The sequence below is a fragment of the Streptomyces sp. NPDC088794 genome (assembly GCF_044750545.1).
Taxonomy (GTDB): Bacteria; Actinomycetota; Actinomycetes; order Streptomycetales; family Streptomycetaceae; genus Streptomyces.
Genome location: NZ_JBIVKB010000015.1, coordinates 228,406 through 340,264, shown reverse-complemented (window position 1 = coordinate 340,264; position 111,859 = coordinate 228,406). Strand labels below are relative to the sequence as shown.

109 protein-coding genes and 1 pseudogene (2 of these 110 running past the window's edge) are annotated in these 111,859 nt (G+C 70.4%); 63 read left to right on the top strand and 47 right to left on the bottom strand.

Annotation, left to right across the window (positions count from 1 at the left end):
- Positions 1 to 260, top strand: partial view of an SCO5918 family protein gene (locus ACIP6U_RS36230; protein ID WP_401726732.1) — the 3' portion only. The gene continues 49 nt to the left of window position 1, outside the view; 260 of the gene's 309 nt are visible here — the last part of the coding sequence; its start codon lies off the left edge, out of view; it ends in the stop codon at positions 258 to 260.
- A gap of 119 nt (positions 261 to 379) precedes the next feature.
- Here ACIP6U_RS36230 and ACIP6U_RS36225 read toward each other — a convergent pair whose 3' ends face one another.
- Entirely contained in the window at positions 380 to 739 is a 360-nt protein-coding gene (locus ACIP6U_RS36225; protein WP_401726730.1) for a hypothetical protein, read from the bottom strand.
- Positions 740 to 834: 95 nt separating this feature from the next.
- Positions 835 to 977 (bottom strand): annotated as a pseudogene (locus tag ACIP6U_RS36220) (ATP-binding protein); the annotation flags it as partial.
- A 489-nt stretch (positions 978 to 1,466) separates the two neighbouring features.
- Between ACIP6U_RS36220 and ACIP6U_RS36215 the strand changes: the two are divergent.
- From ACIP6U_RS36215 to ACIP6U_RS36190, 6 genes are all read left to right on the top strand, one after another.
- Positions 1,467 to 1,805, top strand: coding sequence for a MerR family transcriptional regulator (locus tag ACIP6U_RS36215; protein WP_401726728.1), 339 nt, complete (start codon positions 1,467 to 1,469; stop codon positions 1,803 to 1,805).
- A 680-nt stretch (positions 1,806 to 2,485) separates the two neighbouring features.
- Positions 2,486 to 3,319 carry a PIG-L family deacetylase gene (locus ACIP6U_RS36210; protein ID WP_401726726.1) on the top strand — a complete coding sequence of 278 codons (834 nt, stop codon included), beginning with the start codon at positions 2,486 to 2,488 and terminating at the stop codon, positions 3,317 to 3,319.
- Positions 3,320 to 3,658: 339 nt separating this feature from the next.
- Entirely contained in the window at positions 3,659 to 6,145 is a 2,487-nt protein-coding gene (locus tag ACIP6U_RS36205) for a nitrate- and nitrite sensing domain-containing protein (RefSeq protein WP_401726724.1), read from the top strand.
- A complete protein-coding gene (locus ACIP6U_RS36200) occupies positions 6,142 to 6,573 on the top strand; it encodes a roadblock/LC7 domain-containing protein (protein ID WP_401726722.1) in 432 nt (143 codons plus the stop codon). Before ACIP6U_RS36205 ends, ACIP6U_RS36200 begins: the two co-directional genes overlap by 4 nt.
- On the top strand, positions 6,570 to 6,968 hold the full coding sequence (locus ACIP6U_RS36195; protein WP_401726720.1) for a DUF742 domain-containing protein: 399 nt from the start codon (positions 6,570 to 6,572) through the stop codon (positions 6,966 to 6,968). The genes ACIP6U_RS36200 and ACIP6U_RS36195 overlap by 4 nt, the downstream gene beginning before the upstream one ends.
- Positions 6,969 to 6,996: 28 nt before the next feature.
- Positions 6,997 to 7,572, top strand: coding sequence for a GTP-binding protein (locus ACIP6U_RS36190; protein WP_401726718.1), 576 nt, complete (start codon positions 6,997 to 6,999; stop codon positions 7,570 to 7,572).
- Positions 7,573 to 7,632: 60 nt separating this feature from the next.
- On the opposite strand, the gene ACIP6U_RS36185 is transcribed toward ACIP6U_RS36190, so the two are convergent.
- Positions 7,633 to 8,175 (bottom strand): EF-hand domain-containing protein, encoded by a 543-nt coding sequence (locus ACIP6U_RS36185; RefSeq protein WP_401726716.1) that lies wholly within the window; start codon positions 8,173 to 8,175, stop codon positions 7,633 to 7,635.
- Positions 8,176 to 8,402: 227 nt separating this feature from the next.
- Here ACIP6U_RS36185 and ACIP6U_RS36180 point away from each other — a divergent pair, with 227 nt between their 5' ends.
- Positions 8,403 to 9,302 carry an NAD-dependent protein deacetylase gene (locus ACIP6U_RS36180; protein WP_401726714.1) on the top strand — a complete coding sequence of 300 codons (900 nt, stop codon included), beginning with the start codon at positions 8,403 to 8,405 and terminating at the stop codon, positions 9,300 to 9,302.
- A 36-nt stretch (positions 9,303 to 9,338) separates the two neighbouring features.
- Here the strand turns inward: ACIP6U_RS36180 and ACIP6U_RS36175 are convergent, their stop codons facing one another.
- Positions 9,339 to 10,292 (bottom strand): Ppx/GppA phosphatase family protein, encoded by a 954-nt coding sequence (locus ACIP6U_RS36175; protein WP_401726712.1) that lies wholly within the window; start codon positions 10,290 to 10,292, stop codon positions 9,339 to 9,341.
- 440 nt (positions 10,293 to 10,732) lie between these two features.
- Here ACIP6U_RS36175 and ACIP6U_RS36170 point away from each other — a divergent pair, with 440 nt between their 5' ends.
- Together ACIP6U_RS36170 and ACIP6U_RS36165 are read left to right on the top strand one after the other, a co-directional pair.
- Complete coding sequence (locus ACIP6U_RS36170) at positions 10,733 to 10,936, top strand: cold-shock protein (RefSeq protein ID WP_124004789.1); 204 nt, start codon at positions 10,733 to 10,735, stop codon at positions 10,934 to 10,936.
- 256 nt (positions 10,937 to 11,192) lie between these two features.
- Positions 11,193 to 12,191 (top strand): RNA polymerase subunit sigma-70, encoded by a 999-nt coding sequence (locus ACIP6U_RS36165; protein ID WP_401726709.1) that lies wholly within the window; start codon positions 11,193 to 11,195, stop codon positions 12,189 to 12,191.
- A 93-nt stretch (positions 12,192 to 12,284) separates the two neighbouring features.
- Here ACIP6U_RS36165 and ACIP6U_RS36160 read toward each other — a convergent pair whose 3' ends face one another.
- Entirely contained in the window at positions 12,285 to 15,527 is a 3,243-nt protein-coding gene (locus tag ACIP6U_RS36160) for a S8 family peptidase (RefSeq protein ID WP_401726707.1), read from the bottom strand.
- Between the two features lie 261 nt (positions 15,528 to 15,788).
- Here ACIP6U_RS36160 and ACIP6U_RS36155 point away from each other — a divergent pair, with 261 nt between their 5' ends.
- Entirely contained in the window at positions 15,789 to 16,691 is a 903-nt protein-coding gene (locus tag ACIP6U_RS36155; protein ID WP_401726706.1) for a TolB family protein, read from the top strand.
- A gap of 58 nt (positions 16,692 to 16,749) precedes the next feature.
- Here ACIP6U_RS36155 and ACIP6U_RS36150 read toward each other — a convergent pair whose 3' ends face one another.
- Positions 16,750 to 18,036 (bottom strand): MFS transporter, encoded by a 1,287-nt coding sequence (locus ACIP6U_RS36150; protein ID WP_401726704.1) that lies wholly within the window; start codon positions 18,034 to 18,036, stop codon positions 16,750 to 16,752.
- The gene (locus ACIP6U_RS36145; RefSeq protein WP_401726702.1) at positions 18,033 to 18,572 is read right to left on the bottom strand and encodes an ArsR/SmtB family transcription factor; all 540 of its coding nucleotides are present in this window, start codon (positions 18,570 to 18,572) and stop codon (positions 18,033 to 18,035) included. Before ACIP6U_RS36145 ends, ACIP6U_RS36150 begins: the two co-directional genes overlap by 4 nt.
- A 152-nt stretch (positions 18,573 to 18,724) precedes the next feature.
- On the opposite strand from ACIP6U_RS36145, the gene ACIP6U_RS36140 reads away from it, so the two are divergent.
- On the top strand, positions 18,725 to 19,309 hold the full coding sequence (locus ACIP6U_RS36140) for a DinB family protein (RefSeq protein ID WP_401726700.1): 585 nt from the start codon (positions 18,725 to 18,727) through the stop codon (positions 19,307 to 19,309).
- Here the strand turns inward: ACIP6U_RS36140 and ACIP6U_RS36135 are convergent.
- Both ACIP6U_RS36135 and ACIP6U_RS36130 read right to left on the bottom strand, forming a co-directional pair.
- On the bottom strand, positions 19,299 to 20,540 hold the full coding sequence (locus ACIP6U_RS36135; RefSeq protein ID WP_401726698.1) for an MFS transporter: 1,242 nt from the start codon (positions 20,538 to 20,540) through the stop codon (positions 19,299 to 19,301). The two genes, ACIP6U_RS36140 and ACIP6U_RS36135, sit on opposite strands and share 11 nt — an antisense overlap.
- Positions 20,541 to 20,595: 55 nt before the next feature.
- On the bottom strand, positions 20,596 to 21,963 hold the full coding sequence (locus ACIP6U_RS36130; RefSeq protein WP_401726696.1) for an NAD(P)-binding domain-containing protein: 1,368 nt from the start codon (positions 21,961 to 21,963) through the stop codon (positions 20,596 to 20,598).
- 146 nt (positions 21,964 to 22,109) lie between these two features.
- Here ACIP6U_RS36130 and ACIP6U_RS36125 point away from each other — a divergent pair, with 146 nt between their 5' ends.
- On the top strand, positions 22,110 to 22,487 hold the full coding sequence (locus tag ACIP6U_RS36125) for an ArsR/SmtB family transcription factor (protein WP_401726694.1): 378 nt from the start codon (positions 22,110 to 22,112) through the stop codon (positions 22,485 to 22,487).
- A gap of 51 nt (positions 22,488 to 22,538) precedes the next feature.
- Here ACIP6U_RS36125 and ACIP6U_RS36120 read toward each other — a convergent pair whose 3' ends face one another.
- Genes ACIP6U_RS36120 through ACIP6U_RS36110 form a run of 3 tightly spaced genes read right to left on the bottom strand, consistent with a single transcriptional unit; the run spans position 22,539 to position 24,225 of the window.
- Positions 22,539 to 23,123 carry a cadmium resistance transporter gene (locus ACIP6U_RS36120; protein WP_401726764.1) on the bottom strand — a complete coding sequence of 195 codons (585 nt, stop codon included), beginning with the start codon at positions 23,121 to 23,123 and terminating at the stop codon, positions 22,539 to 22,541.
- Positions 23,124 to 23,131: 8 nt separating this feature from the next.
- On the bottom strand, positions 23,132 to 23,920 hold the full coding sequence (locus ACIP6U_RS36115) for an aquaporin (RefSeq protein WP_401726692.1): 789 nt from the start codon (positions 23,918 to 23,920) through the stop codon (positions 23,132 to 23,134).
- Positions 23,917 to 24,225 carry an ArsR/SmtB family transcription factor gene (locus ACIP6U_RS36110; RefSeq protein ID WP_401726691.1) on the bottom strand — a complete coding sequence of 103 codons (309 nt, stop codon included), beginning with the start codon at positions 24,223 to 24,225 and terminating at the stop codon, positions 23,917 to 23,919. The genes ACIP6U_RS36115 and ACIP6U_RS36110 overlap by 4 nt, the downstream gene beginning before the upstream one ends.
- A 91-nt stretch (positions 24,226 to 24,316) precedes the next feature.
- On the opposite strand from ACIP6U_RS36110, the gene ACIP6U_RS36105 reads away from it, so the two are divergent.
- A complete protein-coding gene (locus tag ACIP6U_RS36105) occupies positions 24,317 to 24,730 on the top strand; it encodes an arsenate reductase ArsC (RefSeq protein ID WP_401726689.1) in 414 nt (137 codons plus the stop codon).
- Positions 24,731 to 25,018: 288 nt separating this feature from the next.
- On the opposite strand, the gene ACIP6U_RS36100 is transcribed toward ACIP6U_RS36105, so the two are convergent.
- The 7 genes from ACIP6U_RS36100 to ACIP6U_RS36070 all read right to left on the bottom strand — a co-directional run bounded on the left by ACIP6U_RS36100 (position 25,019) and on the right by ACIP6U_RS36070 (position 31,966).
- Positions 25,019 to 26,047: a LacI family DNA-binding transcriptional regulator gene (locus ACIP6U_RS36100; protein WP_401726687.1), complete on the bottom strand. Its 1,029-nt coding sequence runs from the start codon at positions 26,045 to 26,047 to the stop codon at positions 25,019 to 25,021.
- Positions 26,048 to 26,123: 76 nt separating this feature from the next.
- The gene (locus tag ACIP6U_RS36095) at positions 26,124 to 27,026 is read right to left on the bottom strand and encodes an ROK family protein (protein WP_401726762.1); all 903 of its coding nucleotides are present in this window, start codon (positions 27,024 to 27,026) and stop codon (positions 26,124 to 26,126) included.
- Between the two features lie 65 nt (positions 27,027 to 27,091).
- A complete protein-coding gene (locus tag ACIP6U_RS36090; RefSeq protein ID WP_401726685.1) occupies positions 27,092 to 28,813 on the bottom strand; it encodes a class I mannose-6-phosphate isomerase in 1,722 nt (573 codons plus the stop codon).
- A gap of 104 nt (positions 28,814 to 28,917) precedes the next feature.
- A complete protein-coding gene (locus ACIP6U_RS36085) occupies positions 28,918 to 29,892 on the bottom strand; it encodes an aldo/keto reductase (protein WP_401726683.1) in 975 nt (324 codons plus the stop codon).
- Positions 29,889 to 30,728 (bottom strand): amidohydrolase family protein, encoded by an 840-nt coding sequence (locus ACIP6U_RS36080; protein WP_401726681.1) that lies wholly within the window; start codon positions 30,726 to 30,728, stop codon positions 29,889 to 29,891. Before ACIP6U_RS36080 ends, ACIP6U_RS36085 begins: the two co-directional genes overlap by 4 nt.
- Before the next feature lie 158 nt (positions 30,729 to 30,886).
- Complete coding sequence (locus tag ACIP6U_RS36075; RefSeq protein WP_401726679.1) at positions 30,887 to 31,210, bottom strand: L-rhamnose mutarotase; 324 nt, start codon at positions 31,208 to 31,210, stop codon at positions 30,887 to 30,889.
- 3 nt (positions 31,211 to 31,213) lie between these two features.
- Entirely contained in the window at positions 31,214 to 31,966 is a 753-nt protein-coding gene (locus tag ACIP6U_RS36070) for an SDR family NAD(P)-dependent oxidoreductase (protein ID WP_401726678.1), read from the bottom strand.
- A gap of 327 nt (positions 31,967 to 32,293) precedes the next feature.
- On the opposite strand from ACIP6U_RS36070, the gene ACIP6U_RS36065 reads away from it, so the two are divergent.
- The 9 genes from ACIP6U_RS36065 (at position 32,294) to ACIP6U_RS36025 (ending at position 44,039) form a co-directional block, all read left to right on the top strand.
- Positions 32,294 to 33,127 carry a FadR/GntR family transcriptional regulator gene (locus ACIP6U_RS36065; RefSeq protein WP_401726676.1) on the top strand — a complete coding sequence of 278 codons (834 nt, stop codon included), beginning with the start codon at positions 32,294 to 32,296 and terminating at the stop codon, positions 33,125 to 33,127.
- Between the two features lie 190 nt (positions 33,128 to 33,317).
- Entirely contained in the window at positions 33,318 to 36,608 is a 3,291-nt protein-coding gene (locus ACIP6U_RS36060; protein ID WP_401726674.1) for a discoidin domain-containing protein, read from the top strand.
- 82 nt (positions 36,609 to 36,690) lie between these two features.
- Positions 36,691 to 37,785: an enolase C-terminal domain-like protein gene (locus ACIP6U_RS36055; RefSeq protein ID WP_401726672.1), complete on the top strand. Its 1,095-nt coding sequence runs from the start codon at positions 36,691 to 36,693 to the stop codon at positions 37,783 to 37,785.
- A gap of 26 nt (positions 37,786 to 37,811) precedes the next feature.
- Positions 37,812 to 39,197: an ABC transporter substrate-binding protein gene (locus tag ACIP6U_RS36050; RefSeq protein WP_401726670.1), complete on the top strand. Its 1,386-nt coding sequence runs from the start codon at positions 37,812 to 37,814 to the stop codon at positions 39,195 to 39,197.
- Positions 39,194 to 40,126, top strand: a complete 933-nt coding sequence (locus ACIP6U_RS36045; protein ID WP_401726668.1) for a carbohydrate ABC transporter permease — start codon at positions 39,194 to 39,196, stop codon at positions 40,124 to 40,126. Before ACIP6U_RS36050 ends, ACIP6U_RS36045 begins: the two co-directional genes overlap by 4 nt.
- Positions 40,123 to 41,037, top strand: coding sequence for a carbohydrate ABC transporter permease (locus ACIP6U_RS36040; protein WP_401726666.1), 915 nt, complete (start codon positions 40,123 to 40,125; stop codon positions 41,035 to 41,037). Before ACIP6U_RS36045 ends, ACIP6U_RS36040 begins: the two co-directional genes overlap by 4 nt.
- Positions 41,038 to 41,068: 31 nt before the next feature.
- The gene (locus ACIP6U_RS36035; protein WP_401726664.1) at positions 41,069 to 41,824 is read left to right on the top strand and encodes a (Fe-S)-binding protein; all 756 of its coding nucleotides are present in this window, start codon (positions 41,069 to 41,071) and stop codon (positions 41,822 to 41,824) included.
- On the top strand, positions 41,821 to 43,299 hold the full coding sequence (locus ACIP6U_RS36030) for a LutB/LldF family L-lactate oxidation iron-sulfur protein (RefSeq protein ID WP_401726662.1): 1,479 nt from the start codon (positions 41,821 to 41,823) through the stop codon (positions 43,297 to 43,299). The genes ACIP6U_RS36035 and ACIP6U_RS36030 overlap by 4 nt, the downstream gene beginning before the upstream one ends.
- The gene (locus tag ACIP6U_RS36025) at positions 43,296 to 44,039 is read left to right on the top strand and encodes a lactate utilization protein C (RefSeq protein ID WP_401726660.1); all 744 of its coding nucleotides are present in this window, start codon (positions 43,296 to 43,298) and stop codon (positions 44,037 to 44,039) included. Before ACIP6U_RS36030 ends, ACIP6U_RS36025 begins: the two co-directional genes overlap by 4 nt.
- On the opposite strand, the gene ACIP6U_RS36020 is transcribed toward ACIP6U_RS36025, so the two are convergent.
- On the bottom strand, positions 43,941 to 44,687 hold the full coding sequence (locus ACIP6U_RS36020) for a phosphotransferase family protein (protein WP_401726658.1): 747 nt from the start codon (positions 44,685 to 44,687) through the stop codon (positions 43,941 to 43,943). The genes ACIP6U_RS36025 and ACIP6U_RS36020 overlap by 99 nt on opposite strands.
- Before the next feature lie 77 nt (positions 44,688 to 44,764).
- On the bottom strand, positions 44,765 to 46,318 hold the full coding sequence (locus ACIP6U_RS36015) for a glucosidase (protein ID WP_401726656.1): 1,554 nt from the start codon (positions 46,316 to 46,318) through the stop codon (positions 44,765 to 44,767).
- Between the two features lie 398 nt (positions 46,319 to 46,716).
- Between ACIP6U_RS36015 and ACIP6U_RS36010 the strand changes: the two genes are divergently transcribed.
- Positions 46,717 to 47,859 carry a ricin-type beta-trefoil lectin domain protein gene (locus tag ACIP6U_RS36010; RefSeq protein ID WP_401726654.1) on the top strand — a complete coding sequence of 381 codons (1,143 nt, stop codon included), beginning with the start codon at positions 46,717 to 46,719 and terminating at the stop codon, positions 47,857 to 47,859.
- A 45-nt stretch (positions 47,860 to 47,904) separates the two neighbouring features.
- Here the strand turns inward: ACIP6U_RS36010 and ACIP6U_RS36005 are convergent, their stop codons facing one another.
- Positions 47,905 to 48,486, bottom strand: a complete 582-nt coding sequence (locus tag ACIP6U_RS36005; protein WP_401726652.1) for a hypothetical protein — start codon at positions 48,484 to 48,486, stop codon at positions 47,905 to 47,907.
- 244 nt (positions 48,487 to 48,730) lie between these two features.
- Here ACIP6U_RS36005 and ACIP6U_RS36000 point away from each other — a divergent pair, with 244 nt between their 5' ends.
- Together ACIP6U_RS36000 and ACIP6U_RS35995 are read left to right on the top strand one after the other, a co-directional pair.
- Positions 48,731 to 50,389, top strand: a complete 1,659-nt coding sequence (locus tag ACIP6U_RS36000) for an amidohydrolase (RefSeq protein ID WP_401726651.1) — start codon at positions 48,731 to 48,733, stop codon at positions 50,387 to 50,389.
- Between the two features lie 64 nt (positions 50,390 to 50,453).
- Positions 50,454 to 51,044, top strand: coding sequence for a TetR/AcrR family transcriptional regulator (locus tag ACIP6U_RS35995; RefSeq protein WP_401726649.1), 591 nt, complete (start codon positions 50,454 to 50,456; stop codon positions 51,042 to 51,044).
- A 31-nt stretch (positions 51,045 to 51,075) separates the two neighbouring features.
- Here the strand turns inward: ACIP6U_RS35995 and ACIP6U_RS35990 are convergent, their stop codons facing one another.
- Both ACIP6U_RS35990 and ACIP6U_RS35985 read right to left on the bottom strand, forming a co-directional pair.
- Positions 51,076 to 51,885, bottom strand: coding sequence for a class II aldolase/adducin family protein (locus tag ACIP6U_RS35990; RefSeq protein ID WP_401726647.1), 810 nt, complete (start codon positions 51,883 to 51,885; stop codon positions 51,076 to 51,078).
- Positions 51,886 to 51,935: 50 nt separating this feature from the next.
- Positions 51,936 to 53,477 carry an aldehyde dehydrogenase family protein gene (locus tag ACIP6U_RS35985; RefSeq protein WP_401726646.1) on the bottom strand — a complete coding sequence of 514 codons (1,542 nt, stop codon included), beginning with the start codon at positions 53,475 to 53,477 and terminating at the stop codon, positions 51,936 to 51,938.
- A 133-nt stretch (positions 53,478 to 53,610) separates the two neighbouring features.
- On the opposite strand from ACIP6U_RS35985, the gene ACIP6U_RS35980 reads away from it, so the two are divergent.
- From ACIP6U_RS35980 to ACIP6U_RS35895, 18 genes are all read left to right on the top strand, one after another.
- Positions 53,611 to 54,582 (top strand): SMP-30/gluconolactonase/LRE family protein, encoded by a 972-nt coding sequence (locus ACIP6U_RS35980; RefSeq protein WP_401726644.1) that lies wholly within the window; start codon positions 53,611 to 53,613, stop codon positions 54,580 to 54,582.
- Between the two features lie 99 nt (positions 54,583 to 54,681).
- Complete coding sequence (locus ACIP6U_RS35975; protein ID WP_401726643.1) at positions 54,682 to 55,521, top strand: SDR family NAD(P)-dependent oxidoreductase; 840 nt, start codon at positions 54,682 to 54,684, stop codon at positions 55,519 to 55,521.
- 175 nt (positions 55,522 to 55,696) lie between these two features.
- Positions 55,697 to 56,875 carry an amino acid deaminase/aldolase gene (locus tag ACIP6U_RS35970; RefSeq protein ID WP_401726760.1) on the top strand — a complete coding sequence of 393 codons (1,179 nt, stop codon included), beginning with the start codon at positions 55,697 to 55,699 and terminating at the stop codon, positions 56,873 to 56,875.
- Positions 56,876 to 56,922: 47 nt separating this feature from the next.
- Positions 56,923 to 58,194 carry an MFS transporter gene (locus ACIP6U_RS35965; RefSeq protein ID WP_401726641.1) on the top strand — a complete coding sequence of 424 codons (1,272 nt, stop codon included), beginning with the start codon at positions 56,923 to 56,925 and terminating at the stop codon, positions 58,192 to 58,194.
- 53 nt (positions 58,195 to 58,247) lie between these two features.
- Positions 58,248 to 59,603 carry a D-arabinono-1,4-lactone oxidase gene (locus ACIP6U_RS35960; protein WP_401726639.1) on the top strand — a complete coding sequence of 452 codons (1,356 nt, stop codon included), beginning with the start codon at positions 58,248 to 58,250 and terminating at the stop codon, positions 59,601 to 59,603.
- Between the two features lie 155 nt (positions 59,604 to 59,758).
- Entirely contained in the window at positions 59,759 to 60,700 is a 942-nt protein-coding gene (locus tag ACIP6U_RS35955) for a serine protein kinase RIO (protein ID WP_401726638.1), read from the top strand.
- Positions 60,701 to 60,826: 126 nt separating this feature from the next.
- On the top strand, positions 60,827 to 61,099 hold the full coding sequence (locus tag ACIP6U_RS35950; RefSeq protein WP_401726636.1) for a hypothetical protein: 273 nt from the start codon (positions 60,827 to 60,829) through the stop codon (positions 61,097 to 61,099).
- Positions 61,099 to 63,372 carry a heavy metal translocating P-type ATPase gene (locus tag ACIP6U_RS35945; RefSeq protein WP_401726634.1) on the top strand — a complete coding sequence of 758 codons (2,274 nt, stop codon included), beginning with the start codon at positions 61,099 to 61,101 and terminating at the stop codon, positions 63,370 to 63,372. Before ACIP6U_RS35950 ends, ACIP6U_RS35945 begins: the two co-directional genes overlap by 1 nt.
- Positions 63,369 to 63,884 carry a copper chaperone PCu(A)C gene (locus ACIP6U_RS35940; protein ID WP_401726632.1) on the top strand — a complete coding sequence of 172 codons (516 nt, stop codon included), beginning with the start codon at positions 63,369 to 63,371 and terminating at the stop codon, positions 63,882 to 63,884. The genes ACIP6U_RS35945 and ACIP6U_RS35940 overlap by 4 nt, the downstream gene beginning before the upstream one ends.
- 236 nt (positions 63,885 to 64,120) lie before the next feature.
- Positions 64,121 to 64,780: a hypothetical protein gene (locus ACIP6U_RS35935; RefSeq protein ID WP_401726631.1), complete on the top strand. Its 660-nt coding sequence runs from the start codon at positions 64,121 to 64,123 to the stop codon at positions 64,778 to 64,780.
- Between the two features lie 155 nt (positions 64,781 to 64,935).
- Positions 64,936 to 65,553, top strand: a complete 618-nt coding sequence (locus ACIP6U_RS35930) for a sigma-70 family RNA polymerase sigma factor (protein ID WP_401726629.1) — start codon at positions 64,936 to 64,938, stop codon at positions 65,551 to 65,553.
- A 148-nt stretch (positions 65,554 to 65,701) separates the two neighbouring features.
- Positions 65,702 to 66,769 carry an ABC transporter substrate-binding protein gene (locus tag ACIP6U_RS35925; RefSeq protein WP_401726627.1) on the top strand — a complete coding sequence of 356 codons (1,068 nt, stop codon included), beginning with the start codon at positions 65,702 to 65,704 and terminating at the stop codon, positions 66,767 to 66,769.
- 11 nt (positions 66,770 to 66,780) lie between these two features.
- Positions 66,781 to 67,854 carry a FecCD family ABC transporter permease gene (locus ACIP6U_RS35920; RefSeq protein WP_401726758.1) on the top strand — a complete coding sequence of 358 codons (1,074 nt, stop codon included), beginning with the start codon at positions 66,781 to 66,783 and terminating at the stop codon, positions 67,852 to 67,854.
- On the top strand, positions 67,851 to 68,660 hold the full coding sequence (locus tag ACIP6U_RS35915; protein ID WP_401726625.1) for an ABC transporter ATP-binding protein: 810 nt from the start codon (positions 67,851 to 67,853) through the stop codon (positions 68,658 to 68,660). The genes ACIP6U_RS35920 and ACIP6U_RS35915 overlap by 4 nt, the downstream gene beginning before the upstream one ends.
- 144 nt (positions 68,661 to 68,804) lie before the next feature.
- Complete coding sequence (locus ACIP6U_RS35910; protein ID WP_401726623.1) at positions 68,805 to 70,235, top strand: MFS transporter; 1,431 nt, start codon at positions 68,805 to 68,807, stop codon at positions 70,233 to 70,235.
- A gap of 16 nt (positions 70,236 to 70,251) precedes the next feature.
- Positions 70,252 to 72,072: an asparagine synthase (glutamine-hydrolyzing) gene (gene asnB / locus ACIP6U_RS35905; RefSeq protein ID WP_401726621.1), complete on the top strand. Its 1,821-nt coding sequence runs from the start codon at positions 70,252 to 70,254 to the stop codon at positions 72,070 to 72,072.
- Positions 72,073 to 72,084: 12 nt separating this feature from the next.
- Entirely contained in the window at positions 72,085 to 73,326 is a 1,242-nt protein-coding gene (locus tag ACIP6U_RS35900) for a cytochrome P450 (protein WP_401726619.1), read from the top strand.
- A 158-nt stretch (positions 73,327 to 73,484) separates the two neighbouring features.
- On the top strand, positions 73,485 to 74,420 hold the full coding sequence (locus ACIP6U_RS35895; protein WP_401726617.1) for an L-tyrosine/L-tryptophan isonitrile synthase family protein: 936 nt from the start codon (positions 73,485 to 73,487) through the stop codon (positions 74,418 to 74,420).
- A gap of 56 nt (positions 74,421 to 74,476) precedes the next feature.
- Here ACIP6U_RS35895 and ACIP6U_RS35890 read toward each other — a convergent pair whose 3' ends face one another.
- Positions 74,477 to 75,430 (bottom strand): Ppx/GppA phosphatase family protein, encoded by a 954-nt coding sequence (locus tag ACIP6U_RS35890; protein ID WP_401726615.1) that lies wholly within the window; start codon positions 75,428 to 75,430, stop codon positions 74,477 to 74,479.
- Between the two features lie 311 nt (positions 75,431 to 75,741).
- On the opposite strand from ACIP6U_RS35890, the gene ACIP6U_RS35885 reads away from it, so the two are divergent.
- Positions 75,742 to 78,720 carry an aminotransferase gene (locus ACIP6U_RS35885; RefSeq protein ID WP_401726613.1) on the top strand — a complete coding sequence of 993 codons (2,979 nt, stop codon included), beginning with the start codon at positions 75,742 to 75,744 and terminating at the stop codon, positions 78,718 to 78,720.
- 6 nt (positions 78,721 to 78,726) lie between these two features.
- Positions 78,727 to 79,749, top strand: a complete 1,023-nt coding sequence (locus tag ACIP6U_RS35880; RefSeq protein WP_401726612.1) for a LacI family DNA-binding transcriptional regulator — start codon at positions 78,727 to 78,729, stop codon at positions 79,747 to 79,749.
- 259 nt (positions 79,750 to 80,008) lie between these two features.
- Here the strand turns inward: ACIP6U_RS35880 and ACIP6U_RS35875 are convergent, their stop codons facing one another.
- From ACIP6U_RS35875 to ACIP6U_RS35845, 7 genes are all read right to left on the bottom strand, one after another.
- Positions 80,009 to 80,272 carry a DUF5133 domain-containing protein gene (locus ACIP6U_RS35875; RefSeq protein WP_401726610.1) on the bottom strand — a complete coding sequence of 88 codons (264 nt, stop codon included), beginning with the start codon at positions 80,270 to 80,272 and terminating at the stop codon, positions 80,009 to 80,011.
- 128 nt (positions 80,273 to 80,400) lie between these two features.
- Positions 80,401 to 82,086 carry a transaldolase gene (gene tal / locus ACIP6U_RS35870; protein WP_401726608.1) on the bottom strand — a complete coding sequence of 562 codons (1,686 nt, stop codon included), beginning with the start codon at positions 82,084 to 82,086 and terminating at the stop codon, positions 80,401 to 80,403.
- 69 nt (positions 82,087 to 82,155) lie between these two features.
- Complete coding sequence (locus tag ACIP6U_RS35865) at positions 82,156 to 82,629, bottom strand: hemerythrin domain-containing protein (protein ID WP_401726606.1); 474 nt, start codon at positions 82,627 to 82,629, stop codon at positions 82,156 to 82,158.
- A gap of 198 nt (positions 82,630 to 82,827) precedes the next feature.
- Entirely contained in the window at positions 82,828 to 84,132 is a 1,305-nt protein-coding gene (locus tag ACIP6U_RS35860; protein ID WP_401726605.1) for a cytochrome P450, read from the bottom strand.
- 457 nt (positions 84,133 to 84,589) lie between these two features.
- Positions 84,590 to 85,069 (bottom strand): SRPBCC domain-containing protein, encoded by a 480-nt coding sequence (locus tag ACIP6U_RS35855; RefSeq protein ID WP_401726603.1) that lies wholly within the window; start codon positions 85,067 to 85,069, stop codon positions 84,590 to 84,592.
- Positions 85,070 to 85,327: 258 nt separating this feature from the next.
- On the bottom strand, positions 85,328 to 85,498 hold the full coding sequence (locus tag ACIP6U_RS35850) for a hydrophobic protein (RefSeq protein WP_401726601.1): 171 nt from the start codon (positions 85,496 to 85,498) through the stop codon (positions 85,328 to 85,330).
- 97 nt (positions 85,499 to 85,595) lie between these two features.
- A complete protein-coding gene (locus tag ACIP6U_RS35845; protein ID WP_401726599.1) occupies positions 85,596 to 86,819 on the bottom strand; it encodes a phosphatidylserine/phosphatidylglycerophosphate/cardiolipin synthase family protein in 1,224 nt (407 codons plus the stop codon).
- 534 nt (positions 86,820 to 87,353) lie between these two features.
- Here ACIP6U_RS35845 and ACIP6U_RS35840 point away from each other — a divergent pair.
- From ACIP6U_RS35840 to ACIP6U_RS35820, 5 genes are all read left to right on the top strand, one after another.
- Positions 87,354 to 87,683, top strand: a complete 330-nt coding sequence (locus ACIP6U_RS35840) for an ArsR/SmtB family transcription factor (protein WP_401726597.1) — start codon at positions 87,354 to 87,356, stop codon at positions 87,681 to 87,683.
- Between the two features lie 113 nt (positions 87,684 to 87,796).
- Complete coding sequence (locus ACIP6U_RS35835) at positions 87,797 to 88,804, top strand: zinc-dependent alcohol dehydrogenase family protein (protein ID WP_401726596.1); 1,008 nt, start codon at positions 87,797 to 87,799, stop codon at positions 88,802 to 88,804.
- A 101-nt stretch (positions 88,805 to 88,905) separates the two neighbouring features.
- Positions 88,906 to 89,088, top strand: a complete 183-nt coding sequence (locus ACIP6U_RS35830) for a hypothetical protein (RefSeq protein ID WP_401726595.1) — start codon at positions 88,906 to 88,908, stop codon at positions 89,086 to 89,088.
- A 123-nt stretch (positions 89,089 to 89,211) separates the two neighbouring features.
- Complete coding sequence (locus tag ACIP6U_RS35825; RefSeq protein WP_401726593.1) at positions 89,212 to 89,358, top strand: hypothetical protein; 147 nt, start codon at positions 89,212 to 89,214, stop codon at positions 89,356 to 89,358.
- 30 nt (positions 89,359 to 89,388) lie between these two features.
- The gene (locus ACIP6U_RS35820) at positions 89,389 to 89,835 is read left to right on the top strand and encodes an ATP-binding protein (RefSeq protein WP_401726592.1); all 447 of its coding nucleotides are present in this window, start codon (positions 89,389 to 89,391) and stop codon (positions 89,833 to 89,835) included.
- A gap of 380 nt (positions 89,836 to 90,215) precedes the next feature.
- On the opposite strand, the gene ACIP6U_RS35815 is transcribed toward ACIP6U_RS35820, so the two are convergent.
- The 8 genes from ACIP6U_RS35815 to ACIP6U_RS35780 all read right to left on the bottom strand — a co-directional run bounded on the left by ACIP6U_RS35815 (position 90,216) and on the right by ACIP6U_RS35780 (position 97,281).
- Complete coding sequence (locus ACIP6U_RS35815; protein WP_401726590.1) at positions 90,216 to 91,232, bottom strand: DNA-directed RNA polymerase subunit alpha; 1,017 nt, start codon at positions 91,230 to 91,232, stop codon at positions 90,216 to 90,218.
- Between the two features lie 148 nt (positions 91,233 to 91,380).
- Positions 91,381 to 92,277 (bottom strand): S1 family peptidase, encoded by an 897-nt coding sequence (locus tag ACIP6U_RS35810; protein ID WP_401726588.1) that lies wholly within the window; start codon positions 92,275 to 92,277, stop codon positions 91,381 to 91,383.
- Between the two features lie 189 nt (positions 92,278 to 92,466).
- Positions 92,467 to 93,048, bottom strand: coding sequence for a hypothetical protein (locus ACIP6U_RS35805; RefSeq protein WP_401726586.1), 582 nt, complete (start codon positions 93,046 to 93,048; stop codon positions 92,467 to 92,469).
- Positions 93,048 to 94,046, bottom strand: a complete 999-nt coding sequence (locus tag ACIP6U_RS35800; RefSeq protein ID WP_401726584.1) for a DUF6286 domain-containing Asp23/Gls24 family envelope stress response protein — start codon at positions 94,044 to 94,046, stop codon at positions 93,048 to 93,050. The genes ACIP6U_RS35805 and ACIP6U_RS35800 overlap by 1 nt, the downstream gene beginning before the upstream one ends.
- On the bottom strand, positions 94,043 to 94,228 hold the full coding sequence (locus ACIP6U_RS35795) for a hypothetical protein (RefSeq protein WP_401726766.1): 186 nt from the start codon (positions 94,226 to 94,228) through the stop codon (positions 94,043 to 94,045). Before ACIP6U_RS35795 ends, ACIP6U_RS35800 begins: the two co-directional genes overlap by 4 nt.
- A 50-nt stretch (positions 94,229 to 94,278) precedes the next feature.
- Entirely contained in the window at positions 94,279 to 94,779 is a 501-nt protein-coding gene (locus ACIP6U_RS35790) for an Asp23/Gls24 family envelope stress response protein (protein ID WP_401726582.1), read from the bottom strand.
- A gap of 105 nt (positions 94,780 to 94,884) precedes the next feature.
- A complete protein-coding gene (locus ACIP6U_RS35785; RefSeq protein WP_401726580.1) occupies positions 94,885 to 95,547 on the bottom strand; it encodes a fasciclin domain-containing protein in 663 nt (220 codons plus the stop codon).
- A gap of 102 nt (positions 95,548 to 95,649) precedes the next feature.
- Positions 95,650 to 97,281, bottom strand: coding sequence for a sulfite oxidase (locus tag ACIP6U_RS35780; protein ID WP_401726579.1), 1,632 nt, complete (start codon positions 97,279 to 97,281; stop codon positions 95,650 to 95,652).
- A 318-nt stretch (positions 97,282 to 97,599) separates the two neighbouring features.
- Here ACIP6U_RS35780 and ACIP6U_RS35775 point away from each other — a divergent pair, with 318 nt between their 5' ends.
- The 8 genes from ACIP6U_RS35775 to ACIP6U_RS35740 all read left to right on the top strand — a co-directional run bounded on the left by ACIP6U_RS35775 (position 97,600) and on the right by ACIP6U_RS35740 (position 104,919).
- On the top strand, positions 97,600 to 98,184 hold the full coding sequence (locus tag ACIP6U_RS35775) for an RNA polymerase sigma factor (protein ID WP_401726577.1): 585 nt from the start codon (positions 97,600 to 97,602) through the stop codon (positions 98,182 to 98,184).
- Positions 98,181 to 98,867 (top strand): Asp23/Gls24 family envelope stress response protein, encoded by a 687-nt coding sequence (locus ACIP6U_RS35770; protein WP_401726575.1) that lies wholly within the window; start codon positions 98,181 to 98,183, stop codon positions 98,865 to 98,867. Before ACIP6U_RS35775 ends, ACIP6U_RS35770 begins: the two co-directional genes overlap by 4 nt.
- The gene (locus ACIP6U_RS35765) at positions 98,864 to 99,211 is read left to right on the top strand and encodes a hypothetical protein (protein WP_401726573.1); all 348 of its coding nucleotides are present in this window, start codon (positions 98,864 to 98,866) and stop codon (positions 99,209 to 99,211) included. The genes ACIP6U_RS35770 and ACIP6U_RS35765 overlap by 4 nt, the downstream gene beginning before the upstream one ends.
- 204 nt (positions 99,212 to 99,415) lie before the next feature.
- Positions 99,416 to 100,777 (top strand): NAD(P)/FAD-dependent oxidoreductase, encoded by a 1,362-nt coding sequence (locus ACIP6U_RS35760; protein ID WP_401726571.1) that lies wholly within the window; start codon positions 99,416 to 99,418, stop codon positions 100,775 to 100,777.
- Complete coding sequence (locus ACIP6U_RS35755) at positions 100,774 to 101,505, top strand: DUF1365 domain-containing protein (RefSeq protein WP_401726569.1); 732 nt, start codon at positions 100,774 to 100,776, stop codon at positions 101,503 to 101,505. Before ACIP6U_RS35760 ends, ACIP6U_RS35755 begins: the two co-directional genes overlap by 4 nt.
- Complete coding sequence (locus ACIP6U_RS35750) at positions 101,502 to 102,788, top strand: class I SAM-dependent methyltransferase (RefSeq protein WP_401726567.1); 1,287 nt, start codon at positions 101,502 to 101,504, stop codon at positions 102,786 to 102,788. The genes ACIP6U_RS35755 and ACIP6U_RS35750 overlap by 4 nt, the downstream gene beginning before the upstream one ends.
- Positions 102,785 to 104,125 (top strand): class I SAM-dependent methyltransferase, encoded by a 1,341-nt coding sequence (locus ACIP6U_RS35745; RefSeq protein ID WP_401726565.1) that lies wholly within the window; start codon positions 102,785 to 102,787, stop codon positions 104,123 to 104,125. The genes ACIP6U_RS35750 and ACIP6U_RS35745 overlap by 4 nt, the downstream gene beginning before the upstream one ends.
- On the top strand, positions 104,122 to 104,919 hold the full coding sequence (locus tag ACIP6U_RS35740; protein ID WP_401726563.1) for a DUF1295 domain-containing protein: 798 nt from the start codon (positions 104,122 to 104,124) through the stop codon (positions 104,917 to 104,919). Before ACIP6U_RS35745 ends, ACIP6U_RS35740 begins: the two co-directional genes overlap by 4 nt.
- 60 nt (positions 104,920 to 104,979) lie before the next feature.
- Here ACIP6U_RS35740 and ACIP6U_RS35735 read toward each other — a convergent pair whose 3' ends face one another.
- Together ACIP6U_RS35735 and ACIP6U_RS35730 are read right to left on the bottom strand one after the other, a co-directional pair.
- The gene (locus ACIP6U_RS35735) at positions 104,980 to 105,732 is read right to left on the bottom strand and encodes an anti-sigma factor domain-containing protein (RefSeq protein WP_401726561.1); all 753 of its coding nucleotides are present in this window, start codon (positions 105,730 to 105,732) and stop codon (positions 104,980 to 104,982) included.
- Positions 105,729 to 106,313: a sigma-70 family RNA polymerase sigma factor gene (locus ACIP6U_RS35730; RefSeq protein ID WP_401726559.1), complete on the bottom strand. Its 585-nt coding sequence runs from the start codon at positions 106,311 to 106,313 to the stop codon at positions 105,729 to 105,731. The genes ACIP6U_RS35735 and ACIP6U_RS35730 overlap by 4 nt, the downstream gene beginning before the upstream one ends.
- Before the next feature lie 251 nt (positions 106,314 to 106,564).
- Here ACIP6U_RS35730 and ACIP6U_RS35725 point away from each other — a divergent pair, with 251 nt between their 5' ends.
- Positions 106,565 to 107,236, top strand: coding sequence for an alpha/beta hydrolase (locus ACIP6U_RS35725; RefSeq protein WP_401726557.1), 672 nt, complete (start codon positions 106,565 to 106,567; stop codon positions 107,234 to 107,236).
- A 40-nt stretch (positions 107,237 to 107,276) separates the two neighbouring features.
- Here ACIP6U_RS35725 and ACIP6U_RS35720 read toward each other — a convergent pair whose 3' ends face one another.
- The 3 genes from ACIP6U_RS35720 to ACIP6U_RS35710 all read right to left on the bottom strand — a co-directional run bounded on the left by ACIP6U_RS35720 (position 107,277) and on the right by ACIP6U_RS35710 (position 108,586).
- The gene (locus ACIP6U_RS35720; protein WP_401726555.1) at positions 107,277 to 107,405 is read right to left on the bottom strand and encodes an LPFR motif small protein; all 129 of its coding nucleotides are present in this window, start codon (positions 107,403 to 107,405) and stop codon (positions 107,277 to 107,279) included.
- 43 nt (positions 107,406 to 107,448) lie between these two features.
- Complete coding sequence (locus tag ACIP6U_RS35715) at positions 107,449 to 108,015, bottom strand: type 1 glutamine amidotransferase domain-containing protein (protein WP_401726553.1); 567 nt, start codon at positions 108,013 to 108,015, stop codon at positions 107,449 to 107,451.
- Between the two features lie 82 nt (positions 108,016 to 108,097).
- On the bottom strand, positions 108,098 to 108,586 hold the full coding sequence (locus ACIP6U_RS35710) for a flavin reductase family protein (RefSeq protein ID WP_401726551.1): 489 nt from the start codon (positions 108,584 to 108,586) through the stop codon (positions 108,098 to 108,100).
- A 293-nt stretch (positions 108,587 to 108,879) separates the two neighbouring features.
- Here ACIP6U_RS35710 and ACIP6U_RS35705 point away from each other — a divergent pair, with 293 nt between their 5' ends.
- From ACIP6U_RS35705 to ACIP6U_RS35695, 3 genes are read left to right on the top strand one after another with little or no spacing between them, the layout of a single operon-like run.
- Complete coding sequence (locus tag ACIP6U_RS35705; RefSeq protein WP_401726756.1) at positions 108,880 to 109,560, top strand: HemK2/MTQ2 family protein methyltransferase; 681 nt, start codon at positions 108,880 to 108,882, stop codon at positions 109,558 to 109,560.
- Positions 109,541 to 109,753: a CDGSH iron-sulfur domain-containing protein gene (locus ACIP6U_RS35700; RefSeq protein ID WP_401726549.1), complete on the top strand. Its 213-nt coding sequence runs from the start codon at positions 109,541 to 109,543 to the stop codon at positions 109,751 to 109,753. Before ACIP6U_RS35705 ends, ACIP6U_RS35700 begins: the two co-directional genes overlap by 20 nt.
- Entirely contained in the window at positions 109,750 to 110,766 is a 1,017-nt protein-coding gene (locus ACIP6U_RS35695) for an iron-containing redox enzyme family protein (RefSeq protein ID WP_401726547.1), read from the top strand. Before ACIP6U_RS35700 ends, ACIP6U_RS35695 begins: the two co-directional genes overlap by 4 nt.
- A 69-nt stretch (positions 110,767 to 110,835) precedes the next feature.
- Here ACIP6U_RS35695 and ACIP6U_RS35690 read toward each other — a convergent pair whose 3' ends face one another.
- Together ACIP6U_RS35690 and ACIP6U_RS35685 are read right to left on the bottom strand one after the other, a co-directional pair.
- A complete protein-coding gene (locus ACIP6U_RS35690; RefSeq protein ID WP_401726545.1) occupies positions 110,836 to 111,195 on the bottom strand; it encodes an STAS domain-containing protein in 360 nt (119 codons plus the stop codon).
- Positions 111,192 to 111,859, bottom strand: the 3' portion of a protein-coding gene (locus tag ACIP6U_RS35685; protein ID WP_401726754.1) for a PP2C family protein-serine/threonine phosphatase. Its footprint extends 598 nt past the window's final position; the window shows 668 of its 1,266 coding nt (coding positions 599-1,266); its start codon lies beyond the right edge, outside the window; its stop codon occupies positions 111,192 to 111,194. The genes ACIP6U_RS35690 and ACIP6U_RS35685 overlap by 4 nt, the downstream gene beginning before the upstream one ends.

The following is a 111,859-nucleotide window of genomic DNA, read 5'->3' as shown; positions in this document are numbered from 1 at the left end:
TGCTCGAATCGATGAAGGGCATCAAGCCCGAGCAGGTCATGGGTGAGTCCGTGATCATCGGCCGTCGTCACTACCCGGTCAAGCAGGTCGGCCAGGTCATCACCCGGCAGGACCGCCGCGACTTCAGCGCCGACGAAGTCGTCCGGGCGATGGCCAAGCTCGGTTTCACCTGCCGCGCTCTTCCCGAGGCCGTACCCGTGGGCATCCTCGGCCCGCTCCGGCAGGCTTCCGCGATGCTCGGCACTCCGACGCCTGTCTGACCGCCGCGACAGGTACGCGCCGACACCTGATCAGCAGTGGGCCCGGCCGACGCACGTCGGTCGGGCCCACACTGCGTGCGACGGGGTCCCGTCGCCGTGGTTGCTCAGTGGCCGGAATATCAGTGGTCGGAATAGCTGAAGTCGCCTACGGTCCAGGCGCTGACGTCGTCGATCGCGACCCGGTACATCCCGCCCGTCTCCGGGATCCCCACCGTGCCCTGAAGAATTCGGGCGACGTGGAAGTGCAGATGAGTGGGCGGCCCATCCCCCTTCGCGGGGGTGTCGAACACGGCGGAGAACTCTCCCAGGCGGGCGGAATCTGTCAGCACCTCCGACACCCTCCGCCTCCACACGGCTTCGGGAGCCAGCCGGCCGGTGATGACGGCGCCGCCGGTGACCACGGTCAGGGACATCTGGTTGCTCTGCCCGGACTCCACCAGGGTGGCGACGTCAACGAGCAACTTGTCAGGCTTCGACATGGGGCAGATTGTATTTGCCGGCCATCCGGCTGCTTCAACGGTGGCGTTACCGGGTGAGGAAGGCGCTCACGGTCCTGCCACCGGCCGCCCGCCAGGCTGTGGTTGTGAACGGTCACCTCGATGCTGTCGGGTATGCCGTCAGGTCCAGAGTGCAGGCGCCGCCGCCGTGACGCGGGGCGTTGGTGACGAGCTCCGAGACGACCAGGACCACGGTGTCGGCATCCTCGGCAGGTGTTGACAGCCCTTCCTCCCGCGTCTGCCCCTGTTCGAGGTCGACTACCTCACTGTCGAACGCGCGGAAATCTGTCTTTGTCAGAGTAGACATCATCACGGGGCTGTGGTTATGGTTCTCTCGTAGCCCAGAGAGACAGCAGGGCCCGGCAGACACGAACTGCCGGGCGCAGTACATGCAAGTGCAGTATCCGAAAGTGCAGTACGCAGTACCCCGCTTGTAGGCAGTTGATCCCAGAGGGAAGAACGGAGGAGCCGAGCGCCATCAGGATCGCCCGGGCCGACATCTTGAACCCGGGTACCGCAGGACATCGATAGTGAGGTGGTCTCCGGTCAAGCAACAGCGATCCCAGCACTCCCGGCAGTATCAAGGTCGGGGCTGCAGAAACAGAAGGTCGGCGCAGTATCCGGGCCGGCAGATGGTGTAGCAGTTCCTTCGGGGCCTTGGTGCCGTACGGCACCAAGGCCCCTCGACGCGTTCCACAGAGAGGTGCAGATGACAGCAGACGACTCGTTCGGCCGTATCGACGACGAGGACTACCCCGCCTACACGATGGGCCGGGCCGCCGAACTCCTCGGCACCACCCAGGGCTTCCTCCGCGCCATCGGCGAAGCCCGCCTCATCACCCCGCTCCGCTCCGAAGGCGGCCATCGCCGCTACTCCCGCTACCAGTTGCGCATCGCCGCCCGCGCGCGGGAACTCGTCGACCGCGGGACCCCCATCGAGGCCGCCTGCCGCATCATCGTCCTCGAAGACCAGCTCGAAGAAGCCCAGCGCATCAACGCCGAATACCGCCGCGCCGGAGAATCCACGAACCCGACGACCACGGCCTGAGACAGGGGCCCGCCGGTATCGGCGGGCACCCCCTACCCCCCGGCCCGGGTGGGCATACGCCTGGCCGGCCCACCACGGAATCGGCACCACACCCCGCCGCGGGGCCTGACCTTCCGCCTGTGCGAACCTCCAGGAAGCCCACGAGGTTGGATAGCTCCATGGTGCGACGAGAGCACGTGACGAGAATTCGGCCTCCCTTCGGCGTACCGAGAAGCATCGTCCTGCTGGCGACTCCGGAAGGCTGGCGCCACAGTGTTCTCACCGAGGAAGGCGGGATGCTCTGCGGACGCCTTGCCGACGTGGCTGCCAACACCGACCCGGCCGAGGCACAGGCCGCCGTGGCTGCCATCGTGGTGGGACTCGCACACGACTTCCACGAAGCTGACGTCGATGTGTCCTGGGATCCGCCCCGGAAACCGAGGTCCTGGACAGCTCAGGTCGCCGTTGCCACGACCCCACCGAGCGCCTGAAGTCCGGGTCGTCGAGGCGGGAGTGGGTGACACGGTCGCGTCGGGAACAGATGGTCCTGCCGGGACGGTTGCGTCTACCGGGAGATCGGCACCGCACGGGTGGGGCACGGGGACCACAAGGTCGGCCGCCCCGCCAGCCCGGTGGCCCCGGGTCGCGGTACGCCCGCCGCTCTCTCGAACCTCGACGTACATCTGCAGAAGGACTGTTTCATGGCTGACCGGCCCTTGACGCTCATGGCGGTACACGCACACCCCGACGACGAGGCCACCGGAACCGGAGGGGTTCTCGCGCGGTACGCCGCGGAAGGCATCCGCACGGTTCTCGTGACCTGTACCGACGGCGGCTGTGGCGACGGGCCAGGGGGTGTCAAGCCGGGCGAGCCCGGCCACGATCCGGCGGCCGTCGCCCTGATGCGCCGTCAGGAACTCGAAGCGAGCTGTGGTGTCCTGAAGATCAGCGATCTGGAAATGCTGGACTACGCCGACTCCGGGATGATGGGCTGGCCCAGCAACGACGCCCCCGGAGCCTTCTGGCGGACCCCCGTGCAGGAAAGCGCGGCACGCCTTGCGGACCTGATGCGGCACTACCGACCCGATGTGGTCGTCACGTACGACGAGAACGGCTTCTACGGCCACCCCGACCACATCCAGGCCCACCGCATCACGATGGCGGCGCTGGAGATGACCGAGCTGACGCCGAAGGTGTACTGGACCACCATGCCCCGCTCGATGATGCGGCGGTTCGGCGAGATCATGCGCGAGTTCCAGGAGGACATGCCGGCGCCGGATCCCGCGGAGGCCGCCGAGATGGCCAAGATCGGTCTCCCCGACGACGAGATCACCACCTGGGTGGACGCCACCGCGTACAGCGACCAGAAGTTCGACGCGCTGGCCGCGCACGCCAGTCAGGGCGACAACATCTTCTTCCTCAAGCTGGGCAAGGAGCGGTTCGGTGAACTGATGGGCACGGAGACCTTCGTACGCGTCCAGGACGCCACCGGCACGGCCCTACCGGAGAACGACCTCTTCGCCGGACTGCGCTGATCCGAACGGACCAGATCCTGAGGGAAGTGAACCCCGGGAGGCCAGTTCCGCAGAGTGCGACGAAAGGCCTACGGGCTGCGATGGATTGTGGCTACTATCGGCCAACCAGTCGCCGGGATTTGGCGATTTTTCCTCATGGATGCGCAGAACGGTGGGGGGAGTGTCGCCAAAGTGACCGGATTGGGAAGGTTCGGGGGTAGACGAACCAGAATCATGGCCGTCGACGACCAGCCCTCGGCTGCTGCTTCGACGTCAACCGACCTTCCCCCAGCGGCAGTCGGGTCAGGTTCCAGTCCACGTCGACTGCCTCTACGTACTGTTCTGATCATTCTTGTGGTCGTGCCGAGCTTCGCACTCGCACCCCTGTGGGGTCTGAGCACGTATCAACTGGCCACCCGCTGGCAGGCGGAGAGAACGCAGGGGGACCTGACCACCTCGTTGAGTCCCCCTTCGTTCGCTCTCTTCCAGGCCCTCCAGAAGGAGCGACGGCTCACCGCGGAGGCACAGGCCGACCCCGGCGGCACCACCCGGGGTCGGCTGGTCGCCGCGCGCAGAGTGACGGACAAGGCGGTGGCGGACTTCCGTCCTGTGGCCGCCGAGAGCACCTCGCACGGGCAGGAGGGGCTGAGTGGGGCCCTCGCCGGTACCACGGACGACCTCGACCAGATCTCTCTGCAGCGCAAGGCAGTTGACACCGGGTCGGTCGACGCGAAGGCGGCATTCGACTACTACAACGGGACCGTCGACTCCCTGATCACCGTCTTCACCGCGCTGGGCCGCACCAGCAACGCCGACGTGACTCTCCTGGCGCACACGAGTGTCGATCTCTACGGCGCCATCGACATGATCGGGCGCGAGGACGCCCTGCTCGGCCGCGACTGGGACACCACGGGGCATCTGTCGGTCACCGAGTACGACGTGTTCGTCGATGCCGTCGGCGCTCAGAACTACCTGCTCCAACGGGTCGCCCTCAGCCTCACCGGCGATGAACGCGACACGTACAAGAAGCTGACGAGCGCCAAGTCCTGGGCGGTTCAGCAGGATCTGGAGAAGCAGATCATCGTCGCCGGCCCCCACCACTCGCAGGGCGAGTTGGTGCTCGGCCAGATCCACGCTCAATGGCGCAGTTCGGTGGACGCCAACTACCCGCTGCTGCGGAGCCTGGTCGACGTGCGGGCCGCCAACGTCGACAAGGCCTCCGCCGACAGTGTCGGCGGACTCCTGCAAACTCTCATCATCGTCAGCGCCTTCAACCTGCTCGCCGTGATCCTGGTCATCGTCACCAGCTGGCGCCTGACCGTCATGCTGCGCCGACGTATCTATGGCCTGCGCGAGGAAGCCGTGGAACTCCAGCAGCGACTGCCCGACGTGGTGGCCCGGTTGGAGCGCGGCGAGAACGTCGACGTGGACCGTGAGGTCCGGCTGGTCGAGTCCACCCCCGATGAACTCGGCGAACTCGGGCAGGCTTTGAACGCCGCCAGCCGCAGCGCGGTGTCCACGGCAGTGCGCCAGGCCGAACAGCACCGTGGCTTCGAGCGCCTGCTCCAGCGGATCGCCCGCCGCACCCAACTCCTCATCGGCCTCCAGCTGCGCAAGCTGGACGAGCTGGAACGCACCCACGAGGACCCGGAGTTGTTGACCGGTCTGTTCGCTCTGGACCACCTCACCGCCCGGCTCCGCCGCTACGAGGAGAACCTGGTCATCCTCGGCGGTGGCCAGCCGCAGCGCCGCTGGCGCAAGCCGGTCCGGCTGATCGACGTGCTGCGCGCCGCGCAGAGCGAGGTCAGCGACTACGACCGGATCTCGATCGACGTCGAGGGCGAGCCCTGGGTGTCCGAGCGGGCGGTGGGCCCGCTCGCGCACATATTGGCGGAGCTGATGGAGAACGCCGCCGTCTTCTCGAAGCCGCCAACTCCGGTCGAGGTAAGGGCCGTTCTGGTCAGCAGGGGCATCGCGGTCGAGATCGAGGACCGCGGCCTGGGCATGGAACCCGAGGAGTACGCCGCCGCCAATGCCTTGATGGAAGCGCCGCCGCAGCTCGATGTGATGACCCAGGCCGATGACGTACGGCTCGGTCTGTACGTGGTCGCCCGGCTGTCGGCGAGCCTGGGACTGCGGGTGGAACTGCGGCCGTCCGCATTCGGCGGCACCCGGGTGATCGTACTGCTGCCCGAACAAGTGGTGGTGGAACAGCCCGGCACGGAGCCGGAGCCGGTACCGCTTCCCGCCGATGCCCCGCCGCTCCCGACGGGTCCGAAGCCGCACCTGCACGACGCCGGCATCGGTCGGCAGGTGCCGTACCGGGAAGGGCAGTTGCCCTTCCGTGCCAGGGGACACGCGATGGCGAACGTCACCGCCTCCGGTCTCCGTACTCCGGTCGACAGCGAGCCATCCCCGTCCACGCCCGCCGGCGCGGACCCGCTGCCCCAGCGGGTCCGACAGGCCAGTCTGGCGCCCGAACTCCAGATCCCGGCGGAGCCGGAGAGCCCGGACGAGCAGACTCCCTGGGCGATCCCCGACCGGCCGAGCCGGTCCGGGGCCACGATCGGCGCGTTCCAGCGGCAGTCCCGGCTGGCCCGGGGCGGGAACAGCTCGGACGGCGGCGCCACAGGCGGCTTCGGCAACGGCTTCGGCAGCGGTGGGGTCCACCGGGGCTTCGGCGACGGCGCTGGTGACAGCGGCAGTTACGCCACGGGCTACGACACCGGCCACGGCTACGGCAGTGGCTATGGCAACAGCAATGGTGATGGCTACGGCGACGGCAGCGGTGAAGGGCCCACCTCGCCCGACCGGCCCGGCTCTTCTAGGACGGATGATCGAGAATGACGCAGCGAACGACGGCCACCAACGTGGACCTGGACTGGCTTCTGGACGGTCTGGTCGACCAGGTGACGGGTACCCGGCACGCCATCTTGCTCTCGGACGACGGCCTGGTGATGAGTCGTTCGCAGACCGTCGAACGCTCGGACGCGGAGCGGCTCGCCGCGATCGCCACCGGCCAGCAGAGCCTCGCCCGCGGCGCCGGTCAGCTCTTCGGCGGCGGCCCGGTGCACCAGGTCATCGTCGAGATGGCCGGCCTGTGGCTGTTCGTCATCGCCGCGGGCCGCGGCACCCACCTGGCGGTGGTCGCCTCCCAGGAGGTCGACGCCGAGCTGATGAGCGTCGCGATGCACACCCTGGTCCAGCAGGTCGGTCGGCGGCTGGGCGCCGACGCGCGTACTCCGCCGGCCGATGACGCCGGGAGAGCCGGATGAGGCACTGGACCGAGGTGTTCGACGACGGCGACGCCGACGAACAACTGGTCCGTCCCTACACCATCACCAGCGGGCGCACGAGCCCCGAACGGGCGGATCTGACACTGATCACCCTGGTGACCACGGTGCCCGAGGGCACCACGCGGGCAACGCTCGCGGTACGCAGGATGCAACCGGAGCACCGGACGATCCTCGCGCTGTGCCGGGACTCCAAAGCGGTCGTGGAAGTCTCCGCCGAACTGGGCCTCCCCGTGGTGCTGACCAAGATCCTCATCGGCGATCTGGTCGACTCGGGGCAGGTGTGGGCCCGCTCGCCACGGCCGTTCACACAGCGGGGCGAACTTTCTGACATGGCTGTTCTCGAGGCGGTGAGGGATGGACTACGCAAGCTCTGAGCACACGGCCGGCCGTGCTTCGGACCGGATGGCCGACCATAAGGACACTGCCCCGCTGGCGGTGAAGATTCTGGTCGCCGGCGGGTTCGGCGTCGGGAAGACGACTCTGGTCGGTTCGGTAAGCGAGGTCGCGCCGCTGCACACCGAGGAGTACCTGACCCGGGCCAGCGTCGGTGTCGACGACCTGGACGGTCTGAACAGCAAGTTCACGACCACCGTCGCCCTCGACTTCGGGCGGATCACCATCAGTGGCGACCTCGTGGTCTACCTCTTCGGCACCCCCGGACAGGAACGCTTCTGGTTCATGTGGAACGACCTGGTCAACGGGGCGATGGGCGCGGTGGTCCTGGTCGACACCCGGCGGCTGGACGCGAGCTTCGCCTCGATCGACTTCTTCGAGAGCCGCGGCATCCCCTTCATCGTCGGCGTCAACTGCTTCCACGGTGTCCGGGACAGGACCACGGAGGAGATCCGCAGGGCACTCGCTCTCGACTCCCAGGTACCGCTGGTGCTCTGCGATGCCCGGGACCGGACGGACAGCCGGGATGTGCTGTTGGCGCTCGTCGAACACCTGATGGCCCGTCAGTCCGCAACGTCCCTCTGACGGCCCACCACTTGGGAGGCGGCCCGGCGCGATCGGCTCCGAACGGCCGCCGCCGGTGACTCACCCGGCGCCGATCGGGCCGCACATCAGGTTGCCGGGTTCGGCAGGGTCGTCGCTGGTCCAGAACTGGGTCCACAGCGCGGCGAACTCGGGGCGGCTGAGGTAACCGTCGGCGTCCTGGTCGAGCCGGTCGAAGGCGCCGCCGGTCTCCACGGGCCGCCCGTGCCAGGTGTCGACGAGACGCTGGTGCTCGCCGCGCGAGATGCGTCCGTCGGCGTTCTCGTCGACCGCGTCGAAGATGGTGTCGGCGGTGGCCGTGACCGCCTCGGGGATGGTCGGCAGCAGGTCCACCATGGCGAGGAGGTCGTCCATGTCGATCCGGCCGTCCCGGTCCGTGTCCACGGTCTCCGACAGCTGCTGCCACCAGCCCTTCAGTACGCCGTCCACGCGCGCGGCCAGGTCCGATCCCTCTCTCACGCGCGGCAGCCGGCCCCAGCGGTCCGCCAGGGCCACGAAGTCCGCCTCCTCCAGATAGCCGTTGCCGTCCGCGTCGAACGCCTCGAACATGGCCTGGAGCTTGGTCCGCTGGAACTCGCTGGACATCACACGCCTCCTCACTCGCAGCACTGAGGTCACTCGCAGTACTGAGGACATGCTGTCCGTGGCCGGCCGCCCTGCAACGGCGCTCGCGCTCACCGCGCCGGGTGTCCGCGCGCCCACGAGCCCGCCCGGTGCGCCGGGCGCCGGTTTACCCGCGGGGGATGGCGGACCGGGCCCCGGCAACCGTCCGTGCCCGCCGAGGGCCGCCGCCGATTCCGTACCCTTGCGGCATGCGCATGCGCCCCACCCTGAGCTGGACCCCCGCGGCGGGGGATCCGCTGCCGGGCACCACCGACCTGGAGCCGGTCGTCGACGTGCTGAGCACCGGCGGTGTGCTGGTGCTCAGCGGGGCGGGCATCTCGACGGAGTCGGGCATCCCCGATTACCGGGGCGAGGGCGGGAGCCTGAGCCGGCACACTCCGATGACCTACCAGGACTTCACCGGGAGTGCGCAGGCGCGGCGCCGGTACTGGGCGCGCAGCCACCTCGGCTGGCGCACCTTCGGGCGGGCCCGCCCCAACGCGGGACATCTGGCGGTGGCCGCCTTCGCCCGGGACGCCCGCGTCTCGGGCGTGATCACCCAGAACGTCGACGGTCTGCATCAGGCCGCGGGCAGCGAGGGCGTCGTGGAACTCCACGGCAGCCTGGACCGGGTCGTCTGCCTCTCCTGCCGCGAGATCAGCCCGCGCCGCGAACTCGCCCGGCGCCTGGAGGCCGAGAACCCGGGCTTCGACCCGGTCGCCGCCGGTATCAACCCGGACGGTGACGCGGACCTCACCAATGCGCAGGTCGGGGACTTCCGCGTGGTGCCGTGCGCCGACTGCGGGGGAGTCCTCAAGCCGGACGTGGTGTTCTTCGGCGAGACGGTTCCGCCGCAGCGCGTCGAGCAGTGCCGGCGGCTGGTCCGCGAGTCGACCGCGCTGCTGGTCCTCGGCTCGTCGCTGACGGTGATGTCGGGGCTGCGGTTCGTCCGTCAGGCGGCGCAGGAAAACAAGCCGGTGCTGGTCGTCAACCGGGACCCCACCCGGGGCGACCCGCACGCCCGCACCCGGATCGCGCTCCCGCTGGGAACGGCCCTGACGACCGTCGCCGACCGACTCGGCATCCCGGTCGGCGGGCCGACGGGCTGACGAAGAGGTCTCTCGTGTGACCGTGGTATCGGCGGGTCAGCCGGCGAGGCGGGAGCGGTCCGCCGTGGTGTGGGGCACGCGGAGGTGTTCCAGCAGGAGTCCTTCGCGGGTGGACCAGGGGCAGATCTCGACGCTCTTGGCGTCGCAGGTCTCCATGAGGGCCTGTGCGATCAGGGCTCCGGCCAGGGATTGTTCGGCTCGGTGTCGGGAGATGCCGGGCAGTTTGCCGCGGCGGGAGGGCTTCGCGTCGGCCAACAGGGCGGTCGCGGAACGGAGTTGGGGCAGGGTCAGCTGTCGTCCGGCTCGTGGTGCCTTGCCCCGGGCTGCGGCGAGCCGGGCGAGTTGTTCGAAGGTTTTGGAGCAGGCCAACACGCGCACACCGGGTTGGGCGAGGGGCAGGTCGGGGACGGCTTGCAGGGTCTGGCGCAGGTGCTGGCGGATCTCGGCCAGGCGGTGTGGGGAGGGTGTGGTGTTGCCGGGCAGCCAGTCGCGGGTGATCCTGCGTGCGCCCAGTGGCAGTGAGTGGACGGAGCGGGGCTGGTCCTTGGTGCCGGAGGCGATCTCGACGGTTCCGCCGCCGATGTCCAGGACGAGCAGGCGTCCGGCGGTCGGGCCGGCCCACTGGCGGGCGGCCACGTAGGCCAGTCGTGCTTCCTCTTCGCCGGTCAGTACGCGCAGGTGGGTGCCTGTGGTGCGGGCCACGTGCGCGATGATCGCGTCCCGGTTGGGTGCGTCCCGGATGACGGAGGTGGCGAATGCGAAGACTTCCGGTCCGCGCGGGCGCGGGTTGGCGGCGACGGCCTGGGCTACTGCCCGCTCGACGCTTTTCACGCCGGCTCTCTCCAGTCGTCCCTTGTGGTCGAGGGTCTGGTGCAGTCGCAGCCGTACCTTGCGGGAGAAGACCGGCTCCAGCACTGCTCCCGGGCGCCGGCGTACGACGGTCAGCAGAGCACTGTGGCACCCGACATCGAGCACGCCTGCCTGCCGCACTTCATCGCCTCCTCAAGGCTCGCGCTCGACCCGACCGGCTTCTTCTTCGGTCCTCCGACAGCCGAGACGACGGCGTGTCGGGTTTCCGGCCCAGCGTGTGAGCATATCGTCACCGCCCGCGCAGCCTCCGACCTGTCCCTGAAGCAGCCGTCCTGGCTGTTGCTGGGACTGAGGGTGCTGCGCACGACACCGATCAAGTCGCCCGGGTCGGGCGGTGACTTCCCGGAGTGCCTTCCGTCTTGCGATGGACGCGGTGCTGGAAGTGGCTGTCGATCTCTGGTGGCAACGCGGTTCGCCGTGTAGCGTCGCTCTCAGATGTCGTGGTTCGCAGTACCTGCCCGCGCTGTTGCGCGGGCATTTTGCTGTGCGGTAGCTGGACCAGGGCGATCACCTCCGGGGCCGCGCGGTGCGGTCCCAGACAGCGAATGAGAGGGACCGGCATGGCCAGCGGAACCGTCAAGTGGTTCAACGCCGAAAAGGGCTTCGGCTTCATCGAGCAGGACGGTGGCGGGGCGGACGTCTTCGCGCACTACTCCAACATCAACGCCTCCGGCTTCCGTGAACTGCAGGAAGGCCAGAAGGTGACCTTCGACATCACCCAGGGGCAGAAGGGCCCGCAGGCGGAGAACATCACTCCTGCCTGACCCCTCGCCAGCAGGGCCCGGAAGCAGCCGCTTCCGGGCCCTGTTCTGGTCCATGAGCTCGATGTCGTGGGTTTCGCCGGCGGAGGCAGGAAGCGCCCACTTCTTCCCCGGCCGCGCCTCCGACCTCGGCTGATTCCGCAGCGCCGGGCTGGTTCGGACGTCGGCCCCAGCCCGTACCTGATCGTCCGGTGATGAGTTTTCGTCTGCGCACCCGTCACACCTACGACGGGACACGGCGAGGCGGAAGGCGGACGTGATGGGTGCGGAGACGGGGCTGGAGGAGCTGGGCGTGAGCCGGCTGGGTGAGGTCGACGAGCCGGGGTTCTCGGGGCTGGCGGAGCGGCACCGGCGGGAGCTGCACGTGCACTGCTACCGGATGCTCGGGTCGTTCGAGGACGCCGAGGACACCGTGCAGGAGACGTTTCTCCGGGCCTGGCGGCGGCGGGAGACCTTCGAGGGGCGGTCCTCGTTCCGGGCCTGGCTGTACGGGATTGCCACCAACGCCTGCCTGGACCTGCTCGCCAAGCGCCGCCCGGAGCCCGCGACCGGCGGGGAGGTGCTGTGGCTGCAGCCCTACCCGGACCTGCTGCTCGACCAGCTGCCCGCAGGCGACGCGGACGAGCCGGAGACCCTCGCCGTCGCGCGGGAGACGATCGAGCTGGCGTACCTGGTCGCCGTCCAGCACCTCGCGCCGCGCCCGCGGGCGGTGCTGATCCTGCGGGACGTGCTCGGCCGGCCGGCGAAGGAGGTCGCCGCGCTCCTCGGGGACTCCGTCAACTCCGTGAACAGCGCGCTGCAACGGGCCCGCGCCGGCATGCGCGAGCATCTGCCCGCCGAGCGGCAGGACTGGACCGGCGGCGAACAGGACGCCGGGACCCGCGAGTTGGTGCGCCGGTACACCGACGCCAGCGTGGCCACGGACGTCGAGAGCCTCGCCGCACTGCTGCGGGACGACGTCCGCTGCTCGATGCCGCCCACGCCGGGCCTGTACGTCGGTCGCGACGCGGTGGTGAAAGACTGGGTCGAAGGCGGCTTCGAGGGCATGAAGGGCCTGCGCGCCGTCCCCACCTCCGTGAACCGGCAGCCCGCCGTCGCCTTCTACCTCTGGAGTCGGCCGGAGGGCGCGTACCTCCCACTGACGATCGATGTCCTGCGCGTCACCGGTGGGGCGATCACCGAGATCATCACGTTCCACGACGACCGGTTCCCGCGGTTGGAGCTGCCGGAACGCCTGCCGGCGGACGGCACGGAGTAGTCCCGCGCCGCGCGCGACGAGGCAGGCGGCTGCCGATCGACCGCTCCGGACGTCCGCCCGCAGCCCACACGGGCCGCGGGCGGACGCGCCGGGTCACTTGGTGCGGTAGGCGTCCACGATCGTCTGGCTGAACGTGTTGCCGTGACGGTCCTTCACCTCGGCGCGCAGCGACACCGTGCCGCCCGCGGGCGGGTTGGTGACGGTGACCGCGTGGTGCCGGACGGTCGCGCGGTGCCAGGTCTTCCCGGCGTCGTACGACACGGACACCTTGAACGAGGCCAGGCCCTTGCCGGCGGCCGAACCCTGCACGGTAACCGGCACCTTCTGCCGTTTGCCCGCCACCGCCGTTGAGTCCAGGGCGAGTTCGGGCGTGTAGCGGACCACGCTCGACGGGACGGCGGTCGCCGACGACGTACGGGACGAGGCGAACTCGGCCTGCCAGGTGACCGCGGAGGTGACCGACGAGACACCGGTCGCCCGGTGGACGGTCGTCACCAGCGTGTAGCGGGCCCTGTCCGGCGGCAGGGTGAAGCTCGTGGCGTCGAGCAGCCCGTCGGCGGTGGCATAGGGCTTGCCGTTGCGGAGGAGCGTGGTGGTCGTCGACGTCGGGTCGTACAGGCTGGCGCCCGTGTGCCCCGCACCGTCGGTGAACGGGGCGATTCTTCCGGTGAGTTGGTCACCGTTTCTGACGAGTCCGCCGCCGGCGGCGAGCGCGGGCCCGAACACGCCCACGCCGACCGTCTCGGTGCGGCTCGTGCCGGCGGGGTAGGCGCGGGCGGGTATCTCGTACCGGGTCTGGACGCTGCCGTTGGTCGGATTGACCTGACTGGAGATCTCCGACCAGGCGTAGCCGCCCTGGACGTACACGGTCCGGGTGCCGGGCAGGTCGCTGTAGTGGCCGATGGCCACGCCGCCGGGACCCGACTGCACCGTGTAGTTCACGCCCAGGGCCCCGGGTACCGAGGCGCCCTGATGGAGTGTCAGTCTGGCCAACTGGCGTGCGGTGACGTGCTGGACGTGGCCGGAGTAGAAGGCATCGCGCAGTGTGTCGGCGATGTGGTACTCGGTCGCGCCGTTGTACCAGTTGGAGCGGAAGTACGAGGTGACCTCGCCCGGTGCCGGTGCGGGGCCGAAGGTGCCGACGCGGGCGCCCTGGAGGCTGGCGGACAGTCCGACGCCGAGGGAGGCCTCGGCCTTGCCCGAGTGGACCACGGCCGTCAGGAGCGTGGAGTAGCCGACGGCCTCCGGGTCCGGCACGGTCACCTCGACGGGCCGGGCGTCGCGCGCGTCGAAGGCGAGGGTCATGTCGTGGTCGACCGTCACCTTGGGGGCGACGAGCGTGTCGATGCCGCCGTTGGCGAAGTTGCGCCCGGCGACGATGTAGTCACCGGCGGGCAGTTCCACCGTGGCGGTGCCGTCCTCGCCCCTGATCACCTCGAAGACATCGTTGCCGATGCCGGTGAACCAGGCGGCCCAGCTGAAGGCGTCGGGCCGCCCGCCGTCGCGGTCGGTCGCCTGGACGGTGACCTCGAAGGTGTTCGCGGACCGCTCCAGACCGCCGGTGCTGCGGACGGTCGTACCGCCGCCGGTGGCCACCAGCGTGATGCTGTACGCGCCCGTCGCGTCGCCGCCGACGCGGGCGTCCGCGGTGACGTCGACGCCCGCGGTGCCGCCCGCGGGGACGCTGATCCTCTGGGCGCCGAGCGTGAACAGCCCCGCGGGGGCGGGGCCGCCGTCCGGGCCGGTGGTGGTGGCGGTCAGGTCCAGGGTGACCGGCTGGTCGCCGAGGTTGCGGTACGAGACCGTGCGGGTCTGCGGCTCGTCGTCGGTGTGCGGCCACTCCGCCTCACCGAAGTTCAGCGAACCGGGCTCGGCCACGACGGTCTGCGCGGACGCCCGGGTCAGGTCGATCCGGCCGGTGCCCTGCTGGTAGGCGGTGTAGTCGCCGGGCTTCGCCGAACCGGTCAGCAGGCTCTTGATCCGGCCGGGGCCCCAGTCCGGGTGCTGCTGCATCAGGAGGGCCGCCGCGCCGGTGACATGCGGGGTGGCCATCGAGGTGCCGTCGAGAGTGACGTAACCGGGCGCGGGGTGCGGGTCGTTCGGCCGGGTGCCAGCCGCGGCGGCCGCGGTGATGGCGACGCCGGGCGCGGTGACGTCGGGCTTGACGCCACCGTCCAGGCGCGGGCCGCGCGAGGAGAAGCCGGCCAGCCCGTCCAGCTTGTCCACGGCGCCCACGGTCAGCGCGGACTCGGCGACACCGGGGGTGCCCACGGTCCCTGAGCCGGAACCGGAGTTGCCCGCCGCGATGACGAACAGCGCCCGGTCGGAGAGCGCGTTCACGGCCTCTTCGAGCGGGTCGGTGCCCGGCTCGTCCGGTGAGCCGAGGGACATGTTGATCACGTCCGCGCCCTGCGCGACCGCCCACTCCATGCCGTCCACGATCCCGGAAGTCAGCCCGGAACCAGCGGTGTTGAGCACCTTGCCGTTGATCAGCTCGGCGCCCGGTGCCACGCCCTTGTATTTGCCGTCCGAGCCCGCCCCTGTGCCGGCGGCGGTCGACGCGACGTGCGTCCCGTGCCCGTTGCCGTCCCGGAGTTCGGTGTCCGTCGAGAAGTTCCGCTCGGCGACGACCCGCCCGGCGAAGTCGGGGTGGGTGGTGTCGATGCCGGTGTCGAGCACGGCGATCTTCACACCCTTGCCGTCGAAGCCGGACCGCCACATGCCCGGGGCGCCGATCTGCGGCACGCTCACGTCCAGGGCGGCCGTCACCACCCGGTCGAGCCGCAACTCGGCCACGCCGGGCGCGAGTTCGCTCGTACCGTCCGCGGTGTCGGTCAGCGCGGACCACGCCGTCGAGGCCTCGTCGGGCGACACGACTACGGCCTCGGCGTCCACGGAGGACAGATCCCGAACGACCGCCTCGGTGTCCGCGTGCAACTGGCCACGAGCGGCCGGGTTCTGCGCCGAATACCGTACGAGCACGGGGGCGCCGCCGTGTGTCAGGTCCCGGTACTCGGGCCGACTCAGCTCGGCCACGTCGAATAACCCCAGGTCCAACTTGCCCTGACCGAGCAGGACTTCGGCGTCGGCGGGGACGACGTAGGTGTGGTCCCCGGTGCGGCTGATCTGGAGCGGGATATCGGAGCGGCCCTTGGCCGGAGTGACCCCGACCGCGTTGCCCTCCTGGTCCAGGAGGACCTGGTCACCGGTGATCAACGTGACCGTTGTGTATGACCTGTTGGCCGCGACGGAGGCGGCCGTGGGGGTGCCGGCCGCCGCGGCCGGGACGGATATCAGCCCCGTCGTGAGGGCCCCCGTCGTGAGCGCCACCGTCATGAGCAGCGCTCCGGACCGGCGGGCGGGGCGGGTGATCCGTCTCTTTTTTCTTGATCCCGACAATGTCGTCCCTGTCTGTGTGGGGAGGTGGGGGTTCACCCCGACTCGCTTCAACTGATGCAGGACCGTGCCGAGAGAGATCCTTCCCACGCCTCACCTCCTCACGACATTGGTTCGTACCTTTAGCGTTCCGGGATGCTGTTCACAGTCGCCTCCGCAAGTCCGTCGGGGGCGACCGGTCCTCCCGGAACGGAGTCCAACGTGCCCTTCTCCCGCACGCTCGCACCAGGCCAGTCCTGCCACGTCATGACCGCCGACATCGACACCGGCGACGTTCGGTTCGTCCACGCGTCGACCGACGTGCTTCTCGAGGCACCGAACTGGGTGGCGGACGACCGCCTGATCCTCAACGGCGAGGGGGTGTTGTGGCAGGTGGACAGCACGGGCCGATCCGGGCCGGCGCGCCTTTCGATCGACGGAGTCCCCGAGCTCAACAACGACCACGTACCGGCGCCCGACGGCACGACCGTCTACCTGTCGGCCGACGACGGACACCTCTACGCGGCTCCCCTGGCCGGTGGCGCCGCGCACCGTGTCACGCCGGACCGTGGCCGACGCCCGCACTACCTGCACGGCGTCAGTCCGGACGGCCGCCGACTCGCGTACATCGGCTGGGATCCCGACGGCGACGACGGACGGGAGATCGCCGGCGTCCACACGATCGCGGTCGACGGTACGGATGACCGGCGCCTCACCGACGACCTCGCCCCGGCGGACGGCTGTGAGTACTCGCCCGACGGGAAGTGGATCTACTTCAACACCGAGCGATTCAGCACGGAACCGGGGCACGCTCAGATCGCCCGCATGCGGGTCGACGGCACCGATGTCGAGCAGCTCACCTTCGACCAGCGCGTCAACTGGTTCCCCCACCTGGCGCCCGACGGCGACGCGGCCGTCTACCTGAGCTACCCGACCGGCACCGTCGGCCATCCGGCCGACCGTGTCGTCGAGATCCGGGTGGTCCGCGACGGGGACTGGACCGCCGCCCGGACCATCCGCGAACTGTCGGGCGGCCAGGGCACCATCAACGTCAACAGCTGGGCTCCCGACGGGCGGAGATTCGCCTTCGTCGAGTATCCGTTCGCCGACGAGACACGGCGATGAGCACGCGACCGCCGCTGTCCGATCGCCTGACACTGACTCAAGGGCCTCGTGGAGCCGCCTAGTTGGCACCAGTCTGAGCGCGGTCCAGGGGCACCGGATGTTCCGCGTCATCACTCGGTGCGGCGGCACGCAGCGCTGCTTCGACCCGGCGGTTGCTGGTCATGGTCGACGTGACGGCGGTCATGGTGAGGAGGAGGCCGGCAGCGGTGTAGAGCGGGGTGCGCACGTCGTAGGTGGTGGCCAGCCAGCCGCCGAGGAAGGCGCCGAACGGGGCGGCGCACATGGCGAGCATGCGGGAGGTGGAGGCGACCCGGCCCATCAGGTGCGCGGGGACGATCGACTGCCGGAGCGAGGGGCCGAGCACCATCGTGGCGCCCATGCCCGCTCCGCAGACGGCGAGCGCGAGCCCGGCGACGTACGGGTTCGGGGCGGCGGCGAGACCCAGGATGGCGAGTCCCTCCACCGCGGCCGTGCAGGTCAGTGCGGTGCCGGTGCCGAGTCGTCGGCCGAGGAAGGAGGCGATGCCCGCGCCGAGCAGACCGCCGGTGGCCTCCGCCGTGAGGAGCAGGCCGAAGCCGTAGGTGTCGATGCCCAGGCGGTCGTGCGCGAAGAGGGCGAGGACGGTCTCCACGGCGAGGAAGGCGATGTTCCCGACCGCAGGGCGGAGCGCGAGCCCGAGCAGCAGCCGGTCCCGGAAGACGTACGAGGCCCCGGCCCGCGCCTGCCGCAGCAGCGACTCCCGGGCCTGCGGTACGGGCCGGGGTGCGGCCGGCAACGACCGTACGAGCAGTGCGGAGAGCGCGAAGGACACCGCGTCGGTGAGCAGTGGAACCGCCCGCCCGAGCGCGAGCAGCGCACTGCCCGCGGGCGGTCCCGCGAAGCCGGACATGGCGGTCTGGGCGCCGCGCAGACGGGAGTTGGCGCTCTCCAGGAGTGCGGGGTCGCGGCCGAGCAGATCCGGCAGATAGGCCGTGGCGGCCGTGTCGAAGAAGAGCGCGCCGAGGCCGAGCAGGAAGGCGACGGCCGCGAGCAGCGGAATGCTCAGCACGTCGAGCGCGGCGGCCGCCGCGGGTATCGCGAGCAGCAGCGCACGCGCCGCGTCCGCGACCCACATCGTCCGCCGGCGGTCCCAACGGTCCACCAGCGCACCGCCGAGCACCCCGAAGAGCAGCCACGGCAGCGTCCCGGCGGCCGTGACGACGGCGAGCGCCATCGGATCCCGCGTCAACGTCAGCGCGAGCAGCGGCAGTGCGGCATGTGAGACCCCGTCACCGAGTGAGGAGATCGTCTGAGCGGTCCACAGGCGTCCGAACCCGGTCGGCAACTTCCGTACGACGTCGGTCACTTGGCGTCCCCTTCGGTCTTCTTGCCCTGCGTCGGGTGGAACAGGGCGAAGACGAGCGAGGCATCCGGCAACGACGGATCGGACAGCTTCCGGTACTCGTCCGCCAGTTCCTCCAACCGCGCTCCCAGCTCCGCGAACTGCTCCTCGGTCAGCCGCAGATGCGCCATCCGCACGTGCCGCTCGCCGTCCGCCGGTGACGCCTCCAGGTCCGCCACCGCATGGCGCATCAGCACATCCGGCCCTCCCTCGCCCGGATCCGGCAGCTCGATCGACCGCGCGGCCATCGCGTAGTACCGCTCGGTGACCCCTCGCACCTTCCGCGTCCGTACGACCTTCACCAGGCCGGCCCGCTCCAGCAGTCGCACGTGATAGCTGGAACTCCCCTTCGCCAGGCCCACCCGCTCGGCGATCTGCGTGATCGTCGCCGGCTCGAAGCGGAGCACGGCCATGATCCGGTGGCGCGTGAGATTGGAGACGGCGCGCAACTGGTCGTCCGTGGTGACGTGAAACGTCTCGGGAAGATCGTCGGTAGGCATGCGAGTAATGGTCAACGACTCTTGACCATTGCGCAAGGGGGTTGGACCCGGTTTCCCGAAATCGGCTGTGCGGCACAGGGCATCGGCTTCGTCGCGCCGCACGAGAACAGGGATCTTGAGGCCACGGTCAGCCCATGGCAGGCTCGTGCCGCATGATCGATGAGTTCGCGAAGGACAACCTGCACAGGAGACTGCGGCGGGACCGCGAGGCGCTGCTCGGGAAACTCGACGGCTTGTCCGAGTACGACGCCCGCCGACCGTTGACAGCGACCGGGACCAACCTCCTCGGCCTGGTCAAACACGTGGCCACCGTCGAGGCCCGGTACTTCGGCGAGGTCTTCGACCGCCCTTTCCCGGAGCCGCTGCCCCGGTGGCAGGACTACGACGGTGACGACCAGTGGGCGGCCGAGGACGAGACCCGCGATCAGATCGTCGCGTTCTACCGGCGCACGTGGGAATACTCGGACGCGACGATCAACGAGCTTCCCCTCGATGCCCCCGGCCACGTGCCGTGGTGGCGGGAGCCTCGACCCAACACGAACCTGTTCGCCGTCATGGTCCATGTCCTCGGCGAGACCATCCGGCATACCGGGCAGGCCGACATCCTGCGCGAGGGCCTCGACGGCCGGACCGGGGTGCGCGCCGAATACGAGCAGCCGATCGACGAGGAAGCCCGCGCCGCCTACCGCGCCAAGATCGAGCAGGCTGCCAGGTCGGCCGCACCGATCAAGGCATAGAGGCTGTCTCACGTGACGTGTGGAGAGGCGGTGTGCCTCCCGAAGCAACGACCGCTGCGGCTGCTGAGACCAGGGCCAGGAGGGTGAACAGGGAGGGGTAGCCGCCGAGTTGTCCGGCCAAGGAGGCTCCCGCGAATGGCGCGAGGGCGGAGGCGACCGTGGCGGGGGCGGCGAGCAGCCCGGACAGACGGCCGTAGTGCGTGGTGCCCCAACGGTCGGTGACGGCGGTGGCCTGGAGGAGGGTGAGGTTGCCTCGCACCATGCCGGCCGCGATCGCGATGCCGACGAGCAGGGGGAAGGGGCCCGGCACCACTGCGAACGTGGCGGTGGTGATTCCGCCCGCGAGCATCAGGACGAAGGTGCGCGTCGTGACACCGGTGCGGCGGGCGAACGACGCGTACAGAGTGCGGCCGAGGGTCTGTCCCGCACCGCCCAGTCCGAGGGCCCACGCAGCGGCCGTAGGACCGGCACCGCGTGCGATCAGCAGAGGTACGAGGGCGACGACGACCGCGTACATCGCGAAGCTGTTCAGCGTGAGCGCGGTGGCGAGCACGAAGAACGGGCGAGTACGGACCACGGAGCCGCTGTGGGTGCCTGGTTGAGGGGGTGGCACGGGCGCGGGGGGCCAGGGTGCTCGTAGCGCCAGGGCGTGGGCGGGGATGGTGACGACCGCCAGGATCGCGGCGAGAACCGCGTACGTGGTGCGCCAGCCGAGGTGACCCGCGAGCGTGGCGGTCAGCGGAGCGAAGACCGTGGAGGCGAGACCGCCGGCGAGGGTGACCACGGTCAGGGCCCGCACGCGGTCCGCGCCCCACCAGCGGGTGAGAGCGGCGAAGGCGGGTTGGTAGAACGTGGCGGCCATCGCGACACCGGCCAACAGCCAACCAGCCGTGAAAGACCAGAGGTTGGGCGCGTGGGCGATGGCCAGCATGGCGAGGACGCCCAGGACGGAACCGGAGGTCATCACCGCGCGCGGTCCGCGGCGGTCGAGGACGCGGCCGACGAAGATGCCGACGACGGCGGATACGAGGAGCGCGCCGGAGAAGGCGGCGGTTGTGGCGGTCGCGGACCAGCCCGTAGCGGTGGTGATCTGCGGATTGAGGACGGGAAAGGCGTAGTAGACGATTCCCCAACTGGTGATCTGGGTGGCGCACAGCGCGGGCAGGGCGGCACGAGGCTGTGACCGGTCCGCCGTCGCGGTCACGGCCTCGCTGGAACGGAGATTGGTCATCGGCGGATCAGGACGCGAGACGCCATGGGCGAACCTCGTTGTGTGGGTGGAGAGTTCAGCAGCCGCCCGAGGTGGAGCCCGGAGCGCTGACGCCGATCTGGAGTGTGGTGGGAGCGGTACAGCATCCTCCGCCGGACTGCTCGGTGTCACCCGGTTCGTCGAACAGGCCCGCACCGCCGCAGACTCCGGTTTCCGGGAGGGTGAGTTCGACGCGCTCGGCGGCCTGGCGGTCTCCGGCGATGGCGGCGGTGACCGAGCGGACCTGTTCGTAGCCGGTCATCGCGAGGAAGGTCGGAGCGCGGCCGTAGGACTTCATGCCGACCAGGTAGACGTCCCGCTCCGGGTGGGAGAGCTCGTTCACGCCGTGCGGATAGACGGTGCCGCACGAGTGGACGTTCGGGTCGATCAGCGGGGCGAGGGCGGTCGGTGCCTGAAGACGCTCGTCGAGGCCCAGGCGGAGCTCCGAGAGGAACGACAGGTCGGGACGGAAGCCGGTCAGGACGATCACTTCGTCCACCGGGTCCAGGCTTCGGCCGTCGTCGGCGACCAGGATCACGCGGCCGTCGCTGTCGAGCTCGACCGTCCGCGTACGGAAGCCGGTGGCGGCGCTCGCGTACCCGTCCTCAACAGCCGACCTTGCGCGCAGGCCCAGGGCGCCGCGGGCGGGTAGTTGGTCGGCCTCGCCACCGCCGTACGTGTTCTCGCCGAAACCGCGGCGCAGAATCCACACCGCGTGCGTGCCGCTTTCCTCCTTGGCCAGGTCTGCGAGCGAGGCCAGGGCGGTGAAGGCGGAGGCTCCCGAGCCGACGACAGCGGTGCGCCTGCCGGCGTAGCGAGCGCGTACGGCTGCGTCGCGAAGATCGGGCACGCGGTAGGAGATGCGGTCGGCGACAGCCTTCTCACCGACGGCGGGCAGGCCGTCCGCGCCAACGGGGCTGGGAGTGGACCATGTGCCGGAGGCGTCGATGACAGCGCGCGCGGTGATCTGCTCCTCGCGCCCGTCGGCATGCTGGACGTGGACGGTGAAGGGCTGTTCGTCACGGCCGGAGTCGACGACGCGGTCCCTGCCGGCGCGGGCGACACCGGTCACCGTGGTGCCGTAGCGGATCTTGTCGCCGAGGACATCGGCGAGCGGCTGAAGGTACTCCTCGGCCCAGTCACCGCCGGTCGGGTAGGTGGCGCCGTCCGGGCGCGTCCAGCCGGTGGGGGCCAAGAGCTTCTCGGCGGCCGGGTCGGTGACCTCTGCCCAGGGAGAGAACAACCGCACGTGCGACCAGTCCCGGACGGCGGTACCGGCGGACGGTCCGGATTCCAGGACCAGGGGCTCGATGCCGCGCTCGACGAGATGAGCGGCTGCGGCCAGACCGACCGGTCCGGCTCCGATGACCACAACGGGCAGATGGTCGTTGATGGGCGCGTTCACGAGACTCCCCTTTGTTTCGACGTTCGTCGATGACTTGCCCGGTCAGGATGGCACCTGATTAGACAGTGGTCAACATAGACATGTATCTAATCAGTAGGGTCGAAGGGTCCTCGCCAGCTTGGTTCGACGTGTGTCAACATAGACGTATGTCGAATACGAAGGTGCTGCCGCTGTTGGAGCCCGAGTCCTCCGAGGCCGTGGCACCCTGCTGCCCTCCGCTGACCGAGCGCCCCTTCACGTCGGAGGAGGCCGAGACGGCGGCGCGCATGTTCAAGGCGCTGGGTGACCCGGTACGGCTGCGGCTCTTCTCGTTGGTGGCCTCGCACGAGGGCGGCGAGGCGTGCGTGTGCGACATCTCCGACGTCGGCGTCTCCCAGCCGACCGTCTCCCACCACCTGAAGAAGCTCAAGGAGGCCGGACTGCTCACCTCCGAGCGGCGCGGCACCTGGGTCTACTACCGGGTCGAACCGCCGGTGCTGGCCGCGATGGGCAAGCTGCTGACCGTCGCGCCTTCCGCTGTCTGACATGCAGGGCGGCAGAGGCCGGACGTGTTCGCCGAAGCGCTCCACTCGGCGCTACAGGCCGAAGGCGCCGCCCTCGACGAGGATGAGCAGACTGATGGTGATCAGGACCAGTGGCAAGAGGATGTGGCCCCACCGGCTGAGCGCCTTGGCGACGACGGGGCGCGTGGCGAAGTACCGGCCGGCAAAGCACCACACGCCCACGAGGATCAGAAACACGACGGCGTACACGCTCATTCCGCCGACGCCGGCTGTGGCGAACACGGGGACGTAGACGCCGATGTTGTCACCGCCGTTGGCGAAGGTGACCGCGGCGACCTCCAACGACGCGGGACCGTGTTCGGCCGCCTCTTGTTCGTCGTCCTCGTCACCGCGCTGCTTCCACGCCTGCCAGGCCGCCTTCAGCCCGAGTGCCAGTGGCAGCAGCCCCAGATAGGGAATGGCCGACTCGGGCAGGAAGGTCGCGCCGAAAGCGGCGGCGACGGCCACGGCCAGGATCGCGGCGAATCCGAGGTACTGGCCGATGGCGATCCGACGGGCGGAGCCGGGCCGTCCAGCACCCTGGGCGAAGAACAGGGACAGGATCAGGATGTCGTCGATGTTGGTGACGGCGAACAGCCCGATCGCCTGTCCGACCATGCCCGGATTCACGGGCGCGTTCCCCTCTTGACCGGTCGTTCGGGCAGGAAGATGAGCGCGGCAAGGGCCAGCCCGACCACCGCACCGATGAGCTGCATGCCGACGAAACCGGCGACCGACCCGGGTGCGATACCCGCGAAGGTGTCGGTGAAGGCACGACCGACCGTCACCGCCGGATTGGCGAACGACGTGGACGATGTGAACCAGTACGCGGCGCCGACGTACGAGGCAACCGCAACGGGCGCGAACCGCAGCCGGTCGGTGCGGGCCAGGCCGAGGATCAGCAGGATCAGGCCCGCCGTCGCAACCACCTCGCCGAGCAGGAGGTGTCCGGCGGAGCGGTCGTGGGTCGACCATTCCACCAGCGGCCGGCCGAACATCGCGTCCGCCAGAATCGCACCGCCGATGGCGCCGGCCAGTTGAGCGGGGAGGTACGCGGCTGCCTCTCGCATCGTGACGCCGGCGCCGCCACGTCGCGCGGTCCACCACTCGGCCAGCGTCACGACCGGGTTGAAGTGGGCACCCGAGACCGGGCCGAACAGCAGGATCAGGACGCCCAGGCCGAGGACGGTGGCCGTGGAGTTGGCGAGCAGTTGCAGGCCGACGTCCTTGGTCAGTTGGGTGGCCTGGATGCCGGAGCCGACCACGATGGCCACCAGGAGCGCGGTGCCTATGAGTTCGGCGGCGGCACGCGCGATCAGCGGGGTGCGCGGGGGAGCGGCGTCCGGCGCAGGCTCGATGGGCCTACGTCGTGCGGTAGCCGGCGCGGACTCCTCGGCGGCCTCGGCAGGGGTCACGGACAGGCCCTCTTGTTCTCGGCGGCGGTGCGCGCGGACTCGGCCAGCTCCGCGAACTTGCCGGCGAGCGAGGTGAGTACGTCGGGCTTGAGCCGGTAGTAGGTGTACCGGCCGCACGGTTCCGTCTCCACGACGCCGGCTTCGCGAAGCACCTTCATGTGGTTGGAGAGGTTCGTCTGCCGAGCGCCGGTCTCCTCCACCAGGTGAGTGGTGCACAGCGTCTCTTTGGCTAGCAAGGTCACGATCCGAAGCCGGAGCGGATCGGCGAGGACCCGGATCAGATCAGTGTCGACTGACGTCAGCATGGACTGATACTTTCATATCAGTGACGGCTGACACCAGCAGACGCTGATGTCGTTCGCGCCTGATGTCGTCGTGAGACAAGAGAGACCTCCGATGCCCGACAAGCCCTCCGTGCTGTTCGTCTGCGTCCACAACGCCGGCCGTTCCCAGATGGCCGCCGCATGGCTGACCCATCTGGCCAGGGGCCGCGTCGAGGTCCGCTCCGCCGGCTCCGACCCTGGCGCAGGGGTCAATCCGGCCGCCGTCGCAGCGATGGCCGAAGTCGGCATCGACATCTCCGCCGAAGTCCCCAAGATGCTCACCGTCGACGCCGTCAAGGAGTCGGACGTCTGCATCACCATGGGCTGCGGCGACGCTTGCCCGGTCTTTCCCGGCAAGCGATACCTCGACTGGCAGCTCGACGACCCGGCAGGTCAGGGTGTCGAGGCCGTGCGCCCCATCCGCGACGAGATCGAGCACCGGGTCCGCGGTCTTCTCGGCGACCTCGGTGTCTCGGCACAGTACTGACGTCGGACACCGGATCAAACGCTCAGTCACGTGTCCGCCACGTAGGCGAAGATCTCCACGCCGGGGCCTGCCGTTATCGCGAGGCGCTCGTACCGCAAGGTGAGTTCACCGACGAGGTCGGACAGATCACGGTCCAACGGAGTGCGCCTGGCCTGTGTTCGCAGAGCCGCGACTTCCTCAGCAAGCCGTCCAACGCGAGGGAGGACCGGTCGAAGAAATACGTCCGGGCGACCGCGTCCACATCGAGCCCGGTGAGAATCACTGGTACGGCGAGCGCTCCGGCGGTGGTCAGGTGCCGTGGGGGTGTTCGCCGGGTTGCGGGCCGTAGCGCACCACGTGGGTCGGGACCGTGACGCGCCGGGAGGCAGGGGGCATCGAGTCCTGGTGGCTGAGGCGGTCGATGAGGAGCCGTGCGGCCTGGCGGCCGATCTCGTCGGCGTCGTAGGAGACGAGTGTCAGGGGCAGACCGAGGATGTCGGAGTAGTCGAAGTCGTCGAAGCCGGCCAGGGGGAGGGTGGTACCGGCCTTGTGGAGGGCGCGGATCGCCCCCTGGCTGATGCGGTTGTTCGTGCAGAACAGTGCTGTGGGGCCCTCGGGAAGGCCGAGGAGTTCGAGGACCGCTCGCTCAGCTGTCACTGCGTCGACGAGGCCCTGCCGTATCAAGGCGTTGTCAGGCTCCACGGCGGTTTCCTCATGTGCCGCCCAGAACCCGCGGAGCCGCTCCGCCCCCGTGTACAGCGCGGGCGGATTGCCGAGGAAGGCGATGCGCGTGTGTCCCTCTGCCAGGAGGCAGGCGGTGGCCTCGCGGGCACCGTGGAAGTCCTCGACCAGCACACAGTCCGTGTCGAGTCCGGCGGGCGGCCGTGCGGCGAGGACGACGGGGACATGGCGCATGGCGTCGGCCAGGTGCTGCTGCCGACTGCCGGCGGGGACGACGATCAGCCCTTCGACCTGGTGGTCGATGAGGCCGTCGACCAGACCGGGTTCGAGATCCGCCTGCTCGCCGGTGTTGCTGAGCAGCATCCGGAAGTCGTGCTCGGTGAGGACTTCCTGGACCCCGAGCGCGAGCCGCGAATAGAACGGGTTGGCAAGGTTGGTGACGACGAGACCGATCATCCTGCTGCCACCTAGCCGCAGGCTGCGCGCGGTCTCGTTGCGGCGGTAGCCGAGACGGTCGACCGCGGCGAAGACCCGTTCGCGGGTCGCTTCGGAGACCGCGGGGTCGTTCTTGAGCACCCGCGAGACTGTCATGGCACTGACCTGCGCGAGTTTCCCGACGTCGTGCATGGTCGGCCCGCCGCCTCGGCGAGCGGTCATACCCCTTCTCCTTCTTGCGTCAGCCGTGTTCTCCCTAGTGCGTCAGCCGTGGCGGCGTCCCGGACCCGGTCGGTCCTCAACGCGCCGCGTTCGACGTGTCCTGTGCCCAGTGGGCGGCTCCGATCAGAGGTGCTTCCGCCGACCGCCCGGCCGGCAGCACACGGGCGGTCGTCCCGCCGGCCAGAACCAGCCCTGCGGAGAACGCGGGGTGGATCAAGTCCCATGACTGGGCCATGGATCCACCGATCACCACCACGCCGGCCTCGAAGCGGTCGACCCACGGGGCCAGTGCCTGGCCGAGGGCTTCGAAAGCGTAGCGGAACGCCTCCGCCGCGGCCGAGTTGCCCGCCCTGGCCAGCGCGGCGATCTCATGGACGTCCGGCAGGGAGCCATGCCCAGCGACCGCGTCGAGGCGGGCGTAGTGGGCGCGGATGGCACGGCGGGAGACGTACTCCTCCAACGGCAGGCCGTGCACGGTCAGCCGGTGCACGTGACCGCCGGGTGGCACGTGCGCGCCGTCGTGCACCGGCCGCCCGCCGCGCAGGAACGACGAGCCCACGCCCGTGCCCAGCGTCAGGCACACCACGCGCTCGTGCCCCGCCGCGGCGCCCGCGTGATACTCGCCGATCGCGAAGGCGTCGGCGTCGTTGAGGAAGCGCAGGTGTTCAGCCCGGTGCGCCAGCCGCCGGCGCAGTCCGGCCCCGACGTCGACACCGGACAGGGCCTCGAACTTCCCGACGCCCGTGAAGCGGCCGATCCCGGTGTCGTAGTCGAAGGGGCCCGGTATGGCCACACCCCAGTCCGGCCGGTGCTCGGCGGGCAGTTCCAGCGCGGCCAGGGCGATCGCGTCGAGGATGCTGTCGGCCGCGGCGTCGGAGCCCAGAGGTCTGCGGCGTACGGAGGACGAGAGGGGGCGGCCGGTCGCGGGGTCGACCAGGGCGGCGGTGACATGTGTTCCGCCGATGTCGAGTACGGGGATCGGCGCACCGGCCCACTGGGTGGCACCGGCCTGCCGAGCGGCACCCGTCCGCCGACCGGCGCCGGTCACGGCTCGACCACCAGGGCCTTGACGATGCGGACTTCGTCGCCACCCACTGCGCGGACGCGGTAGGGACCGGCTGCGGCGGGCACGGTGATCGTCTCCGCGAAGGCCAGGAAGTGGCTGCGCCCGTCATGGGTCTCGATGACCGCGCCCCGGCCCGCGGAGACGTTGAGGATGTGGAAGCGGCCGGCGGTGTCGTCGGCGATGCCGGCATCCGGGGCGAGGACCAGGCGGTGCACCGCGTAGAACATCTCCGGCAGTGCGCCGATGACCTCCTCGCGCCAGCCCTCGCCCGCACGCAGGGTGCGCGGCTGCTGGATCAGGTCCTTCGTCACGTCCTCTCCGCGCCGAGCGGTGTCCAGGTTGGCGAAGCCGTGTTCGTAGGGCAGCGGCCGGGACGCGCCGGCGGCGTCCTTGCGGAGCCAGTCGTAGAAGCGCAGCGAGTACAGGTACGGGGTCGCGCTCACCTCCAGCACCAGGTTGCCCGCTCCGGAGGCGTGCGGGGTGCCGGCCGGAATCATGAACAGCTGACCGACGGTGGCCGGATGGACCTGGACGTGGTCCTCGACGGGCATGGGCGTGCCCTGCGCGATGGCGTCCTCCACCTGACGGCGCATGACGTCGAGATCCGCGTGCTCGGTGAGCCCGAGGAGAACCTTGGCGCCGGGCTCGCCGGCGGTGACGTAATACGTCTCGTGCTGGGTGTAGGGCCAGCCGAAGACCTCCCGCATGTACCGCTCCTGCGGGTGGCAGTGCAGGGAGAGGTTGCCGCCTCCCACCGTGTCGAGGTAGTCGAACCGGATCGGGAAGGAGGTGCCGAAGGCGCGATGGACCTCCTCGCCGAGCATGGCCTCCGGGTGCAGGACACAGAGGAGTTGGAAGGGGATCTCGACCTGCGGCCCGTCCTTGCCGCCGATGAGGACACCCGCCTCCGGGGCGATCAGTTCGTAGCCGAGGGCGGTGTTGCCGGCCTGCGGGGTGAAACCGAGTTCGCTCGCCGCCCATTGGCCGCCCCAGGGAGTGGAGTTGAAGTAGGGGCGGGTGCGCACGGGCCCGCGCACCAGGTGTTCCAGGGTGCGGCGCAGGGCTGCGCCGTCCAGAGAGGTGGGGGTTGTCGCGTCCTGTACGTCGATCCACCGGTCGACCTGTGTCGCGTGTGCGTCGCGGTGTCGGTCCAGCACGGGCCAGTCGGTGTAGAACAGCCGCACCAGGTGGCCGGGTTCGTCGGGGCGGCCGAGGTTGACGCCCACCGGCAGGTGCCCGTGTGCCACGGCGGCCTCGGCGTACCGCTTCGGCAGGTCCGCGTACCAGAGCAGATCCGGCTCGCACAGCGCCGCGCCCGGGCCGAACACCAACAGCACGCCGTCGTCCGGGAGTTGGCCTTCCTGAGGGACGGCGTCGAAGAGGTCCGCGACCCGCGCCTCGGACAAGGGAGTGAAGAAGGGGTCGTCGGCGGGGACGGGCCGGGCGGCGATCCGCTCGGCGGCGGCCGGTGCGTAGTGGCGGCGTACATCCACCGCCTTCACCTGCCGCCCGGCGGAGCGGATGGCCGCGGACAGGCCGTCGGCCAGCGCGTCCCAGTCCAGCGCGGCAGGGCCGTCCACCGCCAGCCTGAGCGGACCGGCCGGCAGTCCGGCGACGGCGGCCGGCCAACCTGCGACCACCTGTCCGTGCACGGGCTCGTAGCTGGGGTTGGCATCGTACGAACGAGGCGCGCTCGACACATCTTCTCCTTGCTGGGCTCCGTGAGGGAAGTTAACGATAACATCGGACGTGGAGCTGTATCCCCAGATGGCAGCGCTCTGTTGTCTCACGCGGAATATTGTCGTTAACTCGCACCTTGCTCGATGACGCTGTCGAGGTCGGCCCATGTCTCGTCGGTGAGATCGACTCCGGTCCAACGGGCGGCCGCTCGCACTTCGTCGGCGGAGCGGAAGCCCGCAACCACGCAAGCCACCTCAGGACTGCGCAGGGGGAAACGCAGGGCGGCGTGGGGGAGCACCGTTCGGTGGCGGGCGCATGCCTCGGCGAGGCAGTGAACGCGTTGCAGTACCTGTTCCGGAACAGGGCCGTAGTCGAAGGTGGCGTCGGCGGCCGGGTAAGGGCGGCTCAGCAGGCCGGAGTTGAAGGGAGCCGCAGCGACGAGCGACACCCCTCGTGCGGCGCACGCGTCCAGCAGAGGTCGGGCGGTGCGGTCGAGCAGGGTCCAGCGCCCGGCCACCATCACGGTGTCGATGTCGGTCTCGGTGACGGTCCGCAGCAGCGGGCCGACGGTATTCGCACCCACTCCCACGGCGCCGATGACGCCCTGGTCCCGCAGTTCCAGCAGTGCGGGTACGGCCTCGCCGACGGCGGTGTCCAGGTGATCGTCGGGATCGTGGACGTAGACGATGTCGACTCGGTCGAGTCCCAGGCGATCCAGGCTGGTGGCCAGACTGCGCAGCACGCCCGCACGGGAATAGTCGGGGCGGCGGATCAGGGTGTCCGGGACGGCGAAGCCTCCTGCCGGCAGGTCGGATCCGGTGGGAGCGGGGTGCGGTTCCAGGAGTCGGCCGACCTTGGTGGAGACGGCGAACTCCTCCCGCGGGCGATGGGCGAGCGCCTCACCCAAGCGCCGTTCCGACAGTCCCAGGCCGTAGTGCGGGGCGGTGTCGTAGTAGCGCAGCCCGGCATCCCAGGCGGCGTCGACGGTGGCCCGGGCCTCGTCGTCGCTGATGGCGCTGTAGAGGTTGCCGAGTGGAGCGGCGCCGAAACCCAGGGAGCTGACGTGCACCTTCGTGCGGCCGAGCCGCTCGATGTTCATGCCGCGATTCCGTACCAGTGCGCGGCAGTCGAGCCGAAGACAGCGGCGCGTTCTGCGTCGCTCAAGTCCTCGCAGAGTGCCTCGGCCGTGGTGAGGACTTCGTCGTAGCCGGCTGTCAGGAGGCAGACCGGCCAGTCCGATCCGAACATGACGCGGTCCGGCCCGAGGGTCGACCACAGCACGTCCGCGTAGGGGCGCAGCGCATGGGCCGGGTCGCATCCGGCCGGCGTCCGGGTCTGGAGACCGGAGAGCTTCACGGCGATGTTGGGGCAGGCGGCCAGATTGCTCATCTCGGGGGTCCAGGCATTCAGACCCTCCTTGTTGATGAACGGGTTGCCGACGTGGTCCAGGACGAAGCGCACGTCAGGCAGTTCGCGTACGGTCCTGACCGCGTCCGCCAACTGGTCGGGTCGCACCAGGAGGTCGTAGGAGAGGCCGGCCGCGGCGACAGCGTGAAGGCCGCGCCGGACGTCAGGCCGGGACGTCCAGTCGGGCACTGGTTCGTCCTGGATCCCATGACGGATGCCCACGAGTGCGGCGCCGCCCGGAGCGTCCCGCAGCTCGGAGAGCCGGTCGGCGATCGCGGGGTCGGTCAGGCTCGTCCATCCGACTACGGCCTTCACATGCGAGTCCCTGATGGTGAGGGCGAGCAGTTCCGGGGTCTCCTCGGCGTCGGCCATGGTCTGCACGACGACCGTCGCGTCGATGGCGTTGCGCTCCAGCAGAGGCCGCAGGTCGAACGGGTGGAAACTGCGGTCCAGTTCCGGGAGGCCGTGGACCCAGGGCTGGTCACGGACCTCCAGGTTCCACAGGTGGTGATGGGCGTCGATGCGCATGGTCCGTTCCGCGGGTGAGAGGGGGCGAGACAAGGGTGTGCGAGGGAGGGGAGAGGGTGCGAGAGAAGGGGGCGTGTGGGACATGGGTTCGGTGGGGCACCGGGCAAGCCGAGTCAGCTAAGCCTGCTAATCCAGATAAGCCAGATAAGCCGGCTGAGTCAGTCGAGGTGGAAGATCTCCTCGGCGCTCGCCCACAGTTCGCCCTCGGCCGCCGTGTCCAGCGGCTGCTGGCAGGGGTCGGTCAGCGCCCACCACCGTTGTGAGATCGGGTCGTTGGCGATCGCCTCGGTGTCGGCGGCGTAGTCGTCGCCGGTGTATTCGAGGTAGCTGAACAGCAGCCCGTCGCGCAGGAAGATCGAGTAGTTGCCGATGTTGGCGCGCTTGAGAGCTTCCAGTACGCCGGGCCAGGCCGCGGCATGCAGTGCTCGGTACTCGGCTTCCTTCTCCGGGCGCAACCGGACGACGGCGGCGTGGCGTTCCATGGGTCACCCCTCCTTTCGCAGGCGCAGTCCGTCCATGCCACCGTCCACAGCCAGGTTGGTTCCGGTGGTGGACCCGGCCGCGGGCGAGGCCAAGTAGGCCACGGCCGCGGCGACTTCGGCCGCGGAGACGAGCCGGCCGTTCGGTTGCCTGGCCGCCAGGGCGGCGTATTCGGCGGCCGGGTCCGGAGCCCGGTCCAGGAGCCGGCCCACCCACGGGGTGTCGGCGGTGCCGGGACTGACGGCGTTGACCCTGATGCCGTCCGGCAGCAGATCGGCCGCCATGGCGCGGGTCAGCGACAGCACCGCGCCCTTGGTCGCCGAGTACAGCGCCCGATGGGGCAGGCCCGCCGTCGCGGCGATGGAGGAGATGTTGACGACCGCCGCGTGAGCGGAGGATCGCAACGCGGGCAGCGCGCTGCGGGTGACCCGTACCAGTCCGACGACATTGATGTCCCAGACCCGGTGCCACTCGTCGTCGGGGTTGTCCGCGATGCCGCCCTGGGCGCCGATCCCGGCGTTGTTGACCAGGACGTCGAGGCCGCCGAGGGTGTCGACCGCGCTGCTCACGGCAGCTGTGACGGAGGCGTCGTCACCGATGTCGGCCCGCAGGCACACGGCGATTCCGTCGGGGGATGCCCGCGTCAGGTCGAGGATCGCGACGTGTGCGCCCTGGGCGGTGAGCAGTTGGGCGGTTGCCAGACCGATGCCGGAGGCGCCGCCGGTGACCAGGGCGCGGAGCCCGTCGAACGCGCCCATCTCAGGCCTCCCCGTATGTCTGGTGCTGTCCGGATGCCAGGGGTGTATCGGCTCCAGCCGAGCCGTGCCGTGCCGGTCTCATAGAGATCTCTCCCGCAAGGGTGCCTTCTGAGCTTCGAAGAATCTGCTTCATCCAACGTGGAGGACCCTAAGGATGTGATTGGTCTGATGCAAGGGAGCTGGCAAACCTTGACTGACCATGGGTTCTAGCCCGTTAAGTCGGATTTTGAAACTGATCTACGTCAACATCTATCCATCACGTAACGCGGATGTCATAGTGGCCCACCAGATGAACCAGATTCATTTGACCGTCGAGAAGGAGCCATCGTGGCTGATCCATCGCGCGTCACGGGTGGGGGAGACGATGATGCGTCACGTCCCTACCGGCCGGGGTACGAGCTGGTGGCCGAGCAGCTGCTGGAGTACATCACCGAACAGGGCCTGCGTCCTGGTGACCGGCTCCCCACCGAGCAGGGCCTCGCCGAGATCCTGGGCGCCACCCGCAACGTCACCCGGGAGGCCGTGAAGGTCCTGGCGGCCATCGGTCGGCTGAGCGTGCGGCGGGGAGCGGGGATCTTCGTCGCCGAGGGAACCGGAGGACTGGTCGGCGACCAGATGTCACAGTTCCGGCCGACGAGCATGGAAGACGTCCTGATGCTCCTGGACTACCGGTCGGTGATCGAGTCGGAGACGGCCCGCCGAGCCGCCGGTCTGGCCACACCCATCGAGGTGCGTGCCATCAAGGACTTCGCCGAGGCCTCGTTGGACGCTGCCAGACGGAACGACGTGCACGCCTTCGCCCGGGCCGACGCGGCCTTCCACGACGCGGTCGGTGCCGCCTCGCACAACGTGTTCCTTCGCTCGAGCGTCGCGGGTGTGCGGCGGCTGGCCGGCCAGTCCGACGTGCTGCTCTTCCACGGCGACGCGCCTGGCTCGCTGGAAGTCGCCGGGCACCAGCACCTCGCCGTTGCGGAGGCGGTCGCCGCGGGGGAGGCCGCACTCGCCGAGGAACTGATGCTGAAACACATCGCCACCACTCAGAGCCAGTTCGAGCGGAAGATCCGCGACCGGCTGTTCAACCTCGGTGACCGTCCGGTCCCCGGGGCGCCGGGCGCCGACAATCCCGCGGGTTCTTCACCACCGCACACGTCGGCCTCCTAGTCCCTGCCTCGCGGCTTAGTACCTGCCGCGCACCGACCCAGTACCCGCCTCGCACCCACCCAGTGCATGCCTTGCACCGGCCCGGTGCCGGCCTCACACCTGCTTCCCCGGCGGCACGCCGCCGCCCGACAGTCCAGGCCGCCGTGGACGACCGGCACCCTGGGCCACCAGCTCAGGCGATTGGATACTCATGTCTCTTCCGTCTGCTCGTAGCGGTAGCTACCTGCCGCTACGAAGAACCCTGATAGCCGCCCTGTCCGTGGCCGCGGCCTCCGTCCCCTTGAGCGCGGTGCCCGCCCAGGCATCGAAGGGACCGGCCCTGACCGTCTATGTCGCACCTGACGGCAAGGACACCGGTAAGGGCACATCAGGCCACCCCTTCAAGACCCTTGAGCACGCGCGGGATTACGTGCGCGACGTCAAGTCCAAGGTGCGCGGTGACATCCATGTCCGGCTCAAGTCGGGTACGTACCAGCTCAGTCGCACGTTCGCCCTGTCCGCCAAGGATTCCGGTTCGGACGGGCAGCGGATCGTCTATGAGGCCGCGCCCGGTGCGCATCCGGTGGTCAGTGGTGGCAGGCAGGTCACGGGCTGGACGAAGGCGGATGCCGAAGGGAAGGTCTACAAGGCGAAGTTGACGGGCCTGGACACCCGGCAGCTGTATGTGAACGGTGAGTTGAGGACGCGGGCCCGCGGTGGGAAGAACCCGGCCGGCTTCAGCAAGACGTCGACCGGTTACACCTTCACCGACTCCGCCATCAGCGCGTACAAGCGTCCCTCGGATCTTGAAGTGGTGAGTTCCTGGGGCTGGAAGCTGATGCGCTGTCCGGTGGCGTCGATCTCCGGCAATGCGATGACGATGCAGGAGCCGTGCTGGCACAACGCGCATCTGCAGAGCGGTCAGGAGATCCAGAATCCGACCTGGCTGGAGAACGCGCGGGAGCTGCTGGACAGTCCGGGGGAGTGGTACCTGGACAAGGGCGCGGGCTATGTCTACTACCAGCCCGAGCAGGGCGAGGACATGAAGACCGCGGACGTGACCGTGCCTGTGCTCCAGGATCTGGTCGACCTGAACGGCACCCGTAGCCAGCCGGTCAAGAACGTGTCCTTCGAGGGTCTGACGTTCTCCTACTCGACCTGGCTGGAGCCGAGTTCGCCCGACGGGTTCATCGAGGGTCAGGCCGGTTTCCGGATGGTGGGCAAGGACAACCCGGACTTCGACTCCACCCGCCTGCACTGGAAGAAGACACCCGGCGCGGTCAACGTCAGCTACGGCCAGGGCATCGGTTTCGAGGGCAACACCTTCACCCACCTCGGTGCGGTGGGCCTCAACCTCAACACCGGTACGCAGCACACCGACATCACCGGCAACGTCTTCCGCGAGATCGCCGGGACCGGCGTCCAGATCGGCGGGGTCGACTGGAGCGACGCCCACCCCGATGACCCGAGGGACATCACCAAGGACACCCGGGTCGACAACAACGTCGTCACCCAGGTCGCCGACCAGTACAACGGCTCCCTCGGCATCCTCGCCGGGTACACCGACTCGACGGTGATCACGCACAACAAGGTCTACGACCTGCCCTACTCCGGCATCTCCGTCGGGTGGGGCTGGGGACTGACCGACCAGGGCGGCAACACCAACTACCTTCCCGGCAACCTCGGCGTCCCGATCTCCGACAAGCCGACCACCAGCCGCGCCAACGTCGTCGCCGACAACGAGATCAGCGACATCATGAAGTCGCAGGCCGACGGCGGAGCGATTTACACCCTGAGCGACAACCCCGGCGGCACGGTCTCCGGCAACTACATCCACGGGGTCCCCTCGCTCGCCTACGGCGCCGTCTACCACGACGAGGGCAGTCGGCACTGGACCACCACCGGCAACGCGTTCTGTGACGTCGCCTACCAGTGGATGTTCATGAACCACGCCATGGACGGTCGAGCCACCGGCAACTTCACCACCAACCCCGCCTACAGCACTCAGAGTTTCAGCACGAACGACATCATCAACAACAACGTCACCGTGGGCGCCTGCGACCAGCTGCCCGCGTCGATCGTGAACAACGCCGGTCTCGAAGCGCCCTACCGCCATCTCGACCCCGGCCCCGCGGTGACCGACCACCGGGCTCCCAGTACCCCCGGCACCCCGACCGGCAAGGCCGACTTCCCGACGGTGGCCGACCTCAACTGGCCGGCCAGCACCGACAACACCGCGGTCACCGGCTACTCGGTGTTCCAGGACGGCAAGCTCGTCAACGCCTCCGCCACCCCTGCCGTACGCGTTCCGGGGCTGACGGCGGGAAAGACGTACACCTTCAAGGTCACCGCGCGTGACGCGGCCGGCAACGAATCCGCGCCGAGCAAGGCCATCAAGGTCACCATGCCGGACGGCAAGGACCTGGCCCTGGACAAGCCGATCACCGCGTCCTCCAAGACGGACGGGTACGAGCCCGCCAAGGCGGTCGACGGTGATCTGTCGACCCGTTGGGCCCAGGGCCCCAGCCTGCCCGACCCGTCCTGGATCCAGGTCGACCTCGGTGGCTCCTACGACGTCAGCGCCGCGATCACGACCTTCGAGAAGGCGAGCGGATACAAGTACCGCATCGAGGTGTCACCGGACGAGGTCCACTGGAAGACCCTCAGCGACCACACCGCCACCAACACCACGGCCCAGACCAACTACGACGCCGGCACCCCTGTCACCGGCCGCTACGTACGGCTGACCGTGACCGGCTCCAGCGGCAACGGCGGCAGCGTCTACGACTTCCAGGTCTACGGCGGCGCGGCCACCCCCAGCCCGGATCACACCGCCCCCTCGTCACCGGGGAGGCCTGAGGTCAGTCCACTGCTGCCGAGCGTCCTGGACCTCAGCTGGCCGGCCGCCACGGACAACATCGGGGTGACCAGCTACGTCGTCTATCAGGACGGCAAGCGCATCGCCGTCACCGGCGACACCACCCTGCGGGTCTCGGACCTGAGCGCACACACGCAGTACACCTTCACGGTCGTAGCCCGTGATGTCGTCCTCAACGAGTCCCAGCCCAGCCCGGCAGCCACCGTGACCACCCCCGACGACAGCAACGACCTGGCTCTCGACAGGCCGGCCACCGCGTCCTCGAAGACGGACGGGTACGAGCCCGCCAAGGCGGTCGACGGTGATCCGTCGACGCGCTGGGCCCAGGGCTCCGGCCTGCCCGACCCGTCCTGGATTCAGGTCGACCTCGGCGACACCACCACCGTCACCGGCGTCGTGACCACCTTCGAGAAGTCCAGCGGCTACAAGTACCGCGTGGAGTACTCCACCGACGGCGAGACGTGGTCGCTCTTCGACGATCACACGTCCTCGAACACCACCTCGGCAACCAGCTACGCCCTCGCCGACCACCCCGTCACCGCGCGCCATCTGCGGCTGACCGTCACCGGTTCCAACTTCAACGGAGGCAGCATCTACGAACTCCAGGTCTACGGCGGCTTCTGAGCCCGCACGCACGGCGGGCGCCGCCCACCCATGTCACGGCCGGCGCCCGGCCAGTTCCTCCCACACAGAGACGAAAGCCAGGATGAAGATCACCCATGTCGCAGTACACCGGATCGACGTTCCGGCGCCGAGTCCACCCTTCCGGTGGCGGGACGGCCTGAGCGGCAGCCCCGAGGTCGGCGACGGCGCGGTCCTGCACATCGGCACCGACGAAGGAGCCGAAGGGGTGGCGGCGTTCGCCCGCCCGGGAGCCTTCGCCTTCCTCACCGAACTGGTCGACCGGGTGTTCCGCGAAGAGCTGCTCGGCGCCGACCCGCTCCAGCGGGAGTGGCTGTGGCACCGAGTATGGGAGCTGGACCGTATCCACGAACTCCCGCTCCCCACACTGGGGTTGATCGACACCGCCCTGTGGGACCTGGCCGGCCGCTATTACGGCGAACCGGTCTGGCGACTGCTCGGCGGCTTCCGGGAGTCCATTCCCGCGTACGCCTCCACCTCGACATTCTCCTCCACCGAGGAGTTCCTCGACGTGGCCGACCAGTGCCTCGCCCTCGGCTACCGGGGCATCAAGCTGCACGCCTGGGGCGACGCCCGCCGGGACGCGGCCCTGTGCCTGGCCCTGCGAGAGCATGTGGGCCCGGACGTGCCCCTGATGTACGACGGTTCGGCGGGCTTCGACCTGCCCGACGCGATACGCGTGGGCCGGGCGCTCTCCGAGGCGGACTACCTCTGGTACGAGGAGCCGATGCGCGAGTTCAGCATCAGCGCGTACCAGAAACTCGCCGAGTCGGTGGCCATCCCGCTGCTGGTCGCCGAGACCTCCGACGGGGCGCACATGAACTCCGCGGACTTCATCCGGGCCGGAGCCGCCACCTTCGGAGTCCGCGCCGGCACCACCCTGCGAGGCGGCATCACCGGAGCCATGCGCACCGCCCACCTCGCCGACGCCTACCGGCTGCGGGCCGAGGTGCACGGTTCGGACATCCCCAACCACCACCTGTGCATGGCGATCTCCAACACCACCTACTACGAGTCCCTGGTGACCGCGACGCGCGTCGTGCGCGAACGCCATGTGGACGACCAGGGCCTGGTCCACGCCCCGTCAGGACCGGGCATCTCCCTTCCCCTCGACTTCGGCTACGGCGACGCACTGCTGCCGTTCGTCGAACAACCGTAATCAAGCATGAACAGAAAGGCACGACGATGAGGTCTTCCGGATCTCCGAGAGCCGCTCGGCGCCGCACGGTCGTACGTACCGCGGCCGCAGCTCTTTCCCTGGCCACCGCGGCCATGCTGGCCGGCTGCGCGAGCGCCGACACCAGTCCTCAGTCCTCCGCTTCCCAGCCCGCGTTCAAGTCGGCCAAGCAGAAGAGCGGCTCCGAGATCACGGTGTGGACCGACTCGACCCGGCTGCCGTCCGTGCAGGCGTACCAGAAGTCCCACCCGGACGAGAAGCTGAAGATCGTCACCTATGACGGCGGAGCGGACGGCTCGACCTACCTGCAGTCCAAGGTCCAGCTGTTCGACCGGACCGGCAGCGGCTGGCCCGACGTCGTCTTCGGTTCACCCACCGACGTCACCTGGGCCTCGAGGCCCACCAAGTCCGGCGTCCAGCCCTTCGCCGCGCCGCTGGACGAGAAGCTTGTCCCGCAGAGCACCCTCGACGGCTTCGCCAAGGGCTCCCTGACGCCCTGTCAGTTCAACGGCCACACCTACTGCCTGCGCAACGACATCGCCCAGGTGGTGCTCTGGTACAACAAGTCCCTGATGGACAAGTGGGGTTACCAGGTCCCCACCACCTGGCAGGAGTACGAGGCCCTCGGCAAGAAGGTGGCCAAGGAACACCCCGGCTACCTCGTCGGCTCGGTCGGTGACACCAACTCCCATGAGTCGTACTTCTGGTCGGGGCAGTGCCCGGCCTTCGACCTGGTGAAGCCGGACACCCTGCGCACCGACCTCCAGGACCCCCACTGCACCCGCACCGCGAAGCTCCTGGACGGCCTGATCGACGCCAAGGCCGTCACCACCAAGGGCTTCTTCAGCCAGGGCTTCGCCAAGGACAGCGGCAGCAAGGTCCTGATGGCGTACGGCCCGTCCTGGTACGGCCAGTACCTCTTCAAGGCCGCCTTCAAGACCCCCGCCAAGCAGATCGCCGCCGCGCCTCCGCTGAAGTGGGAGGGTGAATCGACCGTCGCCACCGGCAACGTGGGCGGCGCGGTGTGGATGGTCTCCTCGCACAGCGCCAACCTCAAGGCGTCCACGGACCTCGTGACGTGGCTGACCACCTCCGACGCCAACCAGGCGTCCGCACCCACCTACCCCGCCTACACCAAGGCGGCACAGGCCTGGCTGAAGAACCCCGCCAACAGCGGCTACTTCGCCAACGACGTCAGTGACGCCTTCCAGCAGGCCGCCGACGCGGTGTGGACCCACTGGTCCAACACCCGCTTCTCCGACTCCACCGCCTGGTCCAGCATCGTCCTGCCCGCCCTCACCGCGGGCAAGAGCCTGACCGACACGTTGCCCGCATGGCAGCAGGAGATCGGCAACGAGGCGAAGGCACAGGGATACAAGGTGGTCACCAAGTGACCCTGCTGGAGACCGAGCGTGTCGCCGTCTCCGCCCTCCGCCGCGGCAATGTGCCGCGGCGGGGGCGCCGCAGCACGGCCGGCTACCTCTTCGTCGCCGGATACACGCTCCTGCTGCTCGCTTTCGGCGTCTTCCCGACCGCCTACTCCTTCTACCTGGCGCTCACCAACGACCGGGGCCAGTTCACCGGCTTCAACCAGTTCACCAAGGTCATCCAGGACTACCGCTTCGGACCGGCCTTCGGCCATATGCTCGTCTACCTCGCGCTGTGGCTGGTCACCTTGGTCGTCCTGGTCGTCCTGGTCGCCGTGGTGCTGCGCAGCCGGATCCGCTCCGGCACCTCCGCCGTCCTGCGCTTTTTCTACTACCTTCCGGGCGCGCTGGCCGGCGTGGCGAGCGTCCTCGTCTGGCTGTTCATGCTGGACCCGGACGTCAGCCCGGTGTCCTGGCTGCTGGAGAGCATGGGCCTGCACACCTTCGCCGCTGTCCTCTCACCCGGGAACCTGCCGCTCATCCTGATGCTGATCGCGTTCTGGACGGGTGCGGGCGGCTGGATGGTCGTGATGTACGGCGCCCTGAACAACATCCCCGACGAGGTGCTGGAAGCAGCCCGCATGGACGGCGCGGGCCCCTGGCGCACCGCCTGGCACATCCAGATCCCGATGATCCGCCAGTGGATCGTCTACATGACGATCCTGGCGTTCGCGACGGGCACGCAGCTCTTCGTCGAACCGCAGTTGCTCCAGACCGCCAGCCTCGGCCGGGTGAGCCCGACCTGGTCGCCCAACCAGTTGGCCTACGTCTACGCCTTCCAACAGGGCGACTTCAACGGTGCCGCCGCAATCTCCGTCTGCCTGCTCGTCGTAGGGCTGCTGGCGGCCGGTCTCCTGATCGCCCGCTCGAACCTGTTCACGTTGGATGAAAAATGACACAACCCACTTCCGCCCCACCGACCGCCGGCCGTCTCGTCCGGCCCGGCCGCGCGCTCTCCCTCCTCGTGGTGGGCGTTCTGCTGGCAGCGCTGCTGGTGTTCTTCGTCCTGCCGGTGATCTGGCTGCTCCTCGCACCCTCCAAGACCGCTGGCGAAGTGGTGCGGGACAACCCGCTCTCCTTCGGCTCGTTCCACCAGATCGGCGCGGCCTGGAAGCACCTGTTCGCCTTCCAGGACGGCGCCATGCTCACCTGGCTGCGCAACTCCGCGATCTACTCGGGCGGTTCACTCGTCCTCACCATGCTCGTCAGCGTCCCCGCGGGCTACGCACTGGCGCTGACCAAGTTCCGCGGCCGCAAGACGCTCCTGGTGATCACCCTCGTCACCATGATCATGCCGCAGGCCACCCTGGTGCTCCCCGTCTTCCTGGAGCTCAACCGCTTCCACCTGATCGGGACGGTCTGGTCCGTCATCCTGCCTTTCTCGTTCTACCCGTTCGGCGTGTACCTGGTGTACATCTACTTCGGCAGCAGCCTGCCCAGAGATCTCCTGGCCGCCGCACGGATCGACGGCTGCACGGAATGGCAGCTGTTCTCCCGCATCGCGCTGCCCCTGGCCAAGCCGGTCGTCGGACTGGTCGCCTTCTTCAGCTTCGTCGGCAACTGGAACAACTTCTTCCTGCCCTACCTGGTGCTGCCCAACAGCGACCAGTTCCCGATCCAGGTCGGCCTGAACCAACTGCTCACCTCCACACCGTCGTTCAACCCGGTCGCCGGCGCCGGCCTGAACATCACCATCCCGGAACTGGCCCTGGCCATCGTCCTCGCGATCCTGCCCGTGCTCGCGCTCTTCCTCGTCTCACAGCGCACCCTGGTGTCCGGCATGCTCGCCGGCGCGACCAAGGAGTGACCGCCGTGCCGATCGACGGCGGGGAGCCGCGATGCGTGTCGCCCTGTTCCTGACCTGTGTCAACGACACGCTCTATCCCGACACCGGGCGTGCCGTGGTGAAACTGCTGACCAGGCTGGGCGTCGAGGTCGACTTCCCGATGACCCAGACCTGCTGGGGACAGGCCCACTACAACACCGGCTACCGGCATGAAGCGGAGCCGCTGGCCCGGCATTTCTCCGATGTATTCGGGGACTACGAGGCGATCGTGACGCCGTCCGGGTCGTGCGGGGCGATGGTGCGCGAGCTGTACCCGCGGATGGGGGAGCGGGCACGCGCCGAGGGGCGGGGGGATGGTCTGGCGGTGACGTTGGCGCCGGTGGTGCCGAAGACGTACGAGCTGACGGAGTTCCTCGTGGACGTGCTGGGGGTGACGGATGTGGGCGCGTACTACCCGCACACGGTCACCTATCACCCGACCTGCCACGGGCTGCGCAGCCTGGGCCTGGGCGACCGTCCGCGCAGACTCCTCCAGTCCGTAATGGGTCTCGAGCTGGTCGAGCTGCCGGGCGCCGACGAGTGCTGCGGCTTCGGCGGGACCTTCGCGCTGAAGAACGCGGATGTCTCGGCGGCGATGGGAGCGGACAAGGTCCGCAACGCCGCATCGACCGGGGCGGAAGTACTGTGCGCGGCCGACAACTCCTGTCTGATGCACATCGGCGGCACCATGACCCGGCTGGGTGCGGGGATGCGGCCGGTGCACATCGCGGAGATCCTGGCGAGCACGGAAGAGGAGCCGACGGCATGAGCGGCACATTCGTAGGCATGCCGGCCTTCCCTGTCGCCGCGCACGACGCGGTGCACAACCAGACCCTGCGCGGGAATCTGCGCCACGCCACCCACACCATCCGCGCCAAACGGGCCAAGGCCGTGGCGGAGGTGTCCGACTGGGCGGCGCTGCGCGAGGCGGGCAAACAGATCAAGGACCACACCCTGCGTCACCTGGACCGCTATCTGGTGCAGGTGGAGGAGGCCGTCACCGCGGCCGGCGGCACCGTCCACTGGGCAGCCGACGCCGATGAGGCGAACCGGATCGTGGTCCAACTGGTCAAGGAGACCGGGGAGTCGGAGGTCGTCAAGGTCAAGTCGATGGCCACCCAGGAGATCGGCCTCAACGAAGCGCTCGAGGCCGAGGGAATCCGGGCCTATGAGACCGATCTGGCCGAGCTGATCGTGCAGTTGGGCCACGACCGGCCCTCCCACATCCTGGTCCCCGCCATCCACCGCAACCGCGGCGAGATCCGCGACATCTTCACCCGCGAGATGAGCGAGTGGGGGCGGCCGGCGCCCGATGGGCTCACGGATACGCCGGCTGAGCTTGCGGAGGCTGCGCGGCTGCATCTGCGAGAGAAGTTCCTGCGGGCCAAGGTCGGTGTGTCCGGCGCCAACTTCATGATCGCCGAGACCGGGACACTCGTCGTCGTGGAGTCCGAGGGCAACGGCCGGATGTGCCTGACCCTGCCGGAGACGCTGATCTCGGTCGTGGGGATCGAGAAGATCCTGCCGACCTGGCAGGACCTGGAGGTGTTCCTGCAGACCCTGCCCCGCTCCTCGACGGCCGAGCGCATGAACCCCTACACGTCGATGTGGACCGGCACGACAGATGAGGACGGGCCGCAGACCTTCCACCTGGTCCTGCTCGGCAACGGCCGCACCGACACCCTGGCCGACGAGGTCGGCCGCCAGGCCCTGCGCTGCATCCGCTGCTCGGCCTGCCTCAACGTCTGCCCCGTCTACGAACGGGCCGGCGGCCACGCCTACGGCTCCGTCTACCCGGGCCCCATCGGCGCCATCCTCAGCCCCCAACTGCGGGGCACGGCAAGCGACATCGACGCCTCCCTGCCGTATGCCTCGTCGCTGTGTGGGGCCTGCTACGAGGTCTGCCCGGTGGCCATCGACATCCCCGAGGTACTGGTGCATCTGCGCGAACGGATCGTGGAGGGCGGGGAGGTAGTCCGCGAGGGCAACAAGGTGGTGCTCAAGCCGGCCAAGGGGCACGCCGCCGAGCGGGCGGCGATGCGGGCGGCCCGCTGGGCCTTCGCCCACCCCGGCGCACTACGCACCGGACAACGACTCGCCTCCCGCACCCGCCGCTTCCATCCCCGCACCCTCCCCGGCCCCGGCAAGGCCTGGAGCGACAGCCGGGATCTGCCGACCCTGCCTCCCGAACCGTTCCGCGACTGGTGGCAGCGTACGAACGGCGGAAAGGACGGCGCCAAGTGAGCAGCAGGGAACGGGTGTTGGGCCGGGTGCGGCGCGCGCTGGCCGACGTACCGCGGGACGACACTCCGTACGAGCGGGCGGTTCCGCGTGACTACCTGCGGGAGCACGGCAACCGGACCGTCGAGGAGACGGTGGATCTGCTGGCCGAGAACCTCGCCGACTACCGGGCGATCGTCCACCGCACCGACGCTGATGACCTGCCGCACCTCATCAAGCGACTGCTCGCCCAGCACGGCTCCCAACACGTACTCCTACCCCCGGGATTGCCGCCGGAGTGGATGTCGGCCGCCGATCCGACCCGCGTCCACGACCACCCCGCCAGCACCCCGCACGAACTCGACGAGATCGAGAGCGTCGTCACGGGCTGCGCCATCGCGATCGCCGAGACCGGCACCATCGTCCTCGACGGCTCCCCCGACCAGGGCCGCCGCCGCATCACCCTCATCCCCGACCACCACATCTGCGTCGTCCGCGTCCCCGACCAGGTCGTCGCCTCCGTGCCGCAGGCCCTCCAACGCCTCGATCCGACCCGCCCGTTGACATGGATCTCCGGTCCGTCGGCGACCAGCGACATCGAACTCGACCGCGTCGAAGGAGTACACGGCCCACGCACCCTCGAAGTGATCCTCGTGAGCGCGGCCTCACATCCGGGATTTGAGTACGTCGACCTCGCAGCCCGGCGCGAACGGGTCGAAGCCGTGCTCGCTCAGCCAGCGAGCGATCAGCAGGCTGCGCAATGACCACCATGCGCGGATCACGTCGAGGTCGACGTCGGTTCCGTAGCCGGCGATGAGGTCGTCGAGGTGGTCCTCGTGTCCGAGGGTGAAGGTGGCGAGGTCGTACAGGGCGTCGCCCTGGCCCGCCTCGGACCAGTCGATGATGCCGGTGACCTCGTCGCCGTCGACGAAGACGTGCGCGATCTGAAGGTCGCCGTGGGTGAACGCCGGAGTCCATGGCCGGAGCGCGGCCTCGGCGACCTGGCGGTTGCGGGTGACCAGGTCGGCGGGCAGGACGCCGTTGGACACGAGCGCCTCGCATTCGGTGTCGAGTTCCGCCGTCAGCGCGTCGATGCTCCGGCCGGCCCCGCCGAGCCGGGGCGGCAGGGGCGCGTCGTGCAGTTTCCGGATGGCGGCGCCCGCCGCGGCCCATGCCGCCGACGACCCGGTCGACGGCCCGCCCAGGCGCCCGAGCGCCACCCCCGGGAGTGCGGCGAGCGCGAGCACGTGCGGTTTGCGCCACAGGACCTGTGGGGTCGGGACCGGGGCGAGGGACAGCGCCTCGACCTCGGCGTCGATGCGCGCCTGATCGGCGTCCACCTTCAGGAACATGTCACCGACCCGCAGGGTCGCACGCTCGGAATGGGCGACGACGACATTGACCTCATCCATGGGCGACCAGTATCCCGGGGATGATCGCCGACGTCGCCCCGTTTATCGCGGGCGACCGCACGACTGACCGCGTCCTGCTACCTGGCCGTCCCCTTCCAGCGGTACGTGGCGAAGGAGCCCGCCGGTACGGTCGTCACGAACTTCCGTCCGCCGACGGTGACGCGGACCGTGCGGTCGGCACTGGAGCTGTTGCCGAGGACGGCCACGTAACCGCTCTTGCCGGAGCGGTAGATCACGTTGCTCACGCCGTTCTGCGCGGCGCTCGACTCCAGGCGTACGTCACCGGGCTTCAGGTACTTCGCGAACTGGCCCATGGAGTAGAGCTCGTCGCGGACCGAGAAGTCCTTGGTGTTCGTGTTGACCTTCACCAGCCGGTCGGGCCACTTGGTGGTCGCCGCGACCTCGTCCCAGTCGACGTTGTTGTCGCGGGCGGGCGTCCAGTGCAGCGTGCCGCCGTCCTGGTCGGTCGCCTGGGCCCACAGGATGTACGAACCGGCGTCGAGGCGGAAGTAGTCGAGGATGGTCGACGGCGACAGGTCGCTGGTCTCCGTCATCTCGACCGGCTTGCCCGTCTGTTCGTAGGCGTCGCGCATGACGGTCGGGTCGCCCCAGTACGGGTGGAAGGCGATGGCGTCGGTGGCCTTGCGCACCTGCTCGCCCTTGACCGAGCCGTCGGGGGCGTCGTCGAAGATGCGGTGGTAGTTCTTGGTCGTGGTGCTGTTGGGGTCGCGCCAGTCCCAGAAGTTGAAGTCGTGCACGTACAACTGCGTGTTCAGCCGGGCCGACTTGAACTCCCGCTTCATCGCGAGGGCGAGCTTCTGCTGCTGGGCGATGCTGATGTCCATGGCCGGGTAGACGACGTCCATGCCGGGCTCGTTGAGGAGGGTCAGCGCGTCGACGCGGATGCCGTGGCGGGCGTACGCCTGGACGTACTTGACGTAGTAGCGGGCGAAGACGTCGATGCAGTCGTCGCGCAACTTGCCGACCTGGTAGTAGTCCGTCGTGCTGCCCGGCTTGAGCGCGACCTCGCCGGTGAACTGGTTGTTCGTCTTCATCCATGCCGGCGCGCTCCAGGCCGACGCGAAGAACGTGGCGCGCGGGTTGTAGTGCTGGATGAGCTTGATCGTGTCGATGATGTGCAGGTCGACGTCGCGCTGGATGGAGAAGTGCTTCAGCCCGAAGTCGTCCTTGACGCCCGCGGGCAGGTCGTCCTCCGACCAGAACGGCAGATGCTCGATGAGGTCCGGGCTGCCGATCGTCAGCCGGAACCGGTCGAGGCCGGCGCCGTGCACGGGGTCGACGAGCAGCCGTATGGCCTCACGGCGCTTGGCGGGCGTCAGCTTCCAGAGGTTGGACACGCTCGTCTCGTCCAGGGAGAAGCCGATGCCCTCGTACTTCTGCCGCAGGTCGCTCGGGTCGGCGACGACGGTGGCGTCCACCGGTCCCGATGCGGCGCTACCCGTCCGCACGGCCGGCAGCGACTGCCAGGCGTGCGCCGCTCCGGCGGAGAACGTGCCGGTCACGGCCTGGGCGTGGGTGTTGCGGTCCGCCTGGGCGGCCGGGCCCGTGCCGATCAGCACGGACAGTGTCGTGGCCGCGACGGCCGCCATGGTCGTGAATGAACGTCTCACAGCTCACAACTCCCCACTCCGACAGCATCGTTGCGGCGATCCAAGCAATGTCCGCAGTGTTAAGTCAAGACTTGAATAAAGAGGTGAACATTTTCCGGCCGAGCCGCCGTAGTCCGTGCGGGGGTTCACGGCACCGGTGGCTGCCGCTGGCGCAGCAGCGGGGCCTGCGGAAGTGCTTTCGTTAGTGGGCGGACAGCGCGTGTCGCCCCTTGGTCAGAGAGTCGTGAGCACGACAGAACGCCCTCGGTCAGGGGGACGACGATCGTCGGCGCCCGTTCAAGGCCGCCGCGCATCAGCACAGGCCACCGCAGGGCATCACGGACGACCATGACGCCTTCGACACATCGACGCCGTACCGATCGCGCGGCAACTCACCACCCCCGTACCGGAAGGACGACATGACGGCCTCCTCCGAGGACCCGACGGCGGAGGCCGATCCGACGGCGGAGGGCCCAACGGCCCGGCCCGAGCGGCCCGTTGCCTCGTCGCTGCCCCTGCCGCGCCGGTCGAAGGGGCCCTCGGCGATCGCTGAGGCCGCCGCCGCGCTGGGGCCCGCCGCCGAGTTACGGGACGTACGCGATCCCGGGTCCGTGTCCCCGGCGCCCATGTCCGCGGCAGCGGCCGAGTTCGCGGCATTCACCGAACGTGCCCCAGGCGCCGGGGCGTTGGGTGCCCGAGCCGATGTTCACGCCGGGGAAGGCGTCGGCCACCGCGTCGACGTCACCGCGGTACCGAGCCTGTCCGCCCTTCAACCCGCGCGGCGCCGAAAGGTGTTGCTCGCCGTCGCCGCTACTGCCGTTGTCCTGCTGGCGGGCTCCCTGATTCTCATGGGCGGCGACGACGGCAAGGGGCGTGCGGCGGCGGCCGGTACCGGATCGGACACCGTCCAGGACGAAGGGCTGAACCAGGGCGCGTCCGATGCGTTCGGCTCCGCCTCGCCGTCGGGTGACTCCTCCGCGCTGGAGGCCGACACCACCGGGAAGCCCGGCGGGCGGCCGACCCGGGACGCCGGTTCACCGGCATCCGGCGCGAAGAGCGGTGATTCCAAGGTCACCAAGAACGGCGACGCGAAGAATGCCGATACCAAGAACGGCGAGGAGGCGTCCGGGAGTTCCTCGTCGGCCACCGACTCCGACTCCGACGCCGATGTCGCTGCCAAGGGCGTACTGATCCGGGGGCGCGCCTCCGGCCGCTGCATCGACGTGACCGGAGGCAGTTCGGCGGATCACACACGGCTGCAGATCTGGAACTGCACGGGCGCCGCCCGGCAGAAGTGGCGGTTCGCGTCGGACGGAACCGTCCGCGCCCTGGGCAAGTGCATGGACGTCGACGGCGGTTCACGGCAGGACGGCGCGTGGATCAAGATCGTCGGGTGCAACGGCACCGGGGCCCAGCGGTTCCGGCTCAACGCCGCCCACGATCTGGTCAACGTCCAGGCCGGCAAGTGCGTCGACGTCACCGACCTGGGGACCGGCAACGGCACGCAGTTGCAACTGTGGACGTGCACCGGCGAGGACAACCAGAAATGGAGCACCGGCTGAGGGCACGCCCTCCAGGCCCGGCCGTGTGGCACCCCGCGCAGGTGTTCAAACTCCCTTGGTGAAGATGCGTCCGGTCTCATCGGTCCAGGCCTGGACGCGTAGCGTCCGGTTGTGGGAGGCCGTGCCGCTGATCCCCACCGCCATGCCGGCCGCACCGACCCCGCCGCCGGCGGTCGCCGTCGCGGTGCCCCCGGTGAAGACGGCGGCCCCTGCCACGATCATGGGAATGCCGATGAAGGCGCCGATGATCGTGACCGTCAGAAGCACCCCGAGGACGATCATGCCGATACCGCCCAGCACACCCAGCAGGCCGACTCCGCCCACCGCCGCACCAGCCGCGACACCGCTCGCGCCCACACCGACGGCCGTTGCACCGTCAGCGCGCTGGACCTGGGCGAGGAGAACGGCACCCGGCATGCGGTGAACCTCGGTCCACCCTCTCGCGGTCATGCAGCCGACGAACCGTGTCAGCTCCGCTTCCCGCTGCTCGGGATCGATCAGCCTGCCGTAACCGGGGAACACCGTCTGGGACGGGGCCTGAGCACCCCACTGGGGCGCCTTCCACACGGCCGTCCTGTCCGTATCGTCCGCATCCGGCGGTCGAGGATCTTGCGCACCGTCGCTCATGGCACTGTCCTTGCCCGGACCACCCTTCAACTTCCATTAGACACCTGATCAATGAAGCGCACCCGATCTCCATGGGAGACCTCGGTGTCCCATGATCTGCATGATGAGCGGTCCTAATGGCGTGCTTCCTATACAAGAGACCTCGCCTTGGCAGTGAATGCCCGCACCGCTCCTACAACAGTCTCGTCACCGAGCGACGCCTCGGGATCCCACCCTCGATACAGCTCGATACAGGGAGAAGACGATGACTGACCGTGGAGCCGATCTGATCGTCCGTGCCGGCGCGGTGCACACGCTGGTGCCCGGGCAGGACCCGCAGCGGGTACTGGCCGTGCGTGGGGACCGTATCGCCGCCGTGTCCGCCGATCCCCGCGGCCTCGACCACCTCGTGGGCGCGGGAACCGAGGTGTACGACCTGCCGGGTGCCACCGTGCTGCCCGCCTTCGACGACACCCACACCCACCTGATCTTCGCGGTGCTCGGTGCCCATGACGTCCCCGTTCATCGGGCCAGGAACATCGCCGAGTTCCTCGACCTGATCCGGCAGCGGGCCGCCGTCACCCCCGAAGGCGAATGGATCCGCACCACGACCAACTGGCAGGAGCTCAATCTGGCCGAGCGCCGTATGCCCACCGCGGCCGAACTCGACCGGGCCACCGACCGGCACCCCGTCCTCGTCAAGCGCGGCGGCCACAACGACGTCGTCAACAGCCGTGCGCTCCGGCTGGCCGGCATCACCGAGGACACCCCCGTACCGCCGGGCGGCACCATCGGCCGCGGCAGCGACGGCAAGCCGGACGGCCGGCTGATCGACAACGCCCTGCATCTGGTGGAGCGCCTGGTCCCGGCCCCGGACCGTGCCAAGCGCATCGACGGACTGCGCCTGGCCTGTCGTGGCTACGCCGCTACCGGTATCGGGACCGTGCGCGACTGCGCGGTGGCCCCTGAGGACTACGCCGTGCTCCTGGCCGCCCGTGCGGCGGGAGCGCTCGGCATCCGGGTGCGCGCCCTGATCTCGGCGCTCGGCATGACCGGCGCCGCCCAGGTGGAGGACCTGCTCGACGTCATGGAGGAGTGGCGCGACAACTCCGACCCCTGGCTGTCGGTGTGGGGCGTGAAGTTCGGGCTCGACGGCGGCCTGGAGGCCGGGGCCACCGAGGAGCCGTACGCGTGTGACCACTCCTTCTCCGGGATGCTGATCTGGGAGCCGGACGCGTTGGCCGAGGCGGTCGAGACGGTGGTCCGGCGCGGCTGGCGGGTCGGCACGCACGCCTACGGCGACCGCGCGGTCCGCACCCTCCTGGACGTCTACGAACGCGTCCTCGCCCGCAACCCCGGCCTGCCCGCCGGCACGCTGGTCATGGAGCACGGCGGCCTGGCCGGCCCCGAACAACGCGCCCGCACAGTCCAGTTGGGCATCCCCGTCACCATCCAGCAGCCGCTGCTCCACGACACCGCCGAGGTGGAGGAGGGCTTCTGGGGACCGGAACGCGTCGCCCGTCTCTTCCCCGCCCGTGGCTGGATCGACCTGGGCGCCCAGGTCAGTGCCGGATCCGACTTCCCTGTCGGCCGGTTCGGCGCCATGCGCTCCGTCTGGGGCATGACCACGCGGCAGACCGTCATCGGCGTCAAGGGCCCCGAACACGCCATCACCTACGACGAGGCCCTCACCCTGCACACGACCAACGCCGCCCGACTGCTGGGCGAGGAACACCTGCGCGGCACCCTCACCCCCGGCCGCCTCGCCGACCTCACCGTCTGGGACCGCGACCCCGCGCAGTGCCCCGCCGACGATCTCCGCGACCTCAACCCCACGCACACCTTCGTCGGCGGCCTCCTGGCCGCACCCACCGGCACGCGCCCACCGTCACATGTTGGTCGACCGTCCAAGACGCTGCGATAGCATGGATGGCGCAGGTGGCACACGCCTTCCGTACTCGAAGCAGAGAGCGAGCCAGATGTCTCGTATGGCAGCGAAGGACCGGCGCGAAGAGCTGATCGCGGCGGGGTTTCGGGTGATGATCCGCGACGGAGTCGCGAAGGCGACCACGCGCGCGATCGTCAATGAGGCGAAAATGCCGCTGGGCGTCTTCCACTACTGCTTCAACTCGCGTGAGGAACTGCTCCAGGAAGTCCTCACCCGCTTCACGGACAGCACGGTGGTCGCCGCGCGGAAGACGTTCGAGGGGGAGGGAGACCTCGAAGCGCGGATCACCAAGAGCCTGAACGCCTTCTGGGGCACTGTCGAGGTGAGTCCGGGCGAGCACCAGGTCAGCTATGAACTGACGCACTACGCCTTGCGTCAGGCCGGGTTGGAGGACCTGGCCCGACGCCAGTACCAGCACTACCGGGAGGTCCACCAGGAACTCCTGGAGGAGGCCGCCGAGGCCGCCGGCATCGAATGGACCGTTCCGGTCCCGGTTCTGGCCCGCTACCTCAGCTCGGTGCTCGACGGGGTCACCCTGAACTGGCTGGTCGACCGCGACAGCGAGCACAGCCGCGAGGTGCTGCGGCTGACCACCGAGCACCTCCTGACGCTGGCCCGCGAACGGACCTAGCGGACCCGGCGGACCCGGCGGACTGCGGGAACTAGTCGAACAGGTCGGGTTGTTCGGCCGTGATCTGATCCCAAAGCGGTTGGAACTGGAACCAGCCCGGCAGCGCACCGGAGATCTGGTCGCGGACCGTCCGCGCCGTCTCGGGGTCGATGAGGTGGGGCTCTCCGGCGGCCATGGCCAGGAGTTGGGCCTGGCAGGACCGCTCCATGGTGATGAAGTACCAGGCCGCCTCGGCGACCGACGCCCCGACCGTGAGCAGTCCGTGGTTCCGCAGGACGACGGCCTTGCCGTCGCCCAGGGCCGCGCCGACGCGCCGGCCCTCCTCGGTGTCGTTCACCACGCCCCGGTAGTCCGAGTAGATGCCGTGGTCGTCGTAGAAGGCGCAGGCGTCCTGGGTGATCGGTGCCAGCGGGACGCCGAGGCTGGAGAAGGCCTTGCCGTGCACCGAGTGGGTGTGCGCCGCCGCGACCACGTCCGGCCTGGCCCGGTGCACCTCGGAGTGGATGCAGAACGCGGCGTTGTTGACCGGGCGCCTGCCTTCCAGGAGCGTGCCGTCGTGGTCGACGAGGATCAGGTCCGACACCCGGATTCGGCTGAACGACATGCCGAAGGGGTTGACCCAGAAGGCCGACGGGTTCTCGGGGTCACGGGCCGTGATGTGTCCGGCCACGCCCTCGGAGAAGCCGAAGCGGGCGAACAGGCGGAAGGCGGCGGCGAGTTCCTGCTTGCGCACCTCGCGCTCCTGCTCGAAGGTCAGGTTCTGCTGGGGGAGCGGCAGGAAGACGCCCTCGGGCAACTCGGTGACGGAGGCGTGCGTGGGCGTCTTGGGTGTCGTGGTCATCGTCGAACCTCTCGTGCTGTGCGGATGTGTGAACTGCGGCGCGTGCACCGCTACTTGGCCCGGCCCCGCAGCCCGGCGCCGTACATGGCGTCCACCAGGCGGAGGACGAACCGGTAGGCCGAGGGCTCGTACGGGATCATGTGCATGTCTCTGCGCAGCGGGAACCGGTTCGTGCTGATGGCCTGGAGCCGGGTGTACTTGCGGAAGCCATCCGCCCCGTGCCGGACCCCGAGGCCCGACTCCTTCCAGCCGCCCATCGGCAGGCCGAGGGCCATGTAGTTGGTCTGCGCGTCGTTGATGGTGACGCAGCCGGCCTCGAAGCGTTCGGCGAGGCGGCGGGCGCGCTTCACGTCCGACCCGATGATCGAGGCCTGCAACCCGTACGTGCTGTCGTTGACCAGCCGGAGGGCCTCCTCGGCGTCGGCGACCTTCATCACCGGCAACGTCGGGCCGAAGGTCTCCTCGCGCATGCACTTCATGTCGTGGTCGACGTCGACGAGCAGCGTGGGCGCGAAGAACCGGCCCGAACCTTCGGAAGCGTGCCCTCCGACGAGCACGCGGGCGCCCTTGCGTACGGCGTCGTCGACATGGTCCTGGATGACCGCCAGTTGGGGAGGGAAGGTGACGGCTCCTACGTCGACGCTGCCGAGCCCGGCCGGCCGGCCCGAGGTGACCTGCTGGAACCGTTCACGCAGCAGGGCGATGTAGGCGTCGTACACCGGCTCCTCGACGTAGACCCGTTCCACCGAGGTGCACATCTGGCCCCCGTTGGACAGGGCCCCCTGGATCGTGACGTTGACGGCCCGCTCCAGGGAGGCGTCGGCGAGGACGACCAGCGCGTCCTTGCCGCCGAGCTCCAGTGAACAGGGGATGAGGCGCTCGCCCGCGCGGGCCGCGACCAGGCGGCCGGTCCTGGTCGAGCCGGTGAACATCACGAAGTCCGCGGTGTCCACCAGCGCGCTGCCGGTGGCGCCCGCGCCGGTGACGACCTGGAAGACGTCCTCGGGCCAGCCGCACTCGCGGGCCATGCGCTCCATCAACAGCGCGGTCAGCGGCGTCTGTTCGGAGGGTTTCAGGACGACCGCGTTGCCCGCCGCGAGGGCCGGTATGGCGTCGCCGAAGGAGTTGAGCAACGGGTTGTTCCACGGGCCGATGACCCCGACGACCCCGCGCGGCACCCGGCGCGTGTACATGCTGCGACCGAGGACGAACGGCGAGAGGGAGCGGATCCTCGTCCTGGCGAGCAGGCCGCGGGCCTGCTTGGCCCAGTAGGCGAAGGCACTCGCGCAGTAGACGATCTCGACGATCGCGTCCTCCTCCGCCTTGCCGTTCTCCTCGACGATGAGGTCGGCGATCTCCTGCCGGTAGGCCAGCAGCCAGCGGCGGGCCCGCGCGAAGAACTCGGCGCGGGTCCGCGTGTCCAGCTCTGCCCAGCCCCGCTGCGCCCCTCGGGCGCGCTCCACCGCCTGCGCCACCTCTTCGGCGGACATGTCGGGCACCTCGCCGACGACCGCTCCGGTGGCGGGGTTGTCCACCGCGATAAGGGCGCCCGTCGGGGGACCGCCTGTCATGAGCGCTTGATTCTCAGCCACGGAAACTCCCCACCGGAACGTTGACTTCTCTTCGCCCAGAATGAGACGGTCGCCCGTACAAGTCAAGCGTCTTGTACAAGCGTCCAAGTTGATGTGAGGGTGGACGTGCAGGTGGACGTGGAGGAGTGGCTGGATGAAGAAGAAGACCTCGATCGCACTGAGCGGCCTGGGCGTTCCCGAGTCTCTGCGCTGGCATCAGGGAGCCCTGTGGTTCTCGGATCTCGCGCACGGCACGGTGCACCGATGGGACGGCGCCGCGGAGCCGGAGACGGTGGTCGAGGTCCCGGGCCGGGCCGGCGGGCTCGGCTGGCTTCCCGACGGCCGCCTGCTCGTCGTATCCATGGACGGCGGTCGCGTCCACCGCCTGGAGGCCGGGGGTGAGCTCGTCGTACACGCCGATCTGCGCCACATCGTCGGCGGTCCGGTCAACGACATGCTCGTCGATGCCGAAGGGCGCGCCTACGTCGGCAACTTCGGCTTCGACTACCACGCCCACTCCCGCGAGCACCCGAACTCGATGCTCTACGCGCCGCCCGGCCCCCCGCGAGCCCCGATCGCCTGCCTGGCGCCGGACGGCAGCCTGCTCGGACTGACGGAACCCCTGCTCTTCCCGAACGGGACCCTGCTGACCCCCGACGGCAAGAGCGTGATCGTGGCCGAGACCCTGGCCATGCGGCTCACCACCCTCCCCAGGAACCCCGACGGCACCCTGGCGCGCCCGGAGCCGTGGGCGCCCCTGATCTCGCCGCTGCTGTGGCGTCTGGTGAACCACCCGGGAGCGGTCGGCCGTGTCACCCGCAGGATCTCGGCGCTCCTGGACCGCCCGGCCATATCGAAGCGGTCCTCGTCCCCGATCGCGCCGGACGGCATCGCGTGGGACGCGGACGGCACGTCCGTCTGGGTCGCGAACGCCCTGCGCGGTGAGTGCGTGCGAGTCGCCCGAGGCGGTCGCGTCCTCGACCGGGTCGCCACGAGCCGGCACACCCTGAGCTGTCTGATGGCCGGATCCGACGGACGCACGCTCTTCGCCGCCACTGTCCCGACGGACGATCCCGTCCGCGCCGCCCGGCTCAACGGTGGGCGCATCGAGCTGCTGCGGCTGTGAGTCCCGGCGTCCCCGGGACTGAGGGTTCCCCTGGTAACAATCCGGGAGAATTCAACATGAACAATTGACTTGGACAGTTGACCAGGAGAATCTGTGGCCATGCCCCAACCACCCGAAAAGACCCAGGTCATTCTCGTGACCGGCGCGGCCGGCGGCATCGGAGCCGCCATCGCGGAGCTGGCGATCGCACGCGGCCATCGCGTGATGCTCACCGATGTCGACGAGGAGGCTGTCCGGACCCGGGCCCGCACCCTGGGCGACCGGGCCGCCGCACGCGCCCTGGACATCCGCAGCCCCGCGGACTGGAGCGGCGCGTTCGACGCGACCCGGGCACGGTTCGGCGCCGTCGACGTGCTGGTCAACAACGCCGGCGTCATCCACACCGGACACGCCCGCGATCTCCGCCCCCAGCAGCACCGCGACATCGTCGAGATCAACCTGCTCGGCACCATCACGGGGGTCTGCACGGCGGTCGAGCACATGACCGCGCAGGGGCACGGTCACATCGTCACCGTCTGCAGCATGACGTCGTTCCTGCCGCTGCCCGGGTACGCCACCTACGGCGGCACGAAGCACGCGCTCCGGGCCTTTCACCACAGCGTCGCGATCGAGGAACGCGACGGACCGCTGGACTTCACGATCGTCCACCCGCCGTCCACCCGGACCGGCATGCTCGACCGGGAGATGGCCGACCCCACGTCCGCCATCGCCTTCGCGGAGAAGTCCTACGCCCCGGAGCGGATCGCCGAGGCCGTCGTCGACGCCGTCGTCACCAAGCCGGTCGAAGTGGTCTTCCCGCCGTTCGCCGGCCGCTTCCAGCGGGCCGTAGGAGCCTTCCCCCGGCTGATGCGCCGCGTCCTCCCCCTCGTCGAGGCCAAGGGCCGACGACAGCGGGAGCGGCTGCGCTCCGCTCAGGGGATCCCGGCAGCCAAGAACTGACGAACCTCCTGGAAAGGATGCGGAGTTGAGTACGAACATGACGTCCCGACCGGACGCGAAGAAGCCGGACGCGCAGCAACCGGACATGACCGGGCCGGACGTGACCAGGCCCGACACGCAGCAGCCGGACCTGAGAAGGGCCGTGTCCGCCGGCACCGGCACGAACGCGGCCCGGATGGTCCAACTGAACCGGGCGACCGCACACTTGGACCCACCGTTCGCCGTGGTCGACCTGGACGCCTTCGACGCCAACGCGGCGGAGCTGGCACACCGGGCGGCGGGGCAGGCCACCGTCCGCCTCGCGAGCAAGTCGGTCCGCAGCCGTGAGCTGATCGGGCGGGCCGCCCGGAGTGAGGGGTATCGCGGAATCCTCGCCTTCACCCTGCCCGAAGCCCTGTTGCTGGCCGAGGACCACCAGGACGTGGTGATCGGCTATCCGACGACGGACCGCACCGCGCTGAAACGCCTCGCCTCGGACGAGCGCGCGGCCTCCCGCGTCACCCTGATGATCGACTCGACAGGCCAACTGGACTTCGTCGACTCGGTGGTGGGCGACTCCCGCCCCGACATCCGCGTCTGCATCGACCTGGATGCCTCGCTCGAACTGGCCGGTGGCCGCGTCCACTTGGGTCCGTACCGCTCGCCCGTGCACTCACCCCGACAGGCCGCCGCACTCGCCCGCGCCATCCAGGAACGGCCCGGGTTCCGGCTCGCCGGGCTCATGTCCTACGAAGGCCAGATCGCCGGCTTGGGCGACAACCAGCCGGGGTCGCTGCTGAGGCGGGCCGCGATCCGCGCCATGCAGCGCGTCTCCGCCGGTGAACTGGCCGACCGGCGGGCGGCGGTCGTCGCCGCCGTAGAAGCCGTGGCGCCGCTGGAGTTCGTCAACGGCGGCGGTACGGGCTCCATCGAGCAGACCGCCGCCGAACACGTCATCACCGAGATCGGAGCCGGATCGGGGCTCTACGGGCCCGGGCTCTTCGACTTCTACCGGCGCTTCCGCCCCCGGCCCGCCGCCTTCTTCGTCATGTCGGTGGTACGACGTCCGAACCCCAGGATCGCCACCGTGCTCGGCGGCGGGTGGATCGCCTCCGGTCCCCCCGGCCTCGACCGCCAACCCGTTCCGACCTGGCCGCACGGACTGCGGACCAGCCCCAGGGAAAGGGCCGGTGAAGTCCAGACACCGGTCCTGGGCGCCGCCGCGCACGGACTGCGGCTCGGTGACCACGTGTGGTTCCGGCACGCCAAGGCCGGCGAACTGTGTGAGCGCGTCAACACTCTCCACCTGGTGTCCGGCGCGGAGGTCGTCGGCGAGGTCGCGACCTACCGCGGCGAGGGAAACGCCTTCCTCTGACCGTGCCCCATTCCTGAACAGGCCCGTTTCCGCTTCCGGGAGGCCTTGTGTCCACCGAGTTCCACCCGTCGGCCCCGGTGCCGGCGGCCACCACTGTGACAGGCGCCGGGCACATACCGGCCGAGCCCGTCTCCCGTGGCTGGATCACCTTGTTCGGCCTGGTCTGGTTCGGGTACTGGATGGCGAGTCTGGTCCCTCTCCAACTGCTGCTGCCCCAGCAGTTGGAGGTCATCGACCCGGCGTCGAAGGTCCACAGCTTCGCCGTCGTCAACGCCCTCGCCGGGCTCGTCTCCCTGGTCGCCCTCCCGGTGTGCGGGGCGTTGTGCGACCGCTCCCGGAGCCGCTTCGGACGCAGAAGACTCTGGCTCGGCGGCGGCGCCCTGTTCTTCGCGGCCGGGCTGGCGATCACCGGGGAGCAGACGACGGTGACGGGCGTGACCCTCGCGTGGTCGGCGAGCATGCTCGGTCTCAGCGCGGCCACCGCCGGGCTCACCGCGATGATCGCCGACCGTGTCCCCGTCGACCAGCGCGGTGTGGTGTCCAGCGCCATCTACGGGCCCCAGGCCCTCGGCGTGGTGGTCGGTATCGCCCTCGTCTCCGCGTTCACACTGTCCCCCGCGAACGGCTACCTCGTCGTCGCGGCCCTGCTGATCGTTTCCACCGTGCCCTTCCTCGCGCGCTTCCGTGACACCTCGTACGACTCCGAGCCCGTGCTGCGGCTGCGCATCCTGCTCGCCTCCGTGGGCCGCTCGCTCAGGAACCGTGACTTCGCCTGGGCGTTCGGCGGACGGCTCCTGGTCAACCTGGCGAACTCGCTGGGTGTCTGCTACACCCTCTACTTCCTGACCGACGACCTGAAGGTCCCCGATCCGGACGGGAGTCTGCTCGCCTGTACGGCCCTCTACCTCGTGGCCGGTGTCCTGGCCAGCTCCGTCGCCGGAGTGATGTCCGACCGCCTCGGCAGACGACGGATCTTCGTCGCGCTGGCGGCGCTGCTCCAGGCGGCCTCGGGTTTCCTGCTGGCGAGCTTTCCGAGCCTCGGCGTCACGCTGGTGGCCTCGGCGGTCATGGGCGCGGGTTTCGGCGCGTACATGGCCGTCGACCAGGCACTGATCACGCAGGTCCTGCCCGACGCCGAGAGTCGGGCCCAGGACCTCGGGATCATGAACATCGGGACGGTGGTTCCGCCCGCGCTGGCCCCGCTGATCGCCAGCTTCATCATCACCTCCGACCGCGGCTATCCCCTCCTGTTCTCCTGCGTCGGCGTCGCCGCGACCGTGGGGGTCGTGCTCGTGTACCGCGTTCGGTCCGTCAGATAGCCCCCGCACCCCGAGAACGACCTCACAAGCAACGCCGCGAAGAAAGGAAGGCCGTGGACACGCTCCCCTCCAACGCGCCCTGGCACAGGGCGAATCCGAGCCCGCACCCCAAACCGGACACCTGGCGGAACTGGGCGGGGAACGTCACCTCCCGCCCGGTCCGAGTCGTCTCTCCCACCTCGGTGGAGGAGCTTCGCGCGGTCGTCCGCCGGGCAGCCGAGGACGGCCTGCCCGTGAAGGCGGTGGGCACCGGCCACTCCTTCTCCACCGCCGCCGCGACCGACGGCGTACTGATCCGCCCCGACCGACTCGGCGGCATCCGCGCGATCGACCCCGAGGCCGGCACCGTCACCGTCGAGGCGGGCACCCGGCTCAAGGCGATGAACACGGTCCTGGCCCAACAGGGCCTGTCGCTCACGAACATGGGCGACATCATGGAACAGACCGTGGCCGGCGCCACCAGCACAGGCACCCACGGCACAGGGCGCGCATCGGGTGCGATCGCGGCGCAGATCCGTGGCCTGGAGCTGGTGACGGCGGACGGTTCGCTGCTGAGGTGCTCCGCGACCCGGAACCCGGAGGTGTTCGCCGCGGCGCGCGTCGGACTCGGCGCCCTCGGCGTCGTCAGCGCCCTCACCTTCGCCGTCGAGCCGCTCTTCCTCCTCGCCGCACACGAGGAACCGATGACGTTCGACGCGGTCACCGCGGCCTTCGACGAACTCCACGCGCACAACGACCACTTCGAGTTCTACTGGTTCCCGCACACGGACAACTGCGTCACCCTGCGCAACAACCGGACCGTCGGCCCGCACGCTCCACTGGGCCGCCTCCAGGCCTGGTTCGAGGACGAGTTCCTCGCCAACAGGGTCTTCCAGGCACTCAATTCCGTGGGCCGGGCCGTGCCCGCCGCCGTCCCGGCGATCGCGCGGATCACCAGCCAGGGCCTCTCCGCAAGGACCTACACGGACATCCCGTACAAGGTCTTCACCAGCCCGCGCCGCGTCCGGATGATCGAGATGGAGTACGCCGTCCCGCGCGCGGCCGTCCTCGACACCCTCCGCGAACTCAAGGCCATGATCGAGCGATCCGACCTGCACATCAGCTTCCCGGTCGAGGTCCGCACCACGCCCGCCGACGACATCGCCCTGTCCACGGCGTCCGGCCGGGACAGCGCCTACATCGCCGTCCACGTCTACCGGGGCACGCCCCATCACCGGTACTTCGCGGAAGCGGAGCGCATCTTCGTCGCCCACGAGGGGCGCCCGCACTGGGGCAAGCTCCACACCCGGGACGCCGCCTACCTCGCGAACGCCTACCCGCGCTTCGCCGAGTTCACGGCTCTGCGCGACCGGCTCGACCCCGACCGACGCTTCACCAACGCCTATCTGCGCAGGGTGTTGGGCGACTGATTAATTCGGTTGCCGCTCCCCGTGTCCGCCCCTCACCATGGGCGGGACATCGGGAGCTGCCCGGTGCTCCACGAGAGGAGGCACGACCGTGACCACGACTGTTTTCGGCCTGCCCGCAGACCGCCTCTCACTCACTTCATGGAGCACCCCCAGCGATGTCTCACGACGATCTCTCGCAGCACCCTCAACTCCCCGCGTTTCCTGACGACTTCGTCACCGACCCCCACCGTCACGTCCCTCCGTCGGACGACCTGGCGGACGTCGACGAACGGTTCGTCTTCGAATTCCGTGCCTACGACGACGACCTCGCCGACGGTCAGCGCTGGTCGACCTGGCTCAGCGTCGAACCCCTCTCCCGCGGCCCCGAGCCGCTCCCGGACTGGGTGGTGACCTCGCAGGGCGCGATCGACACCGACCTCGGTGTCCTCAAGACCGGCAAGGAGGCCGACGTCCACCTCGTCGAGCGTGCCGACCCGCTCGACCCCGACGCCGGCGTGGTGATGGCGGCCAAGCGGTACCGCTCTCCCGAACACCGGTCCTTCCACCGGGCCGCGTCGTACACCGAGGGCCGCTCGATGAAGCGCTCACGCGACGAGCGGGCCGTCAAACGCAAGAGCACCTTCGGCCGGCAGGTCGCGGCCGGCGAGTGGGCGGTGTCCGAGTGGGCCGCCCTGGTGCGGTTCTGGAACCTCGGACTGCCGGTTCCCTACCCGGTCCAGATCGACGGCACCGAGATCCTGATGGAGTGGATCACCGTCGTCGACGAGGACGGCACCGTCCAGACCGCGCCCCGCCTGGCCCAGACCCGGCCCTCGCCCGATTTGTTGGCGTCGTACTTCGAGCAACTCACCGACGCGCTCGCGACGATGGTGCAGAACGGCGTCGTGCACGGTGACCTCTCGGCGTACAACATCCTGGCGGCGGGCGAGCGGCTGGTCGTCATCGACCTGCCGCAGATCGTCGACCTGGTCGGCAACCTCAACGGGATGACCTTCCTCGAGCGCGACTGCGCCAACATCTGCGGCTGGTTCCGCTCACGGGGCCTCGATGTCGACGAGCACGAGCTGTTCGCGGAGCTGATGGCACACGCCTTCTGAACGGGACGCCTGAGCACGGAACCTACGACTGCGCGGGAACTCGGGACCTGTCCTGTCCGACTCCTGAAGTGGTGCGGCACTCACGATGTCCGACCTCCGCCGCACGACGTGAACTGGAGACCGGTGATGGACGAGTCCCGACAACCCCCCTCCCGCGCGAGTGCGGTGCCCCGGAAGCGGGTGCCCCCTCCCGCGCTCTGCGGCTTCCTTCTGTTGCTGACGCTGATATTCGCCCTCTCGTACGCCGTCGGGTCCGGCGTCGGCCCCGTCGCACCCGGCATGCACGGCACCGGCGATACGGGCGGCACCGGCGGCACTGGTGGTACCGACGGGACCGGTGACGGAAGCAGCGGCACCGGCGGCATGGACGACATGGACATGCACGGCGGAGGCAACTGATGGGCGCCGAACCGGCGGCCGTCCTCGTGACGACCGATCTGAGCGTCGGCGGCATGACCTGCGCCGCCTGCGTGAAACGCGTCGAGAAGAAGCTCGGGAAGCTGGACGGGGTCACGGCGACCGTCAATCTGGCGACCGGACGGGCCCGGGTGAGCCATCCGACCGAGATCAGCCCCGCGGAACTGGTCGCGGCGGTCGAGAAGGCCGGCTACGAGGCGGCCCTTCCCGCGCCGCCGAAGAAGGAGCAGCGCAAGGAGCAACGCGCCGACGGGGACGAGGAGTTCGAGCAGGCGCGGCAGGAGCGTGACCGTCTCCTCGTCACGGCGCTGCTCGCGGTGCCCGTCCTCGTCCTGTCGATGGTGCCCGACCTCCAGTTCCGCAACTGGCAGTGGCTGTGCTTCGCGCTGACCGCGCCGGTCGCCGTGTGGGGCGCGTGGCCCTTCCACGTGCGTGCCGCGCGGGGGCTGCGGCACTCGGCGGCCACCATGGACACGCTGGTGTCCCTCGGCGTGGCGGCGTCCTTCTGCTGGTCCGCGTACGCGCTCTTCCTCGGGGGTGCGGGCGATCCCGGGATGCGGATGCCGTTCACGCTGGTGCCCGCCGCCTCCGACGGCGTGGCCCACATCTATCTCGAAGCGGCCGTCGGTGTACCGCTGTTCGTGCTCGCCGGCCGTTTCCTTGAGGCACGGGCTCGGCGCGGCACCGGGGCGGCACTGCGGTCGCTCGCCCACCTCGCGGCCAAGGAAGTCTCGGTGCTTGAGGACGGTGCCGAACGGCTCGTCCCCATCGAGGAGTTGGGTCTCGGGCAGGTCTTCGTCGTGCGGCCCGGTGAGCGGATCGCCACCGACGGGCAGGTGACGGAGGGCAGTTCGGCCGTGGATCTGGCCCTTGTCACCGGCGAGAGCGAGCCGGTCGAGGTCGGTCCTGGATCGTCCGTCGTCGGCGGTGCCGTCAACTCCGGTGGGCTGCTCCTCGTCCGGGCCACCGCTGTCGGCGTGGACACCCAACTCGCCCGGATCACACGGTTGGTGACCGAGGCGCAGGCAGGGAAGGCGAAGGTGCAGCGGCTGGCCGACTCGGTCGCCGGAGTCTTCGTACCCGTCGTCATGGCCCTCGCCGTCACCACGCTCGGTTTCTGGCTCGGCGCCGGGGCCGATCCGCAGGCCGCCCTCACCGCGTGCGTGGCCGTGCTCGTCGTGGCCTGTCCGTGTGCGCTGGGCCTGGCCACCCCGACCGCGTTGATGGCCGCGACCGGTCGCGGCGCCCAACTGGGCGTCCTCGTCGGCGGTCCGCAGGCCCTGGAGGGACTCCGGCATCTCGACACCGTCGTCCTCGACAAGACCGGCACCCTCACCTCCGGGCACACGACCGTCGCCCGGGTCGCGGCCGTACCCGACGGGCTCGGGAAGGACGCGGTGCTGCGGCTGGCCGGCGCGGTCGAACACGGCTCGGAGCATCCGCTGGGCCGGGCGATCACCGCGTACGCCCAACGCGCCCTGCCCGAACGGGCGTTGCCGGACGTGAGCGAGTTCGACGCCCTGCCGGGGAAGGGGGTGCGCGGCCGCGTCGAGGGGCGGCTGGTCGAAGTCCTCGCCCTGGACGGCGAGTTGCCCGACGCCCTCACGGCCGCCCTGGCCGCGGCGGAGGCCGCCGCGCACACTCCGGTTTTGGTACGCGTGGACGGTGTGACCGAGGCGCTGATCGAGATCGGTGACGTCGTACGCCCCGGCAGCTACCGTGCCGTGGACCGGTTGCGGCGACTCGGAGTCCGGCCGGTGCTGGCGACCGGCGACCGGGAGGCGCCTGCCCGGGCCGTGGCATCGGCGCTGGGGATCGACGAGGTGCATGCCCGCTGCTCGCCCGAGGACAAGGCGTACCTCGTAAGGGAGTTGCAGGAGCAGAGTCACCAGGTCGCTGTCATCGGCGACGGCGTGAACGACGCCGCGGCACTCGCCCTCGCCGACCTCGGCATCGCCATGGGCACCGGTACCGACGTGGCCATCGGCGCCGCCGACGTGACGCTCGTACGCGGCGACATCGAAGCCCTCGCGGACGCCGTACGACTGGCCCGACGCACCCTGCGCACCATCCGCGCCAATCTCGTGTGGGCCTTCGGCTACAACGTCGTGACCGTGCCGCTCGCCATGGTCGGGCTGCTCAACCCCATGCTCGCCGCCGCGGCCATGTCGGTCAGCTCGGTGCTGGTCGTCGCCAACAGCCTGCGGCTGCGCGGTTGGCAGCCGACGACGGCCGCCGGGAGGCGTACCCGATGAACGGAGAGCACCCCTGGCGCCCGACGCGCCGCCGACTCGCCGACACCCTGTTCGCCGCGGTGGCGCCCCTGGCCGTGTGCGGCGTCGCCCTGGGCGGGCTGACGGCCTGGGTCGGTGCCGGGCAGGCGGGCAGCCCGGCCCGGATCGCCGTCTCGAACAGTCGGGTCTACCTGCCGTACGGCGCCAACACGGACACCGCCGCGTTCTTCGACGTCTCCAACCTCGGTGGTGCGGACGACCGCCTCGTCGGCGTGACGTCCTCCGCCACGGGCGGGGAGATCACCCTCAGCCGCCATCGCATGGCCGACGGCGCGACCGCCTACCGGGCCGACGTGGCGTCGGTGGTCGTCCGGGCGGGCCGCGAACTCGCCATGTCGCCGCGGGACTTGGACGTGACCCTGCGGGCCGGTTCGGGCTGGCAGGCCGGTGACCTCGTACCGTTCACGCTGCACTTCGAGCGCAGCGGAGCGGTCAGGACGCTCGCGGTGGTGGTCCGGCCCTCCGAGCAGTGACAGTCTCTTAGCGATCGCGAACAACGCCCATGCCGTGGGCCCAATGCCCATGGTGTGGGCGAAGGCTGTCTCGCCCAGGAGTTGAAGGCCCTCCCTCGTAGGGGTCGGACCCAATTCCCTTTGAGTTCCCGCGTGTTGCCGTGGTCTGGGTCACATGCTGTGGATTGAGTGTGGCGGGCTGTGGCTTTGCGTACCAACACGTGACGGTCGACGCCCTGATGCAAGGATGAGGCGCCATGAGGCCAGGGTGGTGTTCTCGCGCGATACGGGCCGCGGTGTTCGCGGCCGTCTGCGTGGTGCTCGCTGCCCTGGGCCACGTGATGATGTCCGGCGCCTACGTGCCCGCGTGGGCACTGGTCGCCGGGCTCGCCGTGACCGGTGTCGCGGGCTGGTGCCTGGCGGGCCGTGAGCGCGGGCTCCCGTTGATCGTGACGGTCGTGGTCGCCGCCCAGACGGTGCTGCACTCGGCGTTCTCGCTCGCCCAGTCGGCAGCCGGTGAACCGGCGGCCACGACCATGGACATGGGCTCGATGGACTCCATGGACATGGGGCACCTGGGCACGAGCCACCTGGACCCCGCGCACATGGACGCCATGCACATGGGGGACGCGTCGGCCGGCGGCATGTCGTCGACCGGCATGCTCGTCGCCCACCTGCTCGCCGCGCTGCTGTGCGGGCTCTGGCTGGCCCACGGCGAGCGGGCCGCGTTCCGTATCCTGCGGGCCGTCGCCGGCCGACTGGCCGCTCCGCTGCGGCTGTTGCTCGCCCTGCCCGCGCCCACGGACCGCCCGCGCATCCGGGTGCGCCGCTTCCGCTCGGACCGGGCGCCACGGCTTCTCCTTCTGGTCCACGCGATCACCTCTCGGGGGCCGCCGGCCCGGACCGCTGTCGTCTGACGACAGCCGGTATCCCGAGGCCGCCCGCGAGGCGTGCCCCGGGCCACGGCCGTACGCCCGCGCAGGCGCCGTAGGGCCGTCTTTTCCCACTCACCGGACCGTGCGGGATCCCGCACACTTCGGTCCGGATCACGGATGACTGAGAAGGACTCCAGGTGATCACTCCTGCCCTGCCCGCCGCGCGCGGCAAAGGCGAGAAGAAATCGGCAGCTCTCGACGAGTCGATAACCGCGTGGGCGCTCGCCGCCCGCCACGGTGACGCGGACGCGGTCGAGCACTTCGTCAGGGCCCTGCAACGCGACGTCCAGCGGTACGTCGCTCATCTCTGCGGCGATCCGCAGGCCGTCGACGACCTGGCACAGGACACGTTCCTGCGCGCGCTCGGCAGCCTGCACCGCTTCGAGGGCCGTTCGTCGGCACGCTCCTGGCTGCTGTCGATCGCCCGCCGGGCCGTCATCGACAGCTACCGGTACGCCGCCGCCCGACCCCGCCTGTCCGACGTACCGGACTGGCAGTTGGCCATCGAGCTGGCCCAGCCGCTGGACCTGCCCGGTTTCGACGACGGTGTCGCGCTCCTCGACCTGCTCGCCGCGCTGCCGGACGAGCGCCGCGAGGCCTTCGTCCTCACCCAGATGCTGGGTCTGCCGTACGCGGAGGCGGCCGAGGCGAGCGACTGCCCGATCGGTACGGTCCGTTCCCGCGTGGCGCGGGCCCGGGCGACCCTGACGGATCTGCTCGCCGAGGCCGACGAGCCCGTAGCGGCGGCAGTCTGAGCGCGACAGGGGGTGTCGGTGGCGAGACGCGAACTCGGCACCGACACCCCCTGTCGGCATGGGCGGGAACTCACGGCGTCTTCATCCCGACTACTGGACCGGGTGACGGAAGGTCATCCGCGTACCGAGTGGAACCTGGAGACTTTCGATGCGTTCTCGTGTGTGGGGCGGAACGGCGGCCGTCGTGCTCGGCGGTCTGCTGGCGGCGGGCTGCGGCGACGGAGACAAGGAGACGGCCGACGTGAGCGCCGGGAAGGCCGCCCCGGGCGGCTACCCGGTGTCCGTCACCGACTGCGCGGGCGCCAGGACCACCTTCTCCGCCGCCCCCGAGAAGATCGTCACCAGCAACGCCTCCAGTCTGGAACTGCTGCTCCGCCTCGGCGCCGGCGACAAGGTGATCGGCACCGGATTCCCGCCCGGCAAAGGCACGTTGACCGGCACGCTCGACGCGCAGGCGCAAAAGGTGAAGGTGCTCAGCCAGAGCGTGATCCCGAAGGAGAAGCTGCTCGGCTCCGGCGCCGACCTGTACATCGACACGTTCGCGTCGATGGGCGGCATGGGCAACGGCATGGGAGACGCCCCGACCGCCGAGGAGTTCAAGGCGGCCGGGATCAGCCACATCTACCTCAAGTCGACGGCCTGCGCGGCGCAGAGCAAGAGCGCGGTGACCGATCTGTCCGAGGTCGAGGCCGACATCACCTCCCTCGGCGCGGTCACCGGCACCGGCGCGAAGGCCAAGGAACTCGTCACCGGGATGAGGACGAAGGTGGCCGCGGTCCAGAAGGCGGTGGGGAGTACGGCCGAGAGTGACCGCCCGACGTACTTCTTCTTCGACTACGACTCCGGCACCAAGCAGCCCACCGTCGTCTGCAATCGCCAGGTCGCCAACGCGGTGATCACCCTCGCCGGCGCCCGCAACGCCTTCGCCGACTGCGACGCCGACTACAAGCAGGTCGGCTGGGAGGACGTGATCGCCAAGAACCCGGACTGGATCCAGCTCGCGGTCCGCAACCGGGGGAGTGACGCGGCGAACGAGAAGGCGTTCGACGAGGCGGAGAAGTGGCTGAAGGACAACTCCGCGACCAAGGGCCTGACGGCCGTCAAGGAAGGCCACTTCCTGCGCATCGGCTCCGAGCGGACCACCATCGCGGGCGTCGAGAACGCCGACACCGTCGAGGAGATCGCCAAGACCCTCTACCCGGGCAAGGTCGGCTGACGGTGGCCTCCTTGCTGGTACGGCGCGAGAGCGCCGCCGGGCACGAGTCCACGGAGGCACGCGGTGTGCCCGCCGGCCCGCTGGCCGCCCTCCTTTCCGTGGCGCTCCTCGCGGCGCTGACGGCCGCGGTCGCCCGGGGCTCGACGGCCATCCCGCCCGCCGAGGTGTGGAGCGTGGTGTGGCGGCGACTGTCCGGCGAGGCGCCGCGCCCGGGCACGAACGACCTGATCGTGTGGCAACTCCGGCTCCCGCGCGCCCTGTTGGCGGCCCTGGTCGGCGCCGGGCTCGGTCTCGTCGGTACGGCCGTGCAGGCGCTGGTGCGCAACCCGCTCGCCGATCCGTATCTGCTGGGCATCTCCAACGGTGCCTCGCTGGGCGCGGTCGCCGCGATCGTGCTGGGCCTCGGGGCAGGGGGTGCGCTCGGGCTCGGGCTGTCCGGCGCGGCCTTCGTCGGCGCCCTGGTCACCTTCGCGCTGGTCTGGGCGATCGCCCGTCGAGGAGGCGGATTCGCCCCGCTGAGACTGGTGTTGGCGGGGGTCGCGATCGGCCAGTTCCTGTCCGGCTTCACCAGCTACCTCGTCCTTCAGGCAGGGGACGAGCAGCAGACCCACAGTGTGCTGTTCTGGCTCATGGGCAGTCTGAGCGGGGCGAGTTGGCCCCTGCTCGCCGTGCCCGCCGTCGCCGTGCCGGCCGCCTGGCTGTGTCTCCAGGCCCGCGCCCGCGGACTGAACGCCCTCCTCATGGGGGACGAGACCGCGGCCGGGCTCGGTGTCGACGTCACCCGACTGCGGCGCGAACTGTTCACCGTCACCAGCGTGTTGACCGGCGTCCTGGTGGCGGTCTCCGGCGCGATCGCGTTCGTCGCCCTGATGGTGCCGCACGTGTGCCGCCTGGTCGTCGGCGGCGACCACCGCCGGCTGCTGCCCCTCTCCGCGCTCTTCGGCGCCGTACTGCTGGTGGTCGTCGACATCGTCTGCCGTACCGCGATGGACACACAGGAGCTGCCGGTCGGCGTGGTGACCTCGCTGCTCGGGGCTCCGGCTCTGCTCTATCTGCTCGATCGGCGTCTGGGGAACGACAGTTGAGGATCGACATCGAGAACCTGCACGTCGCGTACGCCGGGCGTACGGTCGTGACGGGCGCCCACCTCGTGGCGGCCGAGGGCGAGATCACCGGCCTGGTCGGCCCGAACGGCAGCGGCAAGTCCACGCTCCTGCGCACCGTCTACCGGCATCTACGGCCCACCGCCGGGCGGGTGCTGCTGGCCGGCACCGACCTGCGGGAGATGAGCCCGGTGCGGTCGGCCCGGCACGTGGCCGCTCTGCCGCAGGAGCGGGGGACCGACTTCGAGTTGACCGTGCGCGAGGTCGTCGCCATGGGACGCACCCCGTACAAGCGGGCCTTCGCGGGCGAGGACGCCACCGACCGGGACGTCGTCGCCCGCGCCCTCGCCGACGTCGGCATGGGCGGCCACGCCGGTCGCCGCTTCACCGCCCTGTCCGGCGGAGAACGCCAACGCGTGCTGCTGGCACGGGCGTTCGCGCAGAGCCCGGACGTCCTGGTCCTGGACGAGCCGACCAACCACCTCGACATCCGCCACCAGGTCGAGCTGCTCGCCCTGCTGCGCGTCCGACGCCGTACGACTTTGGTGTCGCTGCACGACCTCAACGCCGCCGCGTCGGTCTGCGACCGGCTGCACGTGCTGCACCAGGGAGCCGTGGTGGCCTCCGGACCGCCGCGCGAGGTGCTCACCCCGGGCCTGCTGGCGGAGGTCTTCGGGGTGCGGGCGGCAGTGATCGACCATCCGCTCACCGGGGACCCGCTGATCGCCTTCGACCATCAGGCGCCGGCGGTTGTCGAGGCAGGGACCGTCGGTTCAGAAGTCGGTTGAGGGCGCCCCGGAGTTCCCTTCGCGGACTCGGATTTCGCTCACCTTTTTGCCGGCCGCCGCCCGGGAACTCACCCCGGTTTTCCGCCGACTTGTGGGACGAGGCTGCTGTCCGGCAGCCCACCCGTGAAGGGAAGGGGCGAAAAGGTGACGCGCCGAAGTCCCGGTTCGGAACGGCAGTCCGGTGAGATCTCCGTCGGCTCGGCAGGCGAGGACCGCTGGCTGCTGGTGGCGGTGGCGGGCGTGCTGTCGTTCATCGCGATGCTCGACATGAACATCGTCAACGTGGCCCTGGCCGACATCGCCGACGGGCTGCACGTCTCCGCCGCGACCGCGCAGTGGGCGGTGCTGGGCTATCAACTCCCCGTGGTGGCCCTGTTGTTGCCGGTCGGCCGGTGGCTGGACGGGGTGGGCCCGTGCGCGGCGGTGCTGACGGCTACCGCGGGCTTCGGTCTGTGCAGTGCCCTTGCCGCCGTCGCCCCTTGGGCGGCCTGGCTGATCGCGGCCCGACTCGCGCAGGGCGCGTTCGGCGCGGTGCTGTTCGTGCTGATGCCGGTGCTCGCGATCCGTTCCGTACGGCCGGAGTCGCGGGCGCGGGCGATGAGCGTGCCCGCGACGCTGGGGCCGCTGGGCGCGGTGACCGGACCGGCGGTGGGCGGACTGCTGCTCGACCATCTGGGCTGGCGGTCCGTCTTCCTGGTCAAGATCCCGTTCTGCGTGCTCGCCCTGGTGGTCGCCTGGCGGGCCATGCCGAGGGACGGCCGCCTGCGCGCGCCGGATCGCCGGTCGGCGGCCGACGCGCTGCTCGTGGCCGCGGGCGTGGCGGCCCTGCTCCTGGCGTTGACCCTGGCGGCGGACGACCCGGCGTGGCTGCTCCTCGCCTTGGCCGCCGTACCGCCGCTGTGGCGGTGGCTGCGCGGGCCCGGCGGGCGTCCGGTGACCGGCGTACTGCGGACGACGGGACTGTTCCCGGCCCACGGGGCGGTGCTGACCCTCGCGGCCGGCTTCGCCGCCATGCACTACGTCGTCGCCCTGCATCTCCAGCGCGATGACGGGCTGAGCGCCACGACCACCGGCCTGACCGTGCTCGCCTTCCCGCTCGGCATGGGTCTCGCGGGCCCGGTCGGCGGACGCCTCGCCGACCGGTGGGGTGCCCGGCCGGTCGCGGTCGCCGGCGCCGCGCTCACCGCAGTCGGCCTGCTCCTGCTCGTCCCGCTGGACGAGGGCTGGTCGGCGCGGGACGTGGCCTGGCGGCTGGCACTGGCAGGCATCGGCATGGGCCTGAACGGCGGTCCGACCCAGGCCCTGGTCATGGGCGCCGCCCCACCCGACCGGACGGCGACCGTCGGCTCGGCCGTGCAGCTCGCCCGCAGCCTGGGCTTCACCCTCGGCCCGGCTCTGGCCACCACCGCCTGGGCACTGGCCGGCGGCGCACGGGCGGGCCTCGCGCTGGCCGCCGTCGCCGCCTGTCTCGCCGTACCCCTGCTCGTCCTGTCCGGTACGAGGTCCACATCCGTGCCAGGAAAGCCCGACACGCCTCAGCAGTCGACCGATGCGGCGCCCGCCGCTCACCACTGATCCAGGAGCCATCCTCATGTGCGGAATCACCGGCTGGGTGTCCTTCCATCGCGACGCCCGCACCCGGGCCCCGGTCATCGAGGCCATGACCGCCACCCTCACCCCGCGCGGCCCCGACGCCGGAGGCGTGTGGCTCGGCGAGCGTGCCGCGATCGGCCACCGCCGCCTGTCCGTGATCGACCTCGTGGGCGGAGCGCAGCCGATGACCGACGACCGGTCCGACGTGGTGCTCAGCTACAGCGGCGAGGTCTACAACCACCACGAACTCAGGTCGCGGCTGCGGGGGTTGGGGCACGAGTTCCGCACCCGCAGCGACACCGAGGTGGTCCTGCGCGCCTACGCCGAGTGGGGCGAGGCGGTGGCCGAGCATCTGGACGGCATGTTCGCCTTCGCCGTCTGGGACGAACGCGAGCAGCGTCTGCTGCTGGTCCGCGACCGGCTCGGCGTAAAGCCCTTGTACTGGGCGGCGGTCGACGGCGGTCTCGCCTTCGCGTCCGAGCCCAAGGCGCTGTTCGCGCACCCGGAGATACGGCCCCGCGTGGACGCCGACGGCCTTCGGGAGGCGTACGGGCTGCTCTTCAACACCGGGCCGACCGTGTGGTCCGGCGTACGCGAGGTCGAGCCCGGCGGGCTGCTCGTCCTGGACCGGGACGGCGTCCGCGAGCGCCGCTACTGGCAGTTGGAGGCCGGCACCCACGACGACGACCGGGACACGACCGTCGAGCGGATCGGCGAGCTGGTCGGAACGGCCGCCCGCAGCCAACTGGAGGCCGACGTCCCGCTGTGCAGCCTGCTCTCCGGCGGCCTCGACTCCACGGTCCTGACCGCCCTGCTCGCCGACGAACTCCGGCTGCGCGAGGGCCAGGACGCCCGCATCCGCTCGTACGCCGTCGACTACAGCGACCAGGCGGCGCGGTTCACCGGGGACGTGCTGCGCACCGGCCACGACACCCCGTACGCCACGGAAGCCGGTGCCTTCATCGGCACCGACCACAGCACGGTCGTCCTCGACCCGCTCGCCCTGCTCGACCCCGAGCACCGCAAAGCCGTCGTCGTGGCCCGCGACTCGCCGATCGGCGTCGGCGACATGGACACCTCGCTGTATCTCCTCTTCGGCGAGATACGACGGCACTCGACCGTGGCCCTGTCCGGCGAGGCGGCGGACGAGGTCTTCGGCGGCTACCCCTGGTTCCACAACCCGAAGGCGCTCGCCGCGGACACGTTCCCCTGGCTGCTGGTGACGGGTGACGAGGCCGCGATGCCGCTCAACCCCGAACTCGACCTGCGCATGGGGGAGTTCCGTGCCGACACCTACCGCAGCGCGCTGGCCGCCGTACCGCACCTCGACGACGAGACCCCCACCGAGCACCGGCAGCGCGAGATGCAGCACCTGTCCCTGACCCGCTGGCTGCGTCAACTCCTGCATCGCAAGGACCGGTTGAGCATGGCGCAGGGCCTGGAGGTACGCGTCCCGTACTGCGACCACCGGCTCGTGGAGTACGCCTTCAACACCCCATGGGCGCTGAAGAGTCACGACGGCCGGGAGAAGAGCCTGCTGCGCGCCGCCGGTACCGGTCTGGCGCCGGAGTCGGTCCTGTGGCGCCCGAAGAACCACTACCCCGCCACCCACCACCCCGAGTACAACCGCGGCCTCCAGAACATGGCCCGCGACACCCTCGCCACGGAACAGGTCCGCACCCTCGCCGACGAGACCCGCATCAAGCCCTCCCTCGACACCCCGCCCGACCGACTGGAGTGGGGCCACCGCCTGCGGCTGGAGCGCGTCGTCGACCTCGCCCTCTGGCTCGACCACCACCAGCCCGAACTCGCCCTCTGAGGAGCCTCGTTCATGACCGTCCAAGAGCCTGTGGCCGCCGAGCCCGTACCGCTGATGGGCTGCCCCTACAAAGCCGATCCGTATCCGCTCTACGAGGAGTTGCGCGAGGCCGGCCCGGTGCACCGCGTCCTCTTCCCCAGTGGCGTCCAGGCGTGGCTCGTCACCGGCTACGAAGCCGCTCACTCCGCCCTGAACGACGACCGTCTCGGCAAGAACCACGACCGGGGCAACGACAGATGGCGGGCCCGCGCCTCGATCATGCCGGAGCCGCAGCACTCCCAGCTCCAGATCCACCTCCTCCACCAGGACCCGCCCGAGCACACCCGCATGCGGCGGTTCGTGACCGACGCGTTCACGCCCCGCCGGATCGAGGAACTCCGCCCCCGTTTCCAGGAATTGGCGGACGCGCTGGTCGACGCCCTGCCGTCGTCCGGCCCGGCCGATCTCGTGTCGGGCTTCGCCGCCCGCTTCCCCTTCCAGGTCCTCGCCGAAGTCATCGGCCTGCCACGGGAGTTGGCGGCCCGCTTCGACCGCGACTGGGGCAAGGTCGTCCAGCCGGTCGGCCCCACCGACCCCGGACGACAGCGGTACGAGGCCCGCCTGCACGGCCTGCAGAGCTACATCGCCGAGGTCGTCGCCCACAAGCGCGAGCAGTGGGAGGACGATCTGCTCAGCCGCCTGGTCGTGGCCCGTGACCGCCGCGAACTGTCCCAGGAGGAGTTGGATTCGATGATCTTCCAGCTGCTGGTCGCCGGCCAGGAACCGGTCACCAACCAGATCACGACCGCCCTGATCGCCCTGTTCCGCAACCCGGACCAGCTGACCCGCCTGCGCGACGACCCGACGCTCCTGCCCCGCGCGGTCGAGGAACTCCTGCGCTACGACAGCGCCTTCGAGCTGACGACCTGGCGCTTCTTCGACCGGGACAGCGACCTGCACGGCACCGAGGTCCCGGCAGGCGACTCGGTGATCGTCTCCCTGTGCGCGGCCAACCGCGACCCGCGCCGCTTCCCGGACCCTGACGCCCTCGACCTCGACCGCTCCCCGAACCCCCACCTGGCCTTCGGCCACGGCATCCACTTCTGCCCCGGCGCCGCCCTCGCCCGCGCCGAACTCCAGACCGCGCTCGGCACCCTGCTCGCCCGTCTCCCCGGCCTGCATCTGGCCATCGCTGACCAGGACATCGAGTGGATCCCGGCCGTACTGGGCCGCGGCACGAACCACCTCTCCGTCGGCTACGACCGCCGCCTCTGATCCACGCCGCCTCTGACCCGGGCCCCCGGATGACCGGGGCGGACGGAAACGCCCGCCCCGGCTCCGCCTGACCTGCCCCCAACTCCCCTACGGCGCCCGGCCATGACTGGCCACGGCGCCATGCCGTCATGCCCGCACGCCCTCCCGGAGGAAACGACATGCCGTTGACGACCACGCCGGAGGCCCTCCCCACGAGCACCGGTGCCGCGATCCTGAACCTGCTCCTGCCGCACCACCGCACGACCGACCCGGCCCACGCCTCGGCCGAGGCGTTCCCCCATCAACTGGGCCGGATCACCGACTTCGTACGAGCGGGCGCCCCCGTCGTCCTCACCCTCCCCGGCTTCCCCTGCAAGTCCCCCAACCCCGCCAAAGTCCTCGGGCACCTCCCCGACATGGGCGAGCGCCTCTCCCTGACCTTCCTGAACACCCTGTGCACGGAGATCGAGCGCGTCTACCCACCAGGCGCCCGCATGGTGATCTGCTCCGACGGCCACATCTTCGGCGATCTGATAGGCGTCCCCGACGAGCACATCGACGCCTACGCCGACGAACTGCGCGTACTCATCAGCCAGTTGGGTCTGGAGAGACTGTCGGTCTTCGATCTGCGTGACGTGCTCGGCGACCTCCCGCACGACGCGAAACGCGCCCACGTCCACGGGCGTTACGCACCGGCCCTGGACACCCTGCGCGGCGAGATCCGCGCCGACGACAACGCGTTGGCGCTGTACCGGGGCATCACCCGTTTCCTGGTGGAGGACACCGCCGACCACCGGGGCACCCGCTCAGCCCTGCAACGCGCCTGCCGCCAGCGCGCCTACGGGGTCATCCAACGCAGCCGGGCCTGGGGCGACTTGATCGCGGACCACCACCCCCGCTGCGTACGTCTGTCCATCCACCCCCAGCCCGTCGGCGCCGCCAAGTTCGGGATTCGTCTCCTCGACGCGCCCGATGCCTGGACCACGCCGTGGCACTCGGCCGCCCTGCGCCGGACCGACGGCACCTGGACCCTCGTACCGAAGGCCACAGCCGCCCAGCAGGGCCGACTGGTCCGACGCGAAGGTCGCCCCAGCCACTTCGTCCAGACCGGATGACGAACGGGACCCGCGTGGCGAGTCCGCAGAACCCGGTCGCCGACAGTGTCGGCGGGTCAGCCGGTGAGGGGGGAGTGGTCCGTGGTGGTGTGGGGCGTGTGGAGGTGTTCGAGCAGGAGTCCTTCGCGGGTGGACCAGGGGCAGATCTCGACGCTTTTGGCGCCGCAGGTCTCCATGAGGGCTTCCGCGATCAGGGCTCCGGCCAGGGACTGTTCGGCTCGGTGTCGGGAGATGCCGGGCAGTTTGCCGCGGCGGGACGGCTTGGCGTCGGCCAACAGGGCTGTCGCGGAGCGGAGTTGGGGCAGGGCAAGTTGTCGTGCGGCTCGTGGTGCCTTGCCCCGGGCTGCGGCGAGGCGGGCGAGTTGTTCGAAGGTTTTGGAGCAGGCCAGGACCCGCACACCGGGTTCGGCGAGGGGCAGGTCGGGGACGGCTTGCAGGGACTGGCGCAGGTGTTCGCGGATTTCGGCCAGGCGGTGTCGGGAGGGTGTCGTGTTGCCGGGGAGCCAGTCGCGGGTGATCCTGCGTGCGCCCAGCGGCAGTGAGTGGACGGAGCGGGGCTGGTGCTTGGTGCCGGAGGCGATCTCGACGGTTCCGCCGCCGATGTCCAGGACGAGCAGGCGTCCGGCGGCTGGGCCGGCCCAGTGGCGGGCGGCCACGTAGGCCAGGCGTGCTTCCTCTTCGCCGGTCAGTACCCGCAGGTGGGTGCCTGTGGTGCGGGCCACCTGCGCGATGATGGCGTCCCGGTTGGGTGCGTCCCGGATGACGGAGGTGGCGAATGCGAAGACTTCTGGTCCGCGCGGGCGCGGGTTGGCGGCGACGGCTTCGGCCACTGCCCGCTCGACGCTTTTCACGCCGGCTCTCTCCAGTCGTCCCTTGTGGTCGAGGGTCTGGTGCAGTTTCAGCCGTACCTTGCGGGAGAACACCGGCTCCAGCACCGCGCCCGGGCGCCGGCGTACGACCGTCAGCAGAGCACTGTGGCACCCGACATCGAGCACGCCTGCCTGCCGCACCTCATCGCCTCCTCAAGGCTCGCGCTCGACCCGGCCGGCTTCCTCTTCGGTCCTCCGACAGCCGGGACGACGGTGTGTCGTGTTTCCGGCTCAGCGTGTGAGCATATCGTCGCCGCCCGCGCACCCTCCGCCCCTTCCCGCAAGCGGATCACCGAGGTGGGCCTTGACCAGCACTTTTCCTCCGTCCTGGCGGGGTCCCCGGGCTTCCCTGAAGATCGCGTGCCCAATTCGGGCACGCTGGGCATTGACGTGCCCGACATGCCGGTCCTACGGTCGCCGGAACGTTCCGGCAAGCAGAGGCGGAGCCCTCCATGAGCCATCCCCAGCGCTTTCCCTCGGTCGACGAGGCCGATCTGGCGACCCTGCTCGCCGAACGGTTCGGTGTGCGCGGTGCGCTGAAGGATCTGGGCAGCCAGCAGGACCGCAACTACCGGGTCCGCACGGAGACGGGCGACTGCGTCCTCAAGATCGCCAACCCCGCCACGGATCCGGCCGTCCTGCACGCGCAGGGCACGGCGGTCGACCATCTGGCGGAGGCCCTCCCCGGGGTGCGGCTGCCCAGGGCCCGGGTCGGAGCGGACGGCGAGATCGTCCAGTGGCTCACCGTGGACGGGGTGGCCCTGGCATGCCGGCTGCTGGACTACGTACCCGGTGAACCGATCATGGACAGCCGCTATCTCGCCCCGCGGGTCGTCGCCCGGCTCGGCGGACTGGCCGGACGCATCGCCGTCGGGCTCGCGGATCTCGACGCGGTGGAGCCCGGCGAGGCGGGGCGCGACGCGGCGAAGTCCGTGGAGGCGGGGCGCGACGCGGGGGAGCGCGACCGGACCCGGCTGTGGGATCTGCGCAACGCGACCGCGGTGATCGAGGAACTCGCCCCGCGCCTGTCCGACCAGGTGCGCGCCCAGCGGGTCCTGCGTGCCGCTCGCGCCGCGTACGCGCTGGTGGAGCCGTACGCCGACGTGTTGCCGGTGCAGCTGATCCACGGCGACGTGACCGACAACAACGTGGTCTGCGAGACGACCGCCGACGGCCGCCCCGACCCCGTCGGGGTGATCGACTTCGGGGACCTGGGCCCCGGCTGGACGGTGGCGGAACTCGCGGTCGCCTGTACCTCCGTACTGCACCACCACGGGACGGGACCGGCGTCGGTGCTGCCCGCCGTGCGGGCGTTCCACGCGGTCAGGCCGCTCTCGGACGACGAGGTGGCCGTGCTGTGGCCGCTGATCGTCCTGCGGTCGGCCGTCATGGTGGTCAGCGGGCAGTACGACACACTCCTCGACCCGGACAACCGTTACGCCTCGGCCGCGCTCGACCGGGAGTGGGCCATGTTCGAGGCCGCGGTGTCCGTCCCGGCGGAGGTCATGGCGGGCCAACTGCGGTACGCGCTCGGCCGTCCGCCGGCGCGGGCCGCGGCCGTGACCGGAGGCCGGCTGCTGCCCGGGCTGCCGGACGACGTGCACGTCCTCGATCTGTCGGTGCTGAGCGACGACCTGCACACCGGCCGCTGGCTGGAGCCCGAGGCCGAACCCGCGCTGGCCGTGCACGCGTTGGCGGCAGGACGGGCCGCGGCGATGACCCGGCACGGGGAGTTCCGGCTGACGCGTGCGCACGCCGCCGACGGCACCTGCGCGCTCGGGGTGGACCTGTACGTCGCCGGTCCGCTGGAGGTGCGGGCGCCCTGGTCCGGAACGGTCACCCGGCACACGGACGGCGGGCTGACCCTCAGGGCCCTCGGCGAGGACAGGCCGGACCTGATCCTGGACGGCGTCGACCACGCGAGTGCCACCGGTCCGGTCTCGGCAGGCCAGAGCCTCGGCACGGTGACCGGCCGAAACGGCGTGCATGTGCTGGGCGTTCAGCTGTCCCGACTGGCGGGTGGCCGCGCGCCCCGGTTCGCCGGTGCCGAACTCGCCGCAGGATGGCTGGAGCTGTGCCCGGACCCGACCGTGCTGCTGACCGGCCGGGATCTCGATCAGCACCCCGGTGAGCCCCAGGACCCGGTCGCAGACGGGGAGTTGCTGGACCGGCGCAACCGCTCCTTCGCCACCGTCCAGGAGCACTACTTCGACGCCCCGCCCCGCATCGAACGCGGCTGGCGGCACCACCTGGTCGACACCCATGGCCGCCGTTACCTCGACATGCTCAACAACGTGACCATCCTCGGTCACGGCCACCCCGCCCTGAGCGACGCCGTGCACCGGCAGTGGCGGCGACTGAACACCAACTCCCGCTTCCACTACGCCTCGGTGGTGGAACTGTCCGAGCGCATCACGGAGTTGCTGCCCGACGGACTGGACACCGTCTTCCTGGTGAACAGCGGCTCCGAGGCCGTCGACCTCGCGCTGCGCCTGGCGTGGGCGACCACCGGGCGGCAGGACGTCGTCGCCGTCGAGGAGGCCTACCACGGCTGGACCTACGCGAGCGACGCGGTCTCGACCTCCGTCGCGGACAACCCCAACGCCCTGTCCTCCAGGCCGCCTTGGGTGCACGCCGTCGCCGCTCCCAACTCCTACCGGGGCAGCCACCGGGGTGCGCAAGCATGGCGGTACGGTCCCGAGGCCGCCGCCCGGATCACCGAACTCGCCGGGCGGGGGACCCCGCCCGCCGCCTTCGTCTGCGAGCCGTACTACGGCAACGCCGGCGGCATGGCCCTCCCCGACGGCTATCTGGCACAGGTCTACGAGGCCACCCGTGCCGCCGGAGGACTGTGCGTCGCCGACGAGGTGCAGGTCGGCTACGGCCGGCTCGGCACGCACTTCTGGGGGTTCGAGCAGCAGGGCGTGGTGCCGGACATCGTGACCGTGGCCAAGGCGATGGGCAACGGACACCCGCTGGGCGCGGTGATCACCCGCCGTGAGATCGCCGACGCCTACCGCACGCAGGGCTACTTCTTCTCCTCCTCCGGCGGCAGCCCCGTCAGTTCCGTGGTCGGCCTGGCCGTCCTCGACGCCCTGCGCGACGAGGGTCTCCAGGCCAACGCCCTCGAGATCGGCGGCTACCTGAAGGGGCGGCTCGTCGAACTCGCCGGCCGACACCCGCTGATCGGCGCGGTGCACGGCTCGGGCCTGTATCTGGGCGTGGAGTTCGTGCGGGACCGTACGACCCTGGAGCCCGCCACCGAGGAGACGGCGGCTGTCTGCGAGCGGCTGCGCGAACTCGGCGTGATCATGCAGCCGACCTCCGACCGGCAGTGCGTGCTGAAGATCAAGCCGCCGCTGTGCCTGACCCGTCCCGGTGCGGACGTGTTCGTCGAGGCCCTCGACGACGTACTGACGTACGGATGGTGACCCGCGATGTCGTCCAGGATTCCGACCGTGCCGCCCGGACCCGGCAACCCGCCCACCATCGCCGATGTGGCGCGGGAGGCGGCGGTCTCCAAGACCACGGCGTCGGACGCCCTGCGCGGACACGGCCGGGTGTCGGGCCCGACGCGCCGGGTGGTGCTGGAGGCGGCCGAGCGGCTGGGGTACGCGCCCAACCGCAGCGCCCGCAGCCTGCGCACCTCGGTGACCGACACGATCGCCCTGCACATCCCGGAGTTCCTGACCAGCGCCGAGTACTACATGTCGTTCGTGTTCGGCGTCGCCGAACAGGCCTCGCGTGCCGGCCTGAACGTCACCCTGCTGTCCTCCGGGCACCTGCCGCACCGCGGCGCGGTCCCGCAGGTGGACGGGATCGTGCTGTGCGACCCGGTGGCCGAGGACCCGGTGGTCGACCAGTTGATGAACAGCGGGCTGCCGGTCGTCACGGCCGAGCGGTACGTCGGGGACCGGCAGCCGACCGGGGTGATCTGGTCAGACCACGAGACCTCGATGACCGGACTCCTGGACCACTTGTACGAAGCCGGCGCCCGGCGGCCCGCGTTCATCGCCTCCGACACCACCTCCGACTGGGCCACCACGCTGCAGCGGACCCACGCCCACTGGTGCGCCGAGCGCGGCGTTCCGCACCTCGTCCGCAAGGCACCGTTCGGTTCCACGCCCGACGTGCTGCAGGGCGCGGTCCGGGACATGCTCGCCGGAACACCGGAGATCGACGCGATCGTGTGCGCCGCGGACGGTGCCGCCGCCGCGGTACTGCCCGAACTGCGCGCCGCCGGACGCACGGTGGGTCACGACCTCCTCCTCGCCTCCTGCGTGGACAGCTCCTCCATGCGGACGGCGGAACCACCGATCACCGCGGTCGACCTCCGGCCGCGGGCCATGGGCGCCGAATGCGCCCGGCTGCTCCGCGAGATCCTGTCGGGTGAGACGCCGCGGGGTACCGTGCGCGCTCTTCCCATCGAGATGAACGTTCGGGCTTCCACCCGCCCCTAGGCATATTCTGATCACGTTTCCCGAACTCCCCGCGGGTGTTGGGGAATTGCCCGTGGCTCAGCTGTCGTCGTAGGGCGCTCCGGGACCGGACTCCTCCGGACCCACGCGCCCGTCGCGGTCCCGCCACAGTCACTGCGCGCCGTGGGCACCGCATACGCCGACAGCCGGCTGAGGGACCCGGAGCTGGCTCCGGCCACCATCGCCCGGGCGCTGAACGTCTCCGTCCGCACCCTCCGTCGCCAGCCTCAACCGGCCGGGGTCAGGCCACCAGCGTCCGGTCGTCCCGGCCTTCGTCCAGGTCCGGGCGCCCTTCCGGCGTGTTCGGCCGCTCTCCGGTCAGCAGACGGTCCGCTGTCGCGAGGGCGTCCTTGATCTCGTCCGTCCCGGTGATGACGCAGAGCGTGTACGCCGTGTCCTGGAGGGCGCGCCGATTCGCGGAGGTGTCGGCTTCGAGCATCCGGGCACATGCCTCCGCGTAGCGGGACAGCTGCGCACGCAGAACCTGGGGGCGGGGGGTGATCATGCGCGGAGGCTCCTTGTTCTAAAGTTTTTCGAGTAACTGACTCCCCGGGTGTCCCATAACGCACATCTCATGCATGATGCGGCGGTCTCAGGACGGATGCCGTTCCTGCTCGGTGCGAGTGAACGCGGTCACGGAACCTGCGGAGCAGGGCCGCCGACCGTTCGGGCGGCCGCGGCGGCGCGCAGCTTCTCCACAAGCGCCGTCTGGCGGTCCGCGCGGTCCGTCAGGAAGTCGAGGTGCTCGGTGTAGAGGCGCCCATCGGTCTCGGCCCGTGCCCGCAGAGTGCGCCAGCATGCCGCCTTGGCGGTCACGCCGACGAGCATCGCCTCCAGCTCCAGCACGTCGCTCATGGGGGACCGGGAGAAGAAGTGGCCGTTCGGCTTCAGGCGACCGGCCAGCTCGGAGAGCCGGCCGAGGACGACCTTCGGACGGTCGGTGGAGATCTCCAGATCGTCCATGATCCGTAGCAGGGACTGGCGGTCCTGTTCGACCTGCCGGGCCAGCTCGGCCAGTGCCGGTTCTGCCTTCTGGGCCTGGGCGGCCCGGCTTGCCAGCTGGGCGCCGCCGGTCGCTCCCGCCAGGTGGTCGTTGAGGTAGACGGCCAGCAGCTCCTCCCCGGACGGGGTCTGCTCGGCCTCTTCGTCGGCGGTGTCGGCCGCGCCCGTCCCGGCTCCCTCGTGGGCGGCGTCGGCCGTGCCCATCTCGCGCCGGACGGAGTCGCCCAGTTCCGCCCAGCTCGCCTCGAACTTGGCCAACCCCTCGCGCTCCAGGGTGTCGGTGACGTCCGCGAAGTCCACGCCGATACGCGCCAGCGCCGCGAAGTGCTCCCGCGCGGCCGCGTAGTCGTCGGCCGCCGGCGAGTGAAGGGCGAGCGCGCCGTGGTCGGCGTACGCGGCCAGAGTGCTGCCGGGCATGGTGTTCACGGTGCCGGCGATGGCCAGCTCACTGACGTACATCGTGTCGGGATAGGCGGGGTCCTTGACTCCGGTGGACGCCCACAGCGGGCGCTGCGACCGGGCGCCGGCCGCGGCCAGACGCCGGCGGGACGGCTCCGCGGCAACCATCTCGTAGGCCTGGTGCGCGAGGCGGGCGTTGGCGACCGCGGCCCGGCCCCTGAGCGTGGCGGCTTCGGGCGTGCCGATGGCGTCGAGGCGGCGGTCCACCTCGGTGTCCACCCGTGACACGAAGAACGAGGCGACCGAGTGGATGCCCGTCAGATCGTGTCCGGCCTGGCGGGCCCGCTCCAGGCCGGCCGTGTAGGCGTCCATCACCGCGCGGTAGCGCTCCAGGGAGAAGATCAGCGTGACGTTGACGCTGATCCCGCGCGCCACGACCTCCGTGATGGCCGTGAGCCCCTCGAGGGTGGCCGGGATCTTGATGAAGAGGTTGGGCTCCGCGACCGCCTCCCACAGTTTCACCGCCTGTTCGACGGTGGCGTCGGTGTCCTTCGCCAGCCGTGGGTCGACCTCGATCGACACCCGCCCGTCCACTCCGCCGGTCCTCTCGTGGATCGGTGCGAAGACGCGGCAGGCGGTTCGCACGTCGTCGGTGGTGAGGGCGAAGACGGCGTCGTCGACGTCGGCGCCCGTGCTGCCCAGGGTGCGGAGCTGCTCGGTGTAACGGTCCCCACGGGACAGCGCGGAGGCGAAGATCGTGGGATTCGTCGTGACCCCCACGACATGCCGTTCGGCGATCAGCTTCTCCAGCTCACCGCCGGACAGCAGCTCGCGGGACAGGTCGTCGAGCCAGATCGAGACCCCGGCGGCGGACAGATGGGCGAGCGGGTCGGACCCGGTGGAAAAGGGCTGGGACATGCGGGATCTCCAAAAGGGGAAAGGCGGGTGGGGCGAGGATCCTCGCCCCACCCGCCCGGATGGCTGAGGTCATTCCTTGGCGCTGGGAACCCGGAGCGGGTCGTGGGGAGCGTCGGCCTTGGCGGCACTGAGTTCCTCGCCCAGTTCGCCCAGCCGGTTGCGGCCGAGGGCGGAACGGACCTGGGGGAACCACTCCTTCTCCTCCTCCTCGACGTGATGGCGCACGTTCTCCATGAGAACGGTCATCTTGGCGTCGAAACGCTCGTCCTTGGGGTCCAGACCGGCCAGCTCGGACAGCATCCACAGCACGACATGGTGCTCCTCGACGCTCTCCAGTACGTGATCGGTGGTGTCCGGCACAGCCGCGCGAGCCGCCGGGTAGAAGATCTTCTCCTCGATCCAGGTGTGGACCGTCAGCTCCTGGATCACCTTGTCGGCGATCTTCCGCTTCGTCTTGTAGGCCTGGTCGCCGGCTTTCTCGAATTCCTTGAACAGCTTCTCGACCGTCTGGTGGTCGTCCTTCAGAAGCACAATCGCATCCATAGGTCCTCCTTCTTTTCCCTCCCGCGCGTTTCCGGATCGCGGGGGTGTTTCCGTTGGCGGAATACCGAAGGACGTTCGGCTCCCGCGGTCCGGTTACCCCGCCCGGCGCGGTCGACCCGCCCGGCGCGCACCTTTTGTCACGGGCCGGTACGTGGTTTTGCAGTCGTGCCGAGGGGCACCCGACGCGGCTCGCTTCGCCTACTGCCGGGCCAGTGGGAAGCGGGCCCGCAGGCCTGCCGGTGCGAGTCGGCCGACGAACTCCAGTGCCACCGACGAGGCGTTCGGCGACCAGATGGTGAAGCGTTGTGCCAACCGAGAGGTGACGAGCGTGAGCTGGCGCATGGCCAGTGCCGAACCCAGGCAGACCCGTGGTCCGGCACCGAACGGAAGGCAGGCCGGACCCGGCACCGTCCGACCGTCCGACCACCGGGTGGGGTCGAACTCGTCCGGCCGCTGCCACCAGCGGGGATCCCGCTGGATCAGGTAGGCGTTGAGCAGTACGTCGTCACCAGGGTCGAGCGACCACTCGCCCAGGCTGGTTGCCGTGCCGGCGGTGCGGGTCATCAGCCAAGCGGGCGGATACAGCCGCAGTGTTTCCCGGGCCACGGCCTCGGCGAGGGGAAGCTGCGCCGCGGACAAGGAGGCGCCGTCGCTCACCGACCCGTTCGCCTCGTCGCGAAGGCTGTCGACGAGCCGGGGCCGGCGGGCCAGTTCCCACACGATGGAGGTGAGCGCGGCGGCGGGTACGCCGTGGCCGCCCATGAGGATGCTGTGCAGCGTGGACGCCACGGTGTCGTCGGGCATGGCCGGATCGGCGTCGATCAGAAAGCCGAGCAGGTCGTCGTGGGGCGCGCGGGCACCGGACGCGCGCCGCTGTCGCACGATCCCGGTCATCGTGTCGCTCAGGCGCCCGGCGGTGCGGAAGAAGCGGCGGTGACGGGGGAGCGGCAGCCATGCGGGGAACTCGTACGACGACTCGGTGAAGGGCTGGGTGGCGAGGGTGGTCTCGTGGAGCGGTCCCGCGACGGCGGCGGAGTCCGCGCCGAAGCAGTACTCGGTGATCGCTCGGGCCGTGAACGCCCGCATCGTGGTGAGCACGTCGACCTCACGGTCGGCGCCGGCGGCCAGCACCGCGTCGAGGATCTCCACGGTCCGACGGTCGGTCCCGGCCGCCGCCGAGCGATTGAGCCCCGGCCACACGGCACGGCGTGCGGACATCCAGGAGGCGGCCTGTGCGGCGGCCTGATCGAGATCCCGGCGCATGTCGAACGGAGCGAGCTCGGTCACGAACCCGTGGCCGGTGCGGGCGAGTGCCTCGTGGGTGAGGTCCGGGTCGAGCACGAACACGGTCTGTTCGTCGAAGGAGAAGACGTCGCCGTACTCGCGGTGGCAGCGGCGCAGGAATCCGATCCGGTCGGCCTCGTACTCACGGGTGTTGCCCGTGAGCCAGTGCCCGCGCGGGCCCGGCGGGCGGCTGGGACTTTCGCGACGTGCCCGTGCCATCCGGCCTCCCAAGAGATCGCAGGACCCCTCGCACGGGATCCTGCGATCGGCGTTTCCACTGTGTCCGGTGGATGTGCCCCTGAGGAGAGCGGGGCCGCGGGGCCGGGCTATCGAAGCTGGTAAGGCCAGTACGGGTAGCGCCCGCTGACCCGCTTCCTGCCCACCAGACGAACCATCAGGCGTCGTGTCCGTTTCATGAACACCTCACTGCCATCCAGGCGAATAGTTGTCCGATGGTGCCACGGGCTCCCGCACCGGGCAATAAGGCGGGCGCCCGAGCGGCCATGTGCCGAAGACAAGGTGAAGTCGCCCCGCTGCAAAGAGGCATGACGGTTCGTCAGTGGTGCTCTTCGCGGTCGCGGCGGGTCGGCCCGCGCTGTACATGGACCAGGGCGCCGTTCGGGGGAGTGGCTCCACGCGCCCGGTGGCGCGGCTCTCTCCGCTGCCCGCCGCCGATTCAGACCGTGTGCGGTCGCGGGCGCCCCGGAGTGGCACGGGCCGGGCCCTCGTCCTCTTCGCACAGCCGGGCGAGCCGGGCCAGCATCGCCCGGCCGCGCACGAGCTGAGCCATGTCCACGAGACGGTTGTGCAGGATGCCCCCCGCACCGCGCAACGGGTGTTCGTCGAGGATGAGCAAGGTCTGCTCGCCCCAGGGCCGCAGTTCCATCGCGATCCTCGCGGTCCCCAGTGGCCCGCTGTCCGCCTCCAGTTCGAGGACGGTGGGCGGTTCGCTGCGGCGTACGACGGTCCTGTTGCGCAGGGTGAGAGGGCCGAGCCTGATCTCGTAGCGGAGGGATGCCCCCAGCTCGGGCCACCGCCCCTTGGCCTCATCGGCCCGTGAGGTACCGACGACCCAGTCCCCGTACCGTTCGGCATCGGAAAGGATCTTCCACACGTCCTCGGGAGATTTCTTGATCAGACGGTGCTGTACGGCCATGTGTTCCTCCGCCGTTCGAAGTGCCCCGGCCCGCACGAAGGGGCTGAATTTCCTGGCACGGGAAAGCAGCCGGAGCAAGTGGCGGTGGAGGCGCAAGGTTCCCTGCGGAACGCCGCTCGCTCCGGCCGTACGGGTACGAGTGCCCCGCAAACGGGCCCTCATCGCTCGGATACGGAATCCGTGGTCGGGTGTGTGCCGTCGGCATGGCGAAGGCCCCGCCGACCAGGTCGGCGAGGCCTTCGGAGCGGAGTGCTGTCTTTACCAGCGGTACCAGCGGCCCTTGCGGCCACCGTGCCCGGCGGGCCGGACCACGAAGCCCAGCGCCCAGACCACCAGAACGATGACGGCGATCCACCACAGCGCCTTGAGGGCGAAACCGGCGCCGAAAAGAATCAGCGCGAGAAGAAGAACAACAAGCAGGGGAACCATGTTTATCAACCTCCGCCCACTCGTGTGCCCTGCACAGAGATGATCACGCACCGAGAATCGAATGCATGCTTTATCGATTCCCGGGAAATGGCCCGTGCTACAGAAAACGGCGGATGGGCAGGACGGCGACCTCTCGGGCCCGCTGGAGCACGGAGCGACGCTTCCAGCGTCCTTCCTTGATCAGCGTGGCGGACTCTGCGTCCTCGTCGAAATGGCCGTCGAGGGTCGCCGTGAACTCCTGGTCCAGGACGGCCAGCATGATCTCCTCGTCGTGGTCGAGGGAGCGGCGGTTGAAGTTGGACGAGCCGATCAGGGCCGCGACGCCGTCGACGGTGATGATCTTGGCGTGCAGCATCGTCGGCTGGTACTGGAGGATCTTCACGCCGGCGGCGATGAGAGCCTCGTAGTGGTGCTGGCCGGCCAACTGGCAGACCCGCTTGTCGGTGTGCGGGCCGGGCAGCAGGATCTCCACCTCGACGCCCCGCCGGGCGGTCGCGCACAGCAGGTCGATGAAGTAGATGTCGGGGGAGAAGTAGGCGGTGGCCAGCCGGAAGCGGTCCTCGGCCGATTCCAGCATGACGCGGAGCAGGGTCTGCATGTCCTGCCAGCCGAAGCTGGCCGACCCGCGCACCACCTGCACCACCGCGTCCCCCTGCGGGCGGTGGGAGATGAACCGGTCGCGGTCGTCGAAGAGTTCGTCGTGACACTCGGCCCAGTTCTGCGCGAACGCGGCGGCGACGCCGTCCACGGCCGGCCCACGGACCTCGACGTGGGTGTCGCGCCACTCGTGCTCGTTACGGGCGTCGCCGCACCACTCCTGGGCGATGCCCACCCCACCGGTGAAAGCCGCCTGCTCGTCCACCACGAGGACCTTGCGGTGGCAACGGTGGTTCTGCTTGAGCGGGGAGAGGGCCAAGGGCCTGCGGAACCAGGCCACTTGGACTCCGGCCCGCTCCATCTCCGCCAGCAGCTCCTTCTCGATCAGCCGGCTGCCGAACCCGTCGAGCAGCAACCGCACCCGCACCCCCGCGCGGGCCCGGTCGGCCAGTGCCTGCGCGAACTCGCGGGCGATGTCCCCCTTCCAGTACACGAAGGTCATCATGTCCACGGTGTGCTCGGCGGAGCGGATGCGGGCCAGCATCGCCGGGAAGATCTCATCACCGTTGCGCAAGACGGTGAGTGCGTTGCCCTCGGTCGCGGCGATGCCGATCAGGCGCTCCAGCCGACGGCGTATCCGCGTGGCGCGTTCCTGGCTCTCCTCCGCTGCCGACGGATCGGTGGCGGAGGACTTCAGCTCAGGTCGGTCCGGCGTAGTGGTCATGGCATCACCAGGCCGGCGCGCACAGGGGACATGGAGCCGCGCTGCCCGGTCCGGCGCGGGGCGCAGCCAACAGACTGTACGTCCCGGGCCGCGGTCCAAGAGGCGCGGGCTGTGTTCCCTGTCCTTCCCGCCCGTCTCGTGCCCGTGATCGCGCCCAAGGACGGGCAGCTCCTTCGGCCCGCCCACTCAGCCGAGGGCGAGGACGGCCTTGGCGTTCCCGACCGCGACGCGACAGTGGCTCGCGAGCCGGCGGCCCACCAGTGGTACGAAGCGGCCGCAGTTCCTCCGACACGGCCTCGATGTCGGGATAACGCACCGAGGACCTGGGGCCGGAAGGCCGGCAGCAACGAAGTGGTGGTGCGCATCGCGCCAGGCCAGATCATGTACGGACATGGAGAACCGCGGTTCCGGGCACGCCTCACGTTCCGACGGGCCTCTTTGCGGTCCGACAGGTGTCGTTACGGTCCGATGGGTCTCTTTCGATGGCGGTCGTACGATGGCTTGAGCGCATCGACGTCATCGCAAGGAGTCACCGTGGCCCGCCCCCGTACCGCCGTCCGGACAGTGGAGCACCCCGACCTGTCGGAGGTCTCGCTCAAGCAGTTCCTGGAGGCGCTGGTGGATCCGGTGCGGCGCATGGTGGTGGCCCAATTGGTTCGGGCCGGTGAGGACATGAGCTGCGGCACCTTCGACGCCCCGGTGTCGGCCTCGACGCTCACGCACCACTTCAACGTGCTGCGCGAGGCCGGCGTGGTCCGGCAGTACTACATCGGGACGTCGAAGATGAACACGCTGCGCACGGACGAGATGGAGGAGCGGTTCCCCGGCCTGCTGTCGGCGGTGATGGCCGCCTCCGCCGAGTGATTACTTCGATGGCCGTCAAGGTTTGACCGTCATCGAACCTTGGGGCAGGGTGAACATCGGCACCGGGCAGGCTCGGTGCGCTTCCCTCACTCCCGCCCCAGGACGGATGCGCCATGGCGAAACTCGTACAGTTCGACCGGCTCGGCGGCCCCGAGGTCCTGACCCTCCGCGACGTCGAAGCGGCCGCCCCCGGCGCTGGGGAGGTGCGGATCCGTGTCGACGCGATCGGCCTGAACCGGGCCGAGATCATGTTCCGCGAAGGTACCTACTTCGAGCAGCCGGTCTTCCCCGCCACACTCGGCTACGAGGCCGCGGGCGTGGTCGAGGCGGCCGGTGAGGGCGTGGACGGTTTCGCCGAGGGCGACCCGGTCGCGGTGGTCCCGTCGTTCCTTCAGAGCGAGTACGGCACCTACGGCGACCACGTCGTCGTTCCGGCCTCGGCCCTGGTGCCGCGCGCAGCGAACCTCGCCCCCGACCGGGCGGCGGCCGTGTGGATGGCCTACGTCACCGCCTACGGTCCCCTCGCCGAGAGCGGTCGCGTCCGTCCCGGTGACCACGTCCTGATCACGGCGGCCTCCAGCAGTGTCGGCCTGGCCGCCCTCCAGATCGCCCGTCACATCGGCGCGGTCCCGATCGCCACCACGCGCGGCGCGGACAAGAAGCAGCGTCTCCTGGACGCCGGCGCGGCCCATGTCGTGGTCACCGACGACGAGGACCTGCCCGCCCGGATCAAGGAGATCACCGACGGCGAGGGCGTCCGCCTGGCCTTCGACCCGATCGCCGGGCCCGGCGTCGAGACCATCGCCCAGGGCATCGCCCCCGGCGGTTTCCTGGTCGTCTACGGCACCCTCGACCGGCGCACCACCCCGCTGCCCAACGCGCACTCGTACCCGGCGCTGACCAGCAGCACGTACACCCTCTTCGAGATCACCAAGGACCCCGAGCGGCTGCGTCGCGCGGTCGCGTTCGTCAACGCCGGTCTCGCCTCGGGCTCCTTCACCCCGGTCGTGGACCGCACCTTCGACCTCACGGACATCGCCGAGGCCCACCGGTACATGGCGGCGGGCGGCCATGTCGGCAAGATCGTCGTCACCGTCACCCACGACGACACGACGGCGTGACCCGGACCGACCGTCAGGAGCGCGCCCGAACTGACCTGTTCGGGAGGTCGTAGGACAGGACCGAACCCGCTGTCACAGCGGCGCAGTCGTCGGCGTTCACGATGCTGCTCCACGACGTGCGCCGCGTCGCGGACGATCTGCGCGTCTGCGTCGGTGCGGGACTGGGCGGCAAGCTGACGGCGGCGGGCGTCACTCACAACTACGTCTCCCGCAGCGCGCAGGCGGCCCGCCGGCGACCTCCTGGGGGCACGCCATTCGTCCCGGCCCGGGAGCCGATGACCTGACGCCCCGTAGGAGTCGACCGACGCCTTCCGGAGGCAGGGGCCAGCCACAGGGCTGAGTCGGTGTTCTGGGTTTTCGGGGGTACCCGAGGCACGTCCGGCACGGTGTCTCGAAGAAGGAGTGTCATGGCAGGCGCGACGGAACGCATCAAGAAGTTCGCCGCGAGCCCTCAGGGGCGACGGCTGGCCGAACAGGCGCGTCGAGCCGCCGCCGACCCGCGTCGCCGGGCCCAAGTCCGGCGCCTGTTGGGAAAGTTCTTCGCCCGTCGCTGACCGCACTCGTCGCAACGAGGGAGGAACGCCGTGGAAGGCTCGTCGCTCCGGGCAGTGGGCTGGGCACGCACGCTGCCCTTGAACAGCGAAGTGAAGACAGCCCGTGACTGGGCACGGGCGCATCTGGAGGCGCGAGGGTGGGCCACCGCCGCGCCCCAGACGGTGGACGCGGTACTGCTCGCCGTGTCCGAGCTGGTGACCAATGCCCACAGGCACGCCCACAGCAGCGCCCAGCTCGTGATGATCTGTGACGACCAGTGCCTGCATGTCTCCGTGCACGACAAGTCCGGGGACCTGCCCGTTCCTCGGGAGGGCGACACGGAGAGCCTCGGCGGCCGCGGCATGCTCCTCGTGGACGCCGTGGCCGACACGTGGGAGGTGCATTCCTGTCCGCACGGGAAGTCGGTCAGCGCGTGTTTCCGCGTGCCCGACGCCACGACGCCCGATGGGGACGCGGCGGGGCCGTCACGGCACTGACAGATCTTGTTGCCGCGCGCCGTGCGGACGCCGCCTCTCAGCAGTCCGCTTCCTCCGGGCCAGTCGACCGGGGCGGTCGACTCCCGTCGGGCGGTCCGCGCGACGCGGAGAGGAGGGCGCGCAGCTGGTCCGCGTCCTGCGCCGTCAGATCGCGGAGGTGGAGAACGACCACGCCACGCAGGACCCGGAGATCGAGAAGGCACTCGACGTCCGAGCCTGGCTCCTGACACGGCGGCTCAGAAGTGAGGACGCCTGAGGTCTGGGCATCGGGAAGGGCGCCGAGAACCCGTGGCGGCCGTCCGGTTCTGGACGGCCGCCACGCGGGTTCCCGGTCACCGACGATCGGCGTGGCCCTCGGCCACCGACGATCGGCGCGGCTTTCAGTACTGCTCGGTCTCCACGAAGCCCGCGTCCGCGTCGCTGTCCGCACCGAGCGCGGCGGCGGTCGGGTCGAATCCGGGCGGGCTGTCCTTGAGACCCAGACCCAGTCCGGCGAGCTTCGCCTTGACCTCGTCGATGGACTTCGCACCGAAGTTGCGGATGTCCAGCAGGTCGGCCTCGGAACGAGCCACGAGTTCGCCCACGGAGTGGACGCCCTCGCGCTTGAGGCAGTTGTAGGAACGGACGGTGAGGTCGAGCTCCTCGATCGGCATGACCAGGTCGGCGGCAAGGGCGGCGTCCACCGGGGACGGGCCCATGTCGATGCCCTCGGCGTCGATGTTCAGCTCGCGGGCGAGACCGAACAGCTCCACCAGGGTCTTGCCGGCCGACGCCATGGCGTCACGGGGACGCATGGCCTGCTTGGTCTCGACGTCGACGATCAGCTTGTCGAAGTCGGTCCGCTGCTCGACACGCGTGGCCTCGACCTTGTATGTGACCTTCAGCACGGGGCTGTAGATGGAGTCGACCGGGATCCGGCCGATCTCCTGGCCCACCTGCTTGTTCTGTACGGCGGAGACGTAACCGCGGCCGCGCTCGACCGTGAGTTCCATCTCCAGCTTGCCCTTGCCGTTGAGCGTGGCCAGGACGAGGTCGGGGTTGTGCACCTCGACACCGGCCGGGGGCGCGATGTCGGCGGCGGTGACCAGACCCGGACCCTGCTTGCGCAGGTACATCACGACGGGCTCGTCGTGCTCCGAGGAGACGACCAGCTGCTTGATGTTGAGGATCAGGTCGGTGACGTCCTCCTTGACGCCCGGCACGGTGGTGAACTCGTGCAGGACACCGTCGATCCGGATGCTGGTGACAGCCGCACCGGGGATCGAGGAGAGGAGCGTACGACGCAGGGAGTTGCCGAGGGTGTAGCCGAAGCCCGGCTCCAGCGGCTCGATCACGAACCGGGAGCGGAACTCGTCGACGACCTCTTCTGTCAGGGACGGACGCTGAGCGATCAGCACGTGGTGTTGCCTCCAGTGGTTTGGCGCCCGCTATGTGACGCCGTAGACACCACGAAGGGTACGTGCGAAAGGGGTGCGTCGGCGTCCCACCGCCGAGGCGCGGCGTCAGGACGGTATCCTCGACCCCTTCCGGCACTCCACGAACACCTCAGTAGACGGACAGCCCGTAGGTGTTCAGCACCTCCTGGATCGGCTGGTAATACGTGGTCCCTCCCGTGGTGCAGTCCCCGGATCCTCCGGAGAGGATGCCGATGACCTTGTCGCCGGCGTAGAGCGGTCCGCCGCTGTCGCCCGGCTCGGCGCAGATATTCGTCCGGATCAGGCCGTGGACGACATCTCCGTTCCCGTAGTTGACGCTCGCGTTCAGCGCGGCGACCACGCCGCACCGGACACCGGTGGCCGCTCCCCGACGGCAGACGCTCTGGCCGGGGTACGCGGTCGCCGTCCCGGTGATGTCGACGGATCCGATGGTGCCGGGGTGGGGGACGGCCGGGTTGGTGTACCGGACGACACCGAAGTCGTCGCTGGGGAAGCTGGTGACGACGGTCGCCCCGATCGTGGTGGTCAGACCGGACGTGGCGTACCAGGTGGACACGCTCTCGGTGCAGTGACCGGCGGTGACGAAGTAGTACGTGGCGCCGCTCTGTACGTTGACCCCGGCCGAGCAGCGATAGGAGGTCGAGTAGATGCCGTCGCCGCCCGACAGGAGGGTGCGCAGCGAGCCGTCGAGCCGGTCGAGGGACACGGCACCCGCGAACGGCCGGGCTGCCCCGCGCAGTCTGACCAGGTCAGCGTCCGAGACCGTGGCGTCGGCGAGCACCCGCAGCTTCCCGGTGCCCGCGTCGACGGCCCAGGACGTTCCGGCGATCCCCAGGGACTCGACGGCAGAGGTCGCGCCGGTCACCGCGGCGGTGGACGGTACGGCGCCGACCGCCGGCGCCTCGGACGCGCCGGCGTCGGACATCGCGAGGGCGGTCACGACGAGCAGGCTCAACACCGAGGCGATCAGTCGTGAACGCCCGATGGTGGTACGGGGTGCTCTCATCAGCCGGTCTCCCCGAGGTCGGTGGACGCGCAGGAGCACGCCCGATGGATCAACGGGCGTGCTGCGCCTGCGTGCTGTGGTGCGGTCAGTGTGCCCAGCCACACCCGGCGGGGGTAGGCCGACTTCGGCCGAAGAGACCGGCGGAGAGGCCGGGGCTCGGACTCGGGACGGCTCCACTCGAACCGGCGGTCAGCGGACCCTCGGGCTGCCGTGCGCACGTGCGGTGAAGCGAACATGGGTGCGGAGGGTGTACGGGGGCATGGTGGCCTCCGTCCGGGCCGCGAGCGCGGTGAGCGCGGGCATGACGGCGGTCGGCGTGACGTCCGGCCGGAGCCACACGCGCATACGCACGTCGAGGTGCCTGTTCCGGGTGAGTACGCGGGTGCGGCAGGCGCCCACTCCGTCGATCGCCACGGCCTGCCAGGTCACGGCATCCTCGAGGGCCCGGGTCCGCAGCGCGCTGCCCGGCGTGGACAGGGGCACGAGCGGACGTGAGCCGTCGCGCAGTTGCCGGGCACACCACAGGGCGAACAGGACGGTCGCCGCGATCGAGGCCGCCATGACCGTGGGCGTCCACCAACCGTGCGTACGCAGCGCCGCGAGGTCCCCGGAGTCCAGGAACACGCCGTGCGGGGCGAGTTGGGGCCACCACGTCGGCAGGCGTGACGCCCACGCGGTGGAGGTGACCGCCAGGCCCGCGCCGCCGAGGAACAGGAGAAGGCCCACGAGGGCGAGGACAGTGCGGTTGAGAACCGTCCGTGCGCGCCGCATCAGAGGTTCGCTCCTTCCGGGACTCTCGGCAGGTCCGGGGCGCTGCCCGCGGTCCCGGTGGACAGCGGACGCCCCGCGGTCCCGGTCCGGTCCTCCGGCTCCGGATCCCAGGTGCCCTCGGGCCGGACCGAGACGCTCAATCGCGGTGTACGACCCAACTCGCAGCCGTCGAGGACCCTTTGGGCGGCGGCCGTCACCTCGTTCCGTGCGGCCGTCCGGTCCCCGAAGGCCAGAGCGGTCCGGACGACGACCCGGCGACGACGCACCCGAACCCTCACCCGGCCGATCCCCGCCGTCGCACCCACCGCGTCCCGGACAAGGGCTGCGATCGCGGAGCGGTCGACCGCCGCGCGCACGCGTGGTGCCGAGGCGATGGGGAGCAGGCCGCGCCGCCCCGGAGAGAGCGCCAGGACGACCATCAGCGCGCCGAGCACGGCGATCCCACCGGCGGCGACGGCTACGGCCGTATCGCCTGGACCGTGGTGCGACAGCCAGTGCACGGCGCCGGTGCGCCAGTCGGCGGCCGGGCGGTGCGCGGTGTGCACCAGGATCAGGTCGCACGCCAGGGCGCCGAAGGCCACGGCGATCACCAACGTGAGCAATGCCATCGGCAGTCGTCGCTGCGACCACCACCGCAGCGGGGTGCGGACAGCGGCCGACGCCTCGGGAAGCTCTTCCCGTCGCACGGTCGCGTCGATCGCCTTCGACGGCGACAGCGCGGTCACGCCGATCCGGGGCCGCGTGACGTCCAGTCCGGTCAACTGCCCGGTGCGGGAGGCGACATGGTCCTGGAGTCGGCGCACGGACTCGGGCAGGGCCCGCGGATAGGACACCGTCACGTCGAGGGCCACGTCGGCCCGGCGTCCGTGCACCGAGACGGCCCCCTTGGGTGCCGAGGCTCCCCGGTCCGGCAGCGCCTCGACGGCGGCGCGTTCGGCGATCCGGCGAACCGCCTTGTCCGACACGGTCGTTGTGCCGCGCCCTGCCGGCGTGGTCATCGACGGCTCCGCTCATAGGCGTCCCGCAGATCCTGGACGCGGCCCCCGCCGTCGAACCAGCGTCCCACCACCCACCCCAGCGCCCCCAGGGCGGCCACCAGCAGGAACGCCCCGAAGCCGCCGAAGAAGCCGGCGAAGGCCAGCGCCATTCCCGCGGCCATCCCCACGATCGATCTGTTCACTGTGTACTCCCTGTAGCGAGGCTGCCGGAGCCGGAGACGAGACGCATTCCTCACTCCACCCGGGAGTCCGACCCCGGCGCCTCACCGTCGTCCTCGGGCAGGTGGACGTCGTTGACGGTGACGTTGACCTCCACCACATCGAGGCCGGTGACGCGCTCCACCGCGGAGATGACGTTCTCCCGCACCTCGCGGGCGACGTCCGCGATCGGCACGCCGTACTCCACTACGAGGTCGAGATCGACGGCCGTCTGGCGTTCGCCGACCTCGACCTTGACGCCACGCCCCACGTTCGGCCGGCCACCGGGCACCCGGTCGCGTACGGCGCCGATGGTGCGCGACAGCCCGCCGCCCATGTCGTACACGCCCGGGATCTCCCGGGCCGCGATGCCCGCCACCTTCACGACGACGACGTCGGCGATCGACGTCCGGCCGCGGTCGGCGGCGGGTTGGTCGGCCCCGGTGACACCGCCGGACACGGCCGTCGTCTGCGGCTCCCTGCCCGTCCGGGGGATGGACACGTCCTTGGCGGCCGGTGCGGTCTGCGTGGTCATGGCACGTCCCTTCTGCTCTGCCTGGCTCAACAGTTGCTCTCACTCCGTCAGACCCGGCCCGGCGATGTCTGTGACGCGAAACCCGGAAGGAATTCCGGCGCCTCGTCAGCTGGTGGGCATCAGGACGGTGTCGATGATGTAGACGTTGGCGTTGGCGGTCTTGACGTTGCCGCAGACGACCTTGGCGGAGTCGTTGACGGTGTAGGACTCGCCGGAGCCGGCGGTGGTGAGCTTGGACTTCTCCAACGTGTCGAAGGAGCCCTTCGCCAGGTCGGCGGGGGCGAGCTTCTGGCCGACGACGTGGTAGGTGAGGATCTTCGTCAGCTGCGCCTTGTCGGCCAGGACCTTGTCCAGCGTCGCCTTCGGGATCTTCGCGAAGGCGTCGTTGGTCGGCGCGAACACGGTGATGTTCTCGGCGTTGTTGAGGGTGTCGACCAGGCCGGCCTTCTTGACCGCGGCGACCAGGGTGGACAGGGCCGGGTTATTGGAGGCGGCCGTGGCGACCGGGTCCTTGGCCATGCCGTCGAAGGAGCCCGCACCGCTCTTAGGGACGCCCGAACAGGCCGTACCGAAGGGCTGGTCGGACGTCGTCGCGCCGGCACCGGCCATGTCGTCGTCGGAGGAGGACGCGGGGGCCGACGCCTTGCTGGAGGTGTCGGACTTCGCTGAGTCGGAGTCGCTGTCGCTGTCGCCGCAGGCGCTGAGGGCGAACGGGAGGACGGCGGCTGCGGCGAGAACGACGGCGGTACGACGGATACGGGTGTTCATGACGTTTCTCCTGTTGATCGGGTGTTGATAGAGGGTTGGCCGAGGCTTGGTCGAGGCAGCCTGAGCTGCCCTCACATGGGGTTGGGGAAGGTGGCTAGGGGGTCAGTCGACCGTGACGACCACGGAGTGCCAGCCGCTCGCGCCGTCGGGGATGGTGTGCGTGCGTTTCTCCGTCTGGAGCTCGCCGGTCCGGTCGGTGGCGCGCACGGTGAGGGTGTGGCCGCCCTTGGTGGCCTGCCAGGGCAGGGACCACTGGCGCCAGGTGTCGCGGGTGTCCTCGGCGGCGAGCCGGGCCCGCTGCCAGGGGCCGTCGTCCACACGGACCTCGACCTTGTCGATGCCGCGGTGCTGGGCCCAGGCGACCCCGGCGACCATGACCGTGCCCGTCTTGGGCCGGGCGAACGGCTTGGGGGTGTCGATGCGCGACTCGGTCTTGATCGGCGCCCTGCGTGCCCAGCCGCGCTTGACCCAGTACGGGTCGTAGGAGTCGAACGTGGTGAGCTCGATGTCCTTGATCCACTTGCAGGCGGAGACGAAGCCGTAGAGGCCGGGCACCACCATGCGGACCGGGAAGCCGTGCGTGAAGGGCAGCGGTTCGCCGTTCATGCCGATGGCGAGCAGTGCGTCGCGGCCGTCCATGACGTCGTCGACCGGGCTGCCGATCGTCATGCCGTCCACCGAGCGGGCCACCAACTGGTCGGCGGGACCGCCCTTGGAGGGTGGCCGTACGCCGCACTCGGCCAGCAGATCCGCCAGGCGTACGCCGATCCAGCGGGCGTTGCCGACGTAGGGGCCGCCGACCTCGTTCGACACGCAGGTGAGTGTGATGTCCCGCTCGATCAGCTCGCGCCGCAGCAGATCGTCGAAGGTGAGCGTGAGCGGACGGCGTACGCCCGTGCCGTGGATGCGCAGCTTCCAGGTCGTCGCATCGACCTTGGGGACCACCAGCGCGGTGTCGACGCGGTAGAAGTCGCCGTTCGGCGTGGTGAAGGGACTGACCCCGGGGATCCGCAACTGCGCGCCCTTGGGCACGGCGGGGGCGGCAGAGGCGGGCCGGGGCAGGGTGAGGTCGTTGCGTGAGGCGACCGCGTCCCGGCCGCTGGAACCGTTCAGCGTCCGGCCCAGCGCGCCCGCTCCGGCGGACGCGGCCGCGGCGGCGGTCGCCGCGAGCACGAAGCCACGGCGGTCCCAGCCGGCGCCGGGCGGTGGGGTCTCGGGCGGGCTCGCGGCCGGTTCGGTTGCCGGGGCCCGAGGCGTGAGGCGGCCCACCAGGACGTACAGAACCGCCGCTCCCACCAACGCGCCCGCCACGGAGGGCAGTGCGTCGGAGAGGCCGGTCGAATCCGGTCGGCTGGTTGCCGCGACCGCTCCGACCGCTCCGAAAAGCAGGACACCGGCCGCTCCCGCGCGTCGAAATCGCAGGGCGACACATCCCAGGAACAGCGCGAAAAGAGCCAGTACCGCGAGAATTCCGAGCTGGAGAAACAGCTTGTCATTGGTGCCGAAATGCCTGATCGCCCAGTCCTTCACGGCCGCCGGCGTCCGGTCGATCGCCGCGCCGCCGACCGCCACGATCGGACCGGCCTGCGGCCGCACGGCCGCCGACACCAGCTCAGCGACCGCGAGCGACGCGAATCCGGCCAGCAGGCCGCTGACCGCACCCAGGGTCAGGCGCGTCAAGTTCAGACGCGTCGAGCCGAGGCGCTGTCGAAGGTGCTGCTCGTGGTCGGTCACGGTGGGAATCCGGTTCGGAAAGCCCGGCGGATTGGTCGATCTCCCGATCGAGTGAACCTTTTTTCCGGACCAATCCGCACCCGCTCCGGCTACGGATAGAACGCTGCGGATACAACGCTGCCGATACCCACGGATACCAGCGGCATCGGATTCGTTTTTTCGCCGCGCGAGCGGAAACCGGGATTGCCCTCAGGAAATCGAGGCAGGGTTCCTGTCGGTCGGGGGCATCAGTACGGTGCCCGCTTCGGAAAGTGGTGCGTCACAGACTCGGCGCAGCGGTGTCCAACCCTTCAGAGACCGGACGAGAGGAGCCGCCCAGTGGCGGGCGCCCACACACAGACCGCACCACCGGACACCGGGGGCGAGACGGACGACGCCCTGCTGGCGGTCCGGGCCGCGGAAGGGGACGAGGACGCCTTCGCCGTGCTCGTCCAGCGCCACGCGACGACGCTGATCCGGCTGGCCACCCGCCTGCTGGGCACCCGTCCCGAGGCCGAGGACGCCGTGCAGGACGCCTTCCTGAGCGCTTGGCGGAGACTGCCGGAGTTCCACGGGCACGCCTCCTTCGGCACCTGGATGTACCGCATCGTCACCAACCGCTGTCTGAACGTGCTGCGGGCCCGCAGACCCGTGGCGCCGCTGGACGCGGCGGCAGACCTGCCCGCGGCCGAGCACGCCACCTCTCCGGCCCGGATCACCGAGGGCCGCGACGCGGTCCGTGAACTGCGCGAGGCCCTCGACCTGTTGTCCGCCGAACAGCGTGCCTGTTGGGTGTTGAGAGAATTGGACGGCCAGTCCTACGAACACATCGCGGAGGTGGTCGGTATCAGCCAAGACGCCGTCCGTGCCCGCGTCTTCCGCGCACGCCGCTGCCTGACACAAGCAATGGGGGCCTGGCGATGACCGCCCACACCGACCCGACCGACCACGGACCCGGCAGCGAGGACGAGCGGCTGGCGTGCGGACGGCTGCTCTCCCAGGTCTGGGACATCTGGGAGCGGCAGGCGGCCGACCCGCATCCGCTGACCTGCCCGTACTGCCAGGAGGCCGTGCGGGATCTCGACCAGCTGGAAACCGCCGTACGCGACCTGCGCGACGACTCCGCTGACCCGTCCGCCACCGAGGTGACCTCGCTGACGCAGCGGGTCATGGACGTCGTACGCCTCGAACTGCGCCCCGGCCGGCCGCTGCCGCTGGGGGAGCCCGACGAGGATCTCTGGATCATGGAAGCGGTCGCCGCGCGGAGCCTGCGTGCCGCGGCCGAGAGTGTGCCGGGCGTCCGGGCGGGCTCCTGTCGGCTGCTGCCCGCGGTCGAAGGCGGCGCGGGAGAAGGCGGCGCGGGAGAAGGCGGCGCGGTCGAGGGCGGTGCGGTTGAAGCCGGTGCGGTCGAGGCCCTTGTGGTCGAGGTCCGCCTCGACATCCACGCCCCGGTCGACGCCTTCCTCCCCGACCTCGCCGAGCTGGTGCGCGTACGGGTACGGGAAGCGGCGGACCGTGAGCTGGGCATGCCCACGGCCGCCGTGGACATCCGCGTCACCGACCTCGTCGACACCCCGGCCGACAGCCAGGAAGGCCGTGCCCGATGACACAGCACACCGCACACGCCACGCTCGCCGAGGAGATCGCCCGGGCTGTCGAGGCCGTCCCGGGTGTGGCCTTTCTCCGGCCGGGGCTCACGAGCAGGCTGCGCGCCGCGCTGTCCCGGACGAACGGGAGCACGCGTTCCGCTCCGCCGTCCGGGGTGCGGGTGAGCAGGCCCGACGGCGCCGAGTTCTGGCGCGTCGAGATCCACCTGGTCGCACTCCGGCACGCGCGCAGCGTGGACGTCGCCCGCGCCGTCCGGGGCACTGTCGAGGAGCGCGTGGCGCGGCTCTTCCCCGCGGACCCGACGTCGGCGCAGGTCACGGTGATCGTCACCGGCCTGGTCTGACCCCGCCGTCCGGGCAGGACCGGACCCCGCCGTCCGGGCGGGACCGGATCTCGTCGAGCTACCGGACCGATGCCCTGTCCGGATCGCGACAGATCTCCCGCCCGGATCGCCCGGATCGCAAGAAGATCTGCCCCCGGCCAATCCGCGCTCTCCCCGGCCTCGGATTACGCGCGAGATCAGAGTTCGCGACCGGGAGGAGTACCGATGTCACGCGAACCGGGGAGCGGCCCGCACGGGCGGCAGGAGACGGCCGGGGGTGGTGCGGAGCGTGGGCGGCAGACAGCAGCCGGGGGAGGTGCCGAGCGCGGGCGGCGGCACACGGCCGTCGTGGGCGCCGGCGTGGCCGGGCTGACCGCCGCGTACGTGCTGAGCCGCGCCCACCACGTCACCCTGTACGAGGCCGACGACCGGCTCGGCGGGCACGCCCACACCCACGAACTGACGGGCGCCGACGGAGTGACCCGGCGCGTCGACTCGGGCTTCATCGTGCACAACCGCCGCACCTACCCGCACCTGCTGCGCCTCTTCGACGAACTCGGCGTCGCCACGCAGGAGTCGGAGATGAGCATGTCGGTGCGGTGCGAGGGATGCGGCCTCGAATACGCCGGTGCCCGCGGCCTCAAGGGCCTGTTCGCCCAGCCGCGCGCCGCACTGCGCGGCGCGTACCTGCGCATGCTCACCGAGGTGCCCCGCTTCCACCGAGCGGCGCGCCGCACCCTGGCACAGGAGCCCGAAAGCACGCTCACCCTGGGCGAGTTCCTCGACCGGGAGGGCTGTTCCGCCTATTTCCGCGCCCACTTCATGACCCCGCTCGTCTCGGCGGTGTGGTCCTGCGACGCCGTCACCGCTCAGCGCTACCCGGCCGTCTACCTGTTCCGCTTCCTGGAGCACCACGGACTGCTCGCGGTGACCGGCTCACCGACCTGGCGCACCGTCACCGGCGGTTCGGGCACCTACGTCGACCGCGTCGCCGAGCGCCTGGACTCGGTGCGGGTCACGGCCCCGGTCCGTGCCCTTCGCCGCACGTCCGACGGCGTCGACGTCGTCACCCACGACGGCTCCGCACGGTCGTACGACTCCGTGGTCGTCGCCACCCACCCGGACCAGGCACTCCGACTGCTCGCGGACGCCACCCCGTTGGAGAAGGACGTCCTCGGCGCCTTCCGCTACTCCCGCAACCCCACGCTCCTGCACACCGATCCGGGCCCGCTGCCCCGCGCCCGGGGCGCCCGTGCCTCGTGGAACTACCTCATGCCGGACTGTGTCGCCGACTCCGGCCAGGTGCAGGTCAGTTACGACATGAACCGGCTCCAGCGCCTCGACGCGCCCGAGACGTACGTCGTCACGCTGAACGGCCAGGACCGCGTGGACCCGCGGCGGGTGCTGGCCCGGATGGAGTACGAACACCCCGTCTACACCCCGGAGTCGGTCGCCGCGCAGCGGCGGCTGCCCGAGCTGAACACCGCCGTGACCGCCTACGCCGGCGCCTACCACGGCTGGGGTTTCCACGAGGACGGCTGCCGTTCCGGGGCCCTGGCCGCCGCGGCCCTGGGGGTGCGCTGGTGACGACGGCGCCGGCCCTCTACCGCTGCGCGATCAGTCACGTACGGACCTCGCCCGTCCGGCACGGGCTGCGCCACCGCACGTACATGTGGCTGATCGACCCCGACCGTCCGCCCGAACTCCCGCGCGGGCTGCGTCCGTTGGCGCGCTTCGACGCACGCGACCACTTCCGCGGGGACCACGTGTCCGTCCGCGCCGGACTCGACGCCTTCCTCGCCGCGCACGGTGTGGACCTGGCGGGCGGGCCGGTCGTGATGCTGACCCACGCGCGCGTGTTCGGCTACGTGTTCAATCCGCTGACCCTCTACTGGTGCCACGATCCTGACGGCTCCCCACGCTGCGTGGTCGCCGAGGTCCACAACACCTACGGCGGTCGGCACAGCTATCTGCTGTTCCCGGACGAGGCCGGAAGGGCGCGCGTCGACAAGGAGTTCTACGTCTCGCCGTTCTTCCCCGTCGACGGCCGCTACCGCATGCGGCTGCCGAGCCCCGGTGAACGACTCGATGTCACCGTGCAGTTGGAGCGCGCGGGCGGCAGGCCCTTCACCGCGACCGTCCGGGGCACGCGTCATGACGTAACCCCCGGCGCGCTGCTGCGACTCGCCCTGCGCCACCCGTGGTCGACCCTCGCGGTGTCCATCGCCATCCGCGTCCACGGCATCCGTCTCTACCTGCGCCGACTGCCCGTCCAACCCCGTCCCGCCCACCACGACCCGGAGAACGCTGCATGAGGACCGCCGAACCCCGTTCCACCGCACGGCAGTTGGCCCCGCCGTCCCCGACCGCCGGTGTCGACGCCGTGCGCTGGCCCGACGTGGCCGCACCCGCGAAGGCCTCCGCCGTCACCACAGCCGTCACCGCGGCCGTACTGCGCCGCACCTTCGAACGCCTGCCGCTGCGCGTGCGGTTCCCCGACGGCACCACGGCCGGCCTGGGCGGCCCGGTGCTGGACATCCACGACTCGAAGGCGTTCCACCGTCGCATCGGCGCGCAGGGGCTCATCGGCTTCGGCGAGTCCTACATGGCGGGGGAGTGGGACGCCCCCGACCTGGTGGCCGTCCTGACCGTGCTCGCCGCCAACGCGGCCGAACTGATCCCGGCCCCGCTCCAACGGCTGCGCGCGCTATGGGCGTTGCGGCGACCGCGCACCCAGCGCAACACACCCGCCGGCGCCCGCGCCAACATCAGCCGCCACTACGACCTGTCCAACGACCTCTTCGCCCTCTTCCTCGACGACACCCTCACCTACTCCGCCGCCCTCTTCCGCGCCCTCCCCGCGGACCGGTCCCTGCTCGTCGCCGCCCAACACCGCAAGATCGACCGCCTGTTGGACCTCGCCGACGTCGGCGAGGGCACCCGACTGCTCGAGATCGGCACCGGTTGGGGCGAACTCGCCCTCCGCGCCGCCGCACGCGGCGCCCACGTCACCTCGCTCACCCTTTCTCACGAACAGCGCGACCTCGCCCTGCGAAGAGTCGCCGAGGCCGGCCTCGCCGACCGTGTCCGCATCGATCTGTGCGACTACCGCGAGGCCGGTGGCACGTACGACGCCGTCGTCAGCGTGGAGATGATCGAGGCCGTCGGCGCCGAGTACTGGCCCGAGTACTTCCGCACCCTCGAAGCCCGCCTGGCACCCGGCGGCCGCGCGGTCCTCCAGGCCATCACCATGCCGCACGAGCGGATGCTGGCCAGCAGGAACACCTTCACCTGGATCCAGAAGTACATCTTCCCCGGCGGTCTGCTGCCCTCCGTCGAGGCGGTGGCCGAGACCGTGCGCGACCACACGGACCTGCGGATCGCTCGCAGGGACGGCTACGGCGCGCACTACGCCGAGACCCTGCGGCTGTGGCGCGAACGCTTCACCGAACGCGCCGACGAGGTCGCCGCCCTCGGCTTCGACGACGTCTTCCGCCGCATGTGGACCCTCTACCTCGCCTACTCCGAAGCCGGCTTCCGCGCCGGATACCTCGACGTGCAGCAGTACCTGCTCACCAAGGAGAACCCGGCCCGATGAGCGCCACCCCGACCACCCCCACCCCGACCACCCCCACGACTCGCACCACCGGGCCCGGTGCCGCCCAACGCCTCGCCGCGCTGGTGGAATCCGCGCTCGGCGGCCCGCTCCCGCTGCGCCTGCGCGCCTGGGACGGCAGCGAGGCGGGCCCGCCCGAAGGACCCGTCGTCGTGATCCGTTCCCGCCGCGCCCTGCGCCGCCTGCTGTGGCAGCCCGGCGAACTGGGCCTGGCCCAGGCGTACATCACCGGCGAGATCGACGTCGAGGGAGACCTGGCAGAGGGACTGCGCACGATGTGGGCCGCAGCGCGTGAACGTCCGCACAGAGCAAGGCTCGGGCTCGCGGACCTGGCCCGCGCCACCGGGACCGCCGTACGCCTCGGCGCGGCAGGACCCCGGCCGCCCGCCCCCGCCTCGCAGGCGCGACTCCGTGGCGGTCTGCACAGCAAGGCCCGGGACCGGGCCGCCATCAGCCACCACTACGACCTCTCCAACGACTTCTACGGCCTGCTCCTCGACGAGACCATGGCCTACTCGTGCGGCTACTGGGTGAGCGACGAGCCGGACTTCACCCCGGCCGACGCCCAGCACGCCAAACTGGAGCTGATCTGCCGCAAGTTGGACCTCGTCCCAGGCGCCAGGCTGCTCGACATCGGCTGCGGCTGGGGCTCCCTCACCCTGTACGCGGCGGAACGGCACCAGGCACAGGTCACCGCCGTCACCCTGGCCGAGGAGCAGGCCGCCCACGTACGGGAGCAGGTGCGCGAGCGGGGTCTGACCCACCGCGTGGAGGTGGTGTGCCAGGACTACCGGGACATCACCGGCGGCGACTACGACGCCGTATCCACCGTCGAGATGGGCGAACACGTCGGCGACGCCGAGTACCCGGCCTTCGCCGCCGCCCTCCACCGGCTGGTGCGCCCGTTGGGCCGGGTGTTCGTGCAGCAGATGTCACGCGGGACGAAGGCGCCCGGCGGCGGCGCGTTCATCGAGGCGTACATCGCCCCCGACATGCACATGCGCCCACTCGGCAGCACGGTCGCCCTGCTGGAGGGGGCCGGATTGGAGGTGCGCTCGGTGGAGTCGTTGCGCGAGCACTATGTGCGTACGGTCGCCGCCTGGCACCGCACGCTGGAGGAGCGGTGGGACGACGTCGTCCGGCTCGTCGGCGAGGAGACGGCCCGGGTGTGGCGGCTGTATCTGGTGGGCGGAGCCCTGGCGTTCGAGGAGCGACGGATGGGCGTCGACCAGATCCTTGGTGTGCGGCCGGCCGTCGGCGGGGCCGCCGGAATGCCCGCGACACCCCGGGACTGGTACGAAGGGCTGGACCGGCTGTGAGCGGACTCGACTGGAATGCCTTCGCGGCCAATCTGGGCTGGGCCGCGGCGGCCTCGCTCGCCGTCATGCTGGTCACGTTCGCGGTAGCCGTACGCCGTGGGCTGCACCGGATCGTCGACGTGGCTTGGGGAGTCGCCTTCACCGCGGTCGCCGTGGTGAGTTGCCTGGCCTCGGCCGGCAGTGGGGATCCGGGGCGCCGGTACCTGGTCACCGTACTGACGGCGCTGTGGGGACTGCGGCTGGCGCTGCACATCGCCCGGCGCGGGCGCGGGCACGGGGAGGACCCGCGCTACGAGCAGTTATTGGCCAAGGCTCCGGGCAGCCGGAACCTGTACGCGCTGCGCATGGTCTATCTCGTCCAGGGCGCGCTGGTGTGGCTGGTGTCGCTGCCGGTCCAGGCCGCGCAGTACGTGTCCGTTCCGATGTCGGCGTTCGCGGTGGTCGGCGCGGTCCTGGTGGTGTTCGGGGTGGGCTTCGAAGCTGTCGGGGACGCCCAACTCGCCCGGTTCAGAAGGGATCCGGGCCGGCGCGGCCGGATCATGGACACGGGGCTGTGGAGTTGGACCCGGCACCCCAACTACTTCGGTGACTTCTGCGTCTGGTGGGGGCTGTACCTGATCGCCTGCGATGCGGCCGGGGCCGCCGTGGCGACGGTCGTGTCGCCGTTGGTCATGAGCTACCTGCTCATCTGGGGCAGCGGGAAGCGCCTGTTGGAGCGGCACATGGCCGAACGCCCGGGATACGCCGCGTACATGGCCCGCACCAGCGGCTTCTTTCCGAGGCCGCCCAAATGACGCCTGGTCCCGCCGAGGGGACGGGACCAGGTCTTCTCACGCCGGTCGTCGTGCTGTTCCTCAAGCGGGGAATGCCAGCAGGGCGACCGGCGTGGTCGTGGGCTGCTTCGAGCCGCCCGCCGGTTCGACCGTGACGCCCACGCCCGAGGCTCCGTCGACGGCACCTCGCAGGAGCACGGTCTGGTCGCTGCGGCCGGGGTCCATCAGACCGGCGGACCGCATGGCGCCGTCGTCGTTGAACCACAGCTGGTACACCTTGCCGTCGGCCGGATGCGCCATCTTGGAGACGACGAACACGGCCCTGTCCTGACTGCGGGAGACCACGACACTCCCGGTGGCACCGCCACCCAGCGACGCGACGCGGGCCCTGGCGTCCGGCGCGGCCAGCACGGCGGCGATCTCGTCCGTGCGCTGCTCGGCCCGGCGGGCCTGGCTCGCCGCGTCCTCGGCCCGTTGGTGCTGCCAGATCGTCGTTCCGCCGAGCGCGGCGGCTCCGGCGAGGCACGCGGCCAGCGCCCACCTGGACAGCAGCCGCGCGCGCAGGGCGGTACGGCCGGAACGGGTGGGTGCCGGACCGCCGGGGGATTCCTGCCGGACGCCGGTGATCCGGTGCAGCACCTCCTGCCGCATCTCCCGGCGGGGCGCGGCGGAGACGGCGAGGCCCAGGCGGGCCGCGGTGGCGGTCAGTTCGGCCGCCTCCTGGGTGCACGGTTCGCAGTCCGCGAGGTGCCGCTCGAACGCCTCGCGCTCGTCGTCGGGCAGGGCGTGCAGGGCGTAGGCACCGGTCATCCGGTGCAGATCGGCGGTGATCACGCGGTCACCCCCAGGCAGTCGCGCAGCCGGATGAGACCGTCGCGCAGGCGGGTCTTGACGGTGCCCAGCGGCACCGCGAGGGCCTCCGCCACCTGGCGGTAGGTGAGCCCGCGGTAGTAGGCGAGTGTGACGGACTGCCGCTGGATCTCGGTCAGCGTGCGCAGACAACGGCGCACCTGCTCCCGCTCCAACCGCGCCTCCACCTGTTCGGTCACCTCGTCGTACTCGGGCGTCCGGTCCAGCAGCGCGGCCTTGTGATCCCTGGCGGCCGCGGCCTCCACCGAGCGGACCCGGTCGACGGCCCGCCGGTGGGCGAGGGTGAGGATCCAGTTGATGGCCGTCCCGCGGTCCTCGCGGTAGCGCGGCGCGGTGCGCCACACCTCCACCAGGACCTCCTGGGTCACCTCCTCGGACTGTGCCTGATCGCGCAGCACGGCCCGGACGACACCGAGGACCGGGCTCGCGACGGTGTCGTACACAGAAGCGAAAGCCTGTTCGTCTCCGAGTGCCACGCGGCCCACCAGCTCCTGCAGATCCGGCTCCGTCGATGGATTTCTGCCGATATGCACGGCTTCTTTCACGGGGGTCCTCCGGGGTAGAGACATTTCCGGGCGTAATCCGAAGCCGCGGAGCCCGCGGATTGGCCTCGCGGTGATGAAATCGCAGGTGGCGCCGGACGGCGCGGCCAGAGGGGCGGAGAACGGACCATACGTCCCACGATCGACCAAACCGGCGAGCGGGCGGCGACGAATCACCGATGGGGTAACAGACGAGGTCGGCGATGTCGTCGGCGATCTAGGCGACGCGAGCGTACGGCGGACGAGGAGCACAGATGGCAGGGCACGAGCACGCATCCGTCGGCGAGACGGCGGACACGTTCCCGCCCGCGCTGGTGACGCGCCGCGTCCCGCGCGCGCCCCGGGCCGCGGTGCTGTTCCTGCACGGCGGCATGGAGAACAGCCGGGCGCCGTCGCGGCCGTGGCACCCGGCGGCCGTACGGATGCGGCCCTTCGTGCGGGCGGTCGCCGCGGCGACACCCGACGACGTGCTGCTCGGCGCGGTCCGTTACCGCGTGCGCGGATGGAACGGCGCCGACGCCGACCCCCTGCACGACACCCGGCGCGCGCTCGCTGAGCTCTCCCGACGCCACGGCGACCTCCCGACCGTTCTCGTGGGCCACTCGATGGGCGGCCGCGCGGCCCTGCGTGCCGCGGCCGCGCACCAGGTCCGTGCCGTCCTGGCGCTGGCACCGTGGTGCCCCGACGGCGAGCCGGTGGCACACCTGCTGGACAAGGACGTCGTCGTCCTCCATGGCGACCGCGACCGGGTCACCGACCCGCAGGCCTCGGTGTCCTTCGTGCACCGGGCCCGCGCGCAGGCCGCCCGCGCCGACGCCGTACTGATGCCGGGCGGCGACCATGCCATGCTCCGCCACAGCGGCGACTGGCATCGCAGGGCCGCCGCGACCGTCGCCGCCTTCCTGGCGGAAGGCGGCGCCGCCTGAGCGTCACCCCGAGGCCGCGCCCCTGCACGCGTCGGTGTTCTCAGTGACGGCCGTGCGCGCTGTCGGAGGCGCCGCCGAAGAGTCGGGCGAGGGCGCGGAAGGGCAGGGTGACGACGGTGGCGATCGCGCCGCCGATCGAGCGCAGCACGTCGGCTATGGCCTTGAACATGGAGAGTTCCGATCTTCGAGTTCTGGAATGTTCGGGACGGGCGTCAGGAACCGACGAGGGCCTTGTCGATCGCGTCGAGGAAGGCGTCGAGGTCCTTGGGCGTGCGGGAGGTGACGAGGGTGAAGTCGCCCGAGGTGTCGCTGACCACGGGCTCGTCGACCCAGGACGCGGCTCCGGCGTTGCGGATGTCGGTGCGCAGCGAGGCGTAGGACGTCAGCGTCCTGCCCCGGACGACGTCCGCCTCCACCAGGGCCCAGGGGCCGTGGCAGATGGCGGCGATCGGACGGCCCGAGCCGGCGAACGCCTTCACGATGGTGAGGGCCTTGTCGTCCAGGCGGAGCTGGTCGGCGTTGAGGGTGCCGCCCGGGAGCAGCAGGAGCTGGTGGTCGCCGGGATCCACCACGTCGAAGGTGGCGTCGGGCGACACGGTCTCGCCGGGGTCCTTGTCTCCCACCAGCGTCTGGACCGGGTCCGCCGTCGCGGCGGCGACGGTGACGTCCGCACCGTCCTGCCGCAGCCGCTTGAGCGGGACCAGGAGTTCGTCCTGCTCGACCCCGTAGTTGGTGACGAGCATCAGGACGCGGTGGCCGTTGAGGGGCCTGTCAGCCATGGTGCGCCTCCCTTCGTGGATCAAAGTGGGACGGTTGTCCCCACCCCCGAGTGCTCAGAACGGCGCGAGTCATACGTGGTGCTCAGTTCGCCGGGTGGCCCGGCGTGATGCCATGGGTGTCGCCGAGCGTGAACAAAGGGGTGCGGTCGCCCGCGAAGCCTTCCGTCGCCTCCGGAGCGAGCAGGAAACCGACGTGGTCACCGCCGTCGATCCGGTGCTCCACGTGACCGACGAACCAGGCAGGGGCCTCGTCGAGGACCGGTGATCCGCCCGGCCCCCGATGCCATGGGACGCGGGCGAACTTGTCGGTGTCGTCGCCGGTCTCGCCGCCGAAGAGCCGGGCCAGCCGGCCCTGGTCGCGGCGGAGAACGTGGACCGCGAGTCGTTCGGCACGCTCGGCCACCCGGTACGTCCGGTTGGCCTTGGACAGCCAGACCATGAAGCGGGCGGGCTCGATCGAGCACTGCGAGGCGAATCCGACCAGACAGCCGGCTCGCTCCCCGTCGGCCTCGGCGGTCACGACGTACATCGGATAGTCGAGCAGATCGGTGAAGGGATCGAGATCGGTCACGGTGCTTGGCTCCCGGCTCAGGACATCGGATGTCGGGTCAGCGTTCAACAGACCCGTGCCCTGGTTCGCTCGCGACGCGCCCGGTCGATGTACGGGTGCGGGCGCCCGCATGATCGTAGAAGTGTCCGCTGTGCCGTGTGAGGCCCGTTGTGCCGGGCACTCGGAGCGGTGACGCATTGGTCGGGTGGGCCCTACGAGGTTCGTCCGTGAGGCGCCCCTCGCATTGAGCCACCCGTCGGGTGCGTCCGGTGACACGCTCGGGGCGCGGGCTACGAGGTGCACGTGTGCTCGACATGACGACGCGGGACGACAGCGAGGGCGGCTCGGTACTGGCCCCGTGGCGGGTGTACGCCCCCCAGCACGACACCGACCTGATGGTCCGGGCCCTGGACCGGGAGTACGTGCCGGCGGGCGCCGCCGTCCTCGACGTGGGAACCGGTGCCGGTGCCCTCGCCCTGGCCGCGGCCCGGCGGGGTGCCCGTGTCACCGCCGTCGACAGGACCTACCGGGCGGTCCTGGCCACCCGGCTCAACGCCCGGCTCGCCCGGCTGCCCGTCGAGGTGCTCCGCGGGGACCTGTTCGGGCCCGTCGTCGGCCGCCGCTTCGACCTCGTCGTGAGCAATCCGCCCTACGTCCCGGCGCCCGGGGCCCTCCCGAGCCGCCGTCGCGCCGCGGTGGCGTGGGACGCGGGTGTCGACGGACGCCTCCTGCTGGACCGGATCTGTCGCCGCGCGCACACCTCGCTGCGACCCGGCGGCGTACTGCTGCTCGTGCACTCCGCCCTGTCCGGCATCGCACCGACCCTGGCCGCCCTGGAGCGGTCCGGGCTCCAGGCGCGGGTGAGCGACCGCCGGCTGGTGCCGTTCGGTCCCGTACTGCGCTCACGTGAGGCATGGCTGCGCGAGCAGGGGCTCGTCGACGCCGACGAGGAGAAGGAAGAGCTGGTGATCATCCGTGCCGAACGAATCCACTGAGCGGGCGCACCGCGTCAGCTTCACCGACGACGGGCCGATCCTCGTTGAAGGACCGGTCGAGGTCGTGCTCGACGACGGGAGCACCGCACGCTCGGACCGGTTCGTCGTCGCGCTCTGCGTCTGCCGGCGCAGCCGCTCCTACCCCTGGTGCGACACCAGCCACCGCTCCCGACACAAGAGGCGCACCGCATGACCATCACCGCCCCGGCCGCCCGCTACCACACCACCGGCCCCGCGCTGCCGCGCAGCAGAGGCGAACTCTCCCGTACGGTCCGCCAGTCCCTGACCCGTCCCGTCGGCACGCCGCTGCCGCAGCGGGTGACGGCGGCGCACGCCGACCCCTACGGGGACGACCTCCAACTGGCGCTCTACCTCTGCTACGAACTGCACTACCGAGGTTTCGCCGGCGTCGACGCCGAGTGGGAGTGGGACCCCGGTCTGCTGCGTCTGCGGGCGGAGATGGAGCACCGCTTCCTGTCCGCGCTCCGGGCCGACGTCGGCCCGCCGAGAACAGCGGAAGAGGCGCTCGCGGACCTTCTCGTGGAACCCGTCGACGGCGCCGGTCCCTCCCACTTCCTCGCTGAACAAGGGGAGTTGTGGCAGTTTCGCGAGTACGCGGCCCAGCGCTCTCTCTACCACTTGAAGGAAGCCGACCCGCACGCCTGGGTCATCCCACGGCTGACGGGACGCGCGAAGGCCGCGATGGTCGCCGTGGAGTACGACGAGTTCGGCGCCGGACGGGCCGAGCGCATCCACGCCCGGCTGTTCGCCGACCTGATGGCCGACCTCGATCTGGACACCGCATACGGACGCTATGCCGACACGGCCGGCGCGGAGATGCTGGCGAGCGTCAATCTCATGTCCCTGTTCGGACTGCACCGTGCGTTGCGCGGTGCGTTGGTGGGCCACTTCGCGGCCGTGGAGACGACCTCGTCGCCCGGCTCACGACGCCTCGCCCACGGACTGCGCCGGGTCGGCGCGGGCCCTGCCGCCGTCCACTTCTACGCCGAGCACGTCGAGGCCGACGCGGTCCACGAGCAGATCGTCCGCCGGGATGTCGTCGGCGGCCTTCTCGAGGCGGAGCCGGGTCTTGACGCGGACATCGCGTTCGGCGTCGACGCCACCGAATGGACGGAGAACAGGCTCGGCGACCATCTGCTCACCGCCTGGCGGAACGGCCGCACCTCACTGCGCACACCGCTGTGACCGGCTGACCGACTGACATTCTTCTGTCCGCGTCGGCGGCGACGCGACGGTCATCGCCGCGGCCGGCGGTCAGGTCGCAGGGCGCCGCCAGGCGGCTTCGGCGGCCTGCGCGGTGGGGTGGGTGACGAAGACCTGGTCCAGGCCGACGATGCGGAAGATCCGGATGACGCGGTCGGGGACCGCGGCCAGTGCGATGGTCGCGTCGGCCGCCAGGGCGTGGTTGCGGGCGGCGATCAGCACGGTGATGCCGGTGGAGTCGCAGAACGTGATGCCGTCGAGGTCGAGGACGAGCTGCTGGCCCGGACGCAGGTCGAGCCCGGCCAGCGCGGTGCGGGCCGCGGGCGCGGTGTGGTGGTCCAGGCTTCCGGTCAGTTCGATGACCGTTCCGGTGGCGGTGGCGCGGGTGAGGAGGGTCAGGTGCTCGGTCACTGCTGCTCCTCAATGACGGGTACGGGCACATGGACGGCCAGGACGGCGGTGTCGTCGTCCACGCCGGTGCCGAAGGTGTCGAGCAGGCCGCGGACCGCGTCCGTGGTGTCCGACGCGGTGGTGGGGGCCAGGGCGCGGCAGAAGTCGAGGAGCGCGTCGTCGCCGTACCGGTCCTCGCCGCCGGTGGCGGTGTGGGCCTCGGTCAGTCCGTCGGTGTGCAGGAGCAGGGTGTCGCCGGGGGCGAGGTGCACGGTGGTGGTGGCGATGTGGGCGTCGGACAGGACACCGATCAACTGTCCACCGGGGGTGGGCAGTTCATCGGCGGTGCCGTCCGCGCGCATCAGCAGGGCCGGCGGATGTCCGCCGCTGGCCAGCGTGATGCGGAAGCCGTCCCGGTCGGTGTCGGGGGTGAGCAGACCGAAGATCACGGTGCAGAAGCGTGGGTCGTTCCCGTTGTACTCGTGGTTCAGGACCGTGTTGAGGTTGGCCAGGACGGTGGCGGGGTCGGGGTCGTAGACCGCGGCGGCACGCAGGGTGTAGCGGGCCAGCGAGGTGAGGGCCGCGGCGGCGGCGCCCTTGCCGCAGACATCGCCGAGGAAGAGACCCCAGGTGCCGTCGGCGAGCGGGAACAGGTCGTAGAAGTCGCCGCCCACCTCGTCGACGG

Bases quoted from the DNA above. Each gene is read 5' to 3' on its own strand.
- ACIP6U_RS35785 (WP_401726580.1), bottom strand. From the start codon at position 95,547: ATGAACACCCGTATCCGTCGTACCGCCGTCGTTCTCGCCGCAGCCGCC.
- ACIP6U_RS36055 (WP_401726672.1), top strand. From the start codon at position 36,691: ATGAAGATCACCCATGTCGCAGTACACCGGATCGACGTTCCGGCGCCG.
- ACIP6U_RS35790 (WP_401726582.1), bottom strand. From the start codon at position 94,779: ATGACCACGCAGACCGCACCGGCCGCCAAGGACGTGTCCATCCCCCGG.
- ACIP6U_RS36195 (WP_401726720.1), top strand. From the start codon at position 6,570: ATGAGGCACTGGACCGAGGTGTTCGACGACGGCGACGCCGACGAACAA.
- ACIP6U_RS36085 (WP_401726683.1), bottom strand. From the start codon at position 29,892: ATGAACATCGAGCGGCTCGGCCGCACGAAGGTGCACGTCAGCTCCCTG.
- ACIP6U_RS35945 (WP_401726634.1), top strand. From the start codon at position 61,099: ATGGGCGCCGAACCGGCGGCCGTCCTCGTGACGACCGATCTGAGCGTC.
- ACIP6U_RS35720 (WP_401726555.1), bottom strand. From the start codon at position 107,405: ATGTTCAAGGCCATAGCCGACGTGCTGCGCTCGATCGGCGGCGCGATC.
- ACIP6U_RS35695 (WP_401726547.1), top strand. From the start codon at position 109,750: ATGACCATCACCGCCCCGGCCGCCCGCTACCACACCACCGGCCCCGCG.
- ACIP6U_RS36040 (WP_401726666.1), top strand. From the start codon at position 40,123: ATGACACAACCCACTTCCGCCCCACCGACCGCCGGCCGTCTCGTCCGG.
- ACIP6U_RS36185 (WP_401726716.1), bottom strand. From the start codon at position 8,175: ATGTCCAGCGAGTTCCAGCGGACCAAGCTCCAGGCCATGTTCGAGGCG.
- ACIP6U_RS35950 (WP_401726636.1), top strand. From the start codon at position 60,827: ATGGACGAGTCCCGACAACCCCCCTCCCGCGCGAGTGCGGTGCCCCGG.
- ACIP6U_RS36030 (WP_401726662.1), top strand. From the start codon at position 41,821: ATGAGCGGCACATTCGTAGGCATGCCGGCCTTCCCTGTCGCCGCGCAC.
- ACIP6U_RS35805 (WP_401726586.1), bottom strand. From the start codon at position 93,048: ATGCGGCGCGCACGGACGGTTCTCAACCGCACTGTCCTCGCCCTCGTG.
- ACIP6U_RS36120 (WP_401726764.1), bottom strand. From the start codon at position 23,123: ATGGTCGGACAGGCGATCGGGCTGTTCGCCGTCACCAACATCGACGAC.
- ACIP6U_RS36000 (WP_401726651.1), top strand. From the start codon at position 48,731: ATGACTGACCGTGGAGCCGATCTGATCGTCCGTGCCGGCGCGGTGCAC.
- ACIP6U_RS35875 (WP_401726610.1), bottom strand. From the start codon at position 80,272: ATGATCACCCCCCGCCCCCAGGTTCTGCGTGCGCAGCTGTCCCGCTAC.
- ACIP6U_RS35850 (WP_401726601.1), bottom strand. From the start codon at position 85,498: ATGGTTCCCCTGCTTGTTGTTCTTCTTCTCGCGCTGATTCTTTTCGGC.
- ACIP6U_RS35810 (WP_401726588.1), bottom strand. From the start codon at position 92,277: ATGAGAGCACCCCGTACCACCATCGGGCGTTCACGACTGATCGCCTCG.
- ACIP6U_RS35880 (WP_401726612.1), top strand. From the start codon at position 78,727: ATGTCGTCCAGGATTCCGACCGTGCCGCCCGGACCCGGCAACCCGCCC.
- ACIP6U_RS35970 (WP_401726760.1), top strand. From the start codon at position 55,697: ATGGTCCAACTGAACCGGGCGACCGCACACTTGGACCCACCGTTCGCC.
- ACIP6U_RS36105 (WP_401726689.1), top strand. From the start codon at position 24,317: ATGCCCGACAAGCCCTCCGTGCTGTTCGTCTGCGTCCACAACGCCGGC.
- ACIP6U_RS35900 (WP_401726619.1), top strand. From the start codon at position 72,085: ATGACCGTCCAAGAGCCTGTGGCCGCCGAGCCCGTACCGCTGATGGGC.
- ACIP6U_RS35845 (WP_401726599.1), bottom strand. From the start codon at position 86,819: ATGACCACTACGCCGGACCGACCTGAGCTGAAGTCCTCCGCCACCGAT.
- ACIP6U_RS36010 (WP_401726654.1), top strand. From the start codon at position 46,717: ATGACGGCCTCCTCCGAGGACCCGACGGCGGAGGCCGATCCGACGGCG.
- ACIP6U_RS35935 (WP_401726631.1), top strand. From the start codon at position 64,121: ATGAGGCCAGGGTGGTGTTCTCGCGCGATACGGGCCGCGGTGTTCGCG.
- ACIP6U_RS35955 (WP_401726638.1), top strand. From the start codon at position 59,759: ATGTCTCACGACGATCTCTCGCAGCACCCTCAACTCCCCGCGTTTCCT.
- ACIP6U_RS36020 (WP_401726658.1), bottom strand. From the start codon at position 44,687: ATGGATGAGGTCAATGTCGTCGTCGCCCATTCCGAGCGTGCGACCCTG.
- ACIP6U_RS35865 (WP_401726606.1), bottom strand. From the start codon at position 82,629: ATGGATGCGATTGTGCTTCTGAAGGACGACCACCAGACGGTCGAGAAG.
- ACIP6U_RS35835 (WP_401726596.1), top strand. From the start codon at position 87,797: ATGGCGAAACTCGTACAGTTCGACCGGCTCGGCGGCCCCGAGGTCCTG.
- ACIP6U_RS35705 (WP_401726756.1), top strand. From the start codon at position 108,880: ATGACGACGCGGGACGACAGCGAGGGCGGCTCGGTACTGGCCCCGTGG.
- ACIP6U_RS36075 (WP_401726679.1), bottom strand. From the start codon at position 31,210: ATGGAACGCCACGCCGCCGTCGTCCGGTTGCGCCCGGAGAAGGAAGCC.
- ACIP6U_RS35760 (WP_401726571.1), top strand. From the start codon at position 99,416: ATGTCACGCGAACCGGGGAGCGGCCCGCACGGGCGGCAGGAGACGGCC.
- ACIP6U_RS35925 (WP_401726627.1), top strand. From the start codon at position 65,702: ATGCGTTCTCGTGTGTGGGGCGGAACGGCGGCCGTCGTGCTCGGCGGT.
- ACIP6U_RS36225 (WP_401726730.1), bottom strand. From the start codon at position 739: ATGTCGAAGCCTGACAAGTTGCTCGTTGACGTCGCCACCCTGGTGGAG.
- ACIP6U_RS35750 (WP_401726567.1), top strand. From the start codon at position 101,502: ATGAGGACCGCCGAACCCCGTTCCACCGCACGGCAGTTGGCCCCGCCG.
- ACIP6U_RS36200 (WP_401726722.1), top strand. From the start codon at position 6,142: ATGACGCAGCGAACGACGGCCACCAACGTGGACCTGGACTGGCTTCTG.
- ACIP6U_RS35975 (WP_401726643.1), top strand. From the start codon at position 54,682: ATGCCCCAACCACCCGAAAAGACCCAGGTCATTCTCGTGACCGGCGCG.
- ACIP6U_RS35830 (WP_401726595.1), top strand. From the start codon at position 88,906: ATGCTGCTCCACGACGTGCGCCGCGTCGCGGACGATCTGCGCGTCTGC.
- ACIP6U_RS36135 (WP_401726698.1), bottom strand. From the start codon at position 20,540: ATGACCAATCTCCGTTCCAGCGAGGCCGTGACCGCGACGGCGGACCGG.
- ACIP6U_RS36050 (WP_401726670.1), top strand. From the start codon at position 37,812: ATGAGGTCTTCCGGATCTCCGAGAGCCGCTCGGCGCCGCACGGTCGTA.
- ACIP6U_RS36110 (WP_401726691.1), bottom strand. From the start codon at position 24,225: ATGCTGACGTCAGTCGACACTGATCTGATCCGGGTCCTCGCCGATCCG.
- ACIP6U_RS36125 (WP_401726694.1), top strand. From the start codon at position 22,110: ATGTCGAATACGAAGGTGCTGCCGCTGTTGGAGCCCGAGTCCTCCGAG.
- ACIP6U_RS36165 (WP_401726709.1), top strand. From the start codon at position 11,193: ATGGGTGCGGAGACGGGGCTGGAGGAGCTGGGCGTGAGCCGGCTGGGT.
- ACIP6U_RS36180 (WP_401726714.1), top strand. From the start codon at position 8,403: ATGCGCATGCGCCCCACCCTGAGCTGGACCCCCGCGGCGGGGGATCCG.
- ACIP6U_RS36100 (WP_401726687.1), bottom strand. From the start codon at position 26,047: ATGACCGCTCGCCGAGGCGGCGGGCCGACCATGCACGACGTCGGGAAA.
- ACIP6U_RS35895 (WP_401726617.1), top strand. From the start codon at position 73,485: ATGCCGTTGACGACCACGCCGGAGGCCCTCCCCACGAGCACCGGTGCC.
- ACIP6U_RS35980 (WP_401726644.1), top strand. From the start codon at position 53,611: ATGAAGAAGAAGACCTCGATCGCACTGAGCGGCCTGGGCGTTCCCGAG.
- ACIP6U_RS36035 (WP_401726664.1), top strand. From the start codon at position 41,069: ATGCGTGTCGCCCTGTTCCTGACCTGTGTCAACGACACGCTCTATCCC.
- ACIP6U_RS36170 (WP_124004789.1), top strand. From the start codon at position 10,733: ATGGCCAGCGGAACCGTCAAGTGGTTCAACGCCGAAAAGGGCTTCGGC.
- ACIP6U_RS35860 (WP_401726605.1), bottom strand. From the start codon at position 84,132: ATGGCACGGGCACGTCGCGAAAGTCCCAGCCGCCCGCCGGGCCCGCGC.
- ACIP6U_RS35770 (WP_401726575.1), top strand. From the start codon at position 98,181: ATGACCGCCCACACCGACCCGACCGACCACGGACCCGGCAGCGAGGAC.
- ACIP6U_RS36160 (WP_401726707.1), bottom strand. From the start codon at position 15,527: ATGACGGTGGCGCTCACGACGGGGGCCCTCACGACGGGGCTGATATCC.
- ACIP6U_RS36070 (WP_401726678.1), bottom strand. From the start codon at position 31,966: ATGGGCGCGTTCGACGGGCTCCGCGCCCTGGTCACCGGCGGCGCCTCC.
- ACIP6U_RS35855 (WP_401726603.1), bottom strand. From the start codon at position 85,069: ATGGCCGTACAGCACCGTCTGATCAAGAAATCTCCCGAGGACGTGTGG.
- ACIP6U_RS36060 (WP_401726674.1), top strand. From the start codon at position 33,318: ATGTCTCTTCCGTCTGCTCGTAGCGGTAGCTACCTGCCGCTACGAAGA.
- ACIP6U_RS36190 (WP_401726718.1), top strand. From the start codon at position 6,997: ATGGCCGACCATAAGGACACTGCCCCGCTGGCGGTGAAGATTCTGGTC.
- ACIP6U_RS35715 (WP_401726553.1), bottom strand. From the start codon at position 108,015: ATGGCTGACAGGCCCCTCAACGGCCACCGCGTCCTGATGCTCGTCACC.
- ACIP6U_RS35800 (WP_401726584.1), bottom strand. From the start codon at position 94,046: ATGACCACGCCGGCAGGGCGCGGCACAACGACCGTGTCGGACAAGGCG.
- ACIP6U_RS36215 (WP_401726728.1), top strand. From the start codon at position 1,467: ATGACAGCAGACGACTCGTTCGGCCGTATCGACGACGAGGACTACCCC.
- ACIP6U_RS36005 (WP_401726652.1), bottom strand. From the start codon at position 48,486: ATGAGCGACGGTGCGCAAGATCCTCGACCGCCGGATGCGGACGATACG.
- ACIP6U_RS36140 (WP_401726700.1), top strand. From the start codon at position 18,725: ATGATCGATGAGTTCGCGAAGGACAACCTGCACAGGAGACTGCGGCGG.
- ACIP6U_RS35885 (WP_401726613.1), top strand. From the start codon at position 75,742: ATGAGCCATCCCCAGCGCTTTCCCTCGGTCGACGAGGCCGATCTGGCG.
- ACIP6U_RS35990 (WP_401726647.1), bottom strand. From the start codon at position 51,885: ATGACCACGACACCCAAGACGCCCACGCACGCCTCCGTCACCGAGTTG.
- ACIP6U_RS36210 (WP_401726726.1), top strand. From the start codon at position 2,486: ATGGCTGACCGGCCCTTGACGCTCATGGCGGTACACGCACACCCCGAC.
- ACIP6U_RS36145 (WP_401726702.1), bottom strand. From the start codon at position 18,572: ATGCCTACCGACGATCTTCCCGAGACGTTTCACGTCACCACGGACGAC.
- ACIP6U_RS35765 (WP_401726573.1), top strand. From the start codon at position 98,864: ATGACACAGCACACCGCACACGCCACGCTCGCCGAGGAGATCGCCCGG.
- ACIP6U_RS35825 (WP_401726593.1), top strand. From the start codon at position 89,212: ATGGCAGGCGCGACGGAACGCATCAAGAAGTTCGCCGCGAGCCCTCAG.
- ACIP6U_RS35745 (WP_401726565.1), top strand. From the start codon at position 102,785: ATGAGCGCCACCCCGACCACCCCCACCCCGACCACCCCCACGACTCGC.
- asnB (WP_401726621.1), top strand. From the start codon at position 70,252: ATGTGCGGAATCACCGGCTGGGTGTCCTTCCATCGCGACGCCCGCACC.
- ACIP6U_RS35995 (WP_401726649.1), top strand. From the start codon at position 50,454: ATGGCAGCGAAGGACCGGCGCGAAGAGCTGATCGCGGCGGGGTTTCGG.
- tal (WP_401726608.1), bottom strand. From the start codon at position 82,086: ATGTCCCAGCCCTTTTCCACCGGGTCCGACCCGCTCGCCCATCTGTCC.
- ACIP6U_RS35940 (WP_401726632.1), top strand. From the start codon at position 63,369: ATGAACGGAGAGCACCCCTGGCGCCCGACGCGCCGCCGACTCGCCGAC.
- ACIP6U_RS35725 (WP_401726557.1), top strand. From the start codon at position 106,565: ATGGCAGGGCACGAGCACGCATCCGTCGGCGAGACGGCGGACACGTTC.
- ACIP6U_RS36080 (WP_401726681.1), bottom strand. From the start codon at position 30,728: ATGCGCATCGACGCCCATCACCACCTGTGGAACCTGGAGGTCCGTGAC.